Source organism: Herbaspirillum sp. CAH-3, from assembly GCF_009668275.1.
GTDB classification, from domain to species: Bacteria; Pseudomonadota; Gammaproteobacteria; order Burkholderiales; family Burkholderiaceae_D; genus Herbaspirillum; species Herbaspirillum aquaticum.
Genome location: NZ_VSWE01000011.1, coordinates 115,344 through 227,828, shown reverse-complemented (window position 1 = coordinate 227,828; position 112,485 = coordinate 115,344). Strand labels below are relative to the sequence as shown.

Annotated in this window: 107 protein-coding genes and 1 tRNA gene (1 of these 108 cut by a window edge); 51 read left to right on the top strand and 57 right to left on the bottom strand. The window is 63.2% G+C overall.

Going from position 1 to position 112,485, the window contains the following annotated elements; all coding sequences use genetic code 11:
* Positions 1-164 precede the first annotated feature (164 nt).
* From sucC to FYB76_RS15990, 4 genes are all read left to right on the top strand, one after another.
* Positions 165-1,325, top strand: a complete 1,161-nt coding sequence (gene sucC, locus FYB76_RS16005) for an ADP-forming succinate--CoA ligase subunit beta (RefSeq protein WP_088754587.1) — start codon at positions 165-167, stop codon at positions 1,323-1,325.
* Between the two features lie 100 nt (positions 1,326-1,425).
* On the top strand, positions 1,426-2,307 hold the full coding sequence (sucD, locus tag FYB76_RS16000; RefSeq protein ID WP_013232695.1) for a succinate--CoA ligase subunit alpha: 882 nt from the start codon (positions 1,426-1,428) through the stop codon (positions 2,305-2,307).
* A gap of 196 nt (positions 2,308-2,503) precedes the next feature.
* On the top strand, positions 2,504-3,238 hold the full coding sequence (locus FYB76_RS15995) for a TerC family protein (RefSeq protein WP_088754588.1): 735 nt from the start codon (positions 2,504-2,506) through the stop codon (positions 3,236-3,238).
* A 206-nt stretch (positions 3,239-3,444) separates the two neighbouring features.
* Entirely contained in the window at positions 3,445-3,951 is a 507-nt protein-coding gene (locus FYB76_RS15990) for a pilin (protein ID WP_088754589.1), read from the top strand.
* Between the two features lie 114 nt (positions 3,952-4,065).
* Here FYB76_RS15990 and moaC read toward each other — a convergent pair whose 3' ends face one another.
* Positions 4,066-4,572 carry a cyclic pyranopterin monophosphate synthase MoaC gene (moaC, locus tag FYB76_RS15985; protein ID WP_154134257.1) on the bottom strand — a complete coding sequence of 169 codons (507 nt, stop codon included), beginning with the start codon at positions 4,570-4,572 and terminating at the stop codon, positions 4,066-4,068.
* A 147-nt stretch (positions 4,573-4,719) separates the two neighbouring features.
* Here moaC and FYB76_RS15980 point away from each other — a divergent pair, with 147 nt between their 5' ends.
* Positions 4,720-6,264 carry a M48 family metalloprotease gene (locus tag FYB76_RS15980; protein WP_154134256.1) on the top strand — a complete coding sequence of 515 codons (1,545 nt, stop codon included), beginning with the start codon at positions 4,720-4,722 and terminating at the stop codon, positions 6,262-6,264.
* 18 nt (positions 6,265-6,282) lie between these two features.
* Here FYB76_RS15980 and FYB76_RS15975 read toward each other — a convergent pair whose 3' ends face one another.
* The 5 genes from FYB76_RS15975 to FYB76_RS15955 all read right to left on the bottom strand — a co-directional run bounded on the left by FYB76_RS15975 (position 6,283) and on the right by FYB76_RS15955 (position 9,623).
* The gene (locus FYB76_RS15975; protein ID WP_088754592.1) at positions 6,283-6,888 is read right to left on the bottom strand and encodes a DUF2946 family protein; all 606 of its coding nucleotides are present in this window, start codon (positions 6,886-6,888) and stop codon (positions 6,283-6,285) included.
* Positions 6,881-7,873 (bottom strand): YheT family hydrolase, encoded by a 993-nt coding sequence (locus FYB76_RS15970; RefSeq protein ID WP_088754593.1) that lies wholly within the window; start codon positions 7,871-7,873, stop codon positions 6,881-6,883. Before FYB76_RS15970 ends, FYB76_RS15975 begins: the two co-directional genes overlap by 8 nt.
* A 58-nt stretch (positions 7,874-7,931) precedes the next feature.
* Entirely contained in the window at positions 7,932-8,366 is a 435-nt protein-coding gene (locus FYB76_RS15965) for a nuclear transport factor 2 family protein (protein ID WP_088754594.1), read from the bottom strand.
* 68 nt (positions 8,367-8,434) lie between these two features.
* A complete protein-coding gene (locus tag FYB76_RS15960; RefSeq protein ID WP_008325571.1) occupies positions 8,435-8,635 on the bottom strand; it encodes a zinc-finger domain-containing protein in 201 nt (66 codons plus the stop codon).
* A gap of 67 nt (positions 8,636-8,702) precedes the next feature.
* A complete protein-coding gene (locus FYB76_RS15955; RefSeq protein ID WP_088754595.1) occupies positions 8,703-9,623 on the bottom strand; it encodes a branched-chain amino acid transaminase in 921 nt (306 codons plus the stop codon).
* Positions 9,624-9,834: 211 nt separating this feature from the next.
* On the opposite strand from FYB76_RS15955, the gene FYB76_RS15950 reads away from it, so the two are divergent.
* The 10 genes from FYB76_RS15950 to FYB76_RS15905 all read left to right on the top strand — a co-directional run bounded on the left by FYB76_RS15950 (position 9,835) and on the right by FYB76_RS15905 (position 19,865).
* Positions 9,835-10,635 (top strand): AzlC family ABC transporter permease, encoded by an 801-nt coding sequence (locus tag FYB76_RS15950; RefSeq protein WP_154134255.1) that lies wholly within the window; start codon positions 9,835-9,837, stop codon positions 10,633-10,635.
* Positions 10,632-10,955, top strand: coding sequence for an AzlD domain-containing protein (locus FYB76_RS15945; protein WP_039789151.1), 324 nt, complete (start codon positions 10,632-10,634; stop codon positions 10,953-10,955). The genes FYB76_RS15950 and FYB76_RS15945 overlap by 4 nt, the downstream gene beginning before the upstream one ends.
* 122 nt (positions 10,956-11,077) lie before the next feature.
* A complete protein-coding gene (locus tag FYB76_RS15940) occupies positions 11,078-12,268 on the top strand; it encodes a phosphoglycerate kinase (RefSeq protein ID WP_154134254.1) in 1,191 nt (396 codons plus the stop codon).
* A 189-nt stretch (positions 12,269-12,457) separates the two neighbouring features.
* Complete coding sequence (gene pyk, locus FYB76_RS15935; RefSeq protein WP_088754598.1) at positions 12,458-13,891, top strand: pyruvate kinase; 1,434 nt, start codon at positions 12,458-12,460, stop codon at positions 13,889-13,891.
* A 26-nt stretch (positions 13,892-13,917) separates the two neighbouring features.
* Positions 13,918-14,982: a class II fructose-bisphosphate aldolase gene (gene fba / locus FYB76_RS15930; RefSeq protein WP_006461735.1), complete on the top strand. Its 1,065-nt coding sequence runs from the start codon at positions 13,918-13,920 to the stop codon at positions 14,980-14,982.
* Positions 14,983-15,083: 101 nt separating this feature from the next.
* The gene (locus tag FYB76_RS15925; protein WP_034331811.1) at positions 15,084-15,980 is read left to right on the top strand and encodes a phosphoribosylaminoimidazolesuccinocarboxamide synthase; all 897 of its coding nucleotides are present in this window, start codon (positions 15,084-15,086) and stop codon (positions 15,978-15,980) included.
* Positions 15,981-15,992: 12 nt separating this feature from the next.
* The gene (gene purE, locus FYB76_RS15920; protein WP_088754599.1) at positions 15,993-16,490 is read left to right on the top strand and encodes a 5-(carboxyamino)imidazole ribonucleotide mutase; all 498 of its coding nucleotides are present in this window, start codon (positions 15,993-15,995) and stop codon (positions 16,488-16,490) included.
* Positions 16,487-17,692, top strand: a complete 1,206-nt coding sequence (locus FYB76_RS15915) for a 5-(carboxyamino)imidazole ribonucleotide synthase (protein WP_154134253.1) — start codon at positions 16,487-16,489, stop codon at positions 17,690-17,692. Before purE ends, FYB76_RS15915 begins: the two co-directional genes overlap by 4 nt.
* Positions 17,693-17,704: 12 nt before the next feature.
* Positions 17,705-18,760 carry an L-threonylcarbamoyladenylate synthase gene (locus FYB76_RS15910; protein ID WP_154134252.1) on the top strand — a complete coding sequence of 352 codons (1,056 nt, stop codon included), beginning with the start codon at positions 17,705-17,707 and terminating at the stop codon, positions 18,758-18,760.
* Positions 18,761-19,115: 355 nt separating this feature from the next.
* The gene (locus tag FYB76_RS15905; protein ID WP_088754602.1) at positions 19,116-19,865 is read left to right on the top strand and encodes an OmpW family protein; all 750 of its coding nucleotides are present in this window, start codon (positions 19,116-19,118) and stop codon (positions 19,863-19,865) included.
* Positions 19,866-19,959: 94 nt separating this feature from the next.
* Here the strand turns inward: FYB76_RS15905 and FYB76_RS15900 are convergent, their stop codons facing one another.
* Positions 19,960-20,469, bottom strand: coding sequence for a flavin reductase family protein (locus tag FYB76_RS15900; protein ID WP_088754603.1), 510 nt, complete (start codon positions 20,467-20,469; stop codon positions 19,960-19,962).
* A 205-nt stretch (positions 20,470-20,674) separates the two neighbouring features.
* Between FYB76_RS15900 and msrA the strand changes: the two genes are divergently transcribed.
* Positions 20,675-21,208 carry a peptide-methionine (S)-S-oxide reductase MsrA gene (msrA, locus tag FYB76_RS15895; protein WP_088754604.1) on the top strand — a complete coding sequence of 178 codons (534 nt, stop codon included), beginning with the start codon at positions 20,675-20,677 and terminating at the stop codon, positions 21,206-21,208.
* Positions 21,209-21,296: 88 nt separating this feature from the next.
* On the opposite strand, the gene FYB76_RS15890 is transcribed toward msrA, so the two are convergent.
* From FYB76_RS15890 to purB, 6 genes are all read right to left on the bottom strand, one after another.
* On the bottom strand, positions 21,297-22,505 hold the full coding sequence (locus FYB76_RS15890; RefSeq protein ID WP_088754789.1) for a cyclopropane-fatty-acyl-phospholipid synthase family protein: 1,209 nt from the start codon (positions 22,503-22,505) through the stop codon (positions 21,297-21,299).
* Between the two features lie 57 nt (positions 22,506-22,562).
* Positions 22,563-23,198, bottom strand: a complete 636-nt coding sequence (gene pdxH, locus FYB76_RS15885; protein WP_088754605.1) for a pyridoxamine 5'-phosphate oxidase — start codon at positions 23,196-23,198, stop codon at positions 22,563-22,565.
* Between the two features lie 220 nt (positions 23,199-23,418).
* On the bottom strand, positions 23,419-23,991 hold the full coding sequence (locus FYB76_RS15880; RefSeq protein ID WP_088754606.1) for a YceI family protein: 573 nt from the start codon (positions 23,989-23,991) through the stop codon (positions 23,419-23,421).
* A gap of 111 nt (positions 23,992-24,102) precedes the next feature.
* Positions 24,103-24,675, bottom strand: a complete 573-nt coding sequence (locus tag FYB76_RS15875) for a YceI family protein (RefSeq protein WP_088754607.1) — start codon at positions 24,673-24,675, stop codon at positions 24,103-24,105.
* 63 nt (positions 24,676-24,738) lie between these two features.
* Positions 24,739-25,263, bottom strand: coding sequence for a cytochrome b (locus tag FYB76_RS15870; protein ID WP_145607183.1), 525 nt, complete (start codon positions 25,261-25,263; stop codon positions 24,739-24,741).
* Positions 25,264-25,568: 305 nt separating this feature from the next.
* The gene (gene purB / locus FYB76_RS15865; protein WP_154134251.1) at positions 25,569-26,936 is read right to left on the bottom strand and encodes an adenylosuccinate lyase; all 1,368 of its coding nucleotides are present in this window, start codon (positions 26,934-26,936) and stop codon (positions 25,569-25,571) included.
* Positions 26,937-27,177: 241 nt separating this feature from the next.
* Between purB and FYB76_RS15860 the strand changes: the two genes are divergently transcribed.
* On the top strand, positions 27,178-27,792 hold the full coding sequence (locus FYB76_RS15860; RefSeq protein ID WP_088754610.1) for a glutathione S-transferase family protein: 615 nt from the start codon (positions 27,178-27,180) through the stop codon (positions 27,790-27,792).
* 113 nt (positions 27,793-27,905) lie between these two features.
* Here FYB76_RS15860 and bfr read toward each other — a convergent pair whose 3' ends face one another.
* From bfr to FYB76_RS15815, 9 genes are all read right to left on the bottom strand, one after another.
* Positions 27,906-28,385 (bottom strand): bacterioferritin, encoded by a 480-nt coding sequence (bfr, locus tag FYB76_RS15855; protein ID WP_008325625.1) that lies wholly within the window; start codon positions 28,383-28,385, stop codon positions 27,906-27,908.
* Between the two features lie 282 nt (positions 28,386-28,667).
* The gene (locus FYB76_RS15850; RefSeq protein ID WP_034332017.1) at positions 28,668-29,084 is read right to left on the bottom strand and encodes a biopolymer transporter ExbD; all 417 of its coding nucleotides are present in this window, start codon (positions 29,082-29,084) and stop codon (positions 28,668-28,670) included.
* Positions 29,084-29,815 carry a MotA/TolQ/ExbB proton channel family protein gene (locus FYB76_RS15845; protein WP_039786252.1) on the bottom strand — a complete coding sequence of 244 codons (732 nt, stop codon included), beginning with the start codon at positions 29,813-29,815 and terminating at the stop codon, positions 29,084-29,086. Before FYB76_RS15845 ends, FYB76_RS15850 begins: the two co-directional genes overlap by 1 nt.
* A gap of 95 nt (positions 29,816-29,910) precedes the next feature.
* Positions 29,911-30,609: an energy transducer TonB gene (locus FYB76_RS15840; protein ID WP_154134250.1), complete on the bottom strand. Its 699-nt coding sequence runs from the start codon at positions 30,607-30,609 to the stop codon at positions 29,911-29,913.
* Positions 30,610-30,618: 9 nt separating this feature from the next.
* Positions 30,619-30,846, bottom strand: a complete 228-nt coding sequence (locus FYB76_RS15835; protein ID WP_088754612.1) for a bacterioferritin-associated ferredoxin — start codon at positions 30,844-30,846, stop codon at positions 30,619-30,621.
* A 46-nt stretch (positions 30,847-30,892) separates the two neighbouring features.
* Complete coding sequence (locus tag FYB76_RS15830) at positions 30,893-31,213, bottom strand: hypothetical protein (RefSeq protein WP_088754613.1); 321 nt, start codon at positions 31,211-31,213, stop codon at positions 30,893-30,895.
* Between the two features lie 97 nt (positions 31,214-31,310).
* Complete coding sequence (hemP, locus tag FYB76_RS15825; RefSeq protein WP_008325641.1) at positions 31,311-31,499, bottom strand: hemin uptake protein HemP; 189 nt, start codon at positions 31,497-31,499, stop codon at positions 31,311-31,313.
* Positions 31,500-31,718: 219 nt separating this feature from the next.
* Complete coding sequence (gene mnmA, locus FYB76_RS15820; RefSeq protein ID WP_088754614.1) at positions 31,719-32,825, bottom strand: tRNA 2-thiouridine(34) synthase MnmA; 1,107 nt, start codon at positions 32,823-32,825, stop codon at positions 31,719-31,721.
* 57 nt (positions 32,826-32,882) lie between these two features.
* Positions 32,883-33,371 (bottom strand): NUDIX hydrolase, encoded by a 489-nt coding sequence (locus FYB76_RS15815; RefSeq protein ID WP_154134249.1) that lies wholly within the window; start codon positions 33,369-33,371, stop codon positions 32,883-32,885.
* A gap of 167 nt (positions 33,372-33,538) precedes the next feature.
* On the opposite strand from FYB76_RS15815, the gene FYB76_RS15810 reads away from it, so the two are divergent.
* From FYB76_RS15810 to FYB76_RS15790, 5 genes are all read left to right on the top strand, one after another.
* The gene (locus FYB76_RS15810) at positions 33,539-34,654 is read left to right on the top strand and encodes a Re/Si-specific NAD(P)(+) transhydrogenase subunit alpha (protein ID WP_154134248.1); all 1,116 of its coding nucleotides are present in this window, start codon (positions 33,539-33,541) and stop codon (positions 34,652-34,654) included.
* Positions 34,655-34,739: 85 nt separating this feature from the next.
* The gene (gene panD, locus FYB76_RS15805) at positions 34,740-35,102 is read left to right on the top strand and encodes an aspartate 1-decarboxylase (protein ID WP_008325650.1); all 363 of its coding nucleotides are present in this window, start codon (positions 34,740-34,742) and stop codon (positions 35,100-35,102) included.
* A gap of 60 nt (positions 35,103-35,162) precedes the next feature.
* Positions 35,163-35,477 carry an NAD(P) transhydrogenase subunit alpha gene (locus FYB76_RS15800; RefSeq protein WP_034335569.1) on the top strand — a complete coding sequence of 105 codons (315 nt, stop codon included), beginning with the start codon at positions 35,163-35,165 and terminating at the stop codon, positions 35,475-35,477.
* Positions 35,474-36,913, top strand: a complete 1,440-nt coding sequence (locus tag FYB76_RS15795) for an NAD(P)(+) transhydrogenase (Re/Si-specific) subunit beta (RefSeq protein ID WP_154134247.1) — start codon at positions 35,474-35,476, stop codon at positions 36,911-36,913. Before FYB76_RS15800 ends, FYB76_RS15795 begins: the two co-directional genes overlap by 4 nt.
* A 232-nt stretch (positions 36,914-37,145) precedes the next feature.
* A complete protein-coding gene (locus FYB76_RS15790) occupies positions 37,146-37,655 on the top strand; it encodes a hypothetical protein (protein ID WP_229296986.1) in 510 nt (169 codons plus the stop codon).
* 74 nt (positions 37,656-37,729) lie between these two features.
* Here FYB76_RS15790 and upp read toward each other — a convergent pair whose 3' ends face one another.
* The 5 genes from upp to FYB76_RS15765 form a co-directional block, all read right to left on the bottom strand.
* On the bottom strand, positions 37,730-38,377 hold the full coding sequence (gene upp, locus FYB76_RS15785) for a uracil phosphoribosyltransferase (protein ID WP_088754618.1): 648 nt from the start codon (positions 38,375-38,377) through the stop codon (positions 37,730-37,732).
* Positions 38,378-38,488: 111 nt separating this feature from the next.
* Positions 38,489-39,637 carry an FAD-dependent monooxygenase gene (locus FYB76_RS15780; protein WP_154134246.1) on the bottom strand — a complete coding sequence of 383 codons (1,149 nt, stop codon included), beginning with the start codon at positions 39,635-39,637 and terminating at the stop codon, positions 38,489-38,491.
* 106 nt (positions 39,638-39,743) lie between these two features.
* Positions 39,744-41,090, bottom strand: a complete 1,347-nt coding sequence (gene pepP, locus FYB76_RS15775) for a Xaa-Pro aminopeptidase (RefSeq protein WP_154134245.1) — start codon at positions 41,088-41,090, stop codon at positions 39,744-39,746.
* Complete coding sequence (gene murU, locus FYB76_RS15770) at positions 41,087-41,803, bottom strand: N-acetylmuramate alpha-1-phosphate uridylyltransferase MurU (protein WP_088754621.1); 717 nt, start codon at positions 41,801-41,803, stop codon at positions 41,087-41,089. The genes pepP and murU overlap by 4 nt, the downstream gene beginning before the upstream one ends.
* A 10-nt stretch (positions 41,804-41,813) precedes the next feature.
* A complete protein-coding gene (locus FYB76_RS15765; protein WP_088754622.1) occupies positions 41,814-42,845 on the bottom strand; it encodes an aminoglycoside phosphotransferase family protein in 1,032 nt (343 codons plus the stop codon).
* A gap of 97 nt (positions 42,846-42,942) precedes the next feature.
* Between FYB76_RS15765 and FYB76_RS15760 the strand changes: the two genes are divergently transcribed.
* The 9 genes from FYB76_RS15760 (at position 42,943) to FYB76_RS15720 (ending at position 55,427) form a co-directional block, all read left to right on the top strand.
* Entirely contained in the window at positions 42,943-45,225 is a 2,283-nt protein-coding gene (locus tag FYB76_RS15760) for an LPS-assembly protein LptD (RefSeq protein WP_154134244.1), read from the top strand.
* A 25-nt stretch (positions 45,226-45,250) separates the two neighbouring features.
* The gene (locus FYB76_RS15755) at positions 45,251-46,753 is read left to right on the top strand and encodes a peptidylprolyl isomerase (protein WP_154134243.1); all 1,503 of its coding nucleotides are present in this window, start codon (positions 45,251-45,253) and stop codon (positions 46,751-46,753) included.
* Positions 46,754-46,876: 123 nt separating this feature from the next.
* Positions 46,877-47,899, top strand: a complete 1,023-nt coding sequence (gene pdxA, locus FYB76_RS15750; protein ID WP_154134242.1) for a 4-hydroxythreonine-4-phosphate dehydrogenase PdxA — start codon at positions 46,877-46,879, stop codon at positions 47,897-47,899.
* A gap of 26 nt (positions 47,900-47,925) precedes the next feature.
* Positions 47,926-48,708 carry a 16S rRNA (adenine(1518)-N(6)/adenine(1519)-N(6))-dimethyltransferase RsmA gene (rsmA, locus tag FYB76_RS15745; RefSeq protein ID WP_154134241.1) on the top strand — a complete coding sequence of 261 codons (783 nt, stop codon included), beginning with the start codon at positions 47,926-47,928 and terminating at the stop codon, positions 48,706-48,708.
* Positions 48,709-48,871: 163 nt separating this feature from the next.
* Positions 48,872-49,249 carry a hypothetical protein gene (locus tag FYB76_RS15740; RefSeq protein WP_145607197.1) on the top strand — a complete coding sequence of 126 codons (378 nt, stop codon included), beginning with the start codon at positions 48,872-48,874 and terminating at the stop codon, positions 49,247-49,249.
* 287 nt (positions 49,250-49,536) lie between these two features.
* Complete coding sequence (locus FYB76_RS15735; RefSeq protein WP_229296985.1) at positions 49,537-51,201, top strand: EAL domain-containing protein; 1,665 nt, start codon at positions 49,537-49,539, stop codon at positions 51,199-51,201.
* A gap of 41 nt (positions 51,202-51,242) precedes the next feature.
* Entirely contained in the window at positions 51,243-51,647 is a 405-nt protein-coding gene (gloA, locus tag FYB76_RS15730; protein WP_220406219.1) for a lactoylglutathione lyase, read from the top strand.
* Between the two features lie 169 nt (positions 51,648-51,816).
* Entirely contained in the window at positions 51,817-53,100 is a 1,284-nt protein-coding gene (locus tag FYB76_RS15725; protein ID WP_088754630.1) for a chloride channel protein, read from the top strand.
* 203 nt (positions 53,101-53,303) lie between these two features.
* A complete protein-coding gene (locus FYB76_RS15720) occupies positions 53,304-55,427 on the top strand; it encodes a TonB-dependent receptor (protein WP_154134240.1) in 2,124 nt (707 codons plus the stop codon).
* A gap of 25 nt (positions 55,428-55,452) precedes the next feature.
* Here the strand turns inward: FYB76_RS15720 and FYB76_RS15715 are convergent, their stop codons facing one another.
* From FYB76_RS15715 to FYB76_RS15655, 13 genes are all read right to left on the bottom strand, one after another.
* Positions 55,453-56,445: a M48 family metallopeptidase gene (locus tag FYB76_RS15715; RefSeq protein WP_154134239.1), complete on the bottom strand. Its 993-nt coding sequence runs from the start codon at positions 56,443-56,445 to the stop codon at positions 55,453-55,455.
* A 52-nt stretch (positions 56,446-56,497) separates the two neighbouring features.
* Positions 56,498-57,283 (bottom strand): 1-acyl-sn-glycerol-3-phosphate acyltransferase, encoded by a 786-nt coding sequence (locus FYB76_RS15710; RefSeq protein ID WP_008325691.1) that lies wholly within the window; start codon positions 57,281-57,283, stop codon positions 56,498-56,500.
* Between the two features lie 55 nt (positions 57,284-57,338).
* A complete protein-coding gene (gmhB, locus tag FYB76_RS15705; RefSeq protein ID WP_088754633.1) occupies positions 57,339-57,896 on the bottom strand; it encodes a D-glycero-beta-D-manno-heptose 1,7-bisphosphate 7-phosphatase in 558 nt (185 codons plus the stop codon).
* A 91-nt stretch (positions 57,897-57,987) separates the two neighbouring features.
* Positions 57,988-60,108, bottom strand: a complete 2,121-nt coding sequence (gene glyS / locus FYB76_RS15700; protein ID WP_154134238.1) for a glycine--tRNA ligase subunit beta — start codon at positions 60,106-60,108, stop codon at positions 57,988-57,990.
* A gap of 74 nt (positions 60,109-60,182) precedes the next feature.
* Complete coding sequence (glyQ, locus tag FYB76_RS15695) at positions 60,183-61,100, bottom strand: glycine--tRNA ligase subunit alpha (RefSeq protein ID WP_039790129.1); 918 nt, start codon at positions 61,098-61,100, stop codon at positions 60,183-60,185.
* 120 nt (positions 61,101-61,220) lie between these two features.
* Positions 61,221-62,846, bottom strand: a complete 1,626-nt coding sequence (gene lnt / locus FYB76_RS15690; protein ID WP_370516359.1) for an apolipoprotein N-acyltransferase — start codon at positions 62,844-62,846, stop codon at positions 61,221-61,223.
* Between the two features lie 28 nt (positions 62,847-62,874).
* Positions 62,875-63,753 (bottom strand): HlyC/CorC family transporter, encoded by an 879-nt coding sequence (locus FYB76_RS15685; RefSeq protein WP_034332131.1) that lies wholly within the window; start codon positions 63,751-63,753, stop codon positions 62,875-62,877.
* Between the two features lie 209 nt (positions 63,754-63,962).
* On the bottom strand, positions 63,963-65,603 hold the full coding sequence (locus tag FYB76_RS15680; RefSeq protein WP_229296983.1) for a methyl-accepting chemotaxis protein: 1,641 nt from the start codon (positions 65,601-65,603) through the stop codon (positions 63,963-63,965).
* A 121-nt stretch (positions 65,604-65,724) separates the two neighbouring features.
* Entirely contained in the window at positions 65,725-65,907 is a 183-nt protein-coding gene (locus FYB76_RS15675) for a hypothetical protein (RefSeq protein ID WP_154134237.1), read from the bottom strand.
* A gap of 14 nt (positions 65,908-65,921) precedes the next feature.
* On the bottom strand, positions 65,922-66,377 hold the full coding sequence (ybeY, locus tag FYB76_RS15670) for an rRNA maturation RNase YbeY (RefSeq protein WP_008325707.1): 456 nt from the start codon (positions 66,375-66,377) through the stop codon (positions 65,922-65,924).
* Entirely contained in the window at positions 66,364-67,494 is a 1,131-nt protein-coding gene (locus FYB76_RS15665) for a PhoH family protein (protein ID WP_088754636.1), read from the bottom strand. Before FYB76_RS15665 ends, ybeY begins: the two co-directional genes overlap by 14 nt.
* 30 nt (positions 67,495-67,524) lie before the next feature.
* Positions 67,525-68,865, bottom strand: coding sequence for a tRNA (N6-isopentenyl adenosine(37)-C2)-methylthiotransferase MiaB (gene miaB, locus FYB76_RS15660; RefSeq protein ID WP_154134236.1), 1,341 nt, complete (start codon positions 68,863-68,865; stop codon positions 67,525-67,527).
* Positions 68,866-69,058: 193 nt separating this feature from the next.
* The gene (locus FYB76_RS15655; protein ID WP_154134274.1) at positions 69,059-69,910 is read right to left on the bottom strand and encodes a LysR family transcriptional regulator; all 852 of its coding nucleotides are present in this window, start codon (positions 69,908-69,910) and stop codon (positions 69,059-69,061) included.
* 195 nt (positions 69,911-70,105) lie between these two features.
* Between FYB76_RS15655 and FYB76_RS15650 the strand changes: the two genes are divergently transcribed.
* From FYB76_RS15650 to FYB76_RS15625, 6 genes are all read left to right on the top strand, one after another.
* Complete coding sequence (locus FYB76_RS15650; RefSeq protein WP_154134235.1) at positions 70,106-70,714, top strand: cysteine hydrolase family protein; 609 nt, start codon at positions 70,106-70,108, stop codon at positions 70,712-70,714.
* Between the two features lie 399 nt (positions 70,715-71,113).
* Positions 71,114-71,743 carry a nucleoside/nucleotide kinase family protein gene (locus FYB76_RS15645; protein ID WP_154134234.1) on the top strand — a complete coding sequence of 210 codons (630 nt, stop codon included), beginning with the start codon at positions 71,114-71,116 and terminating at the stop codon, positions 71,741-71,743.
* 105 nt (positions 71,744-71,848) lie between these two features.
* A complete protein-coding gene (locus tag FYB76_RS15640; RefSeq protein WP_145607636.1) occupies positions 71,849-72,799 on the top strand; it encodes an ABC transporter substrate-binding protein in 951 nt (316 codons plus the stop codon).
* A gap of 118 nt (positions 72,800-72,917) precedes the next feature.
* Complete coding sequence (locus FYB76_RS15635) at positions 72,918-74,510, top strand: sugar ABC transporter ATP-binding protein (RefSeq protein ID WP_229296982.1); 1,593 nt, start codon at positions 72,918-72,920, stop codon at positions 74,508-74,510.
* Between the two features lie 2 nt (positions 74,511-74,512).
* Positions 74,513-75,529 (top strand): ribose ABC transporter permease, encoded by a 1,017-nt coding sequence (locus tag FYB76_RS15630; RefSeq protein ID WP_154134233.1) that lies wholly within the window; start codon positions 74,513-74,515, stop codon positions 75,527-75,529.
* 26 nt (positions 75,530-75,555) lie between these two features.
* Entirely contained in the window at positions 75,556-76,746 is a 1,191-nt protein-coding gene (locus FYB76_RS15625; protein WP_154134232.1) for an AGE family epimerase/isomerase, read from the top strand.
* 8 nt (positions 76,747-76,754) lie between these two features.
* On the opposite strand, the gene FYB76_RS15620 is transcribed toward FYB76_RS15625, so the two are convergent.
* From FYB76_RS15620 to FYB76_RS15600, 5 genes are all read right to left on the bottom strand, one after another.
* Positions 76,755-77,564: a TIGR02285 family protein gene (locus tag FYB76_RS15620; protein ID WP_370516361.1), complete on the bottom strand. Its 810-nt coding sequence runs from the start codon at positions 77,562-77,564 to the stop codon at positions 76,755-76,757.
* A 54-nt stretch (positions 77,565-77,618) separates the two neighbouring features.
* Positions 77,619-79,043 carry a GGDEF domain-containing protein gene (locus FYB76_RS15615; RefSeq protein WP_154134231.1) on the bottom strand — a complete coding sequence of 475 codons (1,425 nt, stop codon included), beginning with the start codon at positions 79,041-79,043 and terminating at the stop codon, positions 77,619-77,621.
* A gap of 488 nt (positions 79,044-79,531) precedes the next feature.
* Positions 79,532-79,939, bottom strand: coding sequence for a VOC family protein (locus tag FYB76_RS15610; RefSeq protein WP_154134230.1), 408 nt, complete (start codon positions 79,937-79,939; stop codon positions 79,532-79,534).
* A 7-nt stretch (positions 79,940-79,946) separates the two neighbouring features.
* Positions 79,947-80,642 carry an SDR family oxidoreductase gene (locus FYB76_RS15605; RefSeq protein ID WP_154134229.1) on the bottom strand — a complete coding sequence of 232 codons (696 nt, stop codon included), beginning with the start codon at positions 80,640-80,642 and terminating at the stop codon, positions 79,947-79,949.
* A 30-nt stretch (positions 80,643-80,672) separates the two neighbouring features.
* Complete coding sequence (locus tag FYB76_RS15600; RefSeq protein ID WP_088754790.1) at positions 80,673-81,803, bottom strand: alkene reductase; 1,131 nt, start codon at positions 81,801-81,803, stop codon at positions 80,673-80,675.
* Positions 81,804-81,903: 100 nt separating this feature from the next.
* On the opposite strand from FYB76_RS15600, the gene FYB76_RS15595 reads away from it, so the two are divergent.
* Complete coding sequence (locus tag FYB76_RS15595) at positions 81,904-82,833, top strand: LysR family transcriptional regulator (protein WP_154134228.1); 930 nt, start codon at positions 81,904-81,906, stop codon at positions 82,831-82,833.
* A gap of 208 nt (positions 82,834-83,041) precedes the next feature.
* Here FYB76_RS15595 and FYB76_RS15590 read toward each other — a convergent pair whose 3' ends face one another.
* Entirely contained in the window at positions 83,042-83,872 is an 831-nt protein-coding gene (locus FYB76_RS15590; RefSeq protein ID WP_154134227.1) for a MetQ/NlpA family ABC transporter substrate-binding protein, read from the bottom strand.
* Between the two features lie 473 nt (positions 83,873-84,345).
* Between FYB76_RS15590 and FYB76_RS15585 the strand changes: the two genes are divergently transcribed.
* Complete coding sequence (locus FYB76_RS15585) at positions 84,346-85,410, top strand: HNH endonuclease (RefSeq protein ID WP_154134226.1); 1,065 nt, start codon at positions 84,346-84,348, stop codon at positions 85,408-85,410.
* Between the two features lie 149 nt (positions 85,411-85,559).
* Here FYB76_RS15585 and FYB76_RS15580 read toward each other — a convergent pair.
* The 5 genes from FYB76_RS15580 to FYB76_RS15560 all read right to left on the bottom strand — a co-directional run bounded on the left by FYB76_RS15580 (position 85,560) and on the right by FYB76_RS15560 (position 94,311).
* Positions 85,560-85,636 (bottom strand) — tRNA-Met (locus tag FYB76_RS15580).
* Positions 85,637-85,729: 93 nt separating this feature from the next.
* Entirely contained in the window at positions 85,730-86,686 is a 957-nt protein-coding gene (gene miaA, locus FYB76_RS15575; RefSeq protein WP_154134225.1) for a tRNA (adenosine(37)-N6)-dimethylallyltransferase MiaA, read from the bottom strand.
* A 10-nt stretch (positions 86,687-86,696) separates the two neighbouring features.
* Complete coding sequence (mutL, locus tag FYB76_RS15570) at positions 86,697-88,628, bottom strand: DNA mismatch repair endonuclease MutL (protein WP_154134224.1); 1,932 nt, start codon at positions 88,626-88,628, stop codon at positions 86,697-86,699.
* Positions 88,629-88,781: 153 nt separating this feature from the next.
* On the bottom strand, positions 88,782-90,755 hold the full coding sequence (locus FYB76_RS15565) for a methyl-accepting chemotaxis protein (RefSeq protein WP_088754653.1): 1,974 nt from the start codon (positions 90,753-90,755) through the stop codon (positions 88,782-88,784).
* Between the two features lie 553 nt (positions 90,756-91,308).
* Positions 91,309-94,311, bottom strand: a complete 3,003-nt coding sequence (locus FYB76_RS15560; protein WP_154134223.1) for a bifunctional diguanylate cyclase/phosphodiesterase — start codon at positions 94,309-94,311, stop codon at positions 91,309-91,311.
* A gap of 518 nt (positions 94,312-94,829) precedes the next feature.
* Between FYB76_RS15560 and FYB76_RS15555 the strand changes: the two genes are divergently transcribed.
* The gene (locus FYB76_RS15555; protein ID WP_088754655.1) at positions 94,830-95,492 is read left to right on the top strand and encodes a VTT domain-containing protein; all 663 of its coding nucleotides are present in this window, start codon (positions 94,830-94,832) and stop codon (positions 95,490-95,492) included.
* 97 nt (positions 95,493-95,589) lie between these two features.
* On the opposite strand, the gene FYB76_RS15550 is transcribed toward FYB76_RS15555, so the two are convergent.
* On the bottom strand, positions 95,590-96,951 hold the full coding sequence (locus FYB76_RS15550) for an N-acetylmuramoyl-L-alanine amidase (RefSeq protein WP_088754656.1): 1,362 nt from the start codon (positions 96,949-96,951) through the stop codon (positions 95,590-95,592).
* Positions 96,915-97,400 carry a tRNA (adenosine(37)-N6)-threonylcarbamoyltransferase complex ATPase subunit type 1 TsaE gene (gene tsaE / locus FYB76_RS15545; protein WP_039790104.1) on the bottom strand — a complete coding sequence of 162 codons (486 nt, stop codon included), beginning with the start codon at positions 97,398-97,400 and terminating at the stop codon, positions 96,915-96,917. The genes FYB76_RS15550 and tsaE overlap by 37 nt, the downstream gene beginning before the upstream one ends.
* Before the next feature lie 67 nt (positions 97,401-97,467).
* Between tsaE and queG the strand changes: the two genes are divergently transcribed.
* Together queG and FYB76_RS15535 are read left to right on the top strand one after the other, a co-directional pair.
* Positions 97,468-98,652, top strand: coding sequence for a tRNA epoxyqueuosine(34) reductase QueG (gene queG, locus FYB76_RS15540; protein ID WP_154134222.1), 1,185 nt, complete (start codon positions 97,468-97,470; stop codon positions 98,650-98,652).
* Between the two features lie 26 nt (positions 98,653-98,678).
* Positions 98,679-101,102: a penicillin acylase family protein gene (locus tag FYB76_RS15535; protein ID WP_154134221.1), complete on the top strand. Its 2,424-nt coding sequence runs from the start codon at positions 98,679-98,681 to the stop codon at positions 101,100-101,102.
* A gap of 36 nt (positions 101,103-101,138) precedes the next feature.
* Here FYB76_RS15535 and FYB76_RS15530 read toward each other — a convergent pair whose 3' ends face one another.
* From FYB76_RS15530 to FYB76_RS15520, 3 genes are read right to left on the bottom strand one after another with little or no spacing between them, the layout of a single operon-like run.
* Entirely contained in the window at positions 101,139-102,029 is an 891-nt protein-coding gene (locus tag FYB76_RS15530; RefSeq protein ID WP_088754659.1) for an AEC family transporter, read from the bottom strand.
* 4 nt (positions 102,030-102,033) lie between these two features.
* Complete coding sequence (locus FYB76_RS15525; protein WP_145607661.1) at positions 102,034-102,624, bottom strand: response regulator transcription factor; 591 nt, start codon at positions 102,622-102,624, stop codon at positions 102,034-102,036.
* A gap of 41 nt (positions 102,625-102,665) precedes the next feature.
* Positions 102,666-104,693 carry a PAS domain S-box protein gene (locus tag FYB76_RS15520; RefSeq protein WP_088754661.1) on the bottom strand — a complete coding sequence of 676 codons (2,028 nt, stop codon included), beginning with the start codon at positions 104,691-104,693 and terminating at the stop codon, positions 102,666-102,668.
* A 208-nt stretch (positions 104,694-104,901) separates the two neighbouring features.
* Between FYB76_RS15520 and FYB76_RS15515 the strand changes: the two genes are divergently transcribed.
* From FYB76_RS15515 to FYB76_RS15505, 3 genes are all read left to right on the top strand, one after another.
* Positions 104,902-105,918, top strand: coding sequence for a TRAP transporter substrate-binding protein (locus tag FYB76_RS15515; protein ID WP_088754662.1), 1,017 nt, complete (start codon positions 104,902-104,904; stop codon positions 105,916-105,918).
* 128 nt (positions 105,919-106,046) lie between these two features.
* Entirely contained in the window at positions 106,047-106,607 is a 561-nt protein-coding gene (locus FYB76_RS15510) for a TRAP transporter small permease (protein WP_039790095.1), read from the top strand.
* The gene (locus FYB76_RS15505; RefSeq protein ID WP_154134220.1) at positions 106,604-107,884 is read left to right on the top strand and encodes a TRAP transporter large permease; all 1,281 of its coding nucleotides are present in this window, start codon (positions 106,604-106,606) and stop codon (positions 107,882-107,884) included. Before FYB76_RS15510 ends, FYB76_RS15505 begins: the two co-directional genes overlap by 4 nt.
* 510 nt (positions 107,885-108,394) lie before the next feature.
* Here the strand turns inward: FYB76_RS15505 and FYB76_RS15500 are convergent.
* Positions 108,395-109,045: a VOC family protein gene (locus tag FYB76_RS15500; RefSeq protein WP_370516358.1), complete on the bottom strand. Its 651-nt coding sequence runs from the start codon at positions 109,043-109,045 to the stop codon at positions 108,395-108,397.
* 88 nt (positions 109,046-109,133) lie between these two features.
* On the opposite strand from FYB76_RS15500, the gene FYB76_RS15495 reads away from it, so the two are divergent.
* The 6 genes from FYB76_RS15495 to FYB76_RS15470 all read left to right on the top strand — a co-directional run.
* Positions 109,134-109,637, top strand: coding sequence for a methylated-DNA--[protein]-cysteine S-methyltransferase (locus tag FYB76_RS15495; RefSeq protein WP_154134219.1), 504 nt, complete (start codon positions 109,134-109,136; stop codon positions 109,635-109,637).
* A gap of 9 nt (positions 109,638-109,646) precedes the next feature.
* The gene (gene xerD, locus FYB76_RS15490) at positions 109,647-110,570 is read left to right on the top strand and encodes a site-specific tyrosine recombinase XerD (RefSeq protein WP_154134218.1); all 924 of its coding nucleotides are present in this window, start codon (positions 109,647-109,649) and stop codon (positions 110,568-110,570) included.
* A gap of 76 nt (positions 110,571-110,646) precedes the next feature.
* Positions 110,647-111,147: an aminoacyl-tRNA deacylase gene (locus tag FYB76_RS15485; RefSeq protein WP_088754667.1), complete on the top strand. Its 501-nt coding sequence runs from the start codon at positions 110,647-110,649 to the stop codon at positions 111,145-111,147.
* 95 nt (positions 111,148-111,242) lie between these two features.
* Positions 111,243-111,860 carry a glycerol-3-phosphate 1-O-acyltransferase PlsY gene (gene plsY / locus FYB76_RS15480; RefSeq protein ID WP_088754668.1) on the top strand — a complete coding sequence of 206 codons (618 nt, stop codon included), beginning with the start codon at positions 111,243-111,245 and terminating at the stop codon, positions 111,858-111,860.
* A 170-nt stretch (positions 111,861-112,030) separates the two neighbouring features.
* The gene (locus FYB76_RS15475; RefSeq protein ID WP_154134217.1) at positions 112,031-112,300 is read left to right on the top strand and encodes a type II toxin-antitoxin system RelE/ParE family toxin; all 270 of its coding nucleotides are present in this window, start codon (positions 112,031-112,033) and stop codon (positions 112,298-112,300) included.
* A 44-nt stretch (positions 112,301-112,344) separates the two neighbouring features.
* On the top strand, positions 112,345-112,485 hold the start of the coding sequence (locus tag FYB76_RS15470; protein WP_154134216.1) for a HigA family addiction module antitoxin. The gene runs 165 nt beyond the window's last position; 141 of the gene's 306 nt are visible here — the first part of the coding sequence; it begins with the start codon at positions 112,345-112,347; its stop codon lies beyond the right edge, outside the window.

Here is a 112,485-nt window from a genome sequence, read left to right as displayed (position 1 = left end):
CACTCGCAACCCGCGCAGCTCACGCCTGCGCCCGACTCCATCCGGCAACGGATGCGACCCCCGCCTGCGGGTTGCAGTCTGCTTTCTGGTCGGCCGGCTCGATGCCGGCTACCGAATTTCAATCCGGCAAGTTTCATTCATTCAGTGTCTAAAGGGAAGCTCCCATGAAAATCCATGAGTATCAGGGTAAAGAAATCCTGCGCCAGTTCGGCGTAACCGTGCCGCGCGGCATTCCTTGCATGTCGGTCGACGAAGTCGAAGCGGCTGCCCAGAAGCTCGGCGGCCCGGTGTGGGTCGTCAAGGCCCAGATCCATGCAGGCGGCCGTGGCAAGGGCGGTGGCGTGAAGGTGGCCAAGTCCATCGAGCAGGTCAAGGAATACGCCAACCAGATCATGGGCATGCAGCTGGTCACGCACCAGACCGGTCCCGAAGGCCAGAAGGTTCGCCGCCTGCTGATCGAAGAAGGCGCTGACATCAAGAAGGAACTGTACGTTTCCCTGGTGACCGACCGTGTCTCGCAGAAGGTCGTCCTGATGGCCTCCAGCGAAGGCGGCATGGACATCGAAGAAGTTGCCCACAGCAACCCGGAAAAGATCCACAACGTCATCATCGACCCGATCGATGGCCTGACCGACGCCCAAGCCGACGACGTGGCCGCCAAGATCGGCGTGCCTGCCGAATCGATCCCGGCTGCTCGCCAGAACCTGCAAGGCCTGTACAAGGCTTACTGGGAAACCGACGCTTCCCTGGCTGAAATCAACCCCCTGATCCTGACCGGCGACGGCAAGGTCATCGCCCTGGACGCCAAGTTCAACTTCGACTCCAACGCCCTGTTCCGTCACCCGGAAATCGTCGCCTACCGCGACCTGGACGAAGAAGATCCGGCTGAAGTCGAAGCTTCCAAGTTCGACCTGGCCTACATCTCCCTGGACGGCAACATCGGCTGCCTGGTCAACGGCGCCGGCCTGGCCATGGCCACCATGGACACCATCAAGCTGTTCGGCGGCGAGCCGGCCAACTTCCTGGACGTGGGCGGCGGTGCCACCACCGAGAAGGTCACCGAAGCCTTCAAGATCATGCTGAAGAACCCCGAACTGAAGGCCATCCTGGTCAACATCTTCGGCGGCATCATGCGCTGTGACGTGATCGCCGAAGGCGTGATCGCGGCTTCCAAGGCCGTCTCGCTGAAGGTGCCCCTGGTGGTGCGCATGAAGGGCACCAACGAAGACCTGGGCAAGAAGCTGTTGGCCGATTCCGGTCTGCCGATCATCTCGGCCGATTCCATGGAAGAAGCCGCCCAAAAGGTCGTGGCAGCTGCCAAGTAAGTAACCCAATACGCAAGCCTGCGCGGCGCGAGCCGCCGGCTGCAAGCCATTGCAGTCCAGGCGCCGCCCGCGGCGCAGGCATCACAGTCAAGGAAGAGAAATGTCGATCCTCATCAACAAAGACACCAAGGTCATCACCCAAGGTATCACCGGCAAGACCGGTCAGTTCCACACCCGCATGTGCCGCGACTACGCGAACGGCAAGAATGCCTTCGTCGCAGGCGTGAACCCCAAGAAGGCCGGTGAAGACTTCGAAGGCATCCCCATCTATGCCAACGTCACCGAAGCCAAGAACGCCACCGGCGCCACCGTTTCCGTGATCTACGTGCCGCCCGCCGGCGCTGCTGCTGCCATCTGGGAAGCCGTTGAAGCCGAGCTGGACCTGGCCATCTGCATCACCGAAGGCATCCCCGTGCGTGACATGCTGGCCCTGAAGGACCGCATGGCCAAGGCCGGTTCCAAGACCCTGCTGCTGGGCCCGAACTGCCCCGGCCTGATCACCCCGGACGAAATCAAGATCGGCATCATGCCCGGCCATATCCACAAGAAGGGCCGCATCGGCGTGGTGTCCCGCTCGGGCACCCTGACCTATGAAGCCGTGGGCCAGCTGACCGCCCTGGGCCTGGGCCAGTCCTCCGCCGTCGGTATCGGTGGCGACCCGATCAACGGCCTGAAGCACATCGACGTCATGAAGGCCTTCAACGACGATCCGGACACCGACGCCGTCATCATGATCGGTGAAATCGGTGGTCCTGACGAAGCCAACGCTGCTCGTTGGATCAAGGACAACATGAAGAAGCCGGTGGTTGGCTTCATCGCCGGCGTGACCGCGCCCCCGGGCAAGCGCATGGGCCACGCAGGTGCCCTGATCTCCGGTGGTGCTGACACCGCCGAAGCCAAGCTGGCCATCATGGAAGAGTGCGGCATCAAGGTCACCCGCAACCCGTCCGAAATGGGCCGCCTGCTGAAGTCGGTGCTGTAATTGGCCACAGGCTGACTCAGCCACGGCAGTAAAGCAGTACCCGCAAGACCAGTAGTACCAGCAAGACCAGCATGGGGAGCTCCGGCTCCCCATGTCATTTATGGCAAGCCGTCCCGACGGGAGGCACTAACCGCGCACGACGCGGTCTTCCAGCCATGCGCCCGCTCCGAGGCGCTGTTTTTCCAAGAGGACATGCATGGAATTCCTGGCCAACCTGAACTGGGTCGCCGTGGCGCAGATCATCCTGATCGACATCCTGCTCGGCGGCGACAACGCCATCGTCATTGCGCTGGCCTGCCGCAACCTGCCCGACAAGCTGCGCATGAGGGGCATCGTCTGGGGTACCGTGGGTGCCATCGGCATCCGCATCGCCTTGATCGCCTTTGCCGTGACGATGCTGCAGTTGCCGTTCCTCAAGCTGATCGGCGGCATTCTGTTGCTGTGGATCGGCATCAAGCTGCTCAATGAAGACGACGAGCACACCGACATCAATGGCAGCGACCGACTCTGGGGCGCCGTCAAGACCGTGATCGTGGCGGACCTGGTGATGAGTCTGGACAACGTGATTGCCATTGCCAGTGCCGCCGAGCAGGCGGCCGGTGAGCACCAGCTGCTGCTGGTGGTGTTCGGCATCGTGGTCAGCATCCCCATCATCGTCTGGGGCAGTACCCTGGTACTGAAGCTGATGGAGAAATTCCCGGTCATCGTCACGCTGGGCGCAGCCTTGCTCGGCTACATTGCCGGAGGCATGATCTTCAGCGATGTCGCCGTACAGGGCTGGATCGCGGGCTTCATTGGCGATACCGAATTCGTCTTGCCGGGCGCTGCCGTGCACCTGAGCCTGCCCGGCCTGGTCGGTGCGCTTGGCGTGGTGCTGACCGGCCTGACGCTCAAGCGCAGGAAGCAGGAGCGCCAGAAAACGGCCGCCTGAACGGCAAGGCGTGTGCAGGCCATGGGGATGGCCGACACGCTGCAGGCCAGGGCAGGCCCTGTGCCAACACGCCCGGCTGCAGGGCATGCTTGAGCCATGTCAGCGCCGCAGCACGACAAACCTGATAGCTTTGCAATTTTTTCGCTGGTACGCATGACCGGCGCTGCCGATACTGGCAACGCCCTTTTCATTTTTACGAGGATCCCATGAAACCCGTCGTCACCCGTCGTCCCCAACAAGGCTTCACCCTGCTCGAACTGATGGTTACGCTGGCCATCGTCGGCATTCTTGCGATGCTGGGGGCCTCGCAATACCAGGACTACATCGCCCGCGCGCGCGTCTCGGAAGGCTTCAACCTGGCCGAACCCTACAAGCTGGCCGTGACCGAGCAGATCAGCTCCAACAACGGCGTCTTCACCGTGGCGCAGCTGGGCCTGCCGGCCTTCACCCCGACCGACAACGTCAGCAAGATCGAGGTCTCGCCGATGGAAAAGCGCGGCGTGGGCGGCGTCATCACGATCACCTACAGCCCGCGTGTCGGGGACGGTGGCACGCTCACCCTGACCCCCACCATCACCTCCGGCACCATCCAGTGGCAATGCGCCGCCAAGGAGGTGAAGCAGGCGGCCACGCCTGAAGGCGCGACGGCCAATACCGGCTTCGTCGCCGGTACGCTGCCGGCCAAGTTTGCACCGGCCAACTGCCGCGGCTGATCTGCGGTAGCAGCGGCGGATGCAGCATGAAAAAAACGCGCCCTCGGGCGCGTTTGTCATTTGTTCAAATGTTCATTTGTCTTGTCCACAGCGAATTTGCTGCAGCTTCCCGCCTCAAGGTCGCGCCATGCTGATGTCGCTCTTGCCGCCGCGCTTTTCGGTCACGCAGATATCGGTCATGACCATGGTCTTGTCGACCGCCTTGCTCATGTCGTAGACGGTCAGCAGCCCGACCTGCACGGCGGTGAGCGCTTCCATCTCCACCCCGGTCTTGCCGAAGGTTTCCACCCGTGCGGTACAGCGTACGGAAGAACTGGCTGCATCGGTCTCGAACTCCACCGACACATGCGTCAAGGCCAGCGGATGGCACAGCGGGATCAGGTCGCCGGTGCGCTTGGCTGCCATGATGGCGGCGATGCGGGCGATGCCCAGCACGTCGCCCTTCTTGGCCGTGCCCGATTCAATGATGGCCAGCGTGGCTGGCTGCATGCGGATCACGCCGGTGGCCAGCGCCACGCGATGGGTCTCGTTCTTGCCGCCGACATCGACCATGTGCGCTTGTCCGTCCTGGTCGAAATGAGTGAGGCCGCCGTTGGGCGCGGAGTCGCCGGATGTGCTCATGCTGGTTCGCTGATGATGAAATGAAGGGATAGGAGCGGGTATCATAGCAGGCAGCCTGCGGCTTGCCGCCAGCGCCGTGCTGTGCACCGCCCGCACCGCAGTCGCTGTCTTGCTTTCACCATGTATCTGCCATTGATGACTGGGTCCATGCCACGAACCGTTCCTGAACTTTCCCGCCGCCCCCTGCGCCGCATGCTCATGCGTGCGCTCAGCGCCACCTTCCTGTTGCTGCCGGCCGCCCCCTTGACGCTGTTGCCGCATCCCGGTGTGGCGCAAGGTCTGCCGACCCTGGGCGATACCGAGCGCGAAGGCCTGTCGCCGCTGATGGAGCGCAAGCTGGGCGAAGAAATCATGCGCGACATCCGCACCGACCGCGACTACGTCGACGATGGTCCGATCTCCGAATACCTCAACAATTTCGGCCAGAACCTGGTCTCCATCCACCCCGAGGTGCGTGGCGAAGCCGGCTTCGATTTCCAGTTCTTCATGGTGCGCGATCCCATGCTCAACGCCTTCGCGCTACCGGGCGGCTTCATCGGGGTCAACAGCGGCCTGGTGCTGGCGGCGCAGTCCGAATCCGAACTGGCCGGCGTGATGTCGCACGAAATCGGCCACGTGGCCCAGCGTCACATCGCCCGCATGCTGGGCCAGCAGAAGCAGAACTCCATGATCCAGCTGGCGGCCATCGTGCTGGGTGCGCTGGCCGGCGTTTCCAAGGCCGGGGGCGATGCCGCCATGGCGACCATGATGGGCGGCACCGGGCTGGCGGTACAGCGGCAGCTCAACTTCAGCCGCGATGCCGAACGCGAAGCCGACCGCATCGGCCTGCAGATCATGCGCGATGGCGGCTTCGATCCGTCGGGCATGGTGACCTTCTTCGGCCGCTTGCAGACGGCCTCGCGCAATTACAGCGATGCGGTGCCGCCTTACCTGATGACGCACCCGCTGACCACCGAGCGTATCGCCGACATCCAGGCCCGCATCCGCGACCAGCGCTACAAGCAGCGTGTGGACAACCCGGAATTCCAGCTGGCGCGCGTGCGCACCCAGGTCTTGCAGAATGACAGCGTGCAGGGCCTGCGCGATAACGTGGCCAAGTTCACCGACCAGGCCAAAAACAATACCAAGCTGATGACGGCGGCCGCCAAGTATGGCCTGGCTTACGCCTACTACCGCCAGAACCGCTTCGAGCAGGCCGAGGCCGCGCTCAAGGAGGCCCAGGAAGCGGCCATCCCGATGAAGACCGGCATCTTCTTCGGCAGCCTCGACATCGACATCAAGATCGCCCGCAAGCAGACCCAGCAGGCGCTGCAGGTGGCGCAGAGCATGCGCCAGCAGTTCCCCATCTCGCGCAGCGTCGCGCGCCAGTACGCCGATGCCCTGATCGCCGCCAACCGCTATGACCAGGCCGTGGCCTACCTGCGCGACCAGGCGCAGCTGTATCGTTCGGATGCCCAGGTGCAGCAGCTGCTGGCCAAGGTCTACGCGGCTCAGGGCAAGCAGGCCCTGCAGCATCTGGCGCTGGCCGAATCCTATGCACTCAACGGCAGCCTGCTGGCTGCCATCGATCAGTTGGGCATTGCCCGCAAGGCGCCCGATGCGACCTTCTACGACCAGTCGCAGATCGATGCGCGCGAGCGCGAATGGAAGGCGCGCTGGAAGGATGAGCAGAAGGAGCTCAAAGACCGCTGACTCCCGCCAGCCGCAAAGTCAGGCGGGACGGGGGCTACAGACGAAGCTGAAAGTTTGTTCCAGTTGATCGCTGGCGATGCGCTGCAGCGGCAGGCCCTGTCCGTTCCAGGTGAAGGAAAGCGTCAAATCCTCAGCGCCCTCCAGCCAGCGCAGCAGGGCCTCTTCATCCGCCTGCCCGGCATGATGCAGGCAGGGCAGCAGGGTGGCCAGGTCGCGGTCATCGACGCCGGCAATGATGTTGCCGCTGCGCAGGTAGAGACGTCCGTTCTCATCCATCCAGGCGGCATCGAGGTGCTCCACCGCGACCTGGGTATGCAGGATGAGCGACGGTACCAGGGCATTCGCACCCGGCTGGGTCCGCAGGATATGCGGCACCCATTCCAGATCCACATACACCCGCTGCGGCCCGTTCTGGAAATACCAGCGGCCCATGTCGTCGCAGGCATAGTTGCGGTCGATGAAGGCCAGCAGGGCCGGGTGGCGGATGGGATCTCCCGGTAACGCCAGCTGCTGCGCCTGTTCGTCGCGCATGCGCCATTGTCCGCGTGCATCCAGCCGCAGCCAGCCGAAGCAGTGCGGCACATTGGGCCAGCGGGCCATGGCCTGGCGGACGATCTCATCCATGGGCCAGCTCCGTGCGGGCCACGAAGGCGCTCTCCGCCTTGCCTTCCAGGAAATGCAGCAGCCGCTGCGGCAGCCACGCCAGGCTGCCCGGCGGGCCGCCTGCGGCGAAGCCGACATGGCCGCCTTGTTCGGGATACTCCAAGACCACTTCCGGTGCGGCCGCGCGCGGCAGGTGGCGCGCCGGCAGGAAAGGATCATTCTGCGCATTCAATACCAGCGTGGGCACGCTGATGTCGTTGAGGATGTGCTTGGCGCTGGCGCGGTCCCAGTAATCGTCGGTATTGCGATAGCCATGCAGGGGCGCGGTGACCACGTTGTCGAAGGCATACAGGTCGCGCGCCGACAGCAGGGCCTCGCGGTCGAACAGGCCCGGGAACTGGTCCAGCTTGGCCAGGCACTTGGGCCGCATGGTGCGCAGGAACACCCAGGTATAGAGCCGGTTGAAGCCGCTGGCCAGCGCCGCGCCGCCCCCGGCCAGGTCCAGCGGTGCCGACACTGCGCAGGCGGCGTCGACGATTTCGGCCTCGTGCTGGGATTCGCCCAGCCAGCGCAGCAGCGCATTGGCACCCAGCGAAACGCCGCAGGCGTACAGGTGCGTGGCCGCCAGGTCTTGCTGGCGCAGCTTCAGGCGGCGGATGATCCAGTCCAGCTCGGCGCTATCGCCCGAGTGATAGAAGCGCGGTGCCAGGTTGATTTCCCCCGAGCAGCCGCGAAAATGCGGAATCGCCCCATGCCAGCCACGCCGCTCTACTTCCGCCATGAGCGCGCGGCTGTAGTGGCTGCCGGACGAGCCTTCCAGCCCGTGGAACAGCACCAGCAGCGGCCGTCCAGGCTGGCCGTCGACGAAATCGATGTCGATGAAGTCGCCGTCGGGCGCTTCCCAGCGCTCGCGCCGGAAAGCCACCTTCGGCTTGGGCAGGAAGGTGGAGGGATAGATGGTCTGGAGATGGCCGCCGGGAAGCCAGCGGGGCGGGACGTAAAGCATGATGCAGCCTTGCTCGGAATCGGATGGCGCAAGCGCCTGTGGATAAATCAGGCCGCCCTCAATGCAGCATGGCCCCGCTGATCACCGGTTCCACCGGTGCCGCACCGGGTGCGACCGAGGCGTGGTGCATCACCATGCGCCAGCCCAGGGCGGTCTTGAGGTAGACGTTGGTGGCGATGACATGGACATCCGGCTGCGGTTCGCCGCCGTGGTCGATATCTTCCACCACGCTGTGCACGGCGGTCATCATGTTCTGGGTGGCATGCAACTGGCGCGGGCGGATATGCAGGCCGCCGTTGGAGAGGATGTCTTCCCACACGGCGCGGATGTCAGCATGGCCGACCAGGCGTTGTGCGCCGGGGTGGATGCAGACGATTTCCTCGTCATCGGCCCACAGGTCCATCAGCGCGTCCAGGTCGGCACGGGCCAGGGCGTCATAGTAGGCTGCTTCGATTTCATCGGGCGAACCATGGATCAGTTTGTTGCGGGGCATGAGAATCTCCGGATCAGATGAAAAGAGGGCCTTGTGGGCCCTCTCGTGTCTGGTGCGAAAGCTCGAGGTTAGTGGCCTTTGACCACGGTACCGGGTTTGAGCTGGTACTGGGTACCACAGTACGGACATTTGGCCGCGCCGTGCGCGTCCAGTTCCAGGAACACGCGCGGGTGCGAGTTCCAGGCCGACATGCTGGGGTTGGGGCAGTGGGCCGGGAGGTCCTTGCCTTCGAGCAGGATCACGCCCTGCGATGCTTGAGCTTGGCTCATCTTGTTCTCCGTTGCTTGCAATTGACTGAAGTTGATACGTAAAAATCTGTGCTGATCCGGCCGCGCCTCACACCAGCGTGAGCCAGTGCTTGTACTGCGGTGCCCGGCCCGAGACCACGTCGAAGAACAGGGTCTGCAGCTTCTCGGTGATGGGGCCACGGCCGCCGTTGCCGATGACGCGGCGATCCAGTTCGCGGATCGGCGTGACCTCGGCGGCGGTGCCGGTGAAGAAAGCTTCATCGGCGCAATACATCTCGTCGCGGGTGATACGTTTTTCGATGACCTCGATGCCCAGGTCGCGCGCCATGGTCAGCACGGCGTCGCGGGTAATGCCGTCCAGGCAGGAGGCCAGGTCGGGAGTATAGATCTTGCCGTTCTTGACGATGAAGACATTTTCACCGGAACCTTCCGAGACATAACCCTCGGTGTCCAGCAGCAGGGCCTCATCGTAGCCATCGGCCAGCGCTTCCTGGTTGGCCAGGATGGAATTGATGTAGTAGCCGCTGGCCTTGGCGCGCACCAGCGAAACGTTGACGTGATGACGGGTGAAGGAAGAAGTCTTCACACGGATGCCCTTGTTGATGCCGTCTTCGCCCAGGTAGGCGCCCCACGGCCAGGCCGCGATGGCCACATGGATCTGGTTGCCCTTGGCGGACACGCCCAGCTTTTCCGAGCCGATCCAGATCAGCGGGCGGATGTAGCAGGATTCCAGCTTGTTCTCGCGCACCACCTGGCACTGCGCCTCGGCCAGGGTGGCCTGGTCGAACGGCACTTCCATCTGGAAGATCTTGGCCGAGTTGAACAGGCGCTGGGTATGTTCCTTCAGGCGGAAGATGGCCGTGCCTTCCGGGGTCTTGTAGGCGCGCACGCCTTCAAAGACACCCATGCCGTAGTGCAGGGTGTGGGTCAGTACGTGAATGGTGGCGTCTCGCCAATCGATCAGCGCGCCGTCCTTCCAGATCTTGCCGTCGCGGTCAGCCATGGACATGGTGGTCTCCCTGTGTGCGGTGATTGCAAACTTCCCGAAATGGATTGTTCCGTCCTGACAAATCGAACTGAACAAAGAACACCATTTTAGCGGATTCACGCGAGTAAAAACTTTCATCTGTAGAATGAAAGGCCTGAGTGAAAATGCACCCATCATCACGCGCGCCGGCCCTCTGCGGCCGGCCGCTTCTTCAATCGCCGACGGAAGAACAATGCAGAAGGAGACAGGCGAGGACCGATCAGGGGAGGGGGGCAACACCCTCGTGCAGGACCCTGGCGCCGCCCGCCGCATCGAGAAGGAAGCCTTCCAGGAAGGCTGGCGTGCCAGTGCCTCGACCATTCCCGCCGTGCTGGCCTGGGGCATGGTCTCGGGCATGGCCATGGTCAAGTCGGGGCTGACGATCTACCAGTCGCTGGGCATGAGCCTCCTGGTCTATGCCGGGTCGGCCCAATTCGCGGCGCTGCCCTTGCTGGCGGCCGGGGTGCCGCTGCTGGTGGTGTTCTTCACCGCCATGATCGTCAACCTGCGCTTCGTGATTTTCTCGGCGGCGGTGGCACCGCACTTCGAACACCTGCCCTGGTATCGCCGGGTCTGGTACGGTTTTTTCAATGGCGATATCTCGATGGCCTTCTTCCCGCAGCGCTATCCTCCCTCTACTTTCAATCAACCTGCCGGCAAGATCGGCTATTTTGCGGCCATCTGCTATCCGGGTTGGGTCGCATGGCAGCTCGGTGCGGCCATCGGTATCCTGCTCGGCAGCCAGATCCCGGAAAGCTGGAATATCGGCTTTGCCGGGACCCTGGCCCTGATTGCCGTGATGATCCCCATGACCAGCAGCCTGCCGGCACTGGCCGGGGTGGTCGTCTCGGGTACGGTGGCGGTGCTGGCACTGGAGCTGCCGTACCGGCTGGGCTTGCTGCTGGCCATGGTGCTGGGCATGGCGGCGGCCATGCTGGCCGACAAGCTGCTGCCGGGCAGCGGCAATGAGGACGATGCAGGGGCGGCGGCATGAGTGACTGGTATGTCTGGGGCGCCATCGTGCTGCTGACCATCTCCACAGTGGTGACCCGAAGCGGCTTCTTCCTGTTCGGCCATGCCGTCAAGCTGCCGCCGCGCGTGAAGCATGCCTTGAGCTATGCGCCGGCAGCGGCCATGGCGGCCATCATCTTCCCCGATCTGGTGACCTCAGGCGGGGCCATCGAGATGAGCCTGGCCAATCCGAAGTTGCTGGCCGGCATCGGTGCCGGCGTTTTCTTTGCGGCAACGCGTCATCTTCTGGGAACTATTGTGGCAGGAATGTCACTCTTTACACTGCTGCGCTGGTTGCTGTGAAGTTTCGCGCAGAGCGCCAGGATGCGCTCCGGATGTTGTACAGGCTGCCAAAAAGCCGTCAGGAGCGGGTCAGGCTGGAGTAAAATACGGCGTTTTTCGCCCCCTTCTTCGAATTCCTACCTATGAAATTCAACCGACTGAGCGATTTGATTTCTGCCAAGCAATTGCAAGGCAAACGCGTCTTCATCCGTGCCGATCTCAACGTCCCGCAGGATGATGCCGGCAACATCACCGAAGATACCCGCATCCGCGCTTCGGTCCCGGCCATTCGCGATGCCCAGCAGGCAGGCGCTGCAGTGATGGTGACCTCCCACCTGGGCCGTCCGACCGAAGGCGAGTTCAAGCCCGAAGATTCGCTGGCCCCGGTGGCCAAGCGCCTCTCGGAACTGCTGGGAAGCGAAGTCAAGCTGGTCGCCGACTGGGTCGATGGTGTGGACGTGCAGCCCGGCCAGGTCGTGCTGCTGGAAAATTGCCGTCTGAACAAGGGCGAAAAGAAGAACAGCGACGAGCTGGCGCAAAAGATCGCCAAGCTCTGCGACATCTACGTCAACGACGCCTTCGGTACCGCGCACCGCGCCGAAGCCACCACCTATGGCGTGGCCAAGTTTGCTCCCGTCGCCTGTGCCGGCCCGCTGCTGGCCGCCGAGCTGGATGCATTGGGCAAGGCCCTGAACCAGCCGGCCCGCCCGCTGGTGGCCATCGTGGCCGGTTCCAAGGTGTCCACCAAGCTGACCATCCTGAAGACGCTGGCCGAGAAGGTCGACAACCTCATCGTCGGTGGCGGCATCGCCAACACCTTCATGCTGGCGGCCGGCCTGAAGATCGGCAAGTCGCTGGCCGAGCCGGACCTGGTGGACGACGCCAAGGCCATCATCGAACTGATGGCCAAGCGCGGCGCTTCGGTGCCCATCCCCACGGACGTCGTGGTGGGCAAGGAATTCTCGCCGACCGCTGCAGCCACCGTGAAGGCGGCTGCTGATGTGGCCGACGACGACATGATCTTCGACATCGGTCCCGAGACCGCTGCTACCTTGGCTGAACAGCTGGGCCGTGCCGGTACCATCGTCTGGAACGGTCCGGTGGGCGTGTTCGAGTTCGACCAGTTCGGCCGTGGCACCGAGACCCTGGCCCGCGCCATCGCGGCATCGTCCGGCTTCTCGATCGCCGGTGGCGGCGACACCCTGGCCGCCATTGCCAAGTACAACATTGCCGACAAGGTCGGCTACATCTCCACCGGTGGTGGCGCTTTCCTGGAATTCCTGGAAGGCAAGACCCTGCCGGCTGTCGAGATCCTGCTGCAACGCGCGCAGTAAGCATGACCGGCGCTGCGCCCTGTTGCCGGGCGCGGCGCCCGGCTGTTCCATCCGGATTCTGAGTCTGTAGCACCACCAATGATGAACGCGTCCGAGACGCGCGTTCGGGGCGGAAGCTCTCCGCCTGATCGGCCCTGCATCGGGCCGGGCAGCGGGCTTCTATCACCAAGTCGCAACCAGAAGGTATTCATGTCCAGAGCAACAAAAATCGTCGCCACCATCGGTCCCGCATCCAGCGACCGTGAAACCCTGACCCGCATGATCCGCGCCGGCGTTGACGTCGTGCGCCTCAATTTCTCGCACGGCAAGCCGCAGGACCACATCGACCGCGCTACCCTGGTGCGTGAAGTGGCCGACGAATGCGGCAAGAAGGTCGCCATCATGGCCGACCTGCAAGGTCCCAAGATCCGCGTGGGCAAGTTCGAGAATGGCAAGATCATGCTGGCCAACGGCGACAAGTTCATCCTCGATTCCGATTGCCAGATGGGCAACCAGGAACGCGTGGGCCTGGACTACAAGGCACTGCCGCGTGACCTGAAGGGCAACGACATCCTGCTGTTGAACGATGGCCTGATCGTGCTCAAGGTCGAGCGCGTGATCGGCAACGAGATCCATACGGTCGTCAAGATCGGCGGCGAACTGTCCAACAACAAGGGCATCAACCGCCAGGGGGGCGGCCTGTCCGCACCGGCGCTGACGGCCAAGGACATGGACGACATCAAGACCGCCATGAGCTTCCAGGCCGATTACGTGGCCGTGTCCTTCCCCAAGAATGCCACCGACATGGAAATGGCGCGCCAGCTCTCCAACGTGGCCGGTGAGCCCTTCGGCCACAAGCCGATGATGATCGCCAAGATCGAGCGCGCAGAAGCCATCCCCCTGCTGCAGGAAATCCTGGATGCCTCCGACGGCATCATGGTGGCCCGTGGCGACCTGGCCGTGGAAGTGGGCAACGCCGCCGTGCCGGGCTTGCAGAAGCGCATGATCAAGATGGCCCGCGCCTCCAACAAGCTGACCATCACTGCGACCCAGATGATGGAGTCCATGATCGTCAATGCCGTGCCGACCCGCGCCGAAGTCTCCGACGTGGCCAACGCCGTGCTGGATGGTACCGATGCCGTCATGACTTCGGCCGAGACTGCCTCCGGCAAGTATCCGGTGGAAACCGTGGAAGCCATGTCGGCCATCTGCCTGGAAGCCGAGCGTTCCGAGAGCGTGCAGCTGGATGCCGATTTCCTGAACCTGCGCTTTACCCGCGTGGACCAGTCCATCGCCTATGGCGCCCTGTTTACCGCGCACCACCTGCGCGTGAAGGCCATCGCCGCGCTCACCGAATCCGGTTCGACGGCGCTGTGGATGAGCCGTCACAACATCGATATCCCGATCTTTGCGATCACCCCCAATGTCGCCACGCGCCGCAAGGCTTCGCTGTTCCGCAACGTGCATACGCTGGAACTGGCCCAGGCGCCCGACACCGAAGCCATGTTGAAGGGCGCCCAGGACCTCCTGCTGGCGCAAGGCGTGGTGCAGAAGGGTGACCTGATCGTCGTGACCTGGGGCGAGCCCATCGGCCAGGTCGGCGGCACCAATGCGCTGAAGATCCTGCGCGTTGGCGAGTACTGATTTTTCATCGTTCTGGAGTTTTCATCATGCCTCTCGTATCCATGCGTCAACTGCTGGACCATGCCGCCGAAAACGGCTACGGCCTGCCGGCATTCAACGTCAACAACCTGGAGCAGGTCACTGCCATCATGGAAGCCGCCAATGAAGTCGGCGCGCCCGTGATCATGCAAGCCTCCGCCGGTGCCCGCAAGTACGCGGGCGAAGCCTTCCTGCGCCACCTGATTTCGGCGGCCGTGGAAGCCTATCCGCACATCCCCGTGGTGATGCACCAGGATCACGGCCAGTCGCCGGCGGTCTGCATGGCGGCGATCAAGTCCGGTTTCTCCTCCGTCATGATGGATGGCTCGCTGGAAGCCGACGGCAAGACCGTGGCCAGCTACGAGTACAACGTCGAAGTCTCGCGCAAGGTGGTCGAGTTCTCGCACGCCATCGGCGTGACCGTGGAAGCCGAACTGGGCGTGCTGGGTTCGCTGGAAACCATGAAGGGCGACAAGGAAGACGGCCACGGCGCCGACGGCACCATGACCCGCGAACAGCTGCTCACCGACGTGAACCAGGCGGCCGACTTCGTCAAGGCCACCCAGTGCGACGCGCTGGCCATTGCCATCGGTACTTCGCACGGCGCCTACAAGTTCTCGCGCAAGCCCACCGGCGACATCCTGGCGATCGATCGCATCAAGGAAATCCACGCCCGCATCCCCAACACCCACCTGGTGATGCACGGTTCTTCGTCGGTGCCGCAGGAACTGCTGGCCGAGATCCGCGAATTCGGCGGTGACATGAAGGAAACTTACGGCGTGCCGGTCGAAGAGATCCAGGAAGGCATCAAGCACGGCGTGCGCAAGATCAACATCGACACCGACATCCGCCTGGCCATGACCGGTGCGATCCGCCGCTACCTGTTCGAGAACCCGTCCAAGTTCGACCCGCGCGACTACCTCAAGCCCGCCCGCGAAGCGGCCAAGCTGGTCTGCAAGGCACGTTTCCTGTCCTTCGGCTGCGAAGGCCAGGCTGGCAAGATCAAGCCGGTCTCGCTGGAAAAGATCGCCGAGAAGTACAAGAGCGGCGAACTGGCACAGATCGTCCAGTAAGCGCTCAAGCCTGATACGGCCTACGCCGCACGCAAGGCCCCACCGACCGGAATCGCCCTGAAAATGGCGGTTCCGGTTTTTGACTTTACGAGAAGACCACCATGAGCAGTCTCTACAAATCCTCGATCACTTCCCTGCCGCTGCTGGGCACAGGCAAGGTCCGTGAAAACTATGCCGTCGGCGACGACAAGCTGTTGATCGTGACCACCGATCGCCTCTCGGCCTTCGACGTCATCATGAACGAACCGATCCCCGGCAAGGGCAAGGTCCTGAACCAGATGAGCGATTTCTGGTTCGAGAAGCTGGGCCATATCGTGCCCAATCACTTGACCGGCGTCGATCCCGAGTCCGTGGTGAGCCCGGCCGAAGTGGAGCAGGTGCGCGGACGCGCCGTGGTGGCCAAGCGCTTGAAGCCGATCCTGGTGGAAGCCGTGGTGCGCGGCTACATCATCGGTTCCGGCTGGAAGGATTACCAGGCCACCGGTGCGATCTGCGGCATCAAGCTGCCGGCGGGCCTGCAGCAGGCCTCCAAGCTGGAACAGCCGATCTTCACCCCGGCCGCCAAGGCCGACCTGGGCGAACACGACGAAAACATCAGCTTCGAAGAAACCGAAAAGCGCATCGGCACCGAACTGGCCCACAAGATCCGTGATGTGGCCATCCAGCTCTACAAGGAAGCCGCCGACTACGCGGCCACGCGTGGCATCATCATCGCCGACACCAAGTTCGAATTCGGCCTGGACGACAACGGCGTGCTGCACCTGATGGATGAAGTGCTGACTGCGGACTCTTCGCGTTTCTGGCCGGCCGACAGTTACCAGGTCGGCATCTCGCCGCCGTCCTTCGACAAGCAATTCGTGCGCGACTACCTGGAAACCGTCGACGGCTGGCAGAAGACCCCGCCTGCACCGGCGCTTCCGGCCGATGTGATCGAAAAGACCGGCGCCAAGTACCGCGAGGCGCTGGAACGCCTGACCGGCGAGAAGCTCAAGGACTGACGAGGACCGGACATGAACGATACTGTCAAACCGCTGATCGGCGTGGTCATGGGGTCGTCCTCCGACTGGGAGGTGATGCAGAATGCGGTCACCATCCTGAAGGACTTCGGCGTGCCCTTCGAAGCCCAGGTGATCTCTGCCCACCGCATGCCGGACCAGATGTTCGCCTACGCCGAGAGCGCCCGTACGCGCGGCCTGCGCGCCATCATCGCCGGTGCCGGCGGCGCTGCGCACCTGCCGGGCATGATCGCCGCCAAGACCATCGTGCCGGTGCTGGGTGTGCCGGTGCCTTCCAAGTACCTGCGTGGCGAGGATTCGCTGCTGTCCATCGTGCAGATGCCCAAGGGCATTCCGGTGGCCACCTATGCCATCGGTGAAGCCGGTGCCGCCAATGCGGCGCTCTCCGCCATCGCCATGCTGGCTACCACCGACGCGGCCCTGGCTGAAAAGCTGGAAGCCTTCCGCAAGACCCAGACGCAAGTCGCCCTCGACATGAAGTTGCCTGTATGACCCAGCAGTCCGCCTCCACCCTCCGTCCCGCCGTTCCCTCGACCACCCCGGCCACCTGGCTGGGCGTGATGGGCGGTGGCCAGCTCGGCCGCATGTTCGCCCACGCGGCGCAGAGCATGGGCTTCAAGGTCGCCGTGCTGGAAGCCGATGCCGACTGCCCGGCCGGGCAGGTGGCGGACCGCCTCATCAATGCCGCCTACGACGATGGTGCGGCGCTGGCTGAACTGGGTACGCTGTGTGCGGCCATCACGACCGAGTTCGAGAACGTCTCGGCCAAGAGCCTGGCGACGCTGGCAGCGCAGACCTTCGTGGCACCGGCAGCTTCCGGGGTCTCGATTGCGCAGGATCGTACTGCAGAGAAGGCCTTCTTCACCGAATGCGGATCGCAGTCCGGCGTGCTGCCGGCACCGCACCTGGTGATCAACAGCGAGGCGGATATCGATGGCCTCGATGCCAACCTGCTGCCAGGCATCCTCAAGACGGCGCGCATGGGTTATGACGGCAAGGGCCAGGTGCGCGTGCGCAGCATCGACGAAGTGCGCGCCGCGTTCGCCGCCATGAAGGGCGTGACCTGCGTGCTGGAAAAGATGCTGCCGCTGGCTTACGAAGTCTCGGTACTGGTGGCGCGCGGCCATGATGGCCAGGCCGTGGTCTATCCGATTGCCGAGAACGTGCATCGTGACGGCATCCTCTTCACCACCACCGTGCCCGGTCCCAACATCAAGGCCGATGCCGCTGCACGTGCGCAGCAGGCGGCCTTGCAGATCATCGGCGCGATGCAGTACGTCGGTGTGCTGTGCATCGAATTCTTCGTGCTGGACGATGGCGCGCTGGTGGTCAACGAGATGGCCCCGCGTCCGCACAACAGCGGCCACTACACCATCGATGCCTGCGTCACCAGCCAGTTCGAACAACAGGCCCGCGCCATGGCGCGCCTGCCGCTGGGCGATACGCGCCAGCATTCGCCCTCGGTGATGTTGAATATCCTCGGCGATGTCTGGTACGAGGGTGATACCGACACCCAGCGCGAACCGGCCTGGGATCAGGTGCTGGCGCTGCCCGGTGCGCACCTGCACCTGTATGGCAAGGCTGAAGCACGCCGTGGCCGCAAGATGGGCCATGTCACCTTCACCGCTGCCACGCTGGCCGATGCACAGCGCCAGCTGGCAGCAGCCTGCGCCATCCTCGGCATCACGCTGTAAGCGAGGCGGGCAATGAACGACAAGCACGCTTCTTCCACCGTAGCCATCGATGCGGCCGCCATCATGCATGCCGCGCGCAGGCTGGAGCAGGGCGGCCTGGTGGCCTTCCCGACCGAGACCGTCTACGGCCTCGGCGGCGACGCCGAGAATCCGGCGGCCATTGCTGCCATCTATGCGGCCAAGGGCCGGCCGGCCAATCATCCGGTGATCGTGCACGTTTCGCCGGAAGCCGATATCGGCTACTGGGCGGCGTCGGTGCCGGTGGAAGCGCGGCGCCTGATTGCCTCGTTCTGGCCTGGTCCGCTCACGCTGATCTTGAAGCGCGCCGCGCACATTCCCGATGCCGTGGCCGGTGGCCAGGATTCGGTGGGCGTGCGCTGTCCTTCGCATCCGGTGGCGCAAGCGCTGCTGCGCGAATTCCGGGGCGGCAAGGGCGGTATCGCCGGTCCCTCGGCCAACAAGTTCGGGCACGTCAGCCCGACCACCGCCGAGCACGTGCGCGAGGAATTCGGCAGCGATGCCGACAGCCCCGTGGATTACGTGCTTGACGGTGGACAGAGCGAAGTGGGCATCGAATCCACCATCGTCGACCTGTCCCGCATCGAGACGCATGGCCCGGTGTTGCTGCGTCCCGGCCAGATCAGTGCGGATCGTATTGCGGCCGTGCTGGGGGTACCGCTGGCCACGCCCGACGCCACTGCACCGCGCGCATCGGGTACGCTCGATGCGCATTACGCACCGCATACGCCGGTGGTGCAGGTTGCGCCTGCCGAGCTGCCGGCACTGCTGGGCAAGCTGGCCGGCATCGGCCAGAAGGTCGCGCTGATCCAGCGCGGATTCCGGGGCGAGGGTATGCCCGGCGTGCACGTGATCCGGCCGATGCCGCCCGCTGCCGATGCCTATGCCCATGATCTCTATGCCGCCCTGCGCGATATGGACCATGCGGGCGCGGACCTCATCGTGGTGGAATCGCTGCCCCTCGGCGCAGAATGGCAGGGCGTCAACGACCGCCTGCGCCGTGCTGCCTTCGATTCGCAGGGTTTGCTGGCGCGACTGCTCCCAAGCTGAGCAGTCGTTCTGCGGCGGTGAACCGGAACGCTGCGGCTCGCTGCCGATTTCCCTGCTCCGCCGCTCTGCCGCGCCGGTACTGACCTTTGGGTCAGTACGCGGTTGTCAAAAGCCGACAAGCACGTTCGTGCTCTTCACATGTTCTATACAAATTGTGACAAAGCTGGCATAGTATCTCCAAGGAATAGCACGCGCGTTCTTTTTGTTTCGTCAGCGTAAAAACCACGTACTTTCCAGTTACGCAGGATTACGTTGAATAATGAAAAACGGTAACCAGCCGTGAGATCCATCCCGTCCGATGCCTGAGGCCGGGAATAAAAAATCCGGGCACTGCCCGCAACTCTTGGAGACAGCAATGCAAAAACAATTTTCCCTTCTGCCGAAGATCGCCGCCCTGTCCGTGATGGCAGCTTGCGCTGCACCGGCCATGGCCCAGACTGCGGGCAGCAATGTCGTCAGCGTGGGCTGGTTCCACCTGGCACCGCAGGATTCCAGCGAAATCCTGCGCAAGAATGATGGTCCCGGCGCGGGCCCCATCCCCGGCTCCGGTTCCACCGTGAAGAGCGCCGATACCCTGGGCCTGGCCTTCACCCGCTACCTGACCGACAACTTCTCGCTGACCGCTGACCTGGGTATTCCGCCGACCTTCAAGCTCGATGGCACCGGCACCCTGGCTGGCGTGGGCGAGATCGGCAAGGCCAAGCAGTGGAGCCCGGCCATCGTGGCGAAGTACCACTTCGGTGACGGCAACAGCGCCTTCCGTCCCTTCGTCGGTGCCGGCGTGACCTACGTCTGGTACGACAACGTCGAGCTGACCAGCAACTTCCAGCGCACCATTTCCAGCAAGTACACCAATGGCGCCATCAGCAGCGCCAAGTCCAGCGCCAGCCTGAGCTCCTCGTGGGCACCGGTGCTGACCGTGGGTGCCAACTACAACTTCGACAAGAACTGGTCGGTGGGCCTGTCGGTGTCCTACATTCCGTTGAAGACCGATGCCACCATCACCACCGAGCTGCCGGCAGTGGCAGGCGGTACCACCCACTCGAGCACCAGCCTGACGATCAACCCGATCGTGACCTTCCTGTCGGTGGGCTATCGCTTCTAAGACCGGAACTCTGCTGCAAAAAAATGGCGCCCGGATTTGCTCCGGGCGCCATTTTCATTTTGCGATCTGCCTCAAGGCACAGCAGACGCCAAGTTCAGAAAGCCTCAGTCTTCGTGAACCGGCCATTGTGGAAGACCAGCGCAGCCTGCGGGTCGACTTCGCAGTGTTCCACTTCGCCCACGAAGATGACGTGGTCTCCCTCCGGATACTGGCTGCGGTTGTGGCATTCGAACCAGGCCGAGGCGCCTTCCAGCACCGGCTGTCCGGTGCGCGAGAGGGTGTAGGCCACACCCTCGAAGCGGTTCTCCATCTTGCTGGCGAATTGCTGCGCCAGATGAGCTTGTTCGGCACTGAGGATGTTGATGACGTAATGCGAGTTGCCCGAGAACGCCTGCAGGCTGTTGGCCCGCGTGCCCAGGCTCCACAGCACCAGCGGCGGATCCAGCGACACCGAATTGAAGGAGCTGGCGGTCAGGCCCAGGAGGGTGCCATCGGCCAGGCGGGTGGTGATGACGGTGACGCCTGTGGCGAACTGCGACAGGGCCTGGCGGAAATGCGCCGCGTCGAACTGACGCGCTTCGGCGCGGGGAAAGCGTGTGTGCATCGGGAGTCTGCTTGGAGGTCGAAGCGCTCCGGCGGGCGCCTTGCGGCCAGCCGGTCATTGCGCGGAGATGCACATGATAACGGATCGCGCGCAGTCTTGCCGTACGGGCCGGGTGTTGCCGACTTGAGAATGCTTCACATCGGCCTCACTTGAAATGCTGAATTGGAGTAAAGTTTTACAACAAGCAACTTAACGGGAGAACATCATGGCCACGGAAATTGCAGTACTCGGCGGCGGCTGCTTCTGGTGCCTGGAAGCGGTGTACCAGCAGGTCAAGGGCGTGCAGTCGGTGGAGTCCGGCTATACCGGCGGCAGTGTGGTCAATCCCAGCTATGAGCAGGTGTGCGGCGGCCAGACCGGGCACGCGGAGGTGGTCAAGCTGGCTTTCGACCCGCAGCAGATAAGCTACCGCGAGATCCTGGAAATTTTCTTCACCATCCATGACCCGACTACCCTGAACCGCCAGGGCAATGACGTCGGTACGCAATATCGTTCAGTCATCTACTACCAGGATGCCACCCAGCACGATACGGCCAAGCACATCATCGCCGAGATGGCGCTGGTGTGGGATGCCCCCATCGTGACTGAACTGTCGCCGCCCCAGACTTACTATCGCGCTGAGGATTACCACCAGAACTACTTCGTGCAGCATCCTTTCCAGGGCTACTGCGCCTTCGTGGTGGCGCCCAAGGTGGCCAAGCTGCGTGAGGTGTTTGCCGAGAAGAGCAAGCCGGAATAAATCTTCGCTGCACGTGACGACGTAGAACGTACAACGGGCCTGCCCCCGGAAGAGGGCAGGCCCGTTGCTTCATGGGGCTGGCGAATGCTTATTGTTGTGCGTAGATGTACTTGCGCGACCATGGCAGCTGTTGCGCGCTGCGGCCGGCCTTGGTGCAGATGACCTGGTAAAGCGAGATCCAGTCGCGTTCGAATCCATAGGCGCTGCCGGCCAGGTAGACGCGCCAGATGCGGTAGCGCTTCTCGTCGGTCACGCGGTGGATGGCCTCGGCATTGGCTTCGAAATTGTCGGCCCAGATGCCGCAGGTGCGGGCATAGTGGCGCCGCAGGTTCTCCACGTCGAAGGCTTCCAGGCCGCCTTCCTGCATGGTCCGCAGCACCGTGCTGATGTGCGGCAGTTCACCGGCGGGGAACACGTACTTGTCGATGAACTCACCGGCGCCATAGGGCGACTCGCCATTCTCGATGTCGGTGCTGGTGATGCCGTGGTTCATGGCCATGCCGCCATCGGCGAGCAGCTTCCTGATCTGGGCAAAATACGTCGGCAGATTCTTGATGCCCACATGCTCGAACATGCCCACCGAGGTGATGCGGTCAAAGGTGCCGGTGACGTCACGGTAGTCCTGCAGGCGGATCTCGATGCGGTCGCTGAGCCCGGCTGCTTCCACCCGCTCACGTGCCAGGGCGTACTGGTTCTTGGAGAGCGTCACGCCCACGCAGCGCGCACCGAATTTCTGCGCCGCCCGCAATACCAGCGCGCCCCAGCCGCAGCCGATGTCGAGCAGGGTCTGGCCGGGCTTCAACTGGATCTTCTGCAGGATGTGGTCGATCTTCTTGAGCTGGGCCGCACCCAGGTCCTCGTCGCCGTTCTCGAAGTAGGCGCAGGAATACACCATGTTCTCGTCCAGGAACAGCTTGTAGAAGTCGTTGGAAACGTCGTAGTGATACTGGATGGCTTCGGCGTCCCGCTTTTTGGTATGCGTCACGCTGCGCACCATGCGGCCCAGCCGGCCCTCGGCCTTGAGGGTGTTGGAGGCCAGGCCGTTGGCGACCTGGATGATGCTCTTGACCTTGCCCTCGACCTCGATCTTGCCTTCGACGTAGGCCTCGCCCAGGTTGGCCAGCGAGGGCGTGAGCAGTGAAGTGATGGCTGAGGCGTGCGGAACCTTGAGCGTGACTTCGGGCGTACCGCTGCTGAAGTCGTAATGCTGTCCGTTCCACAGCTCCAGCCGCAGTGGCAGGGCCGACACATTGCGAATGTTTTCTACCCAGGCGTCTAGCTTCTTTTCCCAAAACACGATGTCCTCCGCGTCAGTGATGAATGCTGTCCGGCCCTGCCTGGCATGGGGATGTCGTCAGGGCTGCAGGCGCTGCCGTTGCCACTGGCCGTCATCGGAGCGCGTGTAGAGCACGCGGTCGTGCAGGCGGGAGGGTCGGCCTTGCCAGAATTCGATGCGATCGGGAATCACGCGGTAGCCACCCCAGTGTTCCGGGCGGGTCGGATGGTCCCCGAATTGCTGCTTGGTTGCTTCGTATTGCTGTTCCAGCGTCTCGCGGCTGGCGACGGTCCGGCTCTGCTGCGAGGCGATCGCGCCGAGCTGGCTGGCCAGGGGGCGACTGTAGAAGTACGCGTCGCTCTCTTCCTTGGTCACGCGTTCGATCTTTCCTTCGATGCGGACCTGGCGTTCAAGTTCTACCCAGTGGAACAGCAGGGCCACGTAGGGATTCTCCGCTACATCGGCCCCCTTGCGGCTGTCGTAATTGGTAAACCAGGTAAAGCCCAGCTGATCGAACTGCTTGATCAGCACGATGCGCGAAGAAGGCCGCCCATCGGCCCCGACGGTGGCCACGCTCATGGCGTTGGGCTCGGGGACCTGGGCCTTGGTCGCTTCCTCGAACCAGACGGCAAACTGGTCAATCGGGTCGGCGGCCGTGTCGACTTCGGACAGGCTGGCGCGGCTGTAGTCTTTACGTAGGTCAGCTAACGACATGCTTCTTGCTCCTTGGGGAGTGGCGCTAGATTAGCGCGTTTCAAAATGTTTTGCAGAGCAGCAAAACGGCGAATGCGAGCCATTGTGCGGCCTGGCGGCCCGTTGCTCCATGATCGCAAGCAAGGCGCGCCAATAAAAAAGCCGATGCATTATCGCATCGGCTTTCGCGGTTTGCCGGGGCCGGACCAGGTCCGGCCGCTTCAGGCAAGCTCGGGCAAGATCAGTTGGTCTTGACGGCTTCGACCTGGATGGCCAGCTTGGTGTCCATCGAGAAACCATACTTGGCACCGTAGTCGATACCGAAGTCGGCGCGGTTGAACGAAGCCGACGCATCGCCGCCGCACACTTCACGCTTGAGCATCGGGTGCTGGATGCAGGTGAACTTGTTCAGGGTCAGGGTGACCGGCTTGGTCACGCCGTGCAGGGTCAGTTCGCCTTCGACGGTGGCCGGCTTGTCGCCGTTGAACTTGATGTTGCCCTTGTATTGGGCAGTCGGGTACTTGGCGACGTCGAACATGTCGGCGCTCTTGGCGTGGTCGTTCATCTTGGCCATGCCGAAGTCGATGGAGGCGGTATCGATGGTGATGTCGACGGTGCCGGTCTTGGCAGCACGATCCAGGGTCACGGTGCCGCTGGTCTTGTCGAACTTGCCGCGCCAGATGGACACGCCCATGTGGTCAGCTTCGAAGCTGGGGTAGGTGTGGCTGGGATCGATGCTGTAGGTATCAGCAGCGTTGGCGGAGACAGCGGCGCCGGCGGCGACCAGGGCGAAGAAGAGGTGATTCAGTTTCATGTGTGTTGATTCCTTGAGTGAGAAAAACCGCTGGGGAGCCCGCCCCTTGCAGGGCGGTGCGTCATGGCGCGGAACGACTTTTGTTGATGTTGTTGGTGCTGTTGCTACGGATTACTGGGCCACGATGTGGAACTTGATCGTCACTTCATCGGCCACCATGCCGGTATCCTTCCACTCGCCTTCACCGACGTTGTAGGTCAGGCGCTTGATGGGCAGGGCGCCGTCGAAGACCTGGGTGGCGCCATCCTTCTTGACGGCCAGCGGGAAGCTGACATCGGTGCTCTTGCCCTTGATGGTCAGCTTGCCGGCCACGTCATACTTGCCGGCGCCAGCGGCCTTGATGCTGCTGGCCACGAAGCTGGCCTTGGGGAATTGGGCGGCGTTGAACCATTCCTTCTTCTGCACTTCCTTGTTGTACTCGGCTTCACCCAGGTCGAAGCTGGACACGTCGATCTCGACCGTGGCCTTGCCTTGTTCCGGTTTGGCGGCGTCGAAGTCGATGGTGGCGTTGAACTTCTTGAACTTGGCATCGACCGGGACGTTCAACTGCTTGAAGGTGGCGGTCACGCTGCTCTTGGCGGCATCGACCTTCAGCGGGGCGGCTTGCGCGGAGAGGGTGAAGGCAGCAGCGGCCAGGGCCAGCAGGCTGGGCTTGAGGAAGCGGAGGGAGGAAGTGGAGGTCATGTCGGGTTCCGTAAAAAAACGAGCAATATGAATGATCTTGCGTGGCGTGCGGCTTGCAGCACATCAAGGCAGCATGCGTTTGAAGATGTTGTCACGATCGATGAACTGGTGCTTGAGCGCGGCCAGCACGTGCAGGGCAAAAGCGGCCAGCAGGGTCATGTTGAGCCAGTAGTGGGTGGCCTTGAGCAGTGGCTTCCACTCGGGATTGGGAGCCATCAGCACCGGCAGCGGTACCACGCCCAGGTAGACCACCGGCACGCCGGCGGCCAGGCTGTAGAAATAGCCGGAGACGGGAATGGCGAACATCAGCACGTACAGGCCCAGGTGCAGGCCGTGTGCGGCCGACTGTTGCCAACCAGGCATGTTGGCCGGGTAAGCCGGGGCCTTGTGCGTGAGGCGCCACAGCAGGCGCACGCAGACCAGCGCCAGCACGGTCACGCCCAGCCATTTGTGCCAGGAAAAATACTTCAGCTTGGTCGGGGTCAGGCCGGGAATGTCGACCATGGTCAGCCCCAGGCCGAAAGCGGAGATGATCAACAGGGCAATGAGCCAGTGCAGCAGCACGGCGGGTTTGGTATAGCGTTCCATAGGATGTGGCGAGCGTAGGTGGCGTTTGGAGCGGCTGGCTCTGCAATGGTTCTGCAGCGCGGGCAGGCCGGGCTGGCGTCGCGAAATCCGCGAAGATTCCGGGCGGCAAGCGATGATGCCACTCTTTTTGACCCTGCTGAGTATAAAGAGCTTTGGCTGCTCGCATTACTCGCCGAAATCGCACTTCAGCCGTCCGGTTTTGCGAGTAATCCTGACAATGCTTCACGTTTTGGGTGGGCCAAATGAAAAATGGCGCACATTGCTGTGCGCCATTTCTTCATGTTGCGGATCGATGCTATGCGCTATCAGATCTGCTTGGCCAGTTCCACGGCGGTGCCGATGTAGTTGGCCGGGGTCATGGCCAGCAGGTGGTCCTTGGCTTCTTGCGGGATGGCCAGGCCATTGATGAAGTCGCGCAGGGCGTCCTTGGAAATGCCCTTGCCGCGGGTCAGTTCCTTCAGTTGCTCATACGGATTCTCGATGCCATAGCGGCGCATGACGGTCTGCACCGGCTCGGCCAGCACTTCCCAGGTGGCGTCGAGGTCGTCGGCCAGGCGTTGCGGGTTCACTTCCAGCTTGTTCAGGCCGCGCAGGCAGCTGTCATAGGCCAGCAGGGTGTAGCCGAAGCCCACGCCGATGTTGCGCAGCACGGTGGAGTCGGTCAGGTCACGCTGCCAGCGCGAGACCGGCAGCTTCTCGGCCAGGTGCTTCAGGACGGCGTTGGCCATGCCCAGGTTGCCTTCGGAGTTCTCGAAGTCGATCGGGTTGACCTTGTGCGGCATGGTCGAGGAACCGATTTCGCCGGCCTTGGTGCGCTGCTTGAAGTAGCCCAGGGAGATGTAGCCCCAGATATCGCGGTTCAGGTCCAGCAGGATGGTGTTGGTGCGGGCCACGGCATCGAACAGTTCGGCCATGTAATCGTGCGGCTCGATCTGGATGGTGTAGGGATTGAAGGTCAGGCCCAGGCGCTTTTCCACGACTTCCTTGGAGAAGGCCGCCCAGTCGGTCTGCGGGTAGGCCGACAGGTGGGCGTTGTAGTTGCCCACGGCACCGTTCATCTTGCCCAGGATCTCGACGCTGGCGATGCGCTTGGCCGCGCGTTGCAGGCGCGCCACGACGTTGGCCACTTCCTTGCCCAGGGTAGTCGGGCTGGCCGGCTGGCCGTGGGTGCGCGAGAGCATCGGCACGGCGGCGTGCTCGTGGGCCAGGGTGGTCAGCTTGGCGATCACGGCTTGCAGCGAGGGCAGCAGCACGGTGTCGCGCGCGGCCTTCAACATCATGCCGTGCGAGGTGTTGTTGATGTCTTCGGAAGTGCAGGCGAAGTGGATGAATTCGGAGGCGGCCACCAGTTCAGGCACATCCTTCACTTTTTCCTTGAGCCAGTATTCCACGGCCTTGACGTCGTGGTTGGTGACGGCTTCGATTTCCTTGATGCGGGCGGCATCGGCTTCGGTGAAGTCGGCGGCCAGCTTGTCCAGCAGCGCACGCGCCTGCTCGGAGAAGGGCTTGATCTCGGCAAAACCGGCTTCGGACAGCGCTTGCAGCCAGGCAATCTCGACCTTCACACGATGGTGCATGAAGCCCGCTTCAGAGAGCAGCGGACGCAGTTGATCGGTCTTGGAGGCATAGCGGCCGTCCAGCGGGGACAGGGCCGAGAGAGCGGAGAGGGACATGATGGAAACGATGGAAACGGAAGAGATGCGTTGACTGAAGATTGGCGAGTTTTGGCAGGCTTTTATGCCAAAACCCGAATCGCCTGAGCCCGGCATTTTACCATCGGCACGCCGGCCGGCCCAATTTTCCCGTCCGGCGCAGTCCTTTTGGACCGTTGCATTCCGTTCCTGACGCGATTCTTCATAAAATTGTCAGGAAATGCGAATGATATAATCGCCACAGATCATTACTCCACACGCTATGTTAAAACTCATCGGTTCCAATGCCAGTCCGTTCGTGCGCAAAGTGCGCGTCGTGATGGCCGAAAAAAAGATCGATTACGAATTCATCCTGGAAGATGTCTGGAGTGCATCGACCACCATCCAAGAGAGCAACCCGCTGGGCAAGGTGCCCTGTCTGTTGATGGATGATGGGGGCGCCATGTTCGATTCGCGGGTGATCGTCGAATACCTGGACACCTTGACGCCGGTCGGCAAGCTGCTGCCCCCCAACGGCCGCGAGCGCGCCGAGATCAAGTGCTGGGAAGCGCTGGCCGATGGTGCCCTGGATGCGGCAGTGCTGGTGCGCCTGGAAAAGACCCTGCGTCCGACCAAGCAGCAGAGCCCGGAATGGATCAAGCGCCAGTGGAGCAAGGTGGAGGCATCCTTGAAGGCGATGGCCGAGGGCCTGGGCGAAAAGCCCTTCTGTGTGGGCAACCACTATACCCTGGCCGACGTGGCGGTAGGCTGTGCGCTGGGCTGGCTGGCTTTCCGCTTCCCGGACCTGGCCTGGCGCGAGGATTATCCGCAACTGGCGCGACTGTTCGACAAGGTGTCGGAACGGGCCAGTTTCAAGGACACCGTGCCGCATCTGTGAGGCAGGGCCCCGCGCCCTTGGCCATTGCCATCGGTCTTGTGGCCAGATGGGCGATGACATAAAAAAAGCGCGCTCCAAGGAGCGCGCTTTTTGTTTGCCATCGGCTGTTGCGATTATTCGCTGGCCGGCGACATCTGGCTTTGCAGGTAATTCTGGATGCCGACCTTGTCGATCAGGTCCAGCTGGGTTTCCAGCCAGTCGATGTGTTCTTCGGTGTCATCCAGGATCATCTGGAACAGTTCGCGCGAGACGTAATCGCCGTGCTGTTCGCAGGTGGCGATGCCTTCCTTGACGGTCTTGTGGGCCGCCTGTTCCAGCTTCAGGTCGCATTGCAGCATTTCCTGGGTATTCTCGCCGATCATCAGCTTGTGCAGCGCCTGCAGGTTGGGCAGGCCGTCGAGCATCAGGATGCGGTCGATCAGCTTGTCAGCGTGCTTCATCTCGCCGATGGATTCGGCGTATTCCTTGGCGCCGATCTTGTCCAGGCCCCAATGCTTGTACATGCGGGCATGCAGGAAATACTGGTTGATGGCGGTGAGCTCATTGGTCAGTTGAGCATTGAGCAACTTGATGACTGCGGGATCGCCTTTCATGGGGATTACCTTTAAAAATTGATGTAAGAGGAAAACCGCGTTAATTATGGGTGACGTTATAGCTGCCTGACCGCGGACGGACGGATCATAGTCCAGATGCGTGCTTTGTTCAGCAAGAATTAGCGGTAATCATTCTTACTTTGGTTGGCGTATGAAGGAAAAAACAAAAACCTCCGTCGCCAGGCGAGGGAGGTTTTCGGGTGCAGGCCCTGTGGGGAGCGTGCCGGGAATTGCCGGAAGTGCCGGGGTGGCACTTCCCTTGGGGGCGGCGACTGCTGAAGTTTATTTCTTGTCAGGATCGGTCACGAAGCCGATCTTGGTCAGTCCGCCGGACTGCGCCGCCGACATTACCTGCGCCACCTTTTCATACTGGGTGGTGCGCTCGGCGCGCAGGTGCATTTCCGGCTGCGGCTGCTTCTGGGCGGCCACGGCGATGCGGGCGCTCAGTTCGCTGCTGTCGATCTTTTCTTCATTCCAGAACACGTTGCCGGCTGCATCGATGGACAGGTTGATGCTTTCCGGCTTCACCTGGTCCGGCTGGCTGCTGGCCTTGGGCAGGTCGATCTTGACCGCATGGTTCATCACCGGGATGGTGATGATGAAGATGATCAGCAAGACCAGCATCACGTCCACCAGCGGGGTGGTGTTGATCTCGGGATTGAAATCGTCGTCCGAATCGGACAGGGAACCCATGCCCATCATGCCCTCCCGACTGCGGTCAGCTTGGCCTTGCCGCCATTGGGCTGGCCGTCTTCACCGGCGGCGCGGGCACCGGTGACGAACAGGGCGTGCAGGTCGAAGCCGAACTTGTTGAGCTTGGCGATGGTGGTCTTGTTGCCGCGCACCAGGGCGTTGTAGCCGAAGGTGGCGGGGATGGCCACGGCCAGGCCCAACGCGGTCATGATCAGGGCTTCACCGACGGGGCCGGCGACCTTGTCGATGCTGGCCTGGCCGGTGGTGCCGATGGACACCAGCGCGTGGTAGATGCCCCAGACAGTGCCGAACAGGCCCACGAACGGTGCGGTCGAGCCGACCGAAGCCAGCACGGCCATGCCGGTTTGCAGCTTGCCGGAGGCTTCGTCGATGGCCTGGCGCAGCGACAGGGTGACCCAGTCGCTCACCGACAGCTGGTCATGCAGGTGGCCCTTGTGGGCGGTGTGGTGGCTCATGGCGGTGACACCGGCCTTGGCCACTTCGGCGAAGGGGTTGTCATGGCCCAGGGTGGCCACGCCTTCGGGCAGGCTGGTGGTATCCCAGAACTGGTGGCCGGCGGCGGCCGAGGCCTTGCGGAAACGCAGCAGCTGGAAGGCCTTGGTGAAGATCACGTACCAGGACGCGATCGACATGGCCAGCAACAGGACGGCGACGCCCTTGGTAACGAAATCGCCTTGGGCCCAGAGGCTTTCCAATCCGTACGGACTAACTTCCATGATGTTTCCTTCTATTTTTGACTATCAGATGAGGGGAATGATGAAACGAAATGATTGCCTGGCCGGGCAAGACCCGGCCAGGCGAGATGCTTTATTCAGTTCAGGCGGAAGGCCAGGCTGCCGACCGTGCTGACGGTGATGGCCTTGCCGTTTTCGATATAGGGCTTGAAGACGGCGCGCATCACGGCGCTGCGGGCGGCATCGTCCAGGCGCGAATAGCCGGAGGACTTGGTGATCTCGACCTTTTCGGCGCGGCCGCTGGTGTTGACGGTCACGCGGAATTCCACCACGCCTTCTTCACCCATGCGGCGCGAGACGCTGGGATAGGTCGGGTTCGGCTTTTCGATGTATTCGATACCCGAAGTGATCTGCTTGGGCAGGACCGGGCCAGGCGGGGCGGCCGGTGCCGGCGTCGGTTCGGGAGCGGCCTGCGCTGCCGGGGCTGCTGGTTGCGGCGGCTGGGGCGGCGCCGTGATGGCGGTCGGTGCCGGGGTTTCGGTCACGGGGACCGGCTTGGGCGGCGCCACCACTTTCTTGACGATCTTCACCTGCTTGGGCGGGGCCGGCTCGGCCTTGGGCGGCGCGGGCTCAGGGGCCTTCTCGGGAACGATGAAGGTGGCGATCACTTCCTTGGGAACGGCGCTGGCGACCTGGTGGACCAGGCCGCTTTGCAGCGCCCAGAAAAAGGCGATGTGCAACAGGATGATCAGCCCCAGCGGGCCGATCTTGCGTGCCTGGCGCATCAGTGCGCTGGGTGGGCTGATACTCATGAGAGACGGTGAAATGGCGTTCATTGATCTGGTTCAGGCAGCGGCCAGTGAGGGATGGAATACCACCGGACGCGTACCTTGCTGTGCTTGACGGGAACTGCTGAGGCATTCGCGCAGGACGTTCTTGGCGCAGGAGTGGCACTTGCCGCAGCAGGTGCCCACGCCAAGCTGCTTGCGCAGCTCGGCCATGGACGACACGCCTGCATCGACCGCCTGATGGATCTTGCCTTCAGAGATGTTATTACAAACACATACGATCATTTTACGCCTTGCTGCCTGCTTCATCAGGCTCTTGACTTGACGATGGCTAAGTTCTCGCTCCTGCAACCATGCGCGAGAAGAAGTTGAATTTTTCCTGCGGCGGCATCGTGCGTTCCACTACATGCGCCCATTGTTCCGACAGCTGCTGGCAGGTGGCCCGCAGCACCGGTGCCAGGTTGGGCAGGTCCGCCAGGGCCTTCAGGTGTCTTTCGATCACCGAGGCCAGCTTGACGCAGCTCTGCGTTTCCTGGCTGTTGTTGGCGGTGTAGTGCGACATCAGATGCAGCACGGCGGACACCAGAAGTTCAGGCTGGGCCGGTGCGTTGCTCGGTTCCACGAACGTGGACGTCATGTTCTCGTTGACCATCAAACTCTCCTCGCAGGGCTAGCTTGGCTGGCGGTGCGTCATGACGAACGACGCTGGCTGGCCTGTTTATGGATCCACCTTGTTTGATGCTGCCGGCTTACGCCGTCAGGATCAGCTTGTTCAGCTGGGTCAGGCGCAATTTGTAGATGCGACCGCCGTGATCAATCTCAAGCTCGCGCATCTGACGGAACAGGTCCGTACTCTTGATGCGGGTGATCGGCGTTCCGTTGGCGGTCGTGCCCGGCTTGTTGCGACGGTCCATGCTGTTGTCGTTCAGTTGGCTCATTACAATCACCTCCTATTAAATGCGAACAATTCTTATTTAGATTATTTGCGATTTGCGGCGGGATTGCAAGCCCTTTTATCGGTGTGATTGATAATTTTTATCATTTAGGGTCGTGCAGGAAACACTTCCAGCCTATCAAGGCTGTCAAGCTTGCCCAAAAGAAAATGCCCCGGCGCGAAGATCGCGCGCGGGGCATTCAATAGTTGCCTTTGTGAAAGCTTAATCCGGCAGTGCGCCGCTTTCGATGATGCCGCCACCCAGGCAGACGTCGCCGTCATACAGCACCGCAGACTGGCCCGGCGTGACCGCCCATTGCGGGGTGTCGAACGCCAGCGAGAAGGTGCCGCCGGCATCGGCAAAGCCGCAGGGAACATCCGCCTGGCGATAGCGCGTCTTGGCCGACAAGGCCGGCAGTTGGGGCGCCTGGCCTGCGACCCAGCTGATCTGGCCTGCCGAAAGCGTGGGCGAGAGCAGCCAGGGGTGGTCATGTCCCTGGACGATGTAGAGGGTATTGTTCTCCACATCCTTGCGCGCCACGTACCAGGCGTCGCCATGGCCATCGGCATTCTGGTGCGCCTTCAGGCCGCCGATGCCGATCCCCTTGCGCTGGCCCAGCGTATAGAAGGACAGGCCCACGTGCTCGCCCACGGTCTGGCCGTCGGCGGTCTTGATGGGACCGGGTTTGTAGGACAGGTAACGGTTCAAAAATTCACGGAAAGGGCGCTCGCCGATGAAGCAGATGCCGGTCGAGTCCTTCTTCTTGGCGTTCGGCAGTTGCAGCTGCTCGGCGATCTTGCGCACTTCGGTCTTGTGGATTTCACCCAGGGGGAACACCGTGCGCGAGAGCTGCTCCTGATTCAGCCGATGCAGGAAATAGCTCTGGTCCTTGCTGGCGTCGAGCGCCTTGAGCAACTGGAAGTCACCCTGCGGCCCCTGGCGCACCCGCGCGTAGTGGCCGGTGGCGATGAGGTCGGCACCCAGCTTCATGGCGTGGTCGAGGAAGGCCTTGAACTTGATCTCGGCATTGCACAGCACGTCCGGGTTGGGCGTGCGGCCGGCCTGGTATTCGCGCAGGAACTCGGCGAAGACGCGATCCTTGTACTCGGAAGCAAAATTCACTGCCTCGATATCCACCCCGACCACATCGGCCACGCTGACCGCGTCGATCCAGTCTTCACGGGTGGAGCAGTATTCCGAATCGTCGTCATCTTCCCAATTCTTCATGAACAGGCCGATGACCTCATAGCCTTGCTCCTTCAGCAGCCATGCCGAAACCGACGAATCCACGCCGCCCGACATGCCGATGACTACTCTTTTCTTGCTCATGTTGTTTCCGTTCAATGCGGTCCTCCGTCAAGAGGTCCGCCAGGTGATGCGCCCGCGTCAGCCGGGCAGGGCGCCAATGGCGCTGGGATCGGTATGGACCAGTTCCAGCGGTGCGCGCTGGCCGGCCAGGTAGTCATCCACGCAACGCAACACCAAGGGGCTGCGATGCCGTTCGGCGCAGGCAACCAGTTCGTCGCGTGTCATCCAGACGGCGCGCACGATGCCCTCGTCCAGCGTCCGGTCCAGCGCCTCGCCGACCGTTCCCGCAAAGGCGAAGCGCAGGTAGGTGACCGACAGGCCGCCGCGCGAGGACGACACGTTGCGTGAAAGATAAGTCCCCACCAGCGCCGTCGGAGTGAAGACATGTGCCGATTCTTCCAGCGCCTCGCGGACCGCCGCCTCGATCAGGGATTCGCCCGGTTCCAGGTGGCCGGCCGGCTGGTTGATGCGCAGCCCGCCGGCGCCGTGTTCTTCCACCATGAGGAAGCGGCCGTCGCGCTCGATGATGGCAGCTACGGTGACAGAGGGTTTCCAGACTTCAGACATTGATGACCTCGTGAATCCGCCATTTTACCTTGTCGAAGCCCATTCTTCAGCGCCAGGGCCGCCGTGGCGCGGGATCGCGCAGTTTTCTTGCAGGCTGGACAATTTCTCGCCCGGCAAGGCCAGTCGTGTAAGATTGGGCCAAGAATCCACAAAAAAAGGAGTCAGGAATGAGGATAGCGATCCCCGCCGAAAGCCGGGACGGAGAAACCCGTGTCGCCGCCACCCCCGAAACCGTCAAGAAACTGGTTGCGGCCCGGCACGAAGTGATGGTGGAGTCCGGCGCCGGGGTCAAATCCAGCATTCCCGATGAGGCCTATGTGGCCGTCGGTGCCAGCATCGGTAGCGCCGAAGCGGTCTATACCGCCGAGATCCTGCTCAAGGTGCGCGCCCCCAATGAAGCCGAACGCGCCCGCATCCAGCCGGGTACCGTGGTCATCGGCATGTTGAATCCCTTCGATGCCGACAACATCGCCGCCATGGCCGCAGCCGGCCTCACCGCCTTTGGCCTGGAAGCCGCGCCCCGCACCACCCGCGCGCAGTCGCTGGACGTGCTGTCCTCGCAGGCCAACATTGCCGGCTACAAGGCCGTGCTGATGGCCGCCAACACCTATCAACGCTTCATGCCCATGCTGATGACCGCCGCCGGTACCGTCAAGGCCGCGCGCATGCTCATCATGGGGGCTGGCGTGGCCGGCCTGCAGGCCATTGCCACGGCCAAGCGCCTGGGTGCGGTGATCGAGGCGTCCGACGTGCGTCCGGCGGTCAAGGAGCAGATCGAGTCGCTGGGGGCCAAATTCCTGGACGTGCCCTTCCTGACCGAGGAAGAAAAGGAAATCGCCCAGGGCGTGGGCGGCTATGCCCGCCCCATGCCACCGGACTGGATGAAGCGCCAGGCCGAACTGGTCCACGAACGCGCCAGGCAGGCCGACATCATCATCACCACCGCCCTGATCCCCGGCCGCAAGGCGCCGGTGCTGATCCGCGAAGAAACCGTCAAGGCCATGAAACCCGGTTCGGTGATCCTGGACATGGCGGTCGACCAGGGCGGCAACTGTCCCCTGTCCGAACCCGGCAAGACCGTCATCAAGCATGGCGTGCACATCATCGGCGAAGGCAACCTGGCGGCCCTGGTGGCGGCCGATGCCTCGGCCCTGTATGCGCGCAACGTGCTGGACTTCCTCAAACTGATCATCGATGCCGAAGGCAAGCTGGTCATCAACAAGGAAGACGATATCGTCGCGGCCACGCTGCTCTGCCAGGGTGGCGAGATCCTGCGCAAATGAATCTGCCGGCCCGGGTCGGCAGGAAACCCGGGTGTTTTCAGTCCCCCTCACACCCATCACTTTTGAAACAAGAAGGAAGAAGTACATGCAACGCATCATGCTGCGCGCGAAGATCCATCGCGCCTCGGTCACCCAGTGCGACCTGAACTATGAAGGTTCCTGCGGGATCGACGAAGACCTGCTGGAAGCCGCCGATATCCGCGAGTTCGAGAAGATCGAACTCTACAACGTCAACAACGGTGAACGTTTCTCCACCTATGCCATTCGCGGCAAGCGCGGCAGCGGCGAGATTTCACTCAACGGCGCCGCGGCCCGCCTGGCGCACCTGGGCGACCTGCTCATCATCTGTACCTACGCCCCGATGAGCGATGAAGAAGTCGCCAGCTACAAGCCCAAGGTGGTCTTCGTGGACGACAAGAACCGCATCACCAGCCTCAAGGCAATCTGACCCTCGACAAGAACCATGCGGCCCGTTTCCCCGGCGGGCTGCCTCACAAGGAGGAACACCATGGAAGTCAGCCACACCATCATCAACCTGATCATCTTCGTGCTGGCCATCTACGTTGGCTACCACGTGGTCTGGACGGTGACCCCGGCCTTGCACACGCCCCTGATGGCGGTGACCAATGCCATCTCGGCCATCATCATCATCGGCGCCATGCTGGCCGCGGGCCTCACTGAAGGCACGGTCGGCCGCATCGCCGGCACGCTGGCCGTGGCGCTGGCGGCGGTGAACGTGTTCGGCGGCTTCATGGTGACCCAGCGCATGCTGGAAATGTTCAAGAAGAAAGAGCCCAAGGCCAAGTCGGGAGAACGAGCATGAGCATGAACCTGGTGACCCTGCTGTACCTGATCGCATCGATCTGCTTCATCCAGGCCTTGAAGGGCCTCTCGCACCCTGCCACGGCGCGCCGCGGCAACAGCTTCGGCATCGCCGGCATGGTCATTGCGGTGCTGACCACGCTGGCGCTGATCGTCAAGATCAAGGGGGAAGGAGCCAATCCTTCCGGTGACATCGGCTACCTGCTGGTGGCTGGCGGCGTGATCGTCGGTGGCGGCATCGGCGCTTATCTGGCGCGCAGCGTCGAGATGACCAAGATGCCCGAACTGGTGGCGGCGATGCACTCGCTCATCGGCCTGGCAGCGGTCTGTATCGCCGTGGCGGCAGTGGCCGAGCCGTGGGCGCTGGGCATTTCCGCGCACGGGCAGCTGATCCCGGTGGGCAACCGGGTGGAACTGTTCATCGGTACCTTCGTGGGCGCCATCACTTTCTCGGGCTCCGTGATCGCCTTCGGCAAGCTCTCGGGCAAGTACGAGTTCCGCTTATTCCAGGGCGCGCCGGTCAACTTCGCCGGCCAGCATTTCCTGAACCTGTTGCTGGCGGTGGCCATGATCGGCTTCGGCATCATCTTCGTGCTGACGCAAAACTGGCTGCCCTTCATCATCATGGCCGCCATCGCCTTTGCGCTGGGCGTGCTCATCATCATCCCGATTGGCGGGGCGGACATGCCGGTGGTGGTCTCGATGTTGAACAGCTATTCCGGCTGGGCAGCGGCGGGTATCGGCTTCTCGCTGAACAACTCCATGCTGATCATCGCCGGTTCGCTGGTCGGTTCGTCCGGCGCGATCCTGTCCTACATCATGTGCAAGGCGATGAACCGGTCCTTCTTCAACGTGATCCTGGGCGGCTTTGGCGGCGAGGCGGCGGCCGCCGGTGGCGGGGCGCAGCAGCAGCGCAACGTCAAGTCGGGATCGGCCGACGATGCAGCGTTCCTGATGGGAAATGCAGAAACCGTCATCATCGTGCCGGGCTACGGGCTTGCCGTCGCGCGCGCGCAGCATGCACTGAAGGAATTGACCGAGAAGCTGACGCACCACGGCGTGACCGTGAAATACGCGATCCACCCGGTGGCCGGCCGCATGCCGGGCCACATGAACGTGCTGCTGGCCGAGGCCGAAGTGCCCTATGACCAGGTCTTCGAGATGGAAGACATCAACAGCGAGTTCGCCCAGGCCGATGTGGTGCTGGTGCTGGGGGCCAATGACGTGGTCAACCCGGCGGCCAAGGATCCCAAGTCGCCCATTGCCGGCATGCCGATCCTGGAAGCCTACAAGGCCAAGACCGTGATCGTGAACAAGCGCTCCATGGCGGCGGGTTATGCCGGCCTGGACAATGAGCTGTTCTATATGGACAAGACCATGATGGTCTTTGGTGATGCCAAGAAGGTCATCGAGGATATGGTCAAGGCGGTGGACTGACGTTGGCGTGCGCACCGGCATCTGCTGGTGCGCTCTGCTGGGTAGCTGATCACGCGCAGCGCACGCGTAATTTTTCTTCCTGCGACGGCTTGCAAGAATGTACATCTTGTACAATTTGCAAGCCGTTCGCTTTTGGGGCATAGGCTTGCATTCCTGCTGGGGTAGCGGGATCCGAGGGCGATGACGGCACACCACGACAATGAAACTCAACCAATAATTCAGGGGAAATACAGTGAAAGTTGCGATGGCGGCGCTGTGCGTCGTGATGGTATCCGGCTGTTCGACGATTACGCAAAGTGATACCCAGGTGCTGGCCTTGACTTCGGTCTATGAAGGTAATCCGGTGCAGGCGTCCTGCACACTGACCAATGACAAGGGATCGTGGGCGGCGGTCACTCCGGCCAACGTCAATGTGCGTAAATCGAATGAAGACCTGGATGTGGTCTGCAAGCGGGAAGGTGTTCCCGATGGTCTGTTGAAAGCCGTGTCGCGTGCGGCCGGCTCCATGTGGGGGAACATCATTTTCGGCGGCGGCATTGGCGCCATCGTCGACCACTCGCGGGGGAATGGCTACGATTATCCGAATCAGTTGCCGGTGAAGATGGGCGAGTCTTCGATTGTGGACAAGAAAGTCTCCACTGAGCAGGCCCAGGCAGCTGCAGCAGCACAGCAGCCGGTACCGACGAAGGTCACGGCAGCCAGTTCGCCGCAACCGGTGACACCCGCTCCCCAGGTGAAGTGATCCCGTACCAGATGTAGAGGAATGAGGGCAGGCCGGCCGGTTCCCGACAGCGATGTCGGAACCGGCTTTTCTTTTTACTTGGTCCCGAAAATACGATCCCCCGCATCGCCCAGCCCAGGCACGATGTAGGCATCCTCATCGAGGTGGGAATCCAGCGAGGCGACGTAAAGCTTCACATCCGGATGCGCATCAGCGAACACCTGCACGCCTTCCGGGGCGGCTACCAAGGCCACGAAGACGATGTGCGAAGCCGGTACGCCGCGCTTCTTCAGGGCATCCACGGCATAGACGGCCGAGTTGCCGGTGGCGACCATGGGGTCGCACAGGATCATGATGCGGTCCTGCAGGTCCGGCAGGCGCACCAGGTATTCCACCGGCTGGTGGTTTTCGTCGCGATAGACGCCGATATGGCCCACGCGTGCCGAAGGGATCAGTTCCAGCAGGCCATCGCTCATGCCCACGCCCGCGCGCAGCACCGGCACCACGGCCAGCTTCTTGCCGGCGATCACCGGGGCTTCATAGGTCACCAGCGGGGTTTCGATGGTCTCGGTGGTCAGCGGCAGGTCGCGCGTGATTTCGTAACCCATCAGCAGCGTGATCTCGCGCAGCAAATCGCGGAAGGTACGCGTGGAGGTGCGCTTGTCGCGCATGTGCGACAGCTTGTGCTGGATCAGCGGATGGTCGAGGATGAAGAGATTCTTGAAGCGCGGGTCTTGTTTCATGGCAAATGCATATCTGCGGGGTGGAGCGGCGGGCGCCGCAAGTCAGCATTGTCGCATTTCCTGACCGCCTGCGCGACGACAGGACGTCGCGCATATGCAGCATTGTTCACCTCATCGGCGACCGAACATCATCTGTTCGGCCAGCAAGCCGCGCGCTGCGGGCAGCAGGTCGATCGCCCCCAGCGACAGGCCCAGCGCCGCCTGCAGGGGCGAACCCTGGGGCGAGCCGGCAAAGATGCGTGCCATCAGGTCCGTGAGCCGGATGGTCAGGCCGCGATCCTGCCCGCGCTGGCGTTCGAAGGCCTGCAAGGCGTCGGGTGACACCTCGCGCGCCAGCACATCGGCCAGCACGCGGGCGTCGCGCAGGCCCAGGTTCAGGCCCTGGCCGGCCACCGGGTGCAGGGTTTGCGCTGCATTGCCGATGGCCACCACGCGCCGGCTCTGGCCGGGGCGGGCGTTCAAGCCCAGCGGGAAGGCGTGGCGCGGGCTGATGCGGGTGAAGCGGCCGACCCGTTCGCCGAAGGTGCGCTGCAGGGCGGCCAGGAACGCCGCATCGTCCAGCGCCAGCAATGCTTCGCCGGTTGCTGGCCGCACACACCACACCAGGGCATAGCCGTCGTCTTGAGGCAGCAGAGCCAGCGGTCCTTCATCGGTGAAGCGTTCGAAGGCGCGATGGGCGATCACGCCATCGGCCTGCACGTGGGCGATGATGCCCAGTTGCTGGTAGTCGCGCTGCAGGCTCTTTTGCTGCTGTTCACCGAAGACGCCGCCCTCGGCCTGGATCACCAGTTGTGCGCGCAGCACGCGGCCGTCCTTGAGGGTGACGGCGACATGGTCGTTGTCTTCCGTGATCTCTTGCGCCTCGGCGGGCCGCATCAGGGCCAGGCCCAGCGGTGCGATGGCCGAAGCCAGCGCACGGTTGACTTCGCCATAGCGCGCCACATAGCCCAGTGCGGGCAACTGGTAATCCTTGCGGTCCAGCAGGGTGCGCCCGAAGTGGCCACGGCGCGACACATGGATCTGCTCGATGGCGGTGGCGCTGCGGCCGATGGCGTCCCAGGCAGCCAGTTCGTCGAGGATCTGGCGGCTGCCGTAGGAGAGGGCAATGGTGCGCGGATCGGCAGCAGCTTGTTCGGGAGACTTCATGTCTACCAGGGCGATGCGCGCGGCGGACAACTGGCGGCGTGCCAGCAGGCCCGCCACGCTCTGGCCGACCGGGCCGCCGCCACAGATGATGAGGTCGAAATCGACGGATTCCATGATGCCGGGAGATGCCTTCTGCAGAAGATTCAGGAAGGCCTCATTGTAGCGGAGCCGCGCCGCGCGGGCTTGATCCGGCGCATGCGCGGCCCCGGGGGACGGGCGCTTAACCCTGGCGCATCAGCGCTTCGATGTCATCGACCTTGGTAGGCACGCCCGTGGTCAGCAATTCGCAGCCGGAGGGGGTGACGTGCGCATCATCCTCGATGCGGATGCCGATGTTCCAGAACTGCTCCGGCACCCCTTCGCCCGGACGTACATAGATGCCCGGCTCGATGGTCAGCACCATGCCCGGCTGCAGCGTGCGCCAGGGCTTGCTGCCGTCGGCGCTGGCGGGGTCGCGGTAGTCGCCCACGTCATGCACATCCATGCCCAGCCAGTGGCCGGTGCGGTGCATGTAGAACTGGCGGTAGTCGCCTTTGTCGATCACGTCTTCCAGCGAGCCGACCTTGGATTTATCCAGGAGGCCCGTGTCCAGCATACCCTGCGCCAGCACGCGTACGGCAGCGTCATGGCCATCCATGAAACGCTTGCCCGGTGCGGTCTCGGCGATGGCGGCGGCTTGCGCGGCCAGGACGATTTCGTAGAGCGCCTTCTGCGGCCCGCTGAACTTGCCATTGGCCGGGAAGGTGCGGGTGATGTCCGAAGCGTAGCTGTCCAGTTCGCAGCCGGCATCGATCAAGACGAGGTCGCCGTCCTTGATCTCGGCATCGCCCGCACGATAGTGCAGCACGCAGCTGTTGGCACCGGTGGCGACGATGGAGCCATAGGCCGGATACTGCGAACCGTTGCGGCGGAATTCGTGCAGCAGTTCGGCTTCCAGGTGATATTCGCGCAGGCCGGGACGGCAGATGCGCATGGCGCGGCAATGCGCTTCGGCGGAGATGACGCCGGCGCGTTTCATCACGTCGATTTCAAAGGCGTCCTTGAAGAGACGCATGTCATCCAGCAGCACGCTCACATCGACCACTGCGCCGGGCGCGGACACGCCGCTGCGCGCCAGGGCGCGTACGCCCTGCAGCCAGCGCTGCAATTGCGCGTCGCGCTTGTCGTCCTGGCCCAGTGCGTAGTAGACCGCACGGGCGTCGGAGAGCAGGACGGGCATGTTCTTGTCCAGTTCCTCGATGGGGTGGGCCGCATCGAGCGCGAAGAGTTGCTGCGCGGCCTGCGGGCCGTGGCGGTAGCCGTCCCAGATCTCGCGTTCCAGGTTCTTGTCGCGGCAGAACAGGATGCTGCGGTTTTCCTTGCCGGCCACCAGGACCAGTACCGCTTCGGGTTCGGTGAAGCCGGTCAGGTAGTAGAAGTAGCTGTCGTGGCGATAGGGGTAATCGGCATCGCGATTGCGCATCACCTCGGGGGCGGTCGGGATGATGGCCACGCCACCCCCGGCTTGTTGCAGGCTGGCCAGCAGGCGCGCGCGGCGGGCGGCGAAGGGAGTGGCGTCGAAGCTCATGGGCGGGTTCCTTGCGGTGGCAGGTTCAGTGCTTCCAGTTGTTCGATGGTACCGACGTTGTGCCAGTCGCCCCGATACACGTCACCGCCGATGCGGCCCTGGTCGGCGTACTGGCGCAGCAGCGGCCCCAGTTTGGCGTGGCTGCCGGGCGCGATACCGTCGAACATTTCAGGGCGATACACGCCGATGTTGGCAAAGGTCAGCTTGGGCTGGCCCTCGTTGGCGATGGCGAAGTTGTTCAAGGCGAAATCACCCTCCGGGTGGAAGGACGGATTCTTGACCAGATACAGCCAGGCCAGGTCGCGCTTGTCTTGCGGCAGCGGGTTGCCCCAGGGGTCTTCGTCTTCCAGCACCGTCAGCAATTCGCTGTAGTCGAAGTGCGGGCACCAGATGTCGCCGGAGACCGCTATGAAGGGTTCTTCACCCAGCAGGTGGCGGGCCTGGGCGATACCGCCCGCGGTTTCCAGCGCGGTCGTTTCAGGTGAATAAAAGAGCTTGGCGCCGAAGCGGCTGCCGTCACCGAGGGTGTCTTCGATCATCTGGCCCAGGTGGGCGTGGTTGATGACGATCTCGGTGATGCCGGCGCGTACCAGCGAGAGGATCTGCCAGACGATCAGCGGGCGGCCACGCACTTTCAAGAGCGGCTTGGGGCAGGTATCGGTCAGCGGACGCATGCGCTCGCCGCGGCCGGCTGCAAAGATCATGGCTTTCATGCCGGGCGCCTCAGAAAGTGTAGCCGAACTTGGGCGCGTGTTCCTGTTCGAGCTTCTCGATCAGGCGCACCAGGGGCGTGAAGGCCACGTAGCGGCGCGCGGTCTTGAGGGTGTATTCCATCACCAGCGGGATATCCTTCAGGTAACCATCCTTGCCATCGCGATGCCACAGGCGCGCGAAGATGCCCAGCACCTTCAGGTGGCGCTGCAGGCCCATCCATTCGAAGTCGCGGTAGAAGGTATCGATGTCCGGGGTGACTGGCAGGCCGGCGCGGCGCGCCTTTTCCCAGTAGCGGATGGCCCAGTCCAGCACCATTTCTTCATCCCACTGGATGTAGGCGTCGCGCAGCAGCGAGACCAGGTCGTAGGTGATGGGGCCGTAGACCGCATCCTGGAAGTCCAGGATGCCGGGGTTGCCCTTGGGCAGCACCATCAGGTTGCGCGAATGGTAGTCGCGGTGCACGTAGACCTGCGGCTGGGCCAGGTTGTTGGCCAGGATGGCGTCGAAGGTCTTGTCCAATACGGCGTTCTGCTCGTCGGTGAGGGTGACGCCCAGGTGTTTGCCGATATACCACTCGCGGAACAGTTCAAGCTCGCGCAGCAGCAGCGGGCGGTCGTATTCGGGCAGCGCCTCGGGCTTGCTTTGCGCTTGTAAAAGTACCAGGGCCTCGATCGCATCCATGTATAGTGCGTGCGCGCTGTCGGCCGAGAGCTGCGAGAGGTAGGTCGTGGAACCCAGGTCCGACAGCAGCAGGAAGCCGCGTTCGGTATCCTGCGCCAGTACCTTCGGCACGGTCACCCCGGTCTCGCCGAAGAGGCCGGCGACTTTCACGAAGGGGCGCACATCCTCCTGCGGCGGCGGGGCATCCATCACGATGGCGCTGCCGCCGTCGGGTGTATCCACCCGGAAATAGCGGCGGAAGCTGGCGTCGGCCGAGGCCGGGCGCAGGGTGGAGGACAGCACCGGGGTATCGGCCAGGGTGGCCAGCCAGGCTTGCAGTTCGGACAGGCGGAGATCGGGGGTGGAACCAGGTGAAGACATGAACTATCTGAGGAAATCGTTTGACGTGGTTGAGTTCCCATATAATAAGGGATTAAACCCAAAAAATCCGCCTGCACGGTATCTAGCCTCTCTTTTCATGATCCGGTTTTCCAAGTCTTTCACTGAACGTACTGTCAACTGGCGGCTGGCGCGTCTGTTCTCTTCGGCAATGGTGGTGGCTTCGGCCTCGGCCCTCCTGCCGCTGTCGGTGCACGCCCAGATGAGCATGCCCGCGCCTGCGCCCGCCACTCCGCCCGCACAGGACCAGGACGCCCCGGTCAATGTCAGCGCCGAGCAGATGACCGGTCGCCCCGATCGCCAGGTCAACCTGGACCGCGACGTGGAACTGGTCAAGGCAGCGACCACCATCAAGTCCGACAAGGCCGAATACCGCATCATCCAGGATGAAGTCGAGGCCACCGGCCACGTCTGGATGCAGCGCCTGCAGGACCAGTACACCGGCGACTATGCCGAAATGAACATGGGCACCGGCGCCGGCTACGTGACCAATCCGACTTACCTGATCGGCAAGAGCGGTGGCCGCGGCAAGGCCCAGCGCATCGACTTCCTGTCTGACGACCAGGCCAAGGTGACCCAGGGGACTTACAGCACCTGCGAAGCGCCCGATCCCGACTGGTACCTGCGCGCCAACACCATGGATCTCGACAGCGGCCGGGATGAAGGCGTCATGCATGGCGGGTTGGTGTATTTCAAGGATGTGCCGATCCTGGGCTCGCCCTGGATGTCCTTCCCGCTGTCGGGTGAACGCAGGTCGGGGGTGCTGCCGCCGACCATCGGCATGACCACCAACGGTGGCGCCGAGATATCGGTCCCCTACTACTTCAACCTGGCGCCCAATTACGACATGACGCTGGTGCCCCGCTATATTGCGCGCCGCGGGCTGCAACTGGGTGCCGAGACCCGTTACATTGGTGACGGCTACAGTGGCGTCACCAATGTCGAAGGCATCCAGGATAGGGTGACCGGCACCGGCCGTTATTCGCTGTCCTCCGTCCACAACCAGACCCTGGCCCCGGGCTTGCAACTGGCGTGGAACCTGAACAAGGCGTCCGACAACGACTACCCGTCCGATTTCGCGCGATCCATCACCGGTAGTACGCAGCGGCTTTTGCCGCGTAACGTCAGCCTGTCTTATAGCAGTACGTATTGGAGCGTGACCGGACTGGTTTCCAAATACCAGCTGCTGCAGGACGTCAATGCCCCGATTGGCAAGCCCTATGACCGGGTACCCGAGATCACCTTCGTGGGCAATCGCTACGACATCGGTGGGTTTGACTTCAATACCACTGCCGACTTCACGCGCTTCTCCAGCGGCAGCTTGATCGGTGGCGACCGTGCTTACATAACGCAGGCGGTGTCCTATCCCATCATTCGTCCGGGTTATTTCATCACCCCCAAGGTGACGGTAGATGCCACCAGCTACAGCCTGAACAACGTGACTGCCGGCCAGCCCACCAGCTTCAGCCGTACTTTGCCGACCCTGTCCCTTGATTCGGGCCTGATCTTCGAACGCGAATCCAACCTGCTGGGCCGCAGCATGACCCAAACGCTGGAGCCGCGCCTGTTCTACGTGCGCACGCCTTACCGCGACCAGTCGCAGTTCCCGGTGTTTGATTCTGGCCTGGCCGACTTCAACTTCGCACAGATCTTCACCGAAAACCGTTTCGTCGGCCACGACCGCATCAGCGATGCCAACCAACTGACTGCCGCCGTGACCACCCGCCTGATTGAGGAAAACGGCCTGGAGCGCCTGCGCGCGGCGATCGGCCAGCGCTACTACTTTACCGATCCCAAGGTGGCCATCAGCGGCACTACCACCACCACGCTGGGCAGCAAGTCCGACCTGCTGCTGGCCTTGGGTGGCCAGATCACCCGCGAGTTCTCCACCGACAGCACGGTGCAGTACAGCGAGACCCTGCGCCAGATGGTGCGTTCGACGTTCGGCATCCGCTGGCAGCCGGCGCCCAAGCGCGTGCTGAACCTGCAGTACCGCCTGGACCGTACTTACGTCAATCCCTACACCGGCGTGCTCGATCCGCTCAAGCAGGTCGATGTGTCCGGACAGTGGCCGCTTACCCAGCGCATCTACGCCGTCGGCCGCATGAACTACTCCATTCCCGACCGCACCGTGGCCGAAGGCCTGGCCGGCTTCGAATACAAGGCCGATTGCTGGGTCTTCCGGGTGGTGGCGCAACGCATCCCGACCTCGTCCACCAAGGCGTCGACGGGCTTCTTCATCCAGCTCGAACTCAATGGCCTTTCCAAGATCGGCTCCAACCCCATGGATGCCATCAAGAGCAGCGTGCCCGGTTACCAGAACGTGAACCTGCCGGACACCATGACCGGCAACAACTTCTAACTTTTTTCGAACCAACGATTAGTCCATGCGTAATATGCGTACACCACTCCTCGCAACAACCAAAACAGTGACCGCGCTGCTGTGCATGCTGGGCGTGATCAGCAATGCGCATGCGCAGTTCGCCACCACCATCATCCCGGTGACTCCGCCGGAGACCACCGGCAGCGCGCCGGCTGCACCCGCCAAGGGCGCGCCCAAGGCTGCCGCCAAGCCGGCTGCGGCCGCCAGCAAGCCTGCCGTGTCGGCGGCGCCTGCCGCCCCCGCGCCGGCTTCGGCCAGCGCACGCGTTGAGCCGCGTCCGGTGGATTCGATCCTGGTGGTGGTCAACAATGAAGTCATCACCCGCCAGGAAGTCGCCGAGCGCCTGGCCAGCGTGGAAAAGCGCATGGCCGCGCAGAACGTGCAGCTGCCGCCGCGCCAGCAGCTGGTGCGCCAGCTGGTCGAGCGCATGATCGTCGAACGCGCCCAGGCGCAGATGGCCAAGGAAAACGGCATCGTGGTCGACGACGCCATGCTGGACCGCGCGATGCAGCGCATCGCCGAGCAGAACAAGCTGTCCATCCCCGAATTCCGCACCCGCCTCGAAGCCGAGGGCATGAACTACGCCAGCTTCCGCGAAGAGATCCGCCGCGAAATCCTGAGCCAGCGCCTGCGCGAGCGTGAAGTGGACAACAAGGTGGTGGTCACCGAGTCCGAGATCGACAACTACCTTGCTGCCGAAGCCAATGCCGGTGGTGAGCGCCAGGAACTGGACATCGCCCAGATCCTGATCCGCGTACCCGAGAACGCCAGCCCCGAGCAACTGGCCGCGCGCCGTGAACGCGCCGAAGACGTGCTGCGCCAGCTGAAGACCGGTGCCGACTTCGCCAAGACCGCTGCCGCCTACTCCGATTCGTCGGACGCGCTCTCCGGCGGCGACCTCGGCTGGCGTCCGGCCGATCGCCTGCCGCAGCTGTTCCTGGATGGCGTGGCCAAGTTGCAGGATGGCCAGGTCAGCGGCCTCTTGAAGAGCGGCAACGGTTTCCACATCCTCAAGCTGGTCGGCCGCCGCGCTGCCGGCAACACCCAGGCGGCTGCTCCGGCCGTGCAGCAGACCCATGTGCGCCACATCCTCATCAAGGTCAACCAGGTCGTCACGGCAGCCGAAGCCAAGCGCAAGCTGACCGAGCTGAAGGAGCGCCTGGACCACGGTTCGGCCACCTTCGAAGAACTGGCCAAGCTGTACTCCAATGACCTGTCCGCCTCCAAGGGCGGCGACCTCGGCTGGATCTACCCGGGCGACACCGTCCCGGAGTTCGAGCGCGCCATGGACCAGTTGAAGCCGGGTGAAGTCAGCCAGCCCATCGAAACCCCGTTCGGCTATCACCTGATCCAGGTGGTCGAGCGCAAGACCGACGATGCCTCCAAGGAGCGCACCCGCCAGGCCGCGCGCCAGGCCATCCGCGACCGCAAGATCGAGGAAGCCACCGAGGACTGGATGCGCCAGATCCGCGACCGCGCCTACGTCGAGTATCGCAACGACGACTGATCGCCGCACCGGCAGGGGAGGCCAGCGGGCTGTCCCCATGCGTGCAAGAGAGGCCGGCCTTGTTGCCGGCCCTTGCCTTTTTGAAGCCCGTTTTTGCCTTCACAGGCCATGAGTGATACCGCCATGAACCGACCCATCCTCGCGCTGACCTGCGGCGAACCGGCAGGCATCGGTCCGGAAATTTCCCTGCGCGCCGCCTGGGAGCTGCGCCATGAAGCGCGCTGCATCCTGCTGGGCGATGCCGCCCTGTTGGCGCAGACGGCCTATGAGATCGATCCGCAGATGCGGGTCGCGGCCCTCTCCATCCAGGCCTGGCGCAACAGCGGCCTGCCCGCTTTCCCGGTGGATTGCCTGACCGTGATCGACTGCCCGGTGGCCGAGCCGGTGCGCGCCGGCATGCTGGATGCACGCAATGGCCGCGCCGTGCTGCAGACGCTGGACCTGGCGGTGCAGGGCGCGCTCTCCGGCGCGTTCGCCGCCATCGTCACCGCGCCCCTGCAGAAGAGCACCATCAATGATGCCGGCGTCGCCTTCACCGGCCACACCGAATACCTGGCGGAAGTGACCGGCACGCCGCAAGTGGTGATGATGCTGGCCGGCGGCGATGCGCCGCACCTGCGCGTGGCCCTGGCGACGACGCACCTGGCCTTGAAGGATGTCCCCGCTGCGATCACCGCCGAAAGCCTGGCGCGCACGCTCGATATCCTGCAAGAAGACCTGCGCGGGAAGTTCGGCATCGCACGGCCGCGCATCCTGGTCACGGGCCTGAACCCGCACGCCGGCGAGAACGGCTACCTGGGCCGCGAAGAAATCGAGGTCATCGCGCCCGCCCTGGAGGCGGCCCGTGCGCGCGGCATCGATGCACGCGGTCCCTATCCGGCCGACACCCTGTTCCAGCCCAAATACCTGGAAGAGGCCGACTGCGTCCTGGCCATGTATCACGACCAGGGCCTGCCGGTCCTGAAATTCGCCAGCTTCGGCCATGGCATCAACATTACCCTCGGGCTGCCCCTGATCCGCACGTCGGTCGACCATGGCACGGCCCTGGACCTGGCCGCTGCCGGCCTTGGCCACGCCGACCATGGCAGCCTGTGCGTGGCCATCCGCGCGGCCGCCGACATGGCGCGCCGCCGGGCCGCCGCCTGAGATTGCAAGAACCCACTGGAACTCCCATGAAACACATCCCGCGCAAACGCTTCGGCCAGAACTTCCTCACCGATGACGTGGTGCTGCACGACATCATCAGCTCCATCGCGCCCGCCGCCGACGATGCCATGGTCGAGATCGGTCCGGGCCTGGCAGCCATGACCGCGCTGCTGCTGGAACAACTGCGCCACCTGCACGTGGTGGAACTGGACCGCGACCTGGTCGAGCGCCTCAAGAAGCGGTTCAGCGCCGAGCGCCTGACCGTGCATTCGGCTGACGCCCTCAAGTTCGATTTCGCCAGCATCCCGGTGCCGGAAGGCCGCAAGCTGCGTGTGGTCGGCAACCTGCCCTACAACATTTCCAGCCCCTTGCTGTTCCACCTGGCCGAGATTGCCCCGCAGGTGCAGGACCAGCATTTCATGCTGCAGAAGGAGGTGGTCGAGCGCATGGTTGCCGAGCCGGGCGGCAAGGCCTATGGCCGCCTGTCGGTGATGCTGCAGTGGCGCTATCACATGGAGCTGCTGTTCGTGGTACCGCCGGCCGCCTTCGACCCGCCGCCGCAAGTGGACTCAGCCATCGTGCGCATGATCCCGCTGGCGCAACCCATGGCCTGCGAGCAGGCCCTGCTGGAGCAGGTCGTCACCAAGGCCTTCTCCCAGCGCCGCAAGGTGATCCGCAATTGCGTGGCCGGCCTCTTCACGGAAGACGAATTGCGCCAGGCCGGCGTCGATCCCCAGGCGCGCCCGGAAGCAGTGCCGGTGGAACAGTTCGTGGCCCTGGCCAACCTGCTGGCCGCACGCCAGGCCTGAGGCCGGTGCGGCGCGCGCAGCGCGGCTGTTGCACTTTATTACAGCCGCGCCGCCACCCGTAAGAACTGTAACGAAGTTTCATATTCCGTGGTTTCAAGCTGAACCTGTCTTATATTGGAATCGTGCCGCGACAGATCGCGGACTTCTTTGACAGGAGCCAATCATGGCCAGCAAAAAAATCGCATCGGTATTGATCGCCACCACTCTTCTGGCTTCGGCCGCCGTCGTCAGCACGCCTGCGATGGCGCATGACCGGGGCGGCAACGGCGTGGCGATTGCTGCCGGTATCATCGGTGCCGTCGCCATCGGATCACTGATCGCCAACTCGCAACCGGCGCCGGTCTACCAGGCCCCGCCGCAACAGGTCTACTACCAGGCCCCGCAGCCGGTGTACTACCAGCCGCCGCAGCAAGTGGTCTATGAGCAGCCGCGTTACTACGCACCGCCGCCGCCACGTCCGGTGCGCTATGTGGAGCGCACCGAAGTGCGCACCTATCGCTACGACGACCGTCCGGATTACTACTCCTACTACGGCCGCTGAGGTTGGCGGAGGATCAGCTCTCCGGAGCAGGCAGGACATCCCGGCGCAAGCCATCTTGAGGGAAACGGGCAAGCTTTGCGGCTTGCCCGTTTTTTTTCGTCGGCGCGTATAAGAAGACAGGGAGGAGACAGCGAGGAGGAGGCAAGGAGACAGCGAATAAGCTAAGCGTCAGTAAAACGCTACATAATGACGAATCGATTGGCATTTTGTCAGCATAATAAGCCTGGTCGTTTCGTCAGAATGACGAAATGGCGCGCATTGCCCAACAGCAAGGAGACGCACTCCAGATGATGGCCCCCATCGCTGCCGACGACATCAGGACCGCCCTCGACGCCGGCCATCTTTGGCCCGCGCTGCAGCCCCTGGTGCATCTGCGGACCGGCCGCATTGCCGGGTTCGAGATGCTGGCCCGCTGGACCTGCCCGCAGCGCGGCGTGGTCTCTCCCCTCGAGTTCATCGACGTGGCCGAACGCGGCGGCCTGCTGGACACCCTGTTGCTCAAGCTGCTCGATACGGTGGCCGCCAGCCTGTGCCACTGGCCCCCCGAACTGCGGCTGGCGGTCAACCTCTCGCCTGGGCAGTTCCTCGACACCAGCCTGCTGGACCGGCTGGCCGCCGTCATGCACACGCATGGCCTGCCCATGTCGCGCCTGCAGCTGGAGATCACCGAGACGGTGCTGGTGCAGGACCACGAGCGCACGCTGCAGACCATCCTGGCCGCGCGCCAGGCGGGTGCCAGCCTGTCGCTCGATGATTTCGGTACCGGCTATTCGAGCCTGACGCGCTTGCAGTCCTATCCCTTCGACGAGATCAAGATCGACGCCAGTTTCGTGCGCACCATGGACCAGGATCCGGACAACTTCCGCATCGTCCTGGCGGTGGCCGGACTGGGCCAGAGCCTGAAGATGCACGTAGTGGCCGAAGGCATCGAAACCGAACATCACGCCCACCTGTTGAAGCGCATGGGCTGCGAATTCGGGCAGGGCTTCCATCTCGGCCGGCCGGCCCCGCTGGCCGAGGCCGCTCGCCTGATCGGTGAGTGCGGCGTGTGGCAGCGTCACAGTGCCGGTATCGATACCTCCCCCTTCCAGCGCTGGCACCAGCTCGATTCGCTCTACCGCAGCGCGCCGGTGGGATTGTGCTTCCTCGACCCGCTGCTGCGCGTGGTCAGCGCCAATGCCATGATGATCGACCTGCTCGGTGGCAATGCCGGCAGCGACCTGGAGGGCTGTCCCGTGACCGACCTGCTGGACCGCAGTGAACACCGGCCGCTGCTGCAGATGGTGGCCGAGGTGGTCGACGGTGCAGCGCCCGCGCCCATGGAGTTCTTCAACTCACGCACCGGGCGCACCTCGCTGCTGGCCTTCCAGCTGGTGCGCAGCGATCTGGGTGAAATGCTGGGCATCTCGGGCTCGGCCGTGGACATCACGGCGCGGGTCTGCGCCGAGCGCACCGTGCGCGACAGTGAAGAGCATTTCCATCGGGCCATCGACCTGAGCCCCAACATTCCGTGGGCTGCGGACGCGCAAGGCGTGATCGACTACATCGGGCCGACCTTCGAATGGCTGCCCGAGCTGACCACCGCAGAGCGGCACCAGCAGTGGCTGGCGCGCATGCCCGAGGAAGACCGCTTGCGGGTGCGCCAGGAATGGCTGGCCAACATCCCGACCGGGCGCCCGTTCCGCGCCGAGTTCCGGGTCCTCTGGCCCGATGGCCAATGGCGCTGGATGCGCAGCCGCGCCTCGCCGCACGCCGCGATGGCGAGGGACGCATCGTGCGCTGGTATGGCGTCATCGTCGATATCAGCACCGAGCGCCGGCTGCAGTACCGCATCAACACCCTGGAAGAGCAGATCCACCGCTTGCGCGGCACCGACCAGGACTGACAGCGCGCAGCGTGTGCCAGCGCGAGCCTGGCCGGCGCTGGGCGAGCGCTCGGCAAATCAGGGATAATGTCGGCTTGCTTCACGTTAGCCATGAAAAGGAGTCGCCAAGTGAGAATGTTGCATACGATGCTGCGCGTGGGAAATCTGGACCGTTCCATCGATTTTTATACCCAGGTGCTGGGCATGAAACTGCTGCGCAGGAATGACTATCCGGACGGCAAGTTCACGCTGGCCTTCGTCGGTTACGGCGAAGAACGCGATCACACCGTGCTCGAACTGACCCACAACTGGGATACCGAATCCTATGACCTGGGCACCGGCTACGGCCACATCGCCATCGAGGTCGACGATGCCTATGCTGCCTGTGAGGCGGTCAAGGCCAAGGGTGGCGCGGTCACCCGCGAGGCCGGTCCGATGAAGCACGGCAAGACCGTGATTGCCTTCGTCACCGACCCGGATGGCTACAAGATCGAGTTCATCCAGAAGAAGGAACACTACAGCGCCGCCGATTGAGGCAAGCCGCTGTCAGCCTGTCAGCCCGCTCACGCGGGCTTTTTTCATGGTGCGTTCGGGCGACGGGATTTCTGCCACGCGGGACGTGTCCATGAGGATGCATGGCTGCATCCGCACAACCACGCATCAACGCATCAACGCATCAACAGAACAACAACAGGAACGCCAATTGAGCCTCTATCAACTCTCCAAAAGTCACCTGCGCCGGCTGTGGGTCGAATACGGCATCCTCTGGAGCGGCGCCATCATCGTCGGCCTGGTCGCGGTTCTTTACGCACAGGCCATCGAGATCGGATTCGGCGTCTTTCGCAGCATCGAGCACAGGTCGCCCTGGCTGCCGCTGCTGCTGACGCCTGCCGTCTGTGCCGCCTGCGTGTGGCTCACCCGCCGCTACTTCCCCGGCTCGGAAGGCAGCGGCATCCCGCAGGCCATCGCCACCCTGCATGGGGATACCACTGAACGTAGCAGCGTTCTCCTGTCGATCCGCGTACTGGTCGGCAAGATCGTGCTGTCGGTGGTGGCCATCGCCGGCGGCATGACCATCGGCCGCGAAGGACCGACGGTGCAGATCGGTGCGGCCATCATGGTCAACCTGCGCCGCCTGTATCCGGCCGGATACGAGCACATGGAACGCCGCCTGATCCTGGCCGGTGCCGCCGCCGGCCTGGCGGCGGCCTTCAATACACCGCTGGCCGGCATCGTCTTCGCCATCGAGGAACTTTCGCGCAGCTTTGAACAGCGCGCCAGCGGCGTGGTCATCACCACCATCATCTTCGCCGGCCTGGTGGCGCTGTCGATCAATGGCAACTACACCTACTTCGGCTCGATTGCCTTCCCTGGCGAAACCAGTGGCCGCCTGATCCTTGCCGTGATCGTGACCGCGGTGCTGATGGGCGTGGCCGGTGGACTCTTCTGCTGGCTCATCCTCAATCCTGCGCGCTGGATTCCGGCCCCCGTCGTGACGTTGCGCGCCGAACGTCCGGTGGTGTTCGCGGCACTGTGCGGTTTCATCGTCGCGGTCATCGGCGTGGCCGCCGGCGGAGCCACCTTCGGCAGCGGCTACGAACAGGCGCATGGCCTGCTCAATGACGGGCAGGGCCTGTCGGTGTTCTATCCCTTCCTCAAGTTCGCCTCCATGATCGGCTCCTACCTGCCGGGCCTGCCGGGCGGCATCTTCGCGCCTTCGCTGTCCATCGGCGCCGGCTTCGGCAACCTGTTGCACCTGCTCTTCGGTGGCACCTCGCTGCCGATGCTGGTGGCGCTGGCCATGGTGGGCTACCTTGCGGCCGTGACGCAATCACCGATCACCGCCTTCGTGATCGTGATGGAAATGGTCGACGGCCATGCGCTGGTGATCTCGCTGATGGCCACCGCCCTGATTGCCTCTGCAGTCTCCAAGGTGTTCGCCCCGCCGCTGTACGAGACGCTGGCCGAACGCTATCTCAAGCACTGACGCTACACATCGTCGAAAGGCTGCGTCAATTTGACGCAGCCGCCGACACCCGCTCCCCGGGCGCTTGCGCGCCGCTTTCGTCATTCTGTCGTGCCGCGCGCGACAATATGTCGCACTCCCTCGTCGTTTTGCTTGGCCATAATCGCCCGCTGCACCTGCCTGCGCAGACCGGCAGACCGATAACGACAACCCCGGGGATTTCCATGCAACTCACTCCTTGTGCCTGCGCCATTGCGCTGGCCTTCAGCGCTTGCGGCCACGCTCTGGCCCAGACCACTCCTGATGCGGCCAATGCACCCTTGCCGACCGTCACCGTGCGCGGCGACAAGCCCGCTGCAAGCGCTCCGCTCAGCGCCGACAGCGCTGCGCTGCTGGCCGATCAACCCGGTTACGCCAGCGCTGCAGCGGGCGGTGTGTCGGCGTTGCCGGTCCTCAATGGCTTCGCTGCCGATCGCCTCAAGATTCGCCTCGATGGCATGGAGGTCACCGCCGCCTGCGGCAACCAGATGAACGCACCCATGTCCTACATGCCGCCAGCGCAGGTGGGGATGACGCGCGTGATGGCCGGCATTACGCCGGTCAGCGTCGGTGGCGACAGCATTGGTGGCACCATCGAACTGGCGGCGCCGGCACCGCAATTCGCGGCGCAGCCCGGCGCGCTGCTGACCAAGGGGGGCTTTTCGGTGGCCGCACGCAGCGTCAATTCGGAAGTGTCGGCGTCGGTGGAGGGGACGGTAGCCAGCGACAGTCTCTCGGTCCATTACGTCGCCAGCCGGTCGCGGGCCGAGAGCTACGTCAACGGCCGTGGCGACAAAGTCCTGGGCAGCCAGTTCGAGAGCAACAACCACGCGGTGACGGTGGCCGCGCGCGGCGACGGACAGCAACTGGTGTTCAAGGCCGGGCAGCAATACATCCCTTACCAGGGTTTCCCGAACCAGTACATGGACATGACCGGCAACCGCTCCACCTTCGCCAACCTGGGCTATGAGCGCCGCTTCGACTGGGGCAAGCTGCTGGGCCGCGTGTACTGGCAGCGCACCGGGCATGAGATGGGATTCTTCAGTGCCGAGCGCACCGGTACCATGCCCATGCAGACGCGGGGCCGTGACATCGGCTACACGCTGCGGGCAGATATCGATCTCGCCCCCGAGGGCAGCAGCGTACTGCGCGTGGGCAACGAGTACCACAGCTTCCATCTGGATGACGACTGGCCGGCCGTACCGGGCTCGATGATGATGGGCCCCCGGACCTATGTGAACATCAATGACGGCAAGCGCGATCGCTACGCCCTCTTCGTGGAGTGGGAGGGCAAATTGAATGAACGCTGGAGCACGATCGTGGGGGTGCGCGACGAGCTGGTCAAGACCGATGCCGGCAACGTGCAATCCTATGGCACCAACATGATGAACATGGCTGACCTGACGGCGGCCAACGCCTTCAATGCACGCGGCCATGCCAAGACCGACAACAACATCGACCTCACTGCGCTGGCACGCTTCACCCCTGACGCCGGCCAGACCTGGGAAGTCGGCTATGCCCGCAAGACGCGTTCGCCCAATCTTTACGAGCGCTACACCTGGGGCCGCGGCACCATGGCCATGACCATGACCAACTGGTTCGGCGACGGCAACGGCTATGTCGGCAACATCGATCTCAAGCCGGAAGTGGCGCATACGCTCTCAGCCACCGCTGACTGGCATGCGGCAGACAAGGAGGGCAGCGAGCCACGCTGGTTCTTCAAGCTGACGCCGTATTTCAGCTACGTCGAGAACTACATCGATGCCGATGTCATCGGCCGCTTCAATCCCTACAGCGTCAGCACCGCATCGGGTGCGCTGCTGCAATTCGCCAATCACGATGCCCGCCTGTATGGCATCAACGCCTCGTGGAAGTGGCCGCTGTTGCGGACCGCCGGGCTGGGGGACATCGCCTTCACCGGCAAGGCCGGCCTCACGCGCGGCAAGCGTGTCGATGGCGGCAACCTGTATCACATGATGCCCTTCAATGTGCTGGCCGCGCTGGAGCAGCAGCAGGGCGCGTGGACCCATCGTGCGGAAGTCAATTACGTCGCACGCAAGACGCTGGTGGACAGCAGTCGCCTGGAGCCGGTCACCGCCAGCTATACCGTCTTCAACCTGCGCAGCAGCTATCAGTTCAACCAGGCCATCAGTGTCAGTGCAGGCATCAGCAACCTGTTCAATCGCAACTACGCCGATGCGCTGGGCGGGGTCTACCTGTCGGGATTGGCCAAGGCCAAGAGCGGCAGCCTGCAAGCCTTGCCGGGCTACGGGCGCTCGCTGGACGTGGGCGTGAACGTGCGCTTCTGAGTGAGCGAGGGCGGGGCCCGGCCGTTCAGAAGATCGGCAGGGTCTCGGGAGCGCTGTCGCGCAAGGCCTTCTTGGCCGACTCGAATTCAGGGAAGATCGATTGCACCGTGGCCCAGAAGCGCGGGCTGTGGTTCATCTCGCGCAGGTGCGCCAGCTCGTGCGCGATCACGTAATCGATCAGCGGCAGGGCGAAATGCATCAGCCGCCAGTTCAGGCGGATGCGCGCATCCGAGGTGCAGGAGCCCCATTGCGTGGTGGCCGAGGACAGTGCGTAGGAACGATATTGCACGCCCAGCTTCTCGGCATAGATCATGAGCCGCTTGCCGAACAGTTCTTCGGCGCGCGCCTGTATCCATCCCTGCACGCGGTCCTTCAATTGCTGCTCGCCGGCGTCGGCCGGCAGGCTGATGTTGAGTTCGCGCGTGACTTCGTCGAGCAACACCGCCTGGCGCTGGCCGGTGCGGATGCGCAGCGTGATGTCCGCGCCCAGATAGGGCAGGGTGGCGCCATCGCGCCATTGCATCTGCGGTTGCAGGCGGCGCGCCGAACGCTCGCGGCGCTCGTTGAGTTTGGTCAGGATCCAGCGCTGCTTCTCGCGGATGGCGTTGTCGATCTCGGCCAAGGTCACCCACTTGGGGGCGGTCACACGCAGGCCTTCGTCACTGACCAGGAAACCGATGGTGCGGCGCTTGGAACGCAGCAGCGCAAAATCGATGGTGTGCTCGCCCAGCTGGATGCGGCGCTTGCCGTCGGCCGGACGGGCCGTGGTCGGCGGGGCCAGCAGCGGGCTGGGAGGTGAGGGTGGTGCGGGCGGTTCGGCAATCAGGGGCGGCGGCAGCGGTGCCGCATGGACGACCGGATGCGGTGTCACGATGAGCGGCGGTTGCACCGTCGGCGAGGGAAGCGCCGGGCCCGGATCGACGGGCGCCGCTGCCGGGGCAGCGGCGGGCGCGCCAAACAAATCCAGTTGCAGCGAGAGCTGGTCGGGATTGGGTTTGGGTTTGCGGAGCAGTATCAAGGCAGTCGCGGCGTCCTGTGTTGCTGTTGGCTAAGGAGTTGGCCGCGCGGCATTACTGCGATGCAGTCGAGGCGGCCGGCCGGGGCGCGCTGTTTTTGTAGACGTCCGGCGAAATCACGCGCATCTCGGATTCTATCCAATTTTCGACGCGCTCGTTCAACTCCTGGGGATTCAATCCTTCCGGCGAAATCGGCTTGCCGATCGAGACCGTGATGACACCCGGTTTCTTGACGAAGCTGCCCTTGGGCCAGCACTCGCCCGAGTTCACCGCCACCGGCACCACCAGCGTATTGGTTTCCACGGCCAGGCGCGAACCACCGGCCTTGTACTTGCCCTGCGAGCCCACGGGGGTGCGCGTGCCTTCCGGGAACATCACGATCCACTGGCCATCGCGCAGACGGCGGCGGCCATGTTCCAGCACCTGCGCAAAGGCGTCGCGGCCTTTCTTGCGATCGATAGGAATCATGCGCAAGAGCCCGATGCCCCAGCCGAAGAAGGGGATGTAGGTCAGCTCCTTCTTGAACACGAACACCAGCGGACGCGGCATGTTGATGACGTAGAAGATGGTTTCCCAGGCCGACTGGTGCTTGGAGAGCAGGATCACCGGCGCATCAGGCAGGTTCTCGGTGCCGCGCATTTCGTAGCGGATGCCGCAGATGACGCGCGCGGTCCAGATCACGAAGACGTTCCAGCGTGACGTCCACCAGTAGCGCTGGGCGTAAGGGAAGGGGGCCGACAGCAGGCAGGCGAAGGACCAGATGATGGTGGCCACGGCCATCAGGACCATGAAGACCACCGAACGCAGAATCAGGACAAGGCGCAAAATTGTTTCTCCCATGCCGAAGCATGTTGTTGTAATGAATGGGGTTGGCTGCGCGGTCGCAGTGACGGCACTATACCGAGACCCCGACGGGCGACTTCAGAATGAAATCAACCACCGCCGATAAATCCGGGAACACCAGCGTACCCGGCGGCAAGCCGCCCTTGGCCTGGGTCTTCTCGCCCTTGCCGGTCAGCACCAGGTAGGGCGCACAGCCGGCCACATAGCCGGCCTGCAGGTCGCGCAGCGAATCGCCCACGGTCGCCACGCCACCGCGCAGGCTGATGTTGAAGCGCTTGGCGATCTCGTGGAACATGCCCGGCTTGGGCTTGCGGCAATCGCAATTGTCATCGGCCGAGTGCGGGCAGAAGAACACCGCGTCGATATCGGCACCGGCCTGCTGGGCCGCATTGTGCATCTTCTGGTGGATGGCGTTGAGGGTCTTGATGTCGAACAAGCCGCGCGCCACGCCGGACTGGTTGGTGGCCACCACCACGCGATAGCCGGCCTGGTTCAGGCGCGCGATGGCTTCCAGCGAACCCTTGATGGGGATCCACTCGTCGGGCGACTTGATGAAGGCATCGGAATCGTGGTTGATGACGCCATCGCGGTCGAGAATGATCAGTTTCATTCCTGCTTTCCTTCATGAATACCGCCGCGCCAGGACAAGCCCGTGCGCGGCGGATCGGTGTTGCGTGTGCGACAGCCGGTAGCGGGATGGATTACGCCGCCAGCTTGGAAATATCGGCCACCTGGTTGAGCATGCCATGCAGCGATGCCAGCAGGGCCTGGCGATTCTTGCGCAGCTGCTCATCCTCGGCATTGACCATCACGTCGTTGAAGAAGGCGTCGACGTTCTGGCGCAGCTGCGCCAGGGCCTTGAGTGCGCCGGCGAAGTCACCCGCTGCATAGGCCGCCTGCACCTGCGGACGCGTGGTCTGCATGGCCGCGAACAGGCCCTGCTCGGCGGCTTCCTGCAACAGGCTTTCCTGCACGGCACCGTGGACATCGATGGCCACGCCTTCGATCTTCTTCAGGATGTTGGTGATGCGCTTGTTGGCGGCGGCCAGGGCCTCGGCTTCCGGCAAGGCGGCGAAGGCTTGCACGGCTTGCAGGCGTTCCACCACGTTGTCCAGCACGTCGGGCTGCTGGGCCACCACGGCTTCGACTTCGTTCTGCGCAAAGCCGCGCTCGCGCAGCAGGCCGCGCAGGCGGTCGTAGATGAAGGCCTGCACATCAGCGCGCGGGTCCTTGAAATTGGCGTTGCCGGCGAACAGTTCCGCGGCGGCGTCCAGCAAGGCGGCCAGCGACAGCGGCAGGCGCTTTTCGACCAGCATGCGCAGCACGCCCAGGGCATGGCGGCGCAGGGCGAACGGATCCTTGTCGCCGGTGGGCTGCAGGCCGATGCCCCAGATGCCGACCAGGGTTTCCAGCTTGTCGGCCAGGGCCACGGCGGTGCCGGTGGCAGTGGTCGGCAGGGCATCGCCGGCAAAGCGCGGCTGGTAATGTTCGGAGGCGGCCAATGCCACTTCGTCCGGCTCGCCATCATGACGCGCGTAGTACGTGCCCATGATGCCTTGCAGCTCGGGGAATTCACCGACCATGTCGGTCAGCAGGTCGGCCTTGGCCAGCAGTGCGCCGCGCTCGGCCAGCTTGACGTCGCCGCCCAGCAGGCTGGCAATTTTGCCGGCCAGTGCCTGCACGCGCTCGGTGCGCTGCAGCTGGTTGCCCAGCTTGTTGTGGTAGACCACGTTGGCCAGTTGCGGCACGCGATCGGCCAGGGATTTTTTCTTGTCCTGCTCGAAGAAGAACTTGGCATCCGACAGGCGCGGACGCACCACGCGCTCGTTGCCGCCGATGATATGTTCGGGGCGATCGGTCTCCAGGTTGGAGACGATCAGGAAGCGCGAACGCAGGCGGCCATCGGCGTCGGTCAGTGCGAAATATTTCTGGTTGGTCTGCATGGTCAGGATCAGGCATTCCTGCGGCACGGCCAGGAATTCATCCTCGAACTTGCATTCATAGACCACCGGCCATTCCACCAGTGCAGTGACTTCGTCCAGCAGCGATTCCGGCATCAGCACTTGATCGCCACCGGCCTTGGCCAGCAGCGCAGTGCGGATCTTTTCGCGGCGCTCGGTGAAGCTGGCGATGACCTTGCCTTGTGTGGCCAGTGCCTCGACGTAGGCATCGGGCGAGGCGATCTGCTGCGCGCCCGAGGACAGGAAGCGATGGCCCAGGGTGGTACGGCCGGCATCCAGGCCCAGCGTATTGATCGGCACCACGTCTTTGCCCAGCAGTGCCACGAGGTAGTGGGCCGGACGCACGAAGTGCACGGTCTCACCGGCGGCGCGGCCGAACTGGCGCTGGTAGCTCATGACCTTGGGGATGGGCAGCTTGGACAGGCTCTCATCGAGCGCAGCCTGCAGGCCCACGGCCAGGGCCGAACCCTTGGCGGTATAGGTGTAGAAGAAGCTCTCGGCCTTGCCATCCTGGGCGCGTTCCAGCTGGTCCGGGGTGATGACGGTGGCACCGGTGGAGGCGGCCAGTGCAGCCAGCTTCTTCACCAGCGGTGCCGACGGGCGGCCTTCGGCGTCCAGTGCGACGGCCACCGGCAGCACCTTTTCGCGGATCGATTTGTCCGGCGAGGCGGCGCGCACTTGGGTGATGGAGACGGCCAGGCGACGCGGGGTCGCATAGGCAGTGGCGGCAGCGCCGGTATCGAGATAGCCGCGGCTTTGCAGGCCATTGAAGATGCCGTTGGCGAACGCATCGCCCAGTTTGGCCAGCGCCTTCGGCGGGAGTTCTTCGGTGACGAGTTCTACGAGGAGTGTCTGGTTCATGTTGTCTGTCTTGCTGTCTTGCTCGGGACGCCGGTCAAGTCAACCGGCGCCGCATCATGTCATGTCGCTGCGGCTCAGGCGGCAGCTTGTGCCGGTGCCTGGCCCAGCATCGGGAAGCCCAGGCGCTCGCGCGATTCGAAGTAGGCCTGCGCCACCGCCCGCGAAAGATTGCGGATGCGGCCGATGTAGGCGGCGCGCTCGGTGACCGAGATGGCGCCACGGGCGTCGAGCATGTTGAAGGTGTGGGCGGCCTTGAGCACCTGCTCGTAGGCCGGCAGTGCCAGCGGCACTTCCATCAGGCGCTTGGCTTCGGCTTCGTAATTGGTGAACAGCGAGAACAGGAAGTCGGTGTTCGAGTACTCGAAGTTGAAGGTGGATTGTTCCACTTCATTCTGGTGGAACACGTCGCCATAGGTCAGGTGCTTCTTGACACCGTTCTCGGTCCATTCGGTCCAGACCAGGTCGTAGACGTTTTCCACGCCCTGCAGGTACATCGCCAGGCGCTCGATGCCGTAGGTGATTTCTCCCAGCACCGGCTTGCAGTCGAGGCCGCCGACCTGCTGGAAGTAGGTGAATTGCGTCACTTCCATGCCATTGAGCCAGACTTCCCAACCCAGGCCCCAGGCGCCCAGGGTGGGGTTTTCCCAGTCATCCTCGACGAAACGTACGTCGTTTTGCTTCAGGTCCAGTCCCAGCGCTTCCAGCGAGCCCAGGTACAGGTCCAGGATGTTTTCCGGCGCCGGCTTGAGGACCACCTGGTACTGGTAGTAGTGCTGCATGCGGTTGGGGTTTTCGCCGTAGCGGCCATCCTTGGGGCGGCGCGAGGGCTGGACGTAGGCGGCGCGCCACGGTTCCGGGCCGATCGCGCGCAGGAAGGTTGCCGTGTGCGAAGTGCCGGCGCCGACTTCCATGTCGTAGGGCTGCAGCAGTGCGCAGCCTTGGGCGTCCCAATATTCTTGCAACTTGAGGATGATTTGTTGAAATGTCAGCATCGTGTGTGGTGGCCTGGCGAACCGGCGGAGGAATTGCGAAAACCTTGGATTTTAGCGCCTTTTGGGGCGTTTGACCCGGTTTTGCCAGGGCGCGGCACTGCCGGCCCCTGGCATGGGAGATCAGTGGCGGATGCGCGCGGCCTTGTTGCGGCCCCAGGCCAGCAGCAGCATCAGCAGCGCCAGCCCGACGATGAGCTTGTTGCCCAGCAGAATGTAGGGGGTCTGGCCGCCATAGCCCTGCACCTGGCCGGAGAGCACGCCGCGCGTATAGGGCGGCAGCTCGCTGACCGCGCCGCCCGGCAGGATCACGGCAGTGGCCCCGGTGTTGGTCGCGCGCAGCATCGGGCGGCCGGTTTCCAGCGTACGCATCTGCGAGATCTGCAGGTGCTGGGGCAGGGCGATCGAATTGCCGAACCAGGCGATGTTGGACAGGTTCAGCAACAGGCTGGCCTGCGGCTGGCCGGCGCGGTAGGCATCGCGCAACTGGCCGGCGATTTCTTCGCCAAACAGATCTTCGTAGCAGATGTTGGGCAGCACCCACTGGTCCTTCACGCCGAAGGGCGACTGCACCGGCGCGCCGCGCGTCATGTCGCCCAGCGGGATGTGCATCAGGTCGACGAACCAGCGGAAGCCCGGCGGGATGAATTCGCCGAAGGGCACCAGGTGGTGCTTGTCGTAGCGGTAGGGCATCAAGGCCGAGCCCACTCCGGGGCCGAAGCCCAGCACCGAATTGGCATACAGTTGCGGACCATCGGAGAGCGGAATGCCCAGCGCCAGATGGCTGCCGCTGTTTTGCGCGAAGCGGGCGATGCGCTCCAGGTAATCCGGCGGCAATTGCTGCGGCAGCAGCGGGATGGCGGTTTCCGGGGTGGCGATCAGGTCGGCCGGGGCGGCGCTGATCATTTGTTCATACATGCCCAGCGTGGAGACCAGCGCATCGTTGGAGAATTTCATTTCCTGCGGGATGTTCCCCTGCAGCAGGCGCACCGTGATCGGCTGGCCTTGGGGCGTGGTCCAGTGCACCAGCCGCAAGGCCACACCACCCGCGCACAGCAGGGCCGCAGCACACAGCGGCAGCACGATGCGCTGGCCGGTACCGGCCACTCCCTTGCGTACGAGGCCCATCCACAGCAGCGCCAGGCTGCCTGCGATGAGCGCCGCGACCCAGCCGACGAAATAGACGCCGCCCACCGGGGCGAATCCTGCCAGCGGGCCGGCCGTATGTGCATAGCCCGAGATCAGCCAGGGGAATCCCGTGAAGACCCAGCCGCGTGCCCATTCCGACAGCGCCCACAGCGCCGGCAGCATGAACAGCGCCAGCACCAGCGGCGAGGACGACCAGCGATGGCGCAGCCAGCCTGCGAACGCCGTGGCAGCCCCGGCATACAGACCCAGGTAGAGCGCCAGCAAGCCCACCGCCAGTGCGGCCATCCAGCCCGGCATGCCACCGTAGTCGTGCATGCTGATGTAGAGCCAGTGCACCCCCGCCGCCGCCCAGCCGAAACCGTACAGCCAGCCGCGCGCGAAGTGGCGGCCGGTAGAGGCTTGCGGTTGCGCCAGCACGCCATGGAACAGCCAGGCCAAGGCCAGGACCTGCAAGGGCCACAGCTTGAACGGGGCGAAGGCGAAGACGTTGATCGCACCTGCGGCCACCGGCAGCAGCAAGGCCAGCGCCGTGCCGAGGCGACCGCGCGCAGCGGTGGCGCCGCGCGGCAGCGGCAAGTCTTGGGGGGAGGGGGAAGTCACGGTTGCAACGACAGGCAGGTCAGGCGATTCACTCGTCGTCCAGCGGTGCCGGCGGCAGCTTGGACACCAGCAGCACATGCACCTGGCGCGCATCGGCGCGCAGCACTTCGAAGTGCAGGCCGTCGATGTCGAATTCATCGCCCTTGCGCGGCACGCGGCCCACGTGATTGGCGACCAGTCCGCCGATGGTGTCGGCGTCTTCGTCGGAGAAGCGGCTGCCCACTTCCGCGTTGAACTGCTCGATCTCGGTCAGGGCTTTCACGCGCCAGCGCGCACCGTGCGGGCCATCCTTCAGGGCCAGCACATTGTCTTCGGCTTCATCGAAATCGTATTCGTCCTCGATGTCGCCGACGATCTGTTCCAGCACATCCTCGATGGTGATCAAGCCGGCCACGCCGCCGTATTCGTCCACCACCACGGCCATGTGGTTGCGGTTGGCGCGGAAGTCGCGCAGCAGCACGTTCAAGCGCTTGGATTCGGGAATGAAGATGGCCGGACGCAGCATGTCGCGCACGTCGAAGGATTCCTCGGCGTAGTAACGCAGCAGGTCCTTGGCCAGCAGGATGCCGATGACCTTGTCGCGCTCGCCATCCACGGCGGGGAAGCGCGAGTGGGAGGTGGCCAGTACTTCCGGCATCCAGGTTTCGATCGGCTTGGAAATGTCGATGGTGTCCATCTGCGAGCGCGGCACCATGATGTCGCGCACCGCCAGGTCGGAGACCTGGAACACGCCTTCGATCATCGACAGCGCATCGGCGTCGATGAGATTGCGCTCATGGGCGTCGTGCAACACTTCGAGCAGTTCTGCCCGGTTCTCGGGCTCGGGGGAAATCAGTGCGGTGAGTCGTTCAAACAGGGAACGATGGGGTTTAGCGTCAGACTTGACGCTACTAGGGTGATCTTGCATGGCGTTAGGCGCGAGCCCGACGTAGTTTCGAAGAGCCATAGGATACAACAATTATGTGACAAGTCCACTAAAGGGCCCGCCACAGCGGCCTGCCGCCCCGCTTGCCTGCTGGAAATCACTATGCCGCGTTGCCGCTGCTGCATGCAAAAAAAAGCCGGCATCCACGATGCCGGCAAATACACCCTCAGGGAAAATCTGCTCTCTGGTGCTCAGGCGTAGCTCAGGGCCGGCATCGCCGCATCCTGGGAATAGTGCACGGCAGCCTGCTGGGCGCGCACTGCGGTCGGGCCGGCCTGCTCGGCCGTGAGCTTGAAGATGCTCACCACATCGGTCAGCGCCACGCTCTGTTGCTGCATGGACGCGGCGGCCGCGGCAGCCTGTTCCACCAGGGCTGCGTTCTGCTGGGTGGTCTCATCGATCCGGGCCACGGCATTGTTGATCTGTTCCAGGCCGGCGGTCTGCTCGGCGCTGGCGGCGCTGATGTCCTGCACGATGTGGGTCACGCTCCGGATGCTCTTGACCACCTCATCCATGGTCGAGCCGGCTTCGCTGACCTGCTTCTCGCCGGTGGCGACCTTGGCGACCGATTCATTGATGAGCGCCTCGATTTCCTTGGCGGCAACAGCCGAGCGCTGGGCCAGCGAGCGCACTTCCGAAGCGACCACCGCAAAGCCGCGTCCCTGCTCACCGGCACGGGCCGCCTCCACTGCAGCGTTCAGGGCCAGGATGTTGGTCTGGAAAGCGATGCCGTCGATCACGCTGATGATGTCCACGATCTTGTGCGAAGAGGTGCTGATGGCGTGCATGGTTTCCACCACGCGGCCGACGGCCGCGCCGCCCTTGCTGGCGACGTCCGATGCGTTGTCGGCCAGGCGCTTGGCTTCGCGGGCATTGTCGGAGGTCTGCTTGACGGTGGCAGTGAGCTGCTCCATCGCCGAGGCGGTTTCCTGGAGCGAACCGGCTTGCTGCTCGGTGCGGTGGGACAGATCCATGTTGCCGCGCTTGATTTCATCGGAAGCCACGGCGATGGTATCGGTCCCTTGGCGGACTTCACCGACGATGGCCACCAGGCTGTCATTCATGCCCTTGAGTGCGGCCATCAGTTGGCCCAGCTCATCCTTGCTGGTGACTTCGATGCGGCTGCCCAGATCGCCCGATTGCACGCTCTGCGCCACGCTCACGGCCTGGGCCAGGGGACGGGAGATCGAGCGGGTCAGCAGCCAGGCGATCAGGCCGCCCAAGGCCAGGGCTGCGAGGCTGGCCCCCATCATGGTCCACTTGGCCATGGCGTAGGCGGCTTCGGCAGCGTCCACATTGGCCGCGGAATTCTTGCGCAGCAGCTTGTTGAATTGCTCCACGTGGGCAATCACCTGCTTGAGAATGGGCATGCAATCCTTGACCAGCGAGGCGCGGGCCGCATCAGTCTGTTGCGCGGTTGCCAGCTTGACTATGTTGACGGCCACCGGCAGGTATTGCGCTTCCAGCTTGCGCAGTTGCTCCAGCATCTCGCGCTCTTGCGGCGTGGTCGCCGGGTCCTGCATCAGGCGGGTCAGTTCGGCCATGCCGGATTCGATCTCTTTCTGGGCGCTGCCGACCAGGTCGACATCGCCTTTCTGTTCCGCGGTCCCACCGACCAACGTCAGGTTGCGTGCTGCAATGGCGCGCAGGCCGACGGCGAATTGCACTTTGGAAAGCGCTTCGAGCTTGCCCTCATCGATGGAGGTCAGGAAGACGATACGATCATTCAGGCGCGAGACTTGCTGCAGGCCGAAGGTGGCCACCGCCACCAGCAGGACCAGTACGGCGGCAAAGCCAAGGCCAAGACGATGGCCGATCTTCAGGTTCTTCATGACATCCTCCCCGATGGGTTTAATTTGTGTGTAAGCATTCTCGTTCAGCCGGAGTCCGCGTCCCATCGGGCTTTTCCTGAATTGCCTAGTTAAAACTCAGGGAAAATTCACGAGTAAATTGTCACTGCATCATGAAAGCGAAAAAATCGATGATCGCATCGGAAAAACCGATTACTTTTTGGCGTGATAAACCGGCAATGGCTTGAGGCAAAGCAACAAAAATGAAACCGCGCCGGAAACAAAAACGGCCTGCCGCAGCAGACCGTCTTGTTTGCAACACCAGGCTGTCTTGCCGAAGCGGCAAGACAGTGTCCTGGTTCAGCGTGACTTGTAGGGATTGTCGTAGCCGAGGGTGGCGAGGATCTCGGTTTCCAGCGCTTCCATCTCGTTGGCTTCCTCGTCGTCCTCGTGGTCATAACCCTGCGCGTGCAGCACGCCATGCACGACCAGATGGGCGGTGTGCTCTTCCACGGTCTTCTTCTGCTCGGCGGCTTCCTTCTCCAGCACATCGGTGCAGAAGATGATGTCGGCCTCGGTGACTTCGCTGTCTTCGTCTTCCGTATAAGCGAAGGTCAGCACGTTGGTGGCGTAGTCCTTGCCGCGATAGTCACGGTTCAGGTCACGGCCTTCTTCGGAACCGACGAAACGCAGCGTCAGTTCGGCCGGCGCAAACAGGGCGGCCTGCACCCAGCGGCGCAGGAGAGGGCGGGTGATGCTGTCTTTGAGGCGGTCGTCGGCATATTGCACCGACAGCGTGAGTTTATGTTTTGGCATGGCGCGGCTTGGCGGATTTGGTCAGGAGATTGGTGGCAGTGCGGGCAGTGGCGCGCGCGGTATCGGGGCGAGGGTTGCCGGCGGCATCATAGGCATCGACGATGCGTGCCACCAGCGGATGGCGGACCACGTCGGCACTGGTGAAGCGCGAAAAGGCGATGCCGCGCACGTCATGCAGCACCGACAGCGCATCGACCAGGCCGCTCTTCTGGCCGTGATGCAGGTCGACCTGGGTGACGTCGCCGGTGATGACGGCCTTGCTGCCGAAACCGATGCGGGTCAGGAACATCTTCATCTGTTCCGGCGTGGTGTTCTGCGCCTCGTCGAGAATGATGAAGGCGTGATTGAGCGTGCGGCCGCGCATGTACGCCAGCGGGGCGATCTCGATGGCCTGCTTCTCGAAGAGCTTCTGCGTGCGGTCGAAGCCCAGCAGGTCGTACAGCGCGTCATACAGCGGACGCAGGTAGGGGTCGACCTTCTGCGCCAGGTCGCCCGGCAGGAAGCCCAGGCGCTCGCCCGCTTCCACGGCCGGGCGCGTGAGCACGATGCGCTGCACGGCATCGCGCTCCAGCGCATCGACCGCACAGGCCACCGCCAGGTAGGTCTTGCCGGTACCGGCCGGGCCGACACCGAAGGTGATGTCGTGTTCCAGGATGGCGTTGAGGTACTGGCTCTGGTGCGGCGTGCGTCCGCGCAGGTCGTGCTTGCGGGTCTTCAGGATGGGGCTCTCGGGCAGCGGGTCCTGGCTGTCCTTGTCGTCGGCGGCAGCCGCAGCGGGGGCGGTCGCAGCGGCCTTGCCACGGCGCGCCGGCAGCGGCGGCAGGCCGGCTTCTTCATCGGCGGCGGCGTTGGCGCGCTGCTCGACCAGGGCCAGCTGGATATCGTCCACGGCCACCGGACGGTCGGCCTTCTCGTAGAAACGCTCCAGCACCTCCACGGCGCGTTCGGCGTTGGTGCCGGTGACCACGAAGCGGTCGCCCCGGCGGAAGATGGTCACATCCAGCGCAGCGGAAATCTGGCGCAGGTTTTCATCGAGGGCACCGCACAGGTTGGCCAGGCGCCGGTTGTCCAGCGGCTGGGGCGTGAAGTGATGAGGCTGGTTGGGGATTTTTTTCAATGCACGATTCCGGTTGAGGGGATTGAATCATCAATGACGGGTCACGATCTCGCCACGCAGCGAGAAGGGGAAGGCTTCGGTCACGCGGACCTCGATGATCTCGCCGATGAGGCGCTGGCCGTTCGGGCCACCGTCGAAGTTGACCACGCGGTTGCTCTCGGTACGGCCTTGCAGCTCATGCTCGCGGCGCTTGGAAACGCCTTCCACCAGCACCTTTTGCACCGTGCCGACCTGCGCGGCACTGATCTTTGCCGCGTTGTCGTTGAGCGCAGCCTGCAGGCGCTGCAGGCGGGCCAGCTTGACTTCCTGCGGGGTGTCGTCGGCCAGGTTGGCGGCCGGCGTGCCGGGGCGCGGGCTGAAGATGAAGGAGAAACTGTTGTCGAAGCCCACATCGGCCACCAGCTTCATGAGCGCTTCGAAATCTTCCTCGGTCTCGCCGGGGAAACCGACGATGAAGTCCGATTGCACCGTGATATCCGGACGCACCTTGCGCATGCGGCGGATCACCGACTTGTATTCCAGCGCGGTGTAGCCGCGCTTCATTGCCGCCAGCGTGCGGTCCGAGCCATGCTGTGCCGGCAGGTAGAGGTGATTGCAGAGCTTGGGCACCTTGGCATAGGTGTCGATCAAGCGCTGCGAGAATTCCTTGGGATGGCTGGTCACGAAGCGGATGCGCTCGATGCCCGGCAGCTCGGCAATGTATTCGATCAGCAGGGCGAAGTCGGCGATCTCGCCATCTTCCATCACGCCGCGATAGGCGTTGACGTTCTGGCCCAGCAGCATGATTTCCTTGACGCCCTGGTCGGCCAGTCCGGCCACTTCGGTCAGCACATCCTCGAAGCGGCGCGAGACTTCCTCGCCGCGCGTATAGGGCACCACGCAGTAGCTGCAATACTTGCTGCAGCCTTCCATGATGGCGACGTAGGCGGTCGCTCCCTCCACGCGCGCCGGCGGCAGGTGGTCGAACTTCTCGATCTCCGGGAAGCTGATGTCCACCTGCGGGCGGCCACTGTAGCGCCGCTCGGAAATCATCTGCGGCAGGCGATGCAGGGTTTGCGGACCGAACACCATGTCCACGAAGGGCGCGCGCTTGATGATGGCGTCGCCTTCCTGCGAGGCCACGCAGCCGCCCACGCCGATGAGCAGGTCGGGTTTTTCCTTCTTGAGCGCGCGCAGGCGGCCGAGGTCGGAAAAGACTTTCTCCTGCGCCTTCTCGCGAATCGAGCAGGTGTTCAGCAGGATCACGTCGGCCTCTTCCGGACGGTCGGTCTTGACGAGGCCTTCGGCGACATGGAGCACGTCGGCCATCTTGTCCGAGTCGTACTCGTTCATCTGGCAGCCGAAGGTTTTGATGAATACTTTTTTCTGCATAAATCTTTATCAGGCGAAGAGCGCAGGAAGGACGCATGGAACATGCGCGCGCCGGCGAGGAGGAGGGCGGCGGGCCGCTGGAATCTACTGCTGCAGCGGTGGTGGAGCCCATCCCCGGAGGTTCGCGATTATAGCACCGCAGGCCCCGTGCAGCCGCCGCCAGCGCCGGGCGGGCCTGTCCATGAGGCAATTCTCAGAGTTGCGCGCAGCAGTCCTGCAGCCATGCCAGCACGGCGCGCAGCCGGGACAGGGTCTTGAGGTCGCGATGGAATACCGCCCACAGCTCGCGCTGCAGCTGTGGCGCAGGCTCCACAGTCTGCAGTTCCGGCGCCAGCAGATAGCTTGGCAGCAAGGCCAGCCCGACCCCGGCGCGCGCGGCCATGCACTGCGCCACCAGGCTGGTGCTGCGAAAACGCACCGGGTTGCCGGCGGCATGGTCGGCGATCCAGCGTGTCTCGGGAATGTCCGGCACGCCGTCGTCATAGGCCACGAAGGGCGCCGTCTTGGGCGCCTGCTGCCACAGGGCGACGTTATCGGCCGTGCCGCACAGGTAAAAACGTACCGCGCCCAGCGGCCTGGCGATCAGTTCGCCATTCTGGGGCTTGCCGAAGCGCAGGGCCAGGTCGGCTTCGCGCCGCGCCAGGCTCAGGGTCTGGTGGCCCATGGCGAATTCCACATCCAGCGCCGGCCATTGCTCCAGCAGCGCGGGCAGGCGCGGGGCCAGGAACAGGGTGCCGATGGCATCGGTGCAGGCCAGCCGCAGCTTGCCTTCCAGCCGCAGGTCCCCGCCAGCCAGGGTGCGCGCCAGTTGCCGGGTCTGTTCCTGCATGGCGCGCGCAGCCGCCAGCACGCTCTCGCCCAGGCGGGTCAGTTCCACATCCTCGGCGCGGCGCAGGTAGAGCGGGGCCTGCAGGGCCTCTTCCAGCAATTGCAGGCGGCGGCCGATGGTGGCGTGGGTCACGCCCAGCGCGCGCGCCGCGCCGGAGAGGCTGCCGGCTTCGACGAAGGCGGCGAAGCTGCGCAGGCTTTCCCAGTCGGCATCCAGGGCGGCATGCACAACTTGATGGGAGGGCAAGGGCGTGGCCTTGCTGGGGGCTGTTAATTTTTTCACAGGTGGCTGGCGATTTCGGTGAATGGCAGTGCGAATTTTATCGGACTAAGATGGTCCGTCACTGTGCATTGACGATCAGTTGCAGCGTTTTATCGACTTCCCTCGAACATTTTTTAACAAGGAACCGCCATGTCCTCTCCCCAGACCCTGATCCAGATCGCCGGTGGCAGCCCCCGTGCCGCCACCTGGCAGGAAGCCGTGCTGCTCATCATCGACCACCAGACCGAATACACCACCGGGCGCGCCCCGCTGGCCGGCATCGATGCCGCCGTGGGCCAGGTCGCCGAACTCCTGCGCCAGGCTCGTGCCGCCGGTGCGCCGGTGATCCACATCGTCCACCACAGCAAGCCGGGCAGCGCCATGTTCGATCCGCAAGGGCCGCACGTGGCCATCATCGACGGCGTGCAGCCGCAGGGGGACGAACTGGTGCTGCCCAAGGGCCTGCCCAATGCCTTCGCCGGCACTGCGCTGGATGAGGCCATCAGGAAGACCGGCCGCAAGTCCCTGGTCGTGAGCGGTTTTGCCACCCACATGTGCGTGAGCGCGACCGTGCGCTCGGCGCTGGACCATGGCTATGCCTCCACGGTCGTGGCCGCCGCCTGCGCCACCCGCGACCTGCCGGACCCGCTGGGTGGCGCACCGGTGAGCGCCGCCGAGATCCAGCGCGTGGCGCTGACCGAATTGGCCGATCGCTACGCCACGGTGGTGGCCGATGCAGCAGCGCTGGCGCAAAACTGATGCGCTGAGACGCCCCCGGTTGTTGCAAACCAGGCAAGGACGCTACCTCACCCGTAGCGTCCTTTTTTCATCATGCTGACTTACCCATAAGCAGATCGGTATCGACAATATTCAAAGAAAATTTCATCACGTTAACGACGTGGAACTAGCAATAATTAGAAATTACGCATGAATATTCAGGAGCGCTGAAATTCAGGAGACAAAATCGATTAGTTTGTCGGCTTTCCGCAATTTGCCCACATCCTCCTTCGCCTGCCACGCCAGCCGCCTGCAGCGCGGTCGATGGGCAAAGCGAGCGCAACAGCATCCCTTGCTGTTGTGCTGCATTTCAATAAAGCGCGCGTACGCCGCATACGGATGGCCCTGCGGGCGGTCCTTAGAAAAAGGAATGAGTCGACCATGATTCCGGCAGTCTTCACCGACCGGCTTGCGGCCCTGCTGGCCAGCGGCCGGCGCACCATACTCGGCATTGCCGGCCCGCCGGGTAGCGGCAAGTCCACCCTGGCGCAGGCGCTGCTTGAGCATGTCCGCTCGCAAGGACTGGCGCATTCCGTCATCCTGCCCATGGATGGCTACCACCTCGCCAATGCCGAGCTGGCGCGCCTGGGCCGCGCCGCGCGCAAGGGCGCGGAAGATACCTTCGACAGTGCCGGTTATGTCCAGGTGCTGTCACGGCTGCGCGAACAGCGGGCCGGTGAAATCGTCTATGCGCCTCAATTCCTGCGCGAGATCGAGGAGGCCATTGCCGGCAGCATCGCCATTGCCCACGAGACGCAGCTCATCATCACCGAAGGCAATTACCTGCTGCTCGATTGCGGCCACTGGGCGCGGGTGCGGCCCTTGCTTGATGAGGTCTGGTATGTCGATGTCGATCCTGCGCTGCGGCTGCAGCGGCTGATCGCACGCCACGTGCAGTTTGGCCGCAGCCCGACCGAGGCCGAAGCGTGGGTGATGAACAGCGATGAAATCAATGCGGCGCTCATCGAGACCACGCGCAGCCGTGCCGACCGGATTGTTCGCCGGGACTGAGGGTTCCGGCGTGCCGTGAGCAGCAAGCAGCAAGCAGCAAGCAGCAAGGGGCCGCGACAGGCCCCAGCCATCCCCCTGGAACTTCCAACAAGAACGGAGACAAGCATGATCAAGAAAACCCTCGCCATCGCCTGCGCCACCCTCGCACTGGGCGCCGCCACCGCCCCGGCACAGGCCGCCGACAAGCCCTTGAAATCAGTCGGCGTCACCCTGGGCGACCTCGCCAATCCCTTCTTCGTGGCCATCGCCAAGGGGGCTGAAAGCGGCGCCCGCAAGATCAATCCGGATGCCAAGGTCACCGTGGTCTCCTCCAAGTATGACCTCAACACCCAGGTCGGCCAGATCGAGAACTTCATCGCCAACAAGGTCGACATGATCGTGCTCAATGCGGCCGATTCCAAGGGCGTGGGCCCGGCCGTGAAGAAGGCCAAAAAGGCCGGCATCGTCGTGGTGGCCGTGGATGTGGCCGCCGAAGGTGCGGATGTGACCGTCATGTCGGACAACACCATGGCCGGCGCCGAGTCCTGTAAATTCATCGCCGACAAGCTGCAGGGCAAGGGCAACGTGGTCATCGTCAACGGGCCGCCGGTGTCGGCGGTGATGGATCGCGTCACCGGCTGCAAGGCCGAGTTCAAGAAGTCGCCCGGCATCAAGATCCTCTCCGACAACCAGAACGCCGGCGGCAGCCGCGATGGTGGCATGACCACCATGTCCAACCTGCTGGCCGCGCAAGGCAAGATCGATGGCGTCTTCGCCATCAACGACCCCACTGCCATCGGCGCCGAGCTGGCGATCCGCCAGGCCAAGCGCAGCGACATCAAGGTCATCACCGGTGTGGACGGCGCACCCGATGCCGAACGCGCGCTCAAGGACGGCAAGTCGCTCTTCGCTGCCTCGCCCGCGCAGGACCCGTATGGCATGGCCGCCGAGAGCGTGGCCATCGGCTATCAGGTCATGAATGGCCGTACGCCCGAGAAGCCCGTCAAGCTGCTGCCGGTCAAGCTGATCACACGCGACAACGTGGCTGACTACAAGGGCTGGGTCCCGGCCAACTGAGGCCCCGCGTCCGGCGGCATATCACTTTGGTGAGCGCCGCCTCCGCAGCGCCCGCAGCCAGGAGAGCTTCCTGCTGCGGGATGCGCTTGCCGCCCTGCGGCTGCATTCTTCGATTGCCATGACTTCCACTCCCATTCTGCAGATGACCGGCATCAGCAAGTCCTTCGGGGCCACGCGCGCGCTGTCGGACATGCACCTGACCATCCGTCCCGGCGAGATCCACGCGCTCATGGGCGAGAACGGCGCCGGCAAGAGCACGCTCATGAAAGTGCTCTCGGGCGTACACGCCCCCGATGGCGGACAGATCCTGCTGGACGGACATCCGGTCTCGCTGCGCGACCCCGGTGCCAGCCGCGCCGCCGGCATCAACCTGATCTACCAGGAACTGGCGGTCGCGCCCAACATCAGCGTGGCCGCCAATGTCTTCATGGGCAGCGAACTGCGCACGCGCTGGGGGCTGATCGATCACGCCGCCATGCGCCGTCGCACCGATGCCGTGCTCAGGCAGCTGGGTGCCGCGTTCCGGGCATCGGACCGTGCAGGCCGGCTCTCGATTGCCGAACAGCAGCAGGTCGAGATTGCCCGCGCGCTGGTGCATCGCAGCCGCATCGTCATCATGGATGAACCGACGGCTGCACTCTCCGAGCGCGAGACCGAGCATCTCTTCGGTGTGGTGAAACGCCTGCGCGACGAGGGCCTGGCGATCATTTACATCAGCCATCGCATGGCCGAGGTGTACGCCTTGGCCGATCGCGTGACGGTACTGCGCGATGGCAGCTTCGTGGGCGAACTGGCCCGTGAGGAAATCGATTCCGAACGCATCGTGCAGATGATGGTGGGGCGCTCACTGGGCGAGTTCTACCAGCACACCCGCATGGCGCCTGAACGCGCGGCAGCCTTGCCGGTGGTACTGCAAGTGCAGGACCTGGCCGGCGGCAAGGTCAAGCCTTCCAGCTTCGCGGTGCGTGCGGGCGAGGTGCTCGGTTTTGCCGGGCTGGTCGGCGCCGGGCGTACCGAACTGGCGCGCCTGCTCTTCGGGGCGGACCCGCGCAGCGGCGGTCATGTGCTGCTGGAAGGCCAGGCTGTGCAGATCGATGAGCCGCGCGCGGCCATGCGCGCCGGTATCGCCTACGTGCCGGAAGACCGCAAGGGCCAGGGGCTGTTCCTGCAGATGGCCGTGGGCGCCAACGCCACCATGAACGTGGCCGGCCGCCACAGCCGCATGGGACTGGTGCGCAGCGCTGCCCTGGATGATGTGGCGCGCGGTGCCATCCAGCGTCTCAACGTCAAGGTCGCCCATCCGCAGGTGGCAGTCGGCAAGCTCTCCGGCGGCAACCAGCAGAAGGTCTTGCTGGCGCGCTGGCTGGAGATCGCACCCAAGGTCCTGATCCTGGATGAGCCCACGCGGGGTGTGGATATCTATGCCAAGAGCGAGATCTATCAACTTGTCCACAAGCTGGCCGAGCAGGGCGTGGCCGTCGTGGTCATCTCCAGCGAGCTGCCGGAGGTCATCGGCATCTGCGACCGCGTGCTGGTCATGCGCGAGGGTGTCATCACGGGTGAACGCGCCGGTGCGGCCATCACCCAGGAAGCCATCATGCACCTGGCCACCGATACCGCCGGCATGCACGGCACGCATGCAGGGGGCGCAGCGCCGCCTGCCGTCGGCTCTGCGGCAGTCCATTCTTCTCCTTCTTCCCATTCCTTCTAGTCATGGCTGATTCCACTTCGCTTTCCAAGCACGATGCCCCGGCACGTTCCTCTTCCACGGCGTCGCAATGGCTGCTGCACCGGCTGGGCATGCTGCCGGTCCTGGTGGTGCTGTACCTGCTGTTCTATGCGCTGACGATCTATCTCAGCGGCGACGGCAGCTCCAATTTCGCCACCGCCGAAAACACCATGAACATCCTGCGCCAGGTCGCCATCAACCTGGTGCTGGCGGCGGGCATGACCTTCGTCATCCTCACGGCCGGCATCGACCTGTCGGTCGGTTCGGTGCTGGCCGTCTCTGCCGTGCTGGGCATGCAGATATCGCTCAGCGCCGCGCCGGGATGGTCGATCCCGATGTTCGTTCTCTCGGGGCTGTTGATGGGCATGGTCAACGGCGCGATGGTCGCCTTCCTCAACATCAATGCCTTCGTGGTGACGCTGGGCACGATGACGGCGTTTCGCGGTGCGGCCTATCTGCTGGCCGATGGGACCACGGTGCTCAACAATGAGATTCCCAGTTTTGAATGGATCGGCAATGGCGACTTCCTGCATGTGCCCTGGCTGATCTGGGTGGCGGTGGCAGTGGTACTGCTGTCCTGGGTGATCCTGCGCAAGACGGTACTGGGCATGCACATCTACGCCATCGGCGGCAACCTGCAGGCCGCGCGCCTGACCGGTATCCGTGTGGGGCTGGTGCTGCTGTTCGTGTATTCGATCAGCGGCCTGTTCGCCGGCCTGGCCGGGGCCATATCGGCCAGCCGCTTGTACGGGGCCAACGGCAACTGGGGCAGCGGCTATGAACTCGATGCGATCGCTGCCGTGGTGCTGGGCGGCACCAGCCTCATGGGTGGTGTGGGCACGATCTGGGGGACGGTGGTGGGGGCGCTGATCATCGGCGTGATGAACAACGGGCTGACTATCCTCGGCCTGTCCTCGTTCTGGCAATACGTGGCCAAGGGCGCGGTGATCGTGCTGGCCGTGATCCTCGACAAATGGCGTCAGAAGGATGCCGCGCAATGACACTCTCTTCCCCATCCGGAGCCCGCATGTCCCTTCCCGATCTTGAAAGCCGCGCCTTCCTGCAAGCGCATGTGGCCGATACGCTGGCCTTTTACGACCGCCATGCCATCGATCCAGAGGGCGGATTCTTCCATTATCTCAAGGACGACGGCAGCGTCTATGAGCGCAGCCATCGGCATCTGGTCAGCGCGACGCGGCTGGTCTTCACGCAATCGATGGCCTACCTGCATACGGCGCAGCCGCGCTACCTGGAGCAGGCGCGCCATGCACTGGCGCACCTGGAGCGCTTCCGCCATCCCGAGGGGCCGCTGGCAGGCCTGTATGCGTGGACCTCGCGTGATGGCCAGATCGAGGATGGCACCGTGATGGCCTATGGCCAGGCCTTCGTGCTGCTGGCCTATGCGCATGCGCACCGTGTCGGGCTGTGCGATGCGCAGCAGGTGGCGCAGGCCTATGAGCGCATGGAGAGCGCCTTCTTCGAGCCAGCGCATCAAGCGTATGCGGACGAGATCACGCCGGCCGGCGAGCTGATCGCCTATCGCGGCCAGAACGCCAACATGCACATGTGCGAAGCCTGCCTGGCGGCGCACGCTGCGACGGGGCGCGCGGTCTACCTGGAGCGGGCGCAACTGCTGATCGAACGTTTCGTCTTCGGCCTTGCGCGGCAATCGCAGGATCTGGTGTGGGAGCATTATCGCCAGGACTGGTCCCTGGATCATGACTACAACCGCGGCAACCGCGACAACATCTTCAAGCCCTGGGGTTTCCAGACCGGCCACCAGACCGAGTGGGCCAAGCTGCTGCTGATTGCCCATGCACAGCAGCCGCGTCCGGCCTATGTGACGCGTGCCGCGCAATTGCAGGATGCAGCGTGGCAGCACGGCTGGGATGCGCTCCACGGTGGCCTGATCTACGGCTTCGATTCGGACCTGCGTCCCTATGACACAGATAAATATTTCTGGGTCCAGGCCGAGTCCTTCGCCAGCGCGTGGCGGCTGTGGCGCGTGACAGGTGAAGCACGTTTCCGCCAGCAGTATCACGCCATCTGGGCGTGGAGCTGGGCGCACCTGGTCGATCATCATCATGGCGCCTGGTTCCGCATCCTGGCGGCCGATGGCAGCAAGCTGGAAGACACCAAGTCCCCCGCCGGCAAGGTCGACTATCACACCATGGGTGCGTGCTGGGATGTGATGGAGGCGGGTGGCCTGAGCGGGTGAGGGGGCGATCAGGGGATCTTGAGGAATACCTTGTCGTAGATCTTGCGGATCTCCGCCACCGACTCCGGGTCGTGCCATTTCTCCACGATGGCGCGATACGAAGGCTTGGCGCGCTCGGCCAGCAGGACCTTGTTGACCTGTTCCACCACCTGGCGGCCCCATTCGTTGTGCGGGCACATCACGCGGTTGAAGACGACTTCATTGGCCTCCTGCATCGGCAGTGCCACCAGTTCGCCGGCATGGCCCATGGCGCGCGCTTGGTCGAAGGCCAGCAGCGGCAGTTCCACCATGTAGTCGAGACGACCAGCCAGCAGCATGCCGATGGCCTCCATCTGTTCGGAATAATTTTCACGTGGCGGATAGGCCGTCAGCAGTTTGTCCACCGTCGGGCTGTAGGAGCGGTCACGCATGACCGATGTGGTCAGCCGCGGGTCTTGCAGCAGGGCCATCAGCGAGGTCCGGTGCTTGAATTCGGCCACGCGATCGCGCCGCACGATGATGCGCAAGGGCAGGAAGATCGACATCGGCAGCGACAGGTAGCCGTAATGCTCACGCTCCGGCGTCTTGAGCATGCCATTGAAGCACCAGTGGCTACCCTTGCGGATCTCGCTGTTGATGCGCGGGAAGGGGGCCTCCAGCTCGACGTGCTCGTAGTCCGGCATTTCCTTTTTCAGCACGTTGAGGGTGAGATCGAAGATGCCCTGATGCGCGAATTCGCCGCTGCGAATCATGTAGGGCGGCACATTGTATTTGCCCCAGGTGATCTGGTCGGCGGCCATCGCGATGGGCACCATGGCCGCCATGCTCGCGCAGCACATCAGATGGGCGAGGGGTTTGAGCAAATGACGATGGAGCATGCACGACTTTCTTTTTCAGGTGTGGGCAGCGGATGGCGACGACGGCAACGCCGCTGCCAGCAACACCCGATTGCGGCCCTCGGTCTTGGCTTGATAGAGCGCCTGGTCTGCCGCTTGCAGCAAGGATTCCAGCCGGGCTTCTGGATGTGCTGGAACGCACGAGGCCACACCAGCGCTGATGGTAATACGGCCCAGGGCTGATCCTGCATGCGGCAGGTTCAGCGCATGGATGGCATCGCACATGCGTTGCAGGATCTGCTGGCCGTGGAGGCTGTCGGTCTCGGCAAGGATCACCGCGAATTCTTCTCCGCCATAGCGCGCCACCGTTTCACCGGCGCGGCCGATGGTGTCCTGCAGTGTCTGTGCTACCTGGCGCAGGACCGCATCCCCGGCCACATGGCCGTAATGATCGTTGTAGGGTTTGAACCAGTCGACGTCGATGAAGGCCACCGTCAGCGGCTTGGCATGCCGCAGGCTGCGCCGCCATTCGAGGTCCAGCGTTTCATCGAAGCTGCGGCGGTTGGCGATGCCGGTGAGGCCATCGGTGAGGCTCAGCGAGCGCAGGCGTTCATTGGCCTGCGCCAGGTCGCGCGTGCGTTCGGCGATGCGCAGCTCCAACGATTTGTTGAGGGCGCGCAGGGATTCCTTTTCCTGTTCCAGCTGCTCGTAGAGCGCGCGGTTCTGGCGCGACTGCTTGCGCAGGTTGGACAGCATCGCATTGATGGCATCGGCCAGGAAGTGCAGTTCATGGCGGGTGCGGCCGGCCAGGTGGATGCGTTGCGGCATGTTGGGCTGGTCGGGCTGGTTCAGGTCCTGCCCGCGCACAAAGCCGGCCAGGCGCGTCATCGGTTGCCCCAGCCAGCGATTGAAGACGTACAGGAAGATGAACCACAGCACCAGCGTCTTGATGACCGAGTTGATGAGGATGAGCGTGAAGCCATACGCCACCTTGCCAATGACCACATGGCGGCTGGAATACACCGTCCAGGAACCGATGTCGTGCGTCACGCCGTGTTCATCACGATAGAGAATCGGGAAGCGGTGGCTGGTGGTGGCATTGAAGAAGCCCGGCTTGACCGCGCTGCGCGCGCCCTCCGGCTCGACGTGGATCTGCCGGCCATCGTGATCGATGATATTGCCCAGCGCCATGACCAGCTTGCCTTGCGGGTCCTCGATCTTGACGCCCGTGACCACCGGCAGGTTGCTGATGCCGCGCAGGGTGGCCTTTTGCACGTCGCCCTGGAAGCGCCAGGTGGAGCTGGCCAGGCTGGCGCCGAAGGTCTGGTCCATGGCGCGCAATTCATTGTCCACCCCGGATTGCGTGTGCTCATATTCAGCCGCGAGTTGCAGGCAGGTCACGATCAACGTAACGAGAAAGTAACTTCCGAAGATGATGCGCAGCAGGTGGACTGCCAGGGAATGCTTGGAGAGCAAATTCATGTTCTTGCGTGCCGGGGATGCCTTGCTCAGGAGTGCGCGCGATGGCGCAAAGCAGTGCCGATGAGGCATGCAGACATCGTGCCAGCGCGCAGGGTGCGGGCAGCCGATGGCGAGACGCTGCGTGGCGTCAGCCGGCCCTTTGCGGGCAGTGCGGCAACAGCGAAGGCCACGACGGACAGCCCCGCGTAGTCGCGGATGCGCTGCATTGGCATGGCGTGAAACGGCCGCATTGAATTTCCTCCCGCGGATGTGATGTGGGCCATGGGCTGGCCACTTAATTGCTGGTCACGTGCGGGGTAAATTCTAACAGTTAGGTTTTACCGAATTGTTGGCCAATGCTGCTTGAACGTAATTAAGTGTGCGTTCCATGCACACTTTGTTTCTCGTGCGAGGAGAGTTGATGAGGATTGGTAGATTTGTCGTTGCCGGCAGGCATCAAGGGGCTCGACGTCAGTCAAAGTTAAGCGACAGGATGAGGAAGGCCGCGCTCAGCCGTAGCCTGCGAGATGCTGCCGGGCAATCACGAATTCCACCCTGACACCGGGCGCGGGCATGACGAACAATTGCCTTTCCTCCCCGGCATTGGGCGGTGCCACCTGGAACGCGATGGCGCGCTCGGCCAGGCGCAGCAGCAACTGCTCCCATTGCGCGGCACTGTCCACCCGCAATGCCAGGTGATCGATGCGTGCCGCAGATTCGCGCGACTGCACGACCGGTGCGCCCGACGGTGACGGACGCTCGATCAGATGCAGCACAGCCTTGTGACCGAGGTAGAGCCAATGGCCAGCTACCGCGAAGGGCGGCCGGGGGCCGTCCTGCATGCCGGCCACTTCCACGAAGAAATCCCGCAGGCGGCGGCAATCGCCTGCGACGATGGTGATGTGATCGAGTTGCATGGTGCGTTTAGAGCAAACCTCCGCCGTCCACATCCACGATGCTGCCGGTCATGAAACCATTCTGCATCAGCAGCAGATAGGCCTGCGCCAGATCCTCGCTTTGTCCCACGCGGCCCACTGGCAATTTGGCGCCGGCGCGCTCGGCCATGGCCTTGCGGTCGGCCTCGCTCATGTCGCCCCACATGCCTGACTCCACCATACCGGGACTGACCACGTTCACGCGCAGCGGTGCCAGTTCCTTGGCCAGGGTCTTGGCCATGATTTCGGTGGCGGCATTCATGGTGGCCTTCACCAGCGAACCCGGCGCCGCCTTGCGTGCCAGCAGGCCGGAGGTGAAGGTGATGGAGCCATTTGGACGCAGATGGCGCAAGGCCTGCTGGGCCGCGCGCAGCTGATCGAAGAACTTGATGTTGAAGGCCGCGATGGCATCGGCGATCGGCAGGTCTGCCAGCTTTGCTGAACCGATCACCGGCCCGGCCGTGACGACCAGATGGTCGAAGGCACCGATGCCCTCGAAGAACCGGGCCACGGAGGCATCGTCGCTGATGTCGACCTGTGCGGTAGCGATGTGGGCCTGGAAGTCTGCGGGGGCCTTGCGGCGCCCGGCTGCGATGACTTGCGCGCCCTTGGCGGCGGCCTGTTCAGCGACGGCGCGGCCGATACCGCTGAGGCCGCCGATGACGATGATTTTCTGGTCTTGCATGATGAGGCTCCTTGAAGAAACGATCGCTGTTCAGGCCGCGTTCGAGGCGGCCGGTGTGGTGAGCGGCAGCGCCGGATAATCGGTATAGCCGGCCGCACCCCCACCGAAGAGGGTGGCGCCATCGAAGTCGGCCAGGGGCAGGTCTTCGACTAGGCGGCGCGGGAAATCCGGATTGGCGACGAAGGGACGGCCGAAGGCCACCAGGTCGGCATAGCCTTGCTCCAGCACCCATTGCGCACGCGCCTTGTTGTAATTGCCCGCCACGATGATGGGATGGGTGAAGCGCTCGCGCAGTTGCTGGCGGAAGCTCTCGGTGACCACGGGGGCGTCGTCCCAGTCGGCTTCCACCAGATGCAGGTAGGCGATGCCGCGCTGTTGCAGGAAGCTGGCCGCATCCAGGATGGTCGGCAGGATGTCCGGGCAATCCATGCCGCGTGCGGTCAGGAAGGGTGCCAGGCGGATTGCGGTGCGATGCGCGCCGACTTCATCGGCGACGGCATCGATGACTTCCTTGAGGAAGCGCAGGCGGTTTTCACGCGAGCCGCCGTATTCATCGGTACGCACATTGGAGGTGGTGCGCAGGAACTGGTCGATCAGGTAACCGTTGGCGCCGTGGATTTCCACGCCATCGAATCCTGCGGCAATGGCATTGCGCGCGGCGCGGCGGAAGTCCTCGACGATGGCCTTGATCTCGGCATGCGCCAGGGCACGCGGGGTCGGGCTGGCGACCATGCCTCCCACGCCGGTGGCCGGATCGACTTTCCAGATCTGTCCTTCGAAGGGCAGGGCCGACGGCGCGACCGGCAAGGCCCCGCCGTGGAAATCCGGATGCGACATCCGGCCCACGTGCCACAGCTGCAGGAAGATGCGTCCCCCTGCATCGTGCACGGCACGGCTGACCAGGCGCCAGCCTTCCACTTGCTCGGCGCTGTAGATGCCGGGAGTAAAGGAGTAGCCCTTGCCCTGCGGCGAGATCTGCGAGGCTTCGGTGATGATGAGGGCCGCTGAGGCACGCTGGGCGTAATGCAGGGCGTTCATTGCATTGGGAACATCGCCCGGCTGCGAACTGCGCGCGCGGGTCATCGGTGCCATCACGATGCGATGGGGAAGGGTGAGCTGGCCTACCGTGAGCGGGGTCAGCAGGGTGGTCGGGGTTGACATGACAGGCTCCATGAATGCGTTGATGGAGGCCATTATGCAAATGCCGGCCTCATTTGATAATTGGGCTAGTATTTGAAGGATTATCAAATGGAGCAGAATAATGGCCGCAGACAACCTGGGCGACATTCGCCTCTTCGTGGAAGCCGCTGCCTTGGGCAGCCTCTCAGATGCGGGCCGCAAGATCGGCCTGTCTCCGGCTGCGGCCAGTGCGCGCCTGGTGAAGCTGGAGGGCGAGCTGAACACGCGCCTGTTCGAACGCACCACCCGCCACTTGCGGCTCACGGCCGAGGGGGCGCTTTACCTGTCGCATTGCCAGCAGGCACTGGCCGCCCTGGACGATGCCCAGGCTGCGTTGCAGGCCGGACGCAGCGTGGTCAGCGGCAAGTTGCGCATTGCGGCCACTTCCGATTTTGGCCGGCATGTATTGCGCGGTTGGCTGGAGGAATTCAACGAGCGCTATCCGCAGATCACGCTGGCGCTGGTGCTGGGGGACTCGATGGCCAACCTGCTGCAGGATGACCTGGATCTGGCGATCCGCTTCGGGGTGCCGCCCAGCAGCTCGATGGTGGCCCGGCCGCTGGCGCCGAACCGGCGCGTGTTGTGCGCGGCGCCTTCGTATCTTGCCAAGCGAGGCATGCCGAGGCGCCCGGCCGATCTGCATCGTTTTGAGGGCATCGTGCTGCTCGGCGCGAGCGGGCTGGCCAATGAGTGGCGCTTTGAACGCGAGGGGGAGGTGCAGACCTATACCGTGCCGGCGGCGACTTCGCGTGAAACCAATGACGGGGCACTGGCTCGCCAGTGGGCGCTGGAAGGGCAGGGGATCGTGATGAAGTCGGTGTGGGATGTTGCCGAAGACCTGCGTGCGGGACGGCTCAAATTGCTGATGCCGAAATGGCGCATGGCGGATGCGCCGGTGCATGCCTTGTATCAGCGCACGCGGTATATGGCGCCGCGGGTGAGGGCGGTGCTGGATTTTCTTGTTGAGAGATTTGAGGCGGAGGGGAGCAGGATGGCGGGATTGTTGAAATGAATTGCTGAAGTGAGTTGCTGAAGCCAACAGCCGTCCCTTTGGAGGCGGCTGTTCATGTGGTTTCGTTGGTCCCCTTACTTTGGTTGCAGCTGCCCGTGAAACTCTCCAGCCGGGAAGGCAGCGCTATGGAGGCGATCGAAGTGTTCGCTTTTTTGGTGTAGATGTTGGTGCGGGTGAGCTCCGGGCGCTTGTTTTTCTAAGGCTTGGCTTACTTCTTCAGCCAGGCCAGGCGATAGAGTTTCTGATCGTTGTGATAGAACGCTTGGATACTGCTGCGCACCGCCTCCGAATTTTTGTAGATGGTCAGGAACCGGGCGATGCGCGGATCGTTTGTCTTGTCGCTGCGTGCCACGAACTGGATGGCCCAAGAGTCATCTTCGTAGCTGGTATAGGACAATCCCTTGTGGGCATCGAAGGCCTTGGAGGCGATGATGAAATAGGGGAAGCCTTGCGCGAGGTCCACATCGGGCGTTACGCGGACCAGCTGTGGTCCTTCGACTTCGACGAACTGCAGCTTTTTGGGATTGGAGACGATGTCGGCTTGCGTGCCGAGCAGCCCGGTGTCCGGGCGCAGCGTGATCAGTCCTGCGTGCTGCAGCAGCCGCAGGCCGCGGCCGACGTTGACGGGATCGCTGGCGATGGCGACCTTGGCGCCGTTGGGCAGATCGGCCAGGGAGTTGTATTTGCTGGAGTACAGGCCCAGGTAGGAGAGGATGCCAGCCTGCACGCTGGTCAACTTGAATCCCTTGCTGCGCACGGCATTGGCGAGGTAATTGCTGTTCTGGTAGTAGTTCAGGTCGATGTCGCCGGCATCCAGCGCAATGTTGGGTGTGGCCCAATCGCTGAATTCGATGACTTGAACATCGAGGCCTTGTTTCTTGGCTTCCTTGGCGGCGACTTCCACGGAGTCGGCGAAGACGCCCGGGACTACACCGATTTTGAGCGGTGCGGCCAGCAGGGTGCCTGCTGCGGCCAGGCCGGCGAGCAGGACGGTGAGCTTTGGTATCCAGCGTTGGGTGAGCGAGGGGGAAGCAGTCATGACGGGCCTGTTTGCAAGAAAAGTCAGAAGGGTGGGAAGAGGGAGCCCAGTATAGGCAGGGCTCTTCAGTGGCCCAACAAACGATTTCGCATTTGCTTCTTGGGGAATCGAGTAAGCGTGGCAGGCGGGCGGTAGGCTTCCGTTGGTGTCGTGGCATGTCGGACGTTCCACTTCGCGCGCTGTGTCGGTGATGGACTTCGCTGTGTAGATGCGCTGGGGACACACCGCGCGGTGAGATCAAAAAACGTCCTTCTTTCGAAGAGGCGAGTTTTTTCGGACGGCGCTGCATACGACCCAAAACTATCTAGTTTTGCATTTCTAGGCCTTCAATCAGCAAATCGCTTTGCATTACTTTTTCTCAACGAAGACGTCCGACCAAGTCGTTCTATTGATACGCATCGAAATAATTCTAGGTATGGAGTGTATTATTGATTTTCACTTGACTAAATGTCTATTCAAGAAAATCAAAATTTATGGCTACCTGGATTAGCGATATTGTTTCAGCGCTATCAAATTTGGGAGGTGCGGCTCCCTATGATGACATCTATGCGGAAATCAAACGTATTCGAGGCAGTTCCTTGCCAAGCTCTTGGCAAAATATTATCCAAAGAGAAATTCAAGCGCATGCCAGTGAATCCTTGGGTTTCAAAGGTCAGCCCCTTTTTTACTCGGTTAACGGCAAAGGTTCCGGCGTATGGGGATTATTGTCGGCGCCAAGTAATGGAGGTGAAAATTCGATTTCCTCAGGCGAGCCAGCTAGTATTCGAACCAGTGTTCTTGATCATGACCAGAACATTACCCGTCACCGCAATCAGGCCTGGTCAAGAGATGAATTGATTTTGGCTCTCCGGTTGTATCTTGATTATAAAAAATCACCTCCTGGTAAAGACAGTGTGGAGGTTAAAGAGCTGTCTGAAGTTTTGAATAAAATGGGAACCGCGCTTGGAATAAGCAGCAATGGAACATTCCGTAACGCGAACGGCGTCTATATGAAACTAATGAATTTTAGGCGCTTCGATCCCGACTACACCGTGGATGGCAAGGTTGGGCTGACTCGAGGAAACAAAGATGAAGAACGAGTATGGCGCGAATTTTCCGGTGACGTTGATAGATTGCGGCGAGTTGCCGAAGCGATTTGCCTTGCAGTGGAACAAAGCCCTTCGATACTTGGTGGTGATGACGAGCCTGGAATTGAGGAGGCCGAAGAGGGGCGTGTTCTGACGAGAATACATCGAGTTCGCGAACGTAAACGAGGACTCGTTGAGCAACGAAAAAGGATTGCACTCAAGACTCACGGACGTTTGGCGTGTGAGGCATGTGGGTTCGATTTCTCGATTAAATATGGCGAAGTCGGGCAGGGAATCATTGAGGTTCATCATACTAAGCCGGTTCACACGCTGACAGAGGGTGACAAAACCAAGCTAGAAGATCTTGCTCTTCTTTGCGCCAATTGCCATAGAGTTGTGCATTCCTCTAGGCGTTGGTTGAGCATCGACCAGGTGAAGGCTGCCGTCAAAGATGCTCAAGGCCGTCGCTAGGTCATGATATGCATTTTTGATTTTTTGATTTGATTGAATGATGGGAATATCGCTGAACGTATAAAACAAAAAACCCGCCCTTCTTTCGAAGAGGCGGGTTTTTCGGACGGCGCCGCATACGCATGATTGCACATGCAGCGACGGGTATCTGGTGGTGATAGGTGGACTTGAACCACCGACCCCAGCATTATGAGTGCTGTGCTCTAACCAGCTGAGCTATATCACCAGGAGGCAAGCCCGAGACTATAGAGGTCTGATCGCCTTCTGTCAATACTTTTTCCGCATTTCTTTCTTCATTTTATCCACAGCCCCCGGCAGCTCATCCGGCGCGCCGTTCCGCCAAGGCCTGCTGCACCCGTGCCAGCACCTCGGCCGTCGCCTCCGGGCGGTTGCAGTCGATGCTGATGCGCTCCGGCATGGAGCGCAGCCAGGTCAGCTGGCGCTTGGCCAGCTGGCGCGTGGCTGCAATGCCCTTTTCGCGCAGGGCGGTGGCATCGATGCTGCCGTCCAGGTATTCCCACATCTGGCGATAGCCCACACAACGCATCGACGGCAGGCCCAGGTGCAGGTCGCCACGCGCGCGCAAGGCGGCGACTTCTCTCTCCAGCGCGCCACCGCGCAGCATCAGGTCAAAGCGCAGCGCAATGCGCTCATGCAGCACCGCGCGATCAGCCGGTTCCAGCGCCAGCGGCAGCATCTCGAAAGGCAACGGCTCAGGCGGTTTCTGCGCCAACAGGGACGACATCGGCTGCCCCGTCAGCAAGCTGATCTCCAGCGCACGCTGGATGCGCTGGCTGTCGGTCGGTTTCAGGCGCGCAGCCGTCACCGGGTCCAGCGTCGCCAGGCGCGCATGCATGGCCGGCATGCCAATGCGGGCCGCTTCCTCATCCAGCTGCGCACGCAAGGCCGGATCGGCCTGCGGCAGCTCATCGAGCCCATCGCGCAGTACCTTGAAATACAGCATCGTGCCGCCCACCAGCAACGGCAGCTTGCCGCGCGCTGCAATCTCCAGCGTGAGGCGCAGCGCATCCTGCCGGAATTGCATGGCCGAGTAGGCTTCGGTCGGGTCGATGATGTCGATCAGGTGGTGCGGTACGGCCGCCAGCTCTTCCGGGCTGGGCTTGGCGGTGCCGATGTCCATCTCGCGATAGACCAGGGCCGAATCGACGGAAATGATTTCGCAGGGCAGGTGGCGGGCGATCTCCAGCGCGGCAGCGGTCTTGCCGGACGCGGTGGGGCCCATGATGGCCACGGCCAAAGGCAGGCGCTGGGTCATCAGGGGCTCCTTACTGGCCACGCAGGAAAAGCTTGTCCAGATCCGACAAGCCCATCTGCGTCCAGGTCGGACGGCCATGGTTGCACTGGTCGGAACGTTCGGTGGCTTCCATCTGGCGCAGCAGCGCGTTCATTTCCGGCAGCGTCAGGCTGCGATTGGCGCGCACGGCCGTGTGGCAGGCCAGGGTGCCGAGCAGTTCGTTGCGGCGCTCCAGCAAGACACGGGAGCCGCCATACTCGCGCACGTCGCGCAGGACGTCGCGTGCCAGGGTCTGGGCGTCGGCGTTCTTCAGCAGCGCCGGGACGGCCCGCACGGCCAGCGTGGTGGGGGACATCACGGCGATATCGAAGCCCAGTGCCGACAGCGTCTCCTGATGTTCTTCCACCGTGCCCACTTCCACCGGATCGGCATAGAAGGTGACCGGGATCAGTAGCGGCTGCACGAACATCTCGTTGCCATCGAGCGCCGTCTTCAGTTGTTCGTAGAGGATGCGTTCATGCGCCGCGTGCATGTCCACCACCACCAGGCCCGCTTTGTTCTGGGCCAGCACGTAGATGCCGTGCAATTGTGCCAGTGCAAAGCCCAGCGGGAAGTCGCCCTCGGGCAGCGCTGCAGCGGGCTGCGCGGAGGACGGGAAGGCAGCGCTGTTGACGCCGGCTGTGGATGCACCACCCTGCGCAGCCGGTTCGCTGCGGAACATGTTGCCGTAGGCCGCACGATCCTGGCGTACGCCGAAGCCGCCGTTGCCGGCAAAGGAGAAGGGGCGCGGCTGTTCGGCAAACTGGGCCGAGAAACTCTGCTGTGTCTGTTCGCGCATCCAGGGCAGCGGGGCATTCGGGCCACTGGCGGGAGCGGGCGCACCCTCGGCACTCTCGCTCTGTTGCTGCGGCAGATTGCCGAAGGACACGGCCGAGGTCTGCGCCAGCGCGCGCGATACCGCATGGAAGACGAACTGGTGCACCGCGCGGCTGTCGCGGAAGCGCACTTCGATCTTGGAGGGATGCACATTCACATCCACCAGCGCCGGGTCCAGCGTAAGCGAGAGCGCATAGGCCGGATAACGGTCGCCATGCAGCACATCCTGGTAGGCGGCACGCACGGCGTGGGTGAGCAGCTTGTCACGGACGAAGCGGCCGTTGACGTAGAAGTACTGGCCATCGGCGCGCGCCTTGGAGGCCGTGGGCAGGCCCACGAAACCATGCAGGCGCAGCGGGCCGGCACTCTCGTCGAGCGGCAGGCGGGCATTGGCGAAGTCGTCGCCGAGGATATGGGCGCTGCGCTTGGCGAACTCGCCCACGTTCCAGTGATCGACCGTCTTGCCGTTGTGCGAGAGCGAAAAACTGACATCCGGACGCGCCAGCGCAATGCGTCGCACGACTTCGGCGCAGTGGCCGTATTCGGTCTGTTCGGACTTGAGGAATTTGCGCCGCGCCGGGGTGTTGAAATACAGGTCCTGTACATCGATGGTGGTGCCTTGTGCGCCTGAGGCCGGGGCCACGGTACCGAATTGGGAGCCGGTGATTTCCCAGGCGTGCGGGGCATCGGCGGTGCGGCTGGTGACCGTCAGTTGTGCCACCGAGGCAATCGAGGCCAGCGCTTCACCACGGAAACCGAGGGTGGAGACATTCTCCAGGTCGGTCAGCGAGGCGATCTTGGAAGTCGCATGACGGGCCAGCGCCAGCGGCAATTGCTCCGGTGGAATGCCGCGTCCGTTGTCCGTGATGGCGATGCGCTTGACGCCGCCTTGCTCCAGGCGCACGGTGATTTGGGTGGAGCCGGCATCGAGCGCGTTCTCCAGCAATTCCTTGACCACGGCCGACGGACGTTCGATCACCTCGCCAGCGGCAATCTGCGAGATCAGTTGATCGGGCAGGGCCTGGATGGGGCGAGGGGAGGGGGCGGCAGCCGGTTCGGAAGCGGGGGAAGAGTGCGGTACGTTCATGGCGGGATTATACCTGCCGGCGCCGCAGGCCGGATGCGACGAAGCCGCCCGGAGGCGGCTTCGTGCGTGCTTGCAGTATCAGGTTTTACTGCCGGGCAATCCGGGGATCGCCACGCAGGAAATTCCGAAAACTATATAAATGATTTAACAGATTTACACGCGGAAGGTGCTCACCGCTGCCGCCAGGCGTTCGGCCTGCTGCTGCAATGACTGTGCTGCAGCGGCGGCCTGCTCCACCAGGGCCGCGTTCTGCTGGGTACTCTCATCCATCTGGGCGATGGCCCGATTGATCTGGTCGATCCCCTCGCTCTGCTCGCGGCTGGCGGTGGTGATTTCGCTGATGACGGTGGAGACGCGCTGCACGCTGGCCACCACGTCATTCATGGTGTTGCCGGCCTGGGAAACCAGTTGGCCGCCGCCGGCCACGGTTTGCACCGAGGCGTCGATCAGTTCCTTGATCTCCTTGGCGGCCGAGGCGCTGCGCTGGGCCAGCGTGCGCACTTCGGTGGCCACCACTGCAAAGCCGCGTCCCTGCTCACCGGCGCGGGCCGCTTCCACTGCCGCGTTCAAGGCCAGGATGTTGGTCTGGAAGGCGATGCCGTCGATCACGCTGATGATGTCGACGATGCGCTGCGAGGAGCTGTTGATGGCATCCATGGTCTGCACCACCTGGCCGACCACGTCACCGCCGTGGCTGGCGACTTCGGAGGCCGAACCGGCCAGTTCATCGGCTTGCACCGCGTTGGCGGCGTTTTGCTTCACGGTCGAGGTCAGCTCTTCCATGGCCGAAGCGGTTTCTTCCAGGGCGCCGGCCTGTTGCTCGGTGCGGGAAGAAAGATTCAGGTTGCCGGCTGCGATCTCGCTGGCGGCGGTGTTGATTTCTTCAGTACCGGCGCGCACGCTGGAAACCACTTCCGACAGGCCCATGCTGATGCCGTTGAAGGCCGTCATCAGGCGGCCGATTTCGTCGCTGCTGTGCACGTGCAGGCGGGTGGTGAGGTCGCCGCCGGCGATGCGGTCGGCGGCATCGCACACCGCATCCAGCGGACGGGTGATCATGCGGTTGATCATCACCGTCAGGATCGCGCCCAGCACCGCCAGGAACAGCAGGCCCAGGCCGATGTAGAGATTGCGCATCGAATTGACTTCGCGGGTGATCTCATCGACCGCCGCTTCGCCCACGATGACCCAGTTCCACGGTGCATAGTGGGTGAAGACCGCGATCTTCTGGCGGCCATCGCTGCCGGCGTAGCGCAGCTGGCCTTCCTTCTGCTGCACCAGGGTCTTGATGTAGGTGTCGCCGCTGGCATCCTTGGCCTCGATCAGGTTGCCGCCTTCTTCCTTGCCTTCGCGCGGGGCGCCGGCAATCATCACGCCCTGGTCCTTGCCTTCACGGCCGTTGAGCGCGTAGAAGTTGCCGGTCTCGGCGATCTTGAGCGACTTGATCTGGTCCTTCAGGGCCTTCACGTCGGCCGAGATGTCGATACCCACGTAGAGCGCGGCGATGATCTGGCCGGCGTCATTCTTGATGGGCACGTACTTGGTGATGTATTGCTTGCCGAACAGCGTGGCCAGGCCGCTGTAGGACTTGTCGGACTTCAGGGCCGCATAGCCGGGGTGGGCGCGGTCCAGCAGGGTGCCGACGGCGCGTTCGCCGTTTTCTTTCTTGACGGAAGTTGACACGCGCACGAAGTCGTCGCCGGTCTTGGCGAAGATGGTCGCGGTCACGCCCGTGCGTGCAGTGAAGCGGTCGGGGATGGAGAAATCCAGGTTCAGTTCGCGGCCGTCGTTGGACAGTACCGGTGTGGCGCGGTCGCCGATCTGCACGGTGCGGCTGTCATCCAGCGTGAGCTTGCCGAATTCCTTGTCGAACATGGTGGAGAAGCGGTCCACCTGGCTGTTCACGGAGCGGTCGAAGATCCCGACCATGTTGGCCACGCCGCGCGCATCGTTGCCCATCTGTTCGATCGAGCGCGATTCCACCATGCGCGAGGCGGAGTAAGTGATCAGCAGCAATGCGATCACGAAGACGATGCCCACCAGGGCCACCGTCATGGCAGTCAGTTTTGCACCCACCGAACGGTGGAAAAGCGATGCGCCGCGCGCACCAGACAAGTCATTAGCCATGGCTGTTGTTGTTCTTGAAGAATAAGGGTGTGGAAATGCCAATACCGGAAAAAACCATCCAGGGACCGACGGCGGTTGCTGCTTGCGCATTCAAATCGCCATCGCTTGCCCTCCTTGTTTCCAGCGTCCGGAAAGTCCTGAAGCACTAAGCTTGCCTACCGCCGGCCTGCAGGCCAGGGGGGGGCGGCGCTCTACAGCGAATTGCCGATACGGCAACGCAATATGGTCGCAAACGTCAGGGGCCGCCTTGGAAGGAGGTCCAACTTGAGCGCTGCAATCACGGTACTTGCGGGGGAGGTCGTCAGTATATCGTCAGCGTATTGCGCTGAATCAAAATACTTCGAATGTTTGCGCTCACATCTAACTGTGCTGTTGTTTTTCCAGCGGGAAAGTGCTTTTTTGGCATGGGATTCCCGGTCTCCACGGCCTCTGCGCTTTCCCGGCGCGCAAGTCTCCTACGCCCTCAATACTCCTCCATACTCCTCGATACTCATTGATGAGTATTGATGCCCACTGATACTCATCAATGCTCGTCAATGCTCGTCAATGCTCCTTACTCCACGGGCGCGGCGCTGCGATACTCCCGCACCCAGTGTTCCAGTTGATCGGCCGACATCGGCCGCGAAAAATAGTAGCCCTGCGCGACGTCGCAGCCCTGGCTGATCAGCAGGCGGTATTGGTCGGCATCTTCCACGCCTTCTGCCACCACGGTCAGCTTCAAGCTCTCGCCGATGCGGATGACGGCATTGGTCAATGCACTCACCGCCTCGTCCTTGGCCATGTCGCGCACGAAGCTCTGGTCCAGCTTGAGTTCGGAGACCGGCAGCTTGCGCAGGTAGCCCAGGCTGGAATAGCCGGTGCCGAAGTCATCCATGGCCAGCGGAATGCCCAGGGCATGCACGGCGGCGATGGTCTGGTTGGTGCTGGGATTGGTATCCATGAGCACGGTCTCGGTGATTTCCAGGGTGAGGTCGGTGGGCGCCAGGCTGTATCGGCGCAGCAGTCCGGTGACGAATTGCGGCAGTTCCAGGTCATGGAAATTGGTGGCCGACAGGTTCACCGAGACCGATGGCACCTGGATCCCGCGCCGGCGCCAGTCGGCCAGCTGGAAGCAGGCCTCTTCCAGCGCCCATTTGCCCAGTTCGCCGATCAGGCCGCATTCCTCGGCAATCGGGATGAAGCGGCCCGGCGAGATCTGCCCCATCTGCGGATCGCGCCAGCGAGCCAGCGCTTCCACGCCATGCAGGCTGTGGTCGTGCAGGTTGATCTGCGGCTGGAAATGCAGCTCGAAACTGCCGCCCCGCAAGGCGTCGCGCAGCGCGCTTTCCAGGGCCAGGCGTTCCTGGGCGAGGCTGTTCATCTCCTCGCTGAAGAAGCTGAAACGCCCCCGGTTGACTGCCTTGGCCTGGTACATGGCGATGTCGGCACGATGCAGCAGGGTCTCGATGTCGTGGCCGTTGTCCGGGAAGATGGCCACACCGATGCTGGCCGACGGATTCAGCGGCGTGCCGTTGATGTGGCAGGGCATGGCCAGGCGTTCCTGGATGCGCTTGACGACTTCGCCCAGGTGTCCGGTGTCGTATTGGGTCAGCACCACCACGAATTCGTCGCCCGAGAGCCGGCCCACGATGTCCGAACGGCGGGCCTGTGACTGCAGCCGCGTGGCCACCGTGCGCAGCAATTCGTCACCGGCCTGGTGGCCCAGCGAATCGTTGACCTGCTTGAAGCGATCCAGGTCGATGAACATCACCGCCACCGTGTTGCGATTGCGCTCGGCCGCCGCAATGGCCTGCCCGGCCTGCACCAGCAGCAGGCTGCGATTGGGCAGGCCGGTCAGCGAATCATAGAAGGCCAGTTGATGAATGCGCGCGCGCGAGGCTTCACGCTCGATGGCCAGCGCGCACAGGTGCAGGCCGGCATCGACCAGCAGGTGGTGGAAGGCGCTGGGCGGGCGCGGCTGGCGATAGTAGAAACCGAAGGTGCCGATGACCTTGCCGTCGGCCGACTTGATCGGGGTCGACCAGCAGGCATGCAGGCCGTGGCTCAAGGCCAGTTCCTTGTAGTCGGCCCAATGCGGATCGGTGGCGATGTCCTCCGAGACCACGCTCTGGCCGGTATAGGCGGCGCTGCCGCAGGAGCCTACCAGCGGGCCGATCTGTATGCCCTCGATGGCGCGCGTGTAGGCTTCCGGCAGGCTGGGCGCGGCCAGGGTGTGCAGCCGGCCCTGTTCGTCCACGCGCAGGACCGAGGCAATCACCTCGGGCGCAACCCGCTCCACTTCTTCGCACAGCAGGTTCATCTGCTCGCCCAGCGACGAGTCGCGCGCCATGGCATTGAGCACCCGGTACTGCAATACCTCGTGGACCTTGGTGTTGGTGATGTCGGTCATCACGCAGACCGCATTGATGAGCTTTCCGGTGGGGTCCATGATGGGATTGACCACCGCCGAAATCCACACCGGCTGCTCGTGCAGGTCGTAGATCAGTTCCTCGGTGTGGAAGCTGTGTCCCTGCAGCAGTTCGCCATGGCAGCGCTCGATCGACTTGACGAAGGTAGGGTGGCTGGCAAACAGTTCGCGCGGCAGCTTGCCGATGGACTGCTGGCTCTGGAAGCCCAGCATGCGGGTGAAACCGGTGTTGTGGAAGACGATGCGGTTCTGCTCATCGGTGATGAGCACCGCGTTGTCGGTCTCGTTGATGCCCAGCGAGAGCAGGTGCAGGTGTTCGCGGTCGCTCTTCTCGCGGGTGACGCGGTAAGTGACGTCATTGCCGATGCAGATTACCCGCTCGGCTTTCCCTTGCTGGTTGAGCAGGGGCGAGTAGGTGGCTTCCCACCAGATGGTGCGGCCGCTGCGGGTACGGCGCGGGAAGCGTCCCGAGAAGAAGCGGCCATTGCAGACATCGCGCCAGAAGGCCGCGTATTGCTCGCTATCGGCGTAATCGTCCGAGCACAGGGTGCTGTGCGGCTGGCCGATCAGGTCCTCGGCGATGTATTCCATGGTCTTGAGGTAATTGCGGTTGGCCGCCAGGATCTTGCCGTCGGGCGAGAGTTCGACCACCCCGAGCGAGCGGTTCAGGGCGCTCAGCACATTGTTGCTGTGGCGCGAATCGTCGATATGGGAGCTGATGTCTGCGGCTACCGAAATCACCTTCTGCAACTGGCCAGCGGCATCGAGGATGGGGCTGCAGATCGCTTCCAGCCAGACGATGGTGCCATCCACGCGGCGCCGCTGCAGGGTGCCGGAGATCACCTCGCCCTGGCGCAGGTGCTGCCAGAAACGCTGGTAATCCTCGGTCTCGACATACATCGGGTCACACAGCATGCGGTGATGCTGGCCCACGACTTCCGGGCGCTGGTAGCCCAGCATGGCAAGGAAATTGTCGTTGGCATCGAGGATGGTGCCGTCGGCGGCGAATTCGAGGATGGCCATGGAACGCCACAAGGCGCCCAGCAGCGCCTCGCGTTCCTCCTCGCGCAGGCGCTGGAAATCTCCCTGCACCCCGTGCGGCTGCGACGAGTGATCGAACTGGCCCACGAATGACTCCTGGCTCCCCATACAGCGCCCCCTCTGGCCGGTAATGACGCCTGGCGCGTCTTGCCTCATGCAGTGCGGAGTTGCGATTGCCCGGGTTCCCCGTTTCTTCCCGGTTGCTTCCCTGTTGCCAGCCCCAGAACCGCCGGATTGCCTGCCTTGCGGCGTGCAGCCCCGGCCCGGGAAGGCGCATGACCTGCCTCATCATGCATATCTGGCACGGGAAGACTGAATGAACCTGACTTTGATCATATGCCAAATCCTTTCGGTTGTGCGTTCTGGTGCATCCCCTACGGGCCCGCAGCAACAGGCTTGCGAGCTTGTGTGAGGATCCCGGCGCAGCATGTTTCTCCCGAGGATTTTATCGACCGTCCGCAAGGCTTCTTGAGTCCGGCGGGGGTGAGTGTTGTATGATGCCTGCGCAGGTGCGCAAGCGAGCGTTGCCTGCACGATGTTTCCTGACCGGCATTGCACATGGGAAATATCCGGCCGTGCGGCGATGGGAAGCCCCGGCCTTGATGAATCACCAACGATTGGGCTTTATGGATTATCTGCAGTTGCTGGACGTGCTGGTGCACGTGGACAAATACCTGGGTGTCCTGATCGAGCAGTACGGCACGCTCATCTATGCGGTGTTGTTCCTGATCGTTTTCTGTGAAACGGGGCTGGTGGTCCTGCCTTTCCTGCCGGGGGATTCGCTGCTGTTCATCGCCGGCGCCTTCTGTGCCATGGGTGCCATGGACATCTGGTTGCTGATGGGCCTGCTGGTGGTGGCGGCGGTGGCCGGCAACACCCTCAATTACTGGATCGGCGGCTGGGTCGGACAGCGTGTCTACACCCACAACTACCGCTGGCTCAATCCCGAAGCCCTGCGCAAGACCCACAGCTTCTACGAGAAACACGGTGGCAAGACCATCGTGATCGCCCGCTTCACCCCCATCGTGCGCACCTTTGCGCCCTTCATCGCCGGCGTGTCGGCCATGAGTTTCGCCCGCTTCCAGCTGTTCAACGTGCTGGGCGCCTTCCTCTGGGTAGTCGGCCTGGTGGTGCTGGGCTACCTGTTCGGCAATATCCCGCTGGTGCGGGAGAACCTCAATACCCTGGTCCTGATCGGCCTGGTCGGTGCCGTGATCCCCATCGTGCTGGGCGCGCTGTGGCAGGTGTGGCGCAAGCTGCGCAGCAAGCGCAAGGTCAGCAACGCCTGACCTGCGCGTCCCGCGCGGGACGCACCCGACAAAAAAACCGGCCTGCGACAGCAGTACCGGGTTTTTTGTTGTCCGTCGGCCAGGGCAGGGCCGCGTTTCAGGTCAGGCGATTCTTGGCCAGCGGCGGGTTCTTGGCGAAGTAATTGCGGATGCCGGTCAGGATGGCATCGGCCATCTGCTCCTGGTAGCGCTCGTCGGTGAGCTTGGCTTCTTCTTCCGGATTGGAGATGAAGGCGGTCTCGATCAGGATGCTGGGGATGTCCGGCGCCTTCAACACGGCAAAGCCGGCCTGCTCCACCGCGCCCTTGTGCAGCTTGTTGATGCCACCGATTTCCTTCAGCACCGCATTGCCCACGCGCAGGCTGTCGTTGATCTGCGCCGTGGTCGACAGGTCCAGCAGGACGCTGGCCAGCTGGCGGTCATGGGTCTTGATGTTGACCCCGCCGATCAGGTCGGCCGAGTTTTCCTTGTTGGCCAGCCAGCGTGCGGCGGTGGAGCTGGCGCCCTTTTCCGACAGGGCGAACACCGAGGAGCCGCGTGCGGTCGGCTGCACGAAGGCATCCGCATGGATCGACACGAACAGGTCGGCCTGCACCTTGCGCGCCTTGACCACGCGCTGGCCCAGGGGGACGAAGAAGTCGGCGTCACGGGTGAGCATGACGCGCATGTTGGGGTATTGCTCGATCTTGCGTTTGAGGCGCTTGGCGATGGACAGCACCACATCCTTCTCGCGGTTGCCGCGCGCGCCGGTGGCGCCCGGGTCTTCGCCGCCGTGACCGGGGTCCAGCGCGATGGTGATCATGCGGGTCAGCTGCATGCGCGGTTCGTCCGGCACCACCTTGGGGTTGCGCTCGGTCTTGTCTTCCGGCTGCGGCTTGATCTCGGCCAGCGGGGCCGGATCGGGTTTGGGCGGAGCGACCGGGGCCTGCGCCAGCGGCGGGGTGGCCGGGTTTTCCTTGTTCCACTCGCCCTTCTGGATGAGGGCGGCGATCGGATCCTGCGGCGCGGCCGGGTACAGGTCGATGACGAAGCGGTATTTGTATTCGCCCACTGGGGCCAGGGTGAAGACCTGCGGCTTGATCTCATCCTTGAGATCAAACACCAGGCGCACGACGCTGGGCCGGTTCTGGCCCACGCGCACCTGCTTGATGTAGGGATCGTTGGGCTGGATCTTGGCGACCAGGTCCTTCAGGGTGCTATTGAGGTCGATGCCCTCGATGTCCACCACCAGGCGCTCCGGGTTCTTGACCACGAAGTGGGTGACCTTGAGGTCGCTGTCGTTTTCCAGCGTGACGCGGGTGTAGTCCTCGGACGGCCAGACACGCACGGCCAGGATTTGCGAAGCCAGGGCGGGCAGGGGAGTGACGACGGAGACGAACAGCGCGCCGCCGGCTTTGATGATGGTGCGGCGGGTTTTGGACTTCACAGGTTGGGAGCGAATTTCAGTCGAGCGAGGCATTGATGACCCTTGTCGGACAACGCACGCAATTCTACATCACGACCGTCCCCTGCAAGCGACAGGTTGACGTGTATGTCCGGTGGCGGCAACACCGGATCGCCCTTTTCAGGCCATTCGACGATACAGACGGAGTTTTCGTTGAAATGTTCACGAAAACCGGCATCGAGGAATTCTTCCGGGCTGGCCATGCGGTACAGATCGAAGTGGATGACTGTTACCATGCGGCCTGCGAAGGAAACTTCATAAGGCTCCGCCAGCGTGTAAGTCGGGCTCTTGACTCGCCCCTGGTAGCCCGCCGCATGCAGCAGGGCGCGGGTGAGCGCGGTTTTGCCGGCCCCGAGGTCGCCATGCAGGTAGATCGCCAGGCCGGGAGCCAGCACCTGCGCCAGGTCGGCGCCCAGGCGGGCGGTGGCGGCTTCGTCGGGCAGGTGGAGGTGGAGTCGCTGCATGCTCATGCTGTTCTGGGTCATCCGGGATGGTTCGTTACAAGGTTCTAGTCTGAAGGTTCAAGCGTTCATGTCCATTCACCCCACGCCAGCCGATCCGGCCGGGAGCACTGCCATCGCCGATCCCGCCGGTCTCGCGGCGCTGGCGGCCGCCATCAAGGCCTGGGGCCGGGAACTGGGGTTTGCCGAGGTGCGCATCGCCGATGTCGACCTGTCGCACCGCGAGGCGGGCTTCCAGGCCTGGCTGGACAAGGGTTACCACGGCGAGATGGATTATATGGCAAGCCACGGCCTGAAACGGGCACGGCCGGCCGAACTGGTGCCCGGCACGGTGCGCGTGGTGAGCGTGCGCATGCCCTACCTGCCGGCCGCCGCTGACCCGGATCAGCCCGACCAGCCCGACTGGCGCGCCCGCGAAGAGGCGCGCAGCGCCGATCCGGCCGCCGCCCAGGTCTCGATCTATGCGCGCGGACGCGATTACCACAAGGTCCTGCGCGCCCGCCTGCAGCAGCTGGCCACCCGCATCGAAGGCCGCATTGGCGCCTTCGGCTACCGCGTCTTCACTGATTCGGCCCCGGTCATGGAAGTGGCCCTGGCTGAAAAGGCCGGACTGGGCTGGCGCGGCAAGCATACGCTGCTGCTGCATCGTGAGGCTGGCTCGATGTTCTTCCTGGGCGAGATGCTGACCGACCTGCCGCTGCCGGTGGACGACCCGGTCAGCTCGCACTGTGGCCAGTGCAGCGCCTGCATCACGGCCTGCCCGACCGGGGCCATCGTTGCCCCTTATGAACTGGATGCGCGACGCTGCATTTCCTATCTCACCATCGAGCTCAAGGGCAGCATCCCGGAAGACCTGCGCCCGCTGATCGGCAACCGCATCTATGGCTGCGACGACTGCCAGCTTTACTGCCCGTGGAACAAGTTCGCCCAGCGTGCCAGCCTGCCGGACTTCGATCCGCGCCATGGCCTCGACAGCGCGAGCCTGGTCGAGCTGTTCGGCTGGAGTGAAGAGGTCTTCCTGAAGAACACCGAAGGCAGCGCGATCCGCCGCATCGGCCATGAACGCTGGCTGCGCAACCTGGCCGTCGGGCTGGGCAATGCCGCCGATACCCCCTCACACCGGGGCGATGCCGCCATCGTGGCGGCCTTGCAGGGGCGCCTGGATCATCCGTCAGCGCTGGTGGCCGAGCATGTGGCCTGGGCGCTGGCCCGTCATGGAGTCCATGGAGTCGCGGGAGCAGATGGAGTAGAGTGACCCCTCCCAACAAGGAGGAGACACCCATGCCCAGACTGACCCGCGCCCTGCTGGCAGCCGCACTGGCCGCGAGCCTGCCGCTGGCGGCCAGTGCCCAGCCCGCATCGAGCGAAAAGATCGCCATCCCCGGCCTGCAGCAGCGCGCCGAGATCCTCATCGACCGCTGGGGCGTGCCCCACATCTATGCCGCCAGCGAGCGCGATGCCTTCTTCATGCAGGGCTTCAATGCCGCGCGTGACCGCCTGTTCCAGATCGACCTGTGGCGCCGGCGCGGACTGGGCCAGCTCTCCGAAGTGTTCGGTCCCGCTTACCTGGCCCAGGATCGTGCGACCCGGCTGTTCCTCTACCGTGGCGACATGCGGCGCGAATGGGCCGCCTATGGTTCCGGTGCGGAAAGCGTGGCGCAGGCGTTCGTGGAGGGCATCAATGCCTATATCGATTACGTCTCCCTGCATCAGGAAAAACTGCCTTATGAATTCCGCCAGCTGGGCTATCTCCCCGCCAAATGGCAGGCTGAGGATGTGGTGCGCATCCGCAGTCACGGTCTCACACGCAACCTGCAAAGCGAAGTGGCGCGCGCCAAGGTGGCGTGCGCGGCCGACCTGAAATCCGATGAAATCCGCTCCGGCCTGACGCCGCCCTGGACCGCCGGGATGCCCGAGGGCCTGGACCTCTGCCTGCCGAAGGACCTGCTGCAGGTCTTCACGCTGGCCACACAGGGCGTGCGGATTACCAAAGAGAGCCTGAACGCCGCTACCACTGCAGGCGACCCCCAGCTGGTGCGCATCGATCCGGCCGCCAATCCGGAAGAGACCATGGAGGGCAGCAACAACTGGGTCATTGCCCCGTCGAAATCGGCCACCGGCCGCGCCATCATGGCCAACGATCCGCATCGCGCTTATTCGGCGCCGTCGCTGCGCTACATTGCGCACCTGAGCGCACCAGGGATGAACGTCATCGGTGCCGGCGAACCGGCGCTGCCGGGCATTTCCATCGGCCACAACGGCAGCATCGCCTTCGGCTTGACCATCTTCAACATCGACCAGGAAGACCTCTACGTCTACCAGCTCAATCCCGACAATCCGCAGCAATACCGCTATCAGGGCCAGTGGGAATCGATGCGCGTGCTGCATGAACCGGTGCGCATCAAGAACGGCGCGCCCGCCGTGGCCGATCTGAGTTTCACGCGCCATGGTCCGGTGATCCATGTCGATCAGGCTAAACACCTGGCCTACGCGGTACGGTCGGGCTGGCTGGAGCCGGGCATGTCGCCTTACTTCGGCAGCATCGCCTACATGCGCACGCGCAATTTCAGGGACTTCAAGCAATCCATGCTGAACTGGGGCGCGCCGACCGAGAACCAGGTCTATGCCGACACCAAGGGCAACATCGGCTGGGTGCCGGGCGGGCTGGCACCGAAGCGGCCCAACTGGGACGGGCTGTTGCCGGTGCCCGGTGACGGGCGATATGAATGGTCCGGCTTCTGGCGCGGCGACCAGCTGCCCTCGTCCTACAATCCGGCGCAGGGCTGGTTTGCCTCCGCGAACCAGATGAATCTTCCTGCCGATTACCCTTACCGGGAGCGCAAGCTCGGTTTCGAGTGGACCAACAACTCGCGCTTCACCCGCATCAGCGAAGTGCTGGGCAGCTTGCCCAAAGTCTCGCTGCAGGATTCCATGCGGCTGCAGAACGATGACCTGGCCATCCCCGCACGCCGCCTGGCCGCCTTGCTCAAGCCCTTGTCCTCGGATGACGCCAACACCGGTGCTGCGCTGGCCATGCTGGGCCAGTGGGATTATGTCGAACGCAGCGAGTCGGCCCAGCCGGCGCTGTACGAAGTCTGGCTCTCGCGCCATCTCGGCAAGGCCTTCAAGGAAGCCGTGCTGCCCAAGGCCGCTGCCGATGCCATGGGGGCTCCCGATACGGCAGTGCTGCTCGATACGCTGGAAAATCCGGTACCCGCCTTCGGCGCCGATGCTGCGCAGGCACGCACCCGGCGCGATCAGGTGCTGCTCTCCAGCCTCGGTGCTGCCTGGGCCGAACTGGTCAAACTGCAAGGCGCTGATCCGTCGCAGTGGCAATGGGGCAAGCTGCACCACAACCTGATGGCGCATCCCTTGGCCGACGTGGTGGATGAGGCGACCCGCAAGAAGCTCAACGTCGGCCCCATGCCCAAGCACGGCGGTGCTTATACGCCCAACCAGTCGACCTATCGCGTCAATGATTTTCGCCAGACCAACGGACCCTCCTTCCGCGTGGTGGTGGATGTGGGCCGCTGGGACAATTCCTGGGCCGTCAATGCCCCGGGCCAGTCGGGTGACCCCGACAGTCCGCACTATCGCGACCTGGCCGCCAAGTGGTTGAAGGGTGAGTATTTCCCGCTGCTGTATTCACGCGGGGCCATCGAGAAAGTCACCGAGCACCGCATCGTGGTGCAGCCGGTGCGCTGAGCCGCTGAGCTGCAGGGCTGGCCTGGTGCGTCGTGATCAATGCACCAGCGCCAGCCAGAGCGGGATGGTCAATGCCGAGAGCAGGGTCCCGAATGAAATGAGGAAGGCCGTGAAGGGCCCGTTGCCACCCATGCGCGCAGCCAGGATGTAGGCGCTGGAAGCCGTGGGCAAGCTGCAGAACAGCACCACGATGCGCCACTGCAGCGGTGGCAGTTGCAGCAGCATGCCGATCAGGTAAGCGGCCAGCGGCACCGCAACGAGCTTGATGACGATGAACCAGGCCACCACCGGCTTGCTCTCTTTCAAGCCCGACAAGCGCAGTCCGGCCCCGACCATCAGCAGGCCCAGCGCAATGGAGGCCGCGCCCAGGCGCGAGAGCACCACGCTGGCCACTTCCGGCAACTGCAGCCCCAGTGCAGAAAACGTCAACCCGCCAGCAGTGGCCACCAGCAAGGGGTTGCGGGCCAGCTCGCGCAGCAGGTTGCTATTTTTTGCCGCCAGCGCATGGACGGCCGCGATATTGCACAGGGGGACGCCAAAGCCCAGCAGGATGGCCATCAGGCCGGCACCTTCTTCGCCCGCCATGCGGGTAGCCAGTGCCAGGGCGATATAGGAATTGAAGCGAAAGGCGCATTGCATGCCCGACTCATAGGTCATGGGCGTGGCGCGCAGCAAGGGTTTGCCCAGCCAGGTCAGCGCGATGCCCACCAGCAGTGCCGCAACGCCCGTCTGCACCATGCCGCCGGTGACCGAGAGATCGACCTTCAGGCGCGCCGTCGAATAGAACAGCAGCGCAGGGAAGAGGATGAAATAGACCAGCTTTTCCATGCCGGCCCAGAATTCTTCGCCCCAGTTGGAAATGCGATGGATCAGCAGGCCCAGCGCAATGAGGCTGAAGTCCGGCAGCAGGAGGTTGAGGATCTCCACGTGCTTACTTCAGCAGGCGCGCCAGTTCGACGGCAGTCTTGACGTTCATCTTGTCGAAGATGTGGGCGCGATGGACTTCCACGGTGCGCATGCTGATGCCCAGTTCATCGGCGATGACCTTGTTCATCTTGCCGGCCAGGATCAGGTCCAGCACTTCGCGCTCGCGCGCGGAGAGCGCCGCCAGGCGGCTCTGCACGGCATCCTCGGCACCGCCCGCACGCGAGACCTCCAGTGCTTCCAGCACGCGGTCCATCAGCTGGTTGTCGTTGAAGGGCTTCTCGAAGAAATCGAAGGCACCGTTCTTCAACATGTCCACCGCCATCGGTACATCACCGTGACCGGTGAGGAAGATCACCGGACGCCGGTGCAGCAGGCCCTTGGTCTTGAGTTCATTGAACAGCGCCACGCCGCTGGTGCCGGGCATGCGCACATCCAGCAGCAGGCACTCGCCTTCGGCATCGATGCCCGTGGCATGGGCCAGCGCGCCCAGCACGGCGGCGCCACTTTCATAGCCGATGGCGGCGATGTTGCGCGAGCGCGCCAGCCAGGTCAGCGAATCGCGGATGATTTCTTCGTCGTCGACTATGTGCAGCATCGGTATGCGGGGCGGGAATCCAGTGTGGGAGGGGCGTCTCGTTATTGTGGCTGCCCGCTTTGGGCGGGCAGCGAAAACCGGAAGATTGTACCGCCTGCCGGGTTATCGGTGTAAGTGAGCGTGCCGCCGTGGAATTCGATGGTGGTGCGGCAGATGTTCAAGCCCATGCCCATGCCCTCGGCCTTGGTCGAGAAGAAGGGAGAAAACAGGCGCGCCGCCACTTCCTCGGCAATCCCGTGCCCCTGGTCGATCACCGAAACCGTGACCGATTCTGCACCATCGTCGTTGCGGACCAGCTCGGCGGTCACCCGCAGGATGCGGCGCGCGGAGGGCACGGCGGCCATGGCCTGGATGCCGTTGCGGGTCAGGTTCAGGATCACCTGCTCCAGCAGCACCTGGTCGCCCAGCACCGGTGGCAGCGACTTGGGTACCTGCCATTGCAGCACCACGAAAAACTGCTGCGCCTGCAGTTCGATGAGCGGGGCCACGTTGTCCACCAGCTGCCGGATCTGCAGCCGCTGGCGCGCCGGTTCGCGCTTCTTGACGAACTGGTGCACGCTGCGGATCACGTGGCCGGCGCGCTGGGCCTGGGTGTGGATCTTTTCCAGCGCCGGCTGCAGCGCCTTGGGATCGGCCTGGCCCTGCTGCATCATGTTCAGCGCCCCGGTGGTATAGCTGGAGATGGCCGCCAGCGGCTGGTTCAGCTCGTGCGCCAGGGTCGAGGCGATCTCGCCCATGCTGGCCAGGCGGGCGCTGGCCTGCAGTTTTTCTTCCTGGGTGCGGTTGAGGTCTTCGGCGCGCTTGCGTTCGGAAATGTCGAGGATGGAACCCATCCACCCGGTCTGCTTGCCATCCTGGTCCACCAGCGGCGATTCGAAGATCAGCACCGGGAAGCGTTCGCCGTCGCGGCGCTGGAAGATGGTCTCGAACTGCGGGGTGACGCGTCCGGCCAGCACGTTGGAGAAGCGCTCCTGGTATTCATCCATGGCTTCCGGCGCCCAGTAGGGCATGGGCGGGATCCGGCCCACCAGTTCCTGCGCGGCGTACCCGACCATCTTGCAGAAGGCCGGATTGACGTAGGTGATGCGGCCCTGCAGGTCACGTGCACGCATGCCGGTGACCAGCGAGTTTTCCATCGCGGCGCGGAACACGGCTTCATTGAGCAGGGCCTTCTCGGCCTTGGTGCGCCGGTTGATGTCGCGCCACAGCGCCCACAGGCTCCACAGCAGGCCCAGCGAGAGCACGATCACCGAGCCCACCAGCAGGTTGGGCAGCAGCTTGGGCGCGCTCTTGGTGCTGTTGGTATGCAGCACCAGCGTCAAGCCCGGCAGCTCCAGTTCGCGGCGATGGGTGTAGACATTCAGGCCCGGCCCGCCCGAGGTACGGCGCGCCACCACGTTGTCATCGGTATCGGTGAGCGAGATCTCATTGTCCTGGGCAAACCACCACGGCACCATCTCGTTGAGGATGCGCGCCACCGCATAGCTGGCCACCAGGCTGCCGATGTAGTGATTGTCATGGAACAGGGGCACGTGATAATCCATCAGCATCGGCTCGGCGATGCCGGGCGGGATGGCCGGCGGGCTGTAGAGCGGACGGCGCAGTTGGCGCGCGCGTTCTGCCGTCATCAGCGAGGGTTGCGAGAGATCCTTGCGGCTGATCGGAAGGTCGTCGGTGGAGGCCACCGGATGGCCCTCCGCATTGAACCAGGTCACGCGATAGAACTCGCGGTTGTTGCGCAGCAGGGCATTCAAGCGGCTGCGGAAATGGTCCTGGTGCAGGCGGCCGCTGATGATCTCGCGGCCGATGATGCGCATGCTTTCGTCATCGCGGCTCAACTGGAAGCGGATCGCCTGTTCCACCCAGAGCGAATCGGCGATCAGTTGCTCCAGCCGTTCGCTGGCTTCCATCTGCTGGGCCTGGCGCGGCAGCCAGATCAGCGTGGCCAGGAACAGGCACACCAGCAGGAAGGGAATCAGCCAGCGCATGGTGGTCTTGCGGCCCGAGGCCTGCAGCTGCGAGGCGGCATCGGGCTGGGGAGCGATCGGGGGCGGCGGGACGGTTTTCATGACGCCGCCAGTGTAGCTGCGCCCAAAGGCTTGCGCCAGCTTCCCGCGCGGCGGGAAGGGGGCTGCGGGGGCATTGTGGTTTTCCACACTTGCCCCCGTTTGGTGAGGCCGCGCAAAATTCGCCAGCACAATCCGGTCCCCGCCAAGACCGGCCTTAGTTCAAAAATAATACTAACTAAATCATTTCCATCTCATTGGGGAGACAAGCGTGAAACTGAAGTCCATCGTCTTTGCGCTGGCTGCGGCGACTGTCGTCAATGCCGGCCTGGTTGCCAGCGCCTTCGCGCAACAGCCCATCATCATCAAGTTCAGCCACGTGGTGGCCAACGACACGCCCAAGGGCAAGGCCGCCGAGCGTTTCAAGGAACTGGCCGAGAAGGCCACCAAGGGTCGCGTGAAGGTCGAGGTCTATCCCAACAGCACCCTGTACAAGGACAAGGAAGAACTGGAAGCCCTGCAACTGGGTGCCGTGCAGATGCTGGCCCCGTCGCTGGCCAAGTTCGGTCCGCTGGGCGTGAAGGAGTTCGAGGTGTTCGACCTGCCTTACATCTTCCCCAGCAAGGACGTGCTGTACCGGGTGACCGAAGGCCCGATCGGCAAGGATTTGTTCAAGAAGCTGGAGCCCAAGGGCATTACCGGCCTGGCCTACTGGGACAACGGTTTCAAGGTGATGTCGGCCAACAAGCCGCTGCATCAGCCGTCGGACTTCCGTGGCCTGAAGATGCGCATCCAGTCCTCCAAGGTGCTCGATGCCCAGATGCGCGCACTGGGTGCCAACCCGCAGGTGCTGGCCTTCTCCGAGGTCTACCAGGCGCTGCAGACCGGCGTGGTCGATGGCACCGAGAATCCGCCTTCGAACCTGTACACCCAGAAGATGCATGAAGTGCAGAAGCACGTCACCGTCTCCAACCACGGCTACCTGGGCTATGCGGTGATCGTCAACAAGAAGTTCTGGGACGGCCTGCCGTCCGACGTGCGCACCCAGCTCGAGGGCGCCATGAAGGATGCCACCAAGTACGCCAACGCCATCGCCCAGCAGGAAAACGATGCGGCTCTGGCCGCCGTCGAAAAGACCGGCAAGACCACCGTCTACCGCCTGACCGATGCCCAGAAGGCGGAGTGGCGCAAGGCTCTGCTGCCGGTACAGCAGCAGATGGCAAGCCGCATCGGCAAGGAGCTCATCGACGCCGTCAACAAGGAATCGGCGGCACTGGGCCAGAAGTAAATCCCGTTGCTTCAACGGGCGCCCGCCTTCGCAATGAAGCGGGCGCATTGCAGAGAAGAACAATCCTAACAAGCAATGTCATGGGCTGATACCACGATGGTATCGGCCTGCTGGCGCAAGGAGACTTCATGAAGTTACTCGACCACCTGGAAGAGTGGCTGATCGCGTTCCTCATGGCCGCGGCCACCTTCATCATTTTCGTGGCGGTGGTACACCGCTACGCCTCGGGCCTGGATATTCCCTGGCTGCAGGACCAGCTCATCCAGATCAACATGAGCTGGGCCCAGGAGCTGTGCATCTTCATGTTCGTGTGGATGGCCAAGTTCGGCGCCGCTTACGGCGTGCGCACCGGCATCCACGTCGGCGTCGATGTGCTCATCAACCGCATGAACACGCCGTGGCGCAACAAGTTCGTGCTCTTCGGCCTGTTTGCCGGCGCGCTCTTTACCGGCATCGTCGGGACTTTCGGTGCCGAGTTCGTCTACGACATCGCACAGCACGACAGCACCTCCGAAGTGCTGGAACTGCCGATGTGGATCGTCTACCTGGCCGTGCCGCTGGGGTCTTACCTGATGTGCTTCCGTTTCCTCCAGGTCGCGTGGAATTTCCACCGGACCGGCGAATTGCCCAAGCATGACCATGCCCACGTGGAAGGTCTGGACGAAGAAACCAGCGGAGGTAAAGCATGAATGCACTGATCATTTTCGTCTTGCTGTTCGGGCTGATGCTGACCGGGATGCCCATCTCGATCTCGCTGGGCCTGACTGTCCTGACTTTCCTGTTCACGATGACCGAAGTGCCGATCCAGTCGGTGGCGCTGAAGCTGTTCACGGGCATCGAGAAGTTCGAGATCATGGCGATCCCGTTCTTCATCCTGGCCGGCAACTTCTTGACCCATGGCGGTGTGGCGCGGCGCATGATCAACTTCGCCACCTCCATGGTCGGCCACTGGCATGGCGGCCTGGCGCTGGCCGGGGTGCTGGCCTGCGCGCTGTTTGCGGCGGTCTCGGGGTCCTCGCCGGCCACCGTGGTGGCCATCGGTTCCATCATCCTGCCGGCGATGGTCAAGCAGGGTTTCCCGAACCGCTTCGGCGCGGGTGTGATCACGACCTCCGGGGCACTGGGCATCCTGATCCCGCCTTCCATCGTGATGGTGATGTATTCGGTCTCCACCAATACGTCGGTGGGCAAGCTGTTCATGGCGGGCGTGGTGCCGGGTTTGCTGCTGGCCTTCCTGTTGGGCCTGACCACCTGGTTCCTGGCGCGCAAGAACAACTACCCGCGTTTGAAGAAGGCAACCTGGGCTGAGCGTCTGGCGGCCTTCCGCAAGAGCGGCTGGGGCCTGTTCCTGATCGTCATCGTCATGGGCGGGATCTACTCCGGTGTCTTCACGCCCACCGAAGCCGCAGCCATGGCGGCGGTGTATGCCTTCTTCATCGCCGTCTTCGTCTACAAGGACCTGAGCCTGAAGCAAGTGCCCAAGGTGCTGCTGGATTCGGCGTCGATGTCGGCCATGCTGCTCTACATCATCACCAATGCGGTGCTGTTCTCCTTCCTGGTGACCAGCGAAAACATCCCGCAAACGATGGCGGCGTGGATCACCGATTCGGGACTGGGACCGATCACCTTCCTGCTGGTAGTCAACATCCTGCTGCTGCTGGCCGGTAACGTGATGGAGCCGTCGTCGATCGTGCTGATCCTGGCGCCGATCCTGTTCCCGGTGGCGATGAAGCTGGGCATCGACCCGGTACACTTCGGCATCCTCATCGTGGTCAACATGGAAGTGGGCATGTGCCACCCGCCAGTGGGCCTGAACCTGTACGTGGCCTCGGGCATCACCAAGATGGGCATCACCGAGCTGACCATTGCGGTCATGCCGTGGCTGCTGACCATGCTCGGTTTCCTGGCGCTGGTGACCTACTGGCCGGCGCTGTCGCTGTGGCTGCCGAACCTGATCTACAACTGATCGGCAACCAGCACGTGAGACGATGAAATCGGCACCGCCACCCGGCTTGCACCAGGCCGGTGCCGATTTCATCAGATGTCAGTCAAGTTGCCAAAAAGTATGTTGGTTGTGCCCTGAAAAAGTGCTTTGAAACGGCACGAAGTGCTGCTAAAGTGCGGGCTTTGCTGAATCGGCACCGTGCATTTGCCGTCCCGGCAATCGAGTTTCGCAGAGAAGTTTTTCTAGTGAGTTGTTGATGTACTTGCCTTGGCGGCGACCCTTCCGACACATCGGTCCGGGCGTGGCGAGGCAGCACCGAATACAAAGCGGGTGGTGCATAACAAACGGTATCGATACCGGGAAACTGAGGAGACGTGCATTCGATTGAAACCGTTCAAACGGTCGGGAATGCATCTGGAGTATTTTGAAGGCGCATCCGCGGATGCGCCTTTTTTCTTTGTGCCGCGCGGTGGTGATGGCACGTATAAATCGTTTATACGGTTTATATTTTTTAGCTCCGGCATGAAGCTGTCAGCCCAGCACACGCTCCCCGTGTGGCGTGGACACCACAGCGTGCAGGCTTGCCTGCTTTCCTTCCTTCAAGACAATCCGCGCATCGGCCAGCCCGATGGCCTTCCATGCGGCCTGCAGTTCCTGTGCGGCGGGATGTTCCAGGATCAATTGCTGCAAACGGCATCCCCGGTCGGGCAGGGCACTGGCCGGGTGCGGCTGGCTGAGCCACTGGATCAGGGACGGCATCACGCCCTCGCAGGCCAGCGCCCCATCGGCGGCGATGGTGATGAGCCAGTCCAGCGCACCCCGGCTCATGGGTTCGATCACGCCCGGTGAAACGGGGCTGGCCGCCACCGCGGCGGCGATATCGCTGGTGCGCGCCACCCAGTGCGCCAGGCGCGGGGCAGCATCCTTGCCCAGTTGATCCATGCCGAACCAGCGCGGCCGCTCGGGCGCATCGGCGTTGGGGTCGATGGTGATGACTTCCAGGTAGAAAGCTTCGCCCAGCGAGAGCAGCGCATTGTGCGTTCCCAGCCGCACATGCTGGCCGCCGATGCGGGGCGCCATGGAAACGCCCAGGCACTGCTCTACCCAGACCATGCCGGATTTGAGCGTGGGGGCGGTGATGACGAGGTGGTCGGGTTCGGTGTGCAAGGGGGCGGTGCTCACGGGGTCTCCATCAAGTTTTGCCTGATGGTATCAAGCCCGCGCGTGAATTGCTTACAATAGCTGCCCCAGGTCCATGCCACGGCTCCCGATGACCCCAGCAGATTCTCCATTGACCGCCCTGTTCTCCGCCGTAGTGCATACGCCCTTCGGCGGCATGGGCGTGCGTACCCGGGCCGGAGCCCTGGTCGAGATGGTCTACCTGCCACCGCACTACGCCGAGAAGGACGCCACCGATGCCGTGGCCGCGCAGGCGGTCCAGCAGATCACGCGTTACCTGGCCGATCCGGCTTTTCGTTTCGCATTGCCATTGTTGAGCGTGGGCAGTGTCTTCCAGCAGCGTGTCTGGCAAGCCATTGCCGGGATCCCCTGCGGCCAGGTGCTGACCTATGGCCAGGTCGCCAAGCGCATCCAGTCCGCACCGCGCGCGGTCGGGCAGGCTTGCGGGGCCAACTGGTATCCGCTGGTGATCCCCTGTCATCGGGTGACGGCAGCGGGCGGGCTGGGCGGCTTCTCGCATCATGACGACGAGGATGGCTTCCACCTGGAGGTCAAGCGCTGGCTGCTGCGCCACGAAGGCGTGGCCGGATACTGAAGAAGACGCATGGGACGCACCACACCAAAGATCGAAGCCCCCTCTGTGAGCCGTGAGGCCATCGACGAATTCTGCGACAGCCTGTGGCTGGAAGATGGCCTGTCCAAAAATACGCTGGAAGCCTACCGGCGCGACATGACCCTGTACGCCCACTGGCTCTACCAGGAGCGCGCCAAGGCGCTCTACGAGACGCGGGCCGAAGACCTCAACGCCTACTTCGCGGCGCGCCACGATGAGACCAAGCCCAGTTCCTCCAATCGCCGCCTGGCGGTGTTGAAACGCTTCTTCCAGCTGGCGCTGCGCCAACATCACGTGGCCGCCGATCCCTGCCTGAAGCTGCGCTCGGCACGCCAGCCGCAGCGCTTGCCCAAGACCATGTCGGAGGGCCAGGTGGAAGCGCTGCTGGCTGCGCCCGATGTCTCCACGCCGCTGGGCCTGCGTGACCGCGCCATGATCGAGCTGATGTATGCCAGCGGCTTGCGGGTATCGGAGCTGGTGACCCTGAAGAGCATCGAGGTTGGCATGAACGAAGGCGTGCTGCGTGTGACCGGCAAGGGCAGCAAGACGCGCCTGGTACCGTTCGGCGAGGAAGCCGGTGCGTGGATGGCGCGTTACCTGGCCGATGCGCGCAGCCAGATCCTGCAGGGGCAGATCGATGATGCGCTCTTCGTCACCGCGCGCGGCGGGCCGATGACGCGCCAGATGTTCTGGACCCTCATCAAGAAATACGCGCTGCAGGCCGGTATTACCGTACGCCTGTCGCCGCACACGCTGCGCCATGCCTTCGCCACCCACCTGCTCAACCATGGAGCCGACCTGCGGGTGGTGCAGCTGCTGCTGGGCCATGCCGACATTTCCACGACCCAGATCTATACCCATGTGGCGCGCGAACGCTTGAAGCAACTGCATGCCGCACATCACCCCCGCGGCTGATCTTGCGGCATAATGTGCGCCCATGACGGCCCGGCCGGCCTGTGTGGCCGTTCAGTGTGCTGTCAGGAAGAGTCCGATGAGCGCCAAGAAAGAACACATCTCCGAAACCCCGGCCACGCAATTCCTGCGCAAGCAGGGCGTGGCGTTCACCGAGCATCCCTACGCCTACGAGGAGCACGGCGGCACCTCGGTGTCCTCGCGCGAACTGGGCGTGGAGGAGCATGTGGTCATCAAGACCCTGGTGATGCAGGACGAGGCCGCCAAGCCGCTCCTGGTGCTCATGCATGGCGACTGCAAGGTCTCCACCAAGAATCTGGCGCGCCAGATCGGCTGCAAGTCGGTCGAGCCGTGCAAGCCGGAGGTGGCCAACCGCCACTCTGGCTTCCTGATCGGCGGGACCTCGCCCTTCGGCACGCGCAAGACCATGCCGGTCTATGTGGAGTCGACCATTCTCGAACTGGACAAGATTTACATCAACGGCGGACGGCGCGGTTTCCTGATCGGCATCGATCCGGCCGTGATCCTGAAAGTGTTGCCGGCCAAGGCGGTGCAGTGTGCGCTGGCCGATGCAGCATGAGCGGTTGCGCTCAAACTTGACCCAACTTGACGCGCGCCAACGCTGCTCCCCGATAACAGAGACAACAGAAAGCAACAAGCAGAAAGCCCCACTTCATGTACAACATCCTCTTTGCCATCGCGGCCTACCTGATCGGTTCACTGTCCTTTGCGGTGCTGGTGTCCAAGCTGTTCGGCCTGTCCGATCCGCGCACCTATGGTTCCAAGAATCCGGGCGCGACCAATGTCCTGCGCAGCGGCAACAAGAAGGCTGCGGCTCTCACCTTGGTGGGTGATGGCTTCAAGGGCTGGCTGGCGGTGTGGCTGGCGCAGAAGTTCGGTCCGCACTATGGCGTGGACGATACCGGCATCGCGCTGGTGACGCTGGCCGTCTTCCTGGGCCACCTGTGGCCGGTGTTCTTCCGCTTTGTCGGCGGTAAAGGTGTGGCTACTGCGCTGGGCATCCTGCTGGCGCTGGATCCGTGGCTGGGCCTGGCGACGCTGGCGACCTGGCTGGCGGTGGCTTTCGCTTTCCGTTATTCCTCGCTGGCAGCGCTGGTGGCAGCACTGTTTGCGCCGTTCTATTACGGCCTGCTGTTCGGGACCACCGATGGCATCCTGTTGGCCGTGGTCGCCATGGCAGCCCTGCTGATCTATCGCCATCGCAAGAACATCGGCAACCTGCTGGCGGGCAAGGAAAGCCGGATTGGCGACAAGAAGAAGGCGGCCAAGTAAGCCTGCTGATAGGAATGAAAAGAAGGGCCGCAATTTGCATTGCGGCCCTTTTTGTTTATATCGTTTTCATTTCGGCACTTGCGTGGTGGCTGTACGTACTCAGGTATGACGAGTTGATTGGTTCGATTCATCCGATTGACCGTTATCCGGTTAACGGATAACATTTGGGGATGTCAATCCAGTCCTTCTCTTGTCCTGATACGGAAGCCCTGTTCACTACGGGCAAGAGTCGTCGCTTCGTCAATATCAAGAGCGTTGCCGAACGCAAGTTGGCCCAACTGGATGCGGCACCTACGCTGAACTTCATGAAAGCGCCGCCGGGCAATGATATGAAGGAATATGGCGGGGCCTGGCATGTTCGCATCAATGACCAGTGGCGCCTCAGCTTCAAATGGGGGCCGCACGGACCTTACGATGTCGTGATTGAAGATCCGCATTGAGCAGGGCAACGCTGGTCTGAGTTGGAACGTATGGGAGTGGAATTATGTACAAAAACGGAATGCGCCCGGTTCATCCCGGCGAAGTATTGCTCGAAGATTACATCAAGCCCATGGGCGTCAGCGTGCGTGCCGTGGCACTGGCACTGCATGTCCCGTATTCGCGCCTGAGTGAAATCGTCAAAGGC

Bases quoted from the DNA above. Each gene is read 5' to 3' on its own strand.
- sucC (WP_088754587.1), top strand. From the start codon at position 165: ATGAAAATCCATGAGTATCAGGGTAAAGAAATCCTGCGCCAGTTCGGC.
- sucD (WP_013232695.1), top strand. From the start codon at position 1,426: ATGTCGATCCTCATCAACAAAGACACCAAGGTCATCACCCAAGGTATC.
- FYB76_RS15995 (WP_088754588.1), top strand. From the start codon at position 2,504: ATGGAATTCCTGGCCAACCTGAACTGGGTCGCCGTGGCGCAGATCATC.
- FYB76_RS15990 (WP_088754589.1), top strand. From the start codon at position 3,445: ATGAAACCCGTCGTCACCCGTCGTCCCCAACAAGGCTTCACCCTGCTC.
- moaC (WP_154134257.1), bottom strand. From the start codon at position 4,572: ATGAGCACATCCGGCGACTCCGCGCCCAACGGCGGCCTCACTCATTTC.
- FYB76_RS15980 (WP_154134256.1), top strand. From the start codon at position 4,720: ATGCCACGAACCGTTCCTGAACTTTCCCGCCGCCCCCTGCGCCGCATG.
- FYB76_RS15975 (WP_088754592.1), bottom strand. From the start codon at position 6,888: ATGGATGAGATCGTCCGCCAGGCCATGGCCCGCTGGCCCAATGTGCCG.
- FYB76_RS15970 (WP_088754593.1), bottom strand. From the start codon at position 7,873: ATGCTTTACGTCCCGCCCCGCTGGCTTCCCGGCGGCCATCTCCAGACC.
- FYB76_RS15965 (WP_088754594.1), bottom strand. From the start codon at position 8,366: ATGCCCCGCAACAAACTGATCCATGGTTCGCCCGATGAAATCGAAGCA.
- FYB76_RS15960 (WP_008325571.1), bottom strand. From the start codon at position 8,635: ATGAGCCAAGCTCAAGCATCGCAGGGCGTGATCCTGCTCGAAGGCAAG.
- FYB76_RS15955 (WP_088754595.1), bottom strand. From the start codon at position 9,623: ATGTCCATGGCTGACCGCGACGGCAAGATCTGGAAGGACGGCGCGCTG.
- FYB76_RS15950 (WP_154134255.1), top strand. From the start codon at position 9,835: ATGCAGAAGGAGACAGGCGAGGACCGATCAGGGGAGGGGGGCAACACC.
- FYB76_RS15945 (WP_039789151.1), top strand. From the start codon at position 10,632: ATGAGTGACTGGTATGTCTGGGGCGCCATCGTGCTGCTGACCATCTCC.
- FYB76_RS15940 (WP_154134254.1), top strand. From the start codon at position 11,078: ATGAAATTCAACCGACTGAGCGATTTGATTTCTGCCAAGCAATTGCAA.
- pyk (WP_088754598.1), top strand. From the start codon at position 12,458: ATGTCCAGAGCAACAAAAATCGTCGCCACCATCGGTCCCGCATCCAGC.
- fba (WP_006461735.1), top strand. From the start codon at position 13,918: ATGCCTCTCGTATCCATGCGTCAACTGCTGGACCATGCCGCCGAAAAC.
- FYB76_RS15925 (WP_034331811.1), top strand. From the start codon at position 15,084: ATGAGCAGTCTCTACAAATCCTCGATCACTTCCCTGCCGCTGCTGGGC.
- purE (WP_088754599.1), top strand. From the start codon at position 15,993: ATGAACGATACTGTCAAACCGCTGATCGGCGTGGTCATGGGGTCGTCC.
- FYB76_RS15915 (WP_154134253.1), top strand. From the start codon at position 16,487: ATGACCCAGCAGTCCGCCTCCACCCTCCGTCCCGCCGTTCCCTCGACC.
- FYB76_RS15910 (WP_154134252.1), top strand. From the start codon at position 17,705: ATGAACGACAAGCACGCTTCTTCCACCGTAGCCATCGATGCGGCCGCC.
- FYB76_RS15905 (WP_088754602.1), top strand. From the start codon at position 19,116: ATGCAAAAACAATTTTCCCTTCTGCCGAAGATCGCCGCCCTGTCCGTG.
- FYB76_RS15900 (WP_088754603.1), bottom strand. From the start codon at position 20,469: ATGCACACACGCTTTCCCCGCGCCGAAGCGCGTCAGTTCGACGCGGCG.
- msrA (WP_088754604.1), top strand. From the start codon at position 20,675: ATGGCCACGGAAATTGCAGTACTCGGCGGCGGCTGCTTCTGGTGCCTG.
- pdxH (WP_088754605.1), bottom strand. From the start codon at position 23,198: ATGTCGTTAGCTGACCTACGTAAAGACTACAGCCGCGCCAGCCTGTCC.
- FYB76_RS15880 (WP_088754606.1), bottom strand. From the start codon at position 23,991: ATGAAACTGAATCACCTCTTCTTCGCCCTGGTCGCCGCCGGCGCCGCT.
- FYB76_RS15875 (WP_088754607.1), bottom strand. From the start codon at position 24,675: ATGACCTCCACTTCCTCCCTCCGCTTCCTCAAGCCCAGCCTGCTGGCC.
- FYB76_RS15870 (WP_145607183.1), bottom strand. From the start codon at position 25,263: ATGGAACGCTATACCAAACCCGCCGTGCTGCTGCACTGGCTCATTGCC.
- purB (WP_154134251.1), bottom strand. From the start codon at position 26,936: ATGTCCCTCTCCGCTCTCTCGGCCCTGTCCCCGCTGGACGGCCGCTAT.
- FYB76_RS15860 (WP_088754610.1), top strand. From the start codon at position 27,178: ATGTTAAAACTCATCGGTTCCAATGCCAGTCCGTTCGTGCGCAAAGTG.
- bfr (WP_008325625.1), bottom strand. From the start codon at position 28,385: ATGAAAGGCGATCCCGCAGTCATCAAGTTGCTCAATGCTCAACTGACC.
- FYB76_RS15850 (WP_034332017.1), bottom strand. From the start codon at position 29,084: ATGGGCATGGGTTCCCTGTCCGATTCGGACGACGATTTCAATCCCGAG.
- FYB76_RS15845 (WP_039786252.1), bottom strand. From the start codon at position 29,815: ATGGAAGTTAGTCCGTACGGATTGGAAAGCCTCTGGGCCCAAGGCGAT.
- FYB76_RS15840 (WP_154134250.1), bottom strand. From the start codon at position 30,609: ATGAACGCCATTTCACCGTCTCTCATGAGTATCAGCCCACCCAGCGCA.
- FYB76_RS15835 (WP_088754612.1), bottom strand. From the start codon at position 30,846: ATGATCGTATGTGTTTGTAATAACATCTCTGAAGGCAAGATCCATCAG.
- FYB76_RS15830 (WP_088754613.1), bottom strand. From the start codon at position 31,213: ATGGTCAACGAGAACATGACGTCCACGTTCGTGGAACCGAGCAACGCA.
- hemP (WP_008325641.1), bottom strand. From the start codon at position 31,499: ATGAGCCAACTGAACGACAACAGCATGGACCGTCGCAACAAGCCGGGC.
- mnmA (WP_088754614.1), bottom strand. From the start codon at position 32,825: ATGAGCAAGAAAAGAGTAGTCATCGGCATGTCGGGCGGCGTGGATTCG.
- FYB76_RS15815 (WP_154134249.1), bottom strand. From the start codon at position 33,371: ATGTCTGAAGTCTGGAAACCCTCTGTCACCGTAGCTGCCATCATCGAG.
- FYB76_RS15810 (WP_154134248.1), top strand. From the start codon at position 33,539: ATGAGGATAGCGATCCCCGCCGAAAGCCGGGACGGAGAAACCCGTGTC.
- panD (WP_008325650.1), top strand. From the start codon at position 34,740: ATGCAACGCATCATGCTGCGCGCGAAGATCCATCGCGCCTCGGTCACC.
- FYB76_RS15800 (WP_034335569.1), top strand. From the start codon at position 35,163: ATGGAAGTCAGCCACACCATCATCAACCTGATCATCTTCGTGCTGGCC.
- FYB76_RS15795 (WP_154134247.1), top strand. From the start codon at position 35,474: ATGAGCATGAACCTGGTGACCCTGCTGTACCTGATCGCATCGATCTGC.
- upp (WP_088754618.1), bottom strand. From the start codon at position 38,377: ATGAAACAAGACCCGCGCTTCAAGAATCTCTTCATCCTCGACCATCCG.
- FYB76_RS15780 (WP_154134246.1), bottom strand. From the start codon at position 39,637: ATGGAATCCGTCGATTTCGACCTCATCATCTGTGGCGGCGGCCCGGTC.
- pepP (WP_154134245.1), bottom strand. From the start codon at position 41,090: ATGAGCTTCGACGCCACTCCCTTCGCCGCCCGCCGCGCGCGCCTGCTG.
- murU (WP_088754621.1), bottom strand. From the start codon at position 41,803: ATGAAAGCCATGATCTTTGCAGCCGGCCGCGGCGAGCGCATGCGTCCG.
- FYB76_RS15765 (WP_088754622.1), bottom strand. From the start codon at position 42,845: ATGTCTTCACCTGGTTCCACCCCCGATCTCCGCCTGTCCGAACTGCAA.
- FYB76_RS15760 (WP_154134244.1), top strand. From the start codon at position 42,943: ATGATCCGGTTTTCCAAGTCTTTCACTGAACGTACTGTCAACTGGCGG.
- FYB76_RS15755 (WP_154134243.1), top strand. From the start codon at position 45,251: ATGCGTAATATGCGTACACCACTCCTCGCAACAACCAAAACAGTGACC.
- pdxA (WP_154134242.1), top strand. From the start codon at position 46,877: ATGAACCGACCCATCCTCGCGCTGACCTGCGGCGAACCGGCAGGCATC.
- rsmA (WP_154134241.1), top strand. From the start codon at position 47,926: ATGAAACACATCCCGCGCAAACGCTTCGGCCAGAACTTCCTCACCGAT.
- FYB76_RS15740 (WP_145607197.1), top strand. From the start codon at position 48,872: ATGGCCAGCAAAAAAATCGCATCGGTATTGATCGCCACCACTCTTCTG.
- FYB76_RS15735 (WP_229296985.1), top strand. From the start codon at position 49,537: ATGATGGCCCCCATCGCTGCCGACGACATCAGGACCGCCCTCGACGCC.
- FYB76_RS15720 (WP_154134240.1), top strand. From the start codon at position 53,304: ATGCAACTCACTCCTTGTGCCTGCGCCATTGCGCTGGCCTTCAGCGCT.
- FYB76_RS15710 (WP_008325691.1), bottom strand. From the start codon at position 57,283: ATGGGAGAAACAATTTTGCGCCTTGTCCTGATTCTGCGTTCGGTGGTC.
- gmhB (WP_088754633.1), bottom strand. From the start codon at position 57,896: ATGAAACTGATCATTCTCGACCGCGATGGCGTCATCAACCACGATTCC.
- glyS (WP_154134238.1), bottom strand. From the start codon at position 60,108: ATGAACCAGACACTCCTCGTAGAACTCGTCACCGAAGAACTCCCGCCG.
- glyQ (WP_039790129.1), bottom strand. From the start codon at position 61,100: ATGCTGACATTTCAACAAATCATCCTCAAGTTGCAAGAATATTGGGAC.
- FYB76_RS15685 (WP_034332131.1), bottom strand. From the start codon at position 63,753: ATGCAAGATCACCCTAGTAGCGTCAAGTCTGACGCTAAACCCCATCGT.
- FYB76_RS15680 (WP_229296983.1), bottom strand. From the start codon at position 65,603: ATGAAGAACCTGAAGATCGGCCATCGTCTTGGCCTTGGCTTTGCCGCC.
- ybeY (WP_008325707.1), bottom strand. From the start codon at position 66,377: ATGCCAAAACATAAACTCACGCTGTCGGTGCAATATGCCGACGACCGC.
- miaB (WP_154134236.1), bottom strand. From the start codon at position 68,865: ATGCAGAAAAAAGTATTCATCAAAACCTTCGGCTGCCAGATGAACGAG.
- FYB76_RS15650 (WP_154134235.1), top strand. From the start codon at position 70,106: ATGTCCTCTCCCCAGACCCTGATCCAGATCGCCGGTGGCAGCCCCCGT.
- FYB76_RS15645 (WP_154134234.1), top strand. From the start codon at position 71,114: ATGATTCCGGCAGTCTTCACCGACCGGCTTGCGGCCCTGCTGGCCAGC.
- FYB76_RS15640 (WP_145607636.1), top strand. From the start codon at position 71,849: ATGATCAAGAAAACCCTCGCCATCGCCTGCGCCACCCTCGCACTGGGC.
- FYB76_RS15635 (WP_229296982.1), top strand. From the start codon at position 72,918: ATGACTTCCACTCCCATTCTGCAGATGACCGGCATCAGCAAGTCCTTC.
- FYB76_RS15630 (WP_154134233.1), top strand. From the start codon at position 74,513: ATGGCTGATTCCACTTCGCTTTCCAAGCACGATGCCCCGGCACGTTCC.
- FYB76_RS15625 (WP_154134232.1), top strand. From the start codon at position 75,556: ATGTCCCTTCCCGATCTTGAAAGCCGCGCCTTCCTGCAAGCGCATGTG.
- FYB76_RS15620 (WP_370516361.1), bottom strand. From the start codon at position 77,564: ATGTGCTGCGCGAGCATGGCGGCCATGGTGCCCATCGCGATGGCCGCC.
- FYB76_RS15615 (WP_154134231.1), bottom strand. From the start codon at position 79,043: ATGAATTTGCTCTCCAAGCATTCCCTGGCAGTCCACCTGCTGCGCATC.
- FYB76_RS15610 (WP_154134230.1), bottom strand. From the start codon at position 79,939: ATGCAACTCGATCACATCACCATCGTCGCAGGCGATTGCCGCCGCCTG.
- FYB76_RS15605 (WP_154134229.1), bottom strand. From the start codon at position 80,642: ATGCAAGACCAGAAAATCATCGTCATCGGCGGCCTCAGCGGTATCGGC.
- FYB76_RS15600 (WP_088754790.1), bottom strand. From the start codon at position 81,803: ATGTCAACCCCGACCACCCTGCTGACCCCGCTCACGGTAGGCCAGCTC.
- FYB76_RS15595 (WP_154134228.1), top strand. From the start codon at position 81,904: ATGGCCGCAGACAACCTGGGCGACATTCGCCTCTTCGTGGAAGCCGCT.
- FYB76_RS15590 (WP_154134227.1), bottom strand. From the start codon at position 83,872: ATGACTGCTTCCCCCTCGCTCACCCAACGCTGGATACCAAAGCTCACC.
- FYB76_RS15585 (WP_154134226.1), top strand. From the start codon at position 84,346: ATGGCTACCTGGATTAGCGATATTGTTTCAGCGCTATCAAATTTGGGA.
- miaA (WP_154134225.1), bottom strand. From the start codon at position 86,686: ATGACCCAGCGCCTGCCTTTGGCCGTGGCCATCATGGGCCCCACCGCG.
- mutL (WP_154134224.1), bottom strand. From the start codon at position 88,628: ATGAACGTACCGCACTCTTCCCCCGCTTCCGAACCGGCTGCCGCCCCC.
- FYB76_RS15565 (WP_088754653.1), bottom strand. From the start codon at position 90,755: ATGGCTAATGACTTGTCTGGTGCGCGCGGCGCATCGCTTTTCCACCGT.
- FYB76_RS15560 (WP_154134223.1), bottom strand. From the start codon at position 94,311: ATGGGGAGCCAGGAGTCATTCGTGGGCCAGTTCGATCACTCGTCGCAG.
- FYB76_RS15555 (WP_088754655.1), top strand. From the start codon at position 94,830: ATGGATTATCTGCAGTTGCTGGACGTGCTGGTGCACGTGGACAAATAC.
- FYB76_RS15550 (WP_088754656.1), bottom strand. From the start codon at position 96,951: ATGCCTCGCTCGACTGAAATTCGCTCCCAACCTGTGAAGTCCAAAACC.
- tsaE (WP_039790104.1), bottom strand. From the start codon at position 97,400: ATGCAGCGACTCCACCTCCACCTGCCCGACGAAGCCGCCACCGCCCGC.
- queG (WP_154134222.1), top strand. From the start codon at position 97,468: ATGTCCATTCACCCCACGCCAGCCGATCCGGCCGGGAGCACTGCCATC.
- FYB76_RS15535 (WP_154134221.1), top strand. From the start codon at position 98,679: ATGCCCAGACTGACCCGCGCCCTGCTGGCAGCCGCACTGGCCGCGAGC.
- FYB76_RS15525 (WP_145607661.1), bottom strand. From the start codon at position 102,624: ATGCTGCACATAGTCGACGACGAAGAAATCATCCGCGATTCGCTGACC.
- FYB76_RS15520 (WP_088754661.1), bottom strand. From the start codon at position 104,693: ATGAAAACCGTCCCGCCGCCCCCGATCGCTCCCCAGCCCGATGCCGCC.
- FYB76_RS15510 (WP_039790095.1), top strand. From the start codon at position 106,047: ATGAAGTTACTCGACCACCTGGAAGAGTGGCTGATCGCGTTCCTCATG.
- FYB76_RS15505 (WP_154134220.1), top strand. From the start codon at position 106,604: ATGAATGCACTGATCATTTTCGTCTTGCTGTTCGGGCTGATGCTGACC.
- FYB76_RS15495 (WP_154134219.1), top strand. From the start codon at position 109,134: ATGACCCCAGCAGATTCTCCATTGACCGCCCTGTTCTCCGCCGTAGTG.
- xerD (WP_154134218.1), top strand. From the start codon at position 109,647: ATGGGACGCACCACACCAAAGATCGAAGCCCCCTCTGTGAGCCGTGAG.
- FYB76_RS15485 (WP_088754667.1), top strand. From the start codon at position 110,647: ATGAGCGCCAAGAAAGAACACATCTCCGAAACCCCGGCCACGCAATTC.
- plsY (WP_088754668.1), top strand. From the start codon at position 111,243: ATGTACAACATCCTCTTTGCCATCGCGGCCTACCTGATCGGTTCACTG.
- FYB76_RS15475 (WP_154134217.1), top strand. From the start codon at position 112,031: ATGTCAATCCAGTCCTTCTCTTGTCCTGATACGGAAGCCCTGTTCACT.